The following is a 115,343-nucleotide window of genomic DNA, read 5'->3' as shown; positions in this document are numbered from 1 at the left end:
GAGATTTCAAATTTTACGGAAAAAGTATACTTCTATTGATTGAAAAAGCAATTGAACTTGAACCTGGCGACGAAAAAGAAGCTTTGATTGAAGTAATTGCCAACAATATGAAGAAGTCTTATAATGTTTACAACAAGGAACATGTAACTGATGATGTAATTTTCCGTCACTTGAAAGAACTTTCATCAAACAGACTGGATTTAACGAATATTGAAGCTCTTGAAAAAAGTAAAATCTATTACGCAACTGCTAATAGAAATAATATGAATAAGAATAACAATAACAGAAATCAAGGTAATTCTAACACTAATGTCAACAAAAGAAGATTCATAAATAACAATAACAACAAGAATAGAAGGTAATGAGCGGGACTTTTCAAATAAGAGGAGGAAAAAGACTACAAGGAGATATTACTCCACAGGGAGCAAAAAATGAAGCGCTTCAAATTTTATGTGCCGTGCTGCTGACAGATGAGGAAGTAAGAATTAAAAACATTCCAGATATTCATGACGTCAATAGATTAATCCAAATATTAGGAGATTTTGGGGTAAAAGTCACTAAAAATGCTCATGGAGATTTCACTTTCAAGGCAGATGACGTTAATTTTGATTATATAAAATCTAACGAATTTAAAAAAGACGGTGCCAAACTAAGAGGTTCAATCATGTTACTAGGCCCAATGCTCGCTCGTTACGGAGAAGCTTATATGCCAACACCTGGTGGCGACAAAATCGGAAGAAGAAGATTAGACACTCATTTTCAAGGTTTAGTAGAATTGGGTGCAGAATTTCATTATGACGAAGAAGAGTATTTCTATTCTTTAAAAGCCAAGGAACTGAACGGAAAATTCATCCTTCTGGAAGAAGCTTCTGTAACAGGAACAGCCAATATTGTGATGGCAGCGGTTTTAGCCAAAGGAAAAACAAGAATTTACAATGCAGCCTGCGAGCCTTACCTTCAGCAACTTTGCAAAATGCTGAACAGAATGGGAGCCAACATTTCAGGAATCGGTTCCAATTTACTAACGATTGAAGGGGTATCTCATCTCAGAGGAACAGAGCACACCATGCTTCCGGATATGGTAGAAATTGGTTCATGGATTGGTCTTGCAGCCATGACGAAATCTGAAATTACAATTAAAAATGTAAACTGGAATCAATTAGGAGTTATTCCAAATACTTTCAGAAAACTGGGAATTCAGCTGGAGCAGAGCGGTGATGACATTTACATTCCGTCTCAGGAACATTATAAAATTCAGAAATTTATAGACGGATCTATTCTTACTGTTTCAGATGCGCCATGGCCCGGATTTACTCCGGATTTGCTTTCCATCATTTTGGTGGTGGCAACTCAGGCAAAGGGAAGCATTTTGGTACATCAGAAAATGTTTGAATCGAGATTATTTTTCGTAGATAAACTTATTGATATGGGAGCTCAGATTATTTTATGTGATCCGCACAGAGCAACAGTTATCGGTTTAAATCAGGAATCTCCGCTTCGTGGAACTACGATGGTTTCTCCCGACATCAGAGCAGGAAATGCACTTTTGATTGCAGCTCTTTCTGCAGAAGGAAAATCAATTATTCACAACATTGAGCAAATCGACAGAGGTTACGAAAACATCGACGGCAGACTGAAAGCCATTGGTGCAGATATCGAGAGAATTTAATTTTGTTGGAAATTAGATGCCCAAAACGTGTAGAAAACACAATAAATTTAAAAACGCTCAGCACTCTGAGCGTTTTTTATTTCTCGAAAATAATTTATTATAGAGTTAATTAGTTGAGATAACAAATCATTTCTGAACTACATCTTCCAAAGTTAATGTCATATTTTCTTGTTCAAAGTTCGCTATCAAAGAGACGGTTATTATATTTTTACCGACATTTTTTTAAGTTTGAATTTAGTTTTAACTAATAAAGTTTCCGATGGTTGAATTATGTTTTTTTGTATTCAATAGGTTTTGCTGGTGTTTGGTCTTAAAATTGAATTGTAGAAAGTAACTTAAATCAAAAAATAAACAATATGGCAACTAAAACAGCAACAGCTAAAAAAGCTGCTACACAAAAGAAAAGTGTGACACCAAAAAAAACGACTGCTTCAAAAAGCACAGCTTCAAAATCTTCGCCTAAAACACCTGCAAAAAGTGATGCAGCATCTGATCTGAAAGATTTTTTTGAAGACGCACTGAAAGACATTTATTGGGCAGAAAAAGCTTTAACAAAAGCGCTTCCGAAAATGGAAAAAAATTCTACTCATCCTCAATTAAAAGAAGCTATCACAACGCATCTAAAAGAAACTGAAGTTCACATTATGAGATTGGAAGAATGTTTCAAATCTTTGGGTCTGAAACCGGAAGCTAAAAAATGCGATGCAATGCAAGGATTACTGGATGAAGGTAAAAGCATAATGGAAGAAACAAAACCTGGTGCTATACGTGATGTAGGAATCATTGCCGCATCACAAAAGGTTGAACATTATGAAATTGCGACTTACGGAAGTTTAGCAGCTTATGCTAAAGTTTTGGGCGAGAAAAAATGTTTAAGCAATTTATTGGCTACTTTAAAAGAAGAAAAAAATTGTGATAAATTATTAAGTACAATTGCTGATACAGCATTGAACAACAAAGCAAAATGATTTCTTACCATTATTAAAATTAACAAAATCCTCAATTTTCATTGAGGATTTTTTTTTGAAATTGTTTAATATTAAAATTTCAGTTTTTAAATTTTAGCTTAAAAAAATGTATTATCTCCAGGGATCTAATACAACCTTTACACAACCGTCTTCTTTTTTGTCGAAAATCTCGTAACCTCTTGATACTCCATCCAAAGAAAGTCGATGCGTAATAATATCATCCAGTTTTACTTGTCCGGTTTCAACGTATTTCATGAGCTTATCGATAATTGCGTGAACAGGAGATTGGCCTGCTTTTAGGGTAATACCTTTATCAAACATTTGCCCGACTCTGAAATTATCATAATTCATAGGATAAACTCCGAGAATAGAAACAAAACCGCCACGTTTTACTCCGCTCATACAAGCATCTAAAACCTTTATTGAACCTTTTTCAAAATTTACTACAGCTTTTGCTTTATCCAATAAATTTCGATCAGGTTCAAAACCAACTGCATCAATGCAAACATCTGCCCCTCTGCCATCGGTCATATCTCTGATTTGCTCAACGGTTTGTTCTGCATCTTGCCACAAAATCGTTTCGCAACCTGTGAGCTTTTTGATCTGATCTAATCTATATTGAAGAGTATCAATCACAATCACTTTTTTAGCATTGTGAAGAATAGCACTTTTAGCAGCCATAGATCCAACCGGTCCGGCTCCGAAAATAGCTACCGTTTCACCTCCTTTTAAATCTGCCCACATTACTCCGGTGTATCCTGTTGGGAAAATATCCGTTAAAAATAAAGCCTGATCATCTGTAAGACTATCGGAAACTTTTCTCGGTCCGAAATTAGCGTAAGGAACCCGAACATATTGTGCCTGTCCGCCGCTATAACCTCCGTAAAGATCACTGTAACCGAACATTCCACCCCCTTTTTCTGTTAAAATTCCACCTTCAGGACCGTAATGATCTGGGTTTGAATTCTCACAAGCTCCAGGAAGGTCGTGATTACAAAAATAACAACCTCCACAAGCAATCGGAAAAGGCACCACTACTCTGTCTCCTACTTTTAAATGAGTAATATTTTTGCCGACGTCTTCAATAATTCCCATAAACTCATGCCCCATTACCATGGGACGAGCTTGGGGAATTCCACCGGAATACATGTGAAGGTCACTCCCACAGATTGCTGTGGAAGTAACTTTTAAAATAATATCGTTTTGATCTTCAATTTTTGGATCATCTATTGTGTCGCAAGTAATCTTACCTGGAGCATGGAAAACAGCTGCTTTCATATAATATAATTTGATTTGTTGGTTTTAAAATCTTATCTAAGCTTATGCCATTGAGTTACGTTCTTTTTCAAGATCCCAAACTCTGTGCTTTGCAATTGCTGAAATAAATTTTTCATCAGAATCGTTTCCTGAAGTACTAATAATGGCAGGATCTTCATGCTTTTTGGCACTTACTACGGTTGCTTTGTAAATTTCATCTGTATCTTTTCCAAAATAAATCGCTTTGCAATGTTTGTAAGCTTCATTGATGAATTCTGTAACAATCGGTTTTCTTTCAGGGTGCATCAATTCTTTAGCAGATTTTTCCCCAGAACAGATATATAAAGCATCAAAGCTTACACTTGCAACGCTAGAAATCGAATGTTTTGGTTCAAACTTACTTCCGTCATCAGCTTTCACTGGTGCAACAGTTGGTGCAATGATTTGAACGATAGCTCCCTCACTTTCGAGTTTGCTTTTTAAAGATTTTACCGCCTGCGTATTTACGCCGTCTCCCATCATAAAACCAATTACACGACTTTCAATAGTATTTTTTACTGTATTTTTCATACTTAAAGCTTCAGAACTTTTAGTTTCTGGTTCTCTTTCTTGGCTTTGTAAGCTTGCAGGATCTGCATCTGCAGGAATACTACCATTTGGCATATCTAGTTTTTTAACTTTTACTCCAACTTTTTCAGCAACATTTGCTGCAAGTTCAGCGTCAATAAAAGCCAATTGACCAACAACTCTTTCTCTGATTTCTAAAATAGTCACTTTAGACAATTCAAAAACCAAAGCATTCTGAAGATGAGTTTTTTCTGGAGCAGACTGGCTGTTTAAAAACATTTTAGCCTGAGAATAATGATCAACAAAACTGTCGCTTCTTGCTCTTATTTTATGTCCGTCCACTCTTTCGTTATTCGTTGTAAATCCTCCGTCTTTCATCATTGCCTGAAAAGGGCAACCCCCACCAATAGAATTGGGCTCATAGCTAACTTTTCCTTTCACGATCTGTTGTCTCATATGACCGTCACGTTGGTTATTGTGAACTGTATTGATTGATCTGTTGATGGGAATTTCATGAAAATTAGGCGAGCCTAATCTTGATAACTGAGTATCTGTGTAAGAAAATAATCTTCCCTGTAAAAGCGGATCATTGGAAAAATCAATTCCTGGAACCAAATGTCCCGGATGAAACGCAACTTGCTCTGTTTCAGCAAAAAAATTATCCGGATTTCTGTTTAAAGTTAGGGTTCCCACGATTTGTACAGGAACCAATTCTTCAGGAACTAATTTTGTAGGATCTAGGAGATCAAAATCAAAATCGTGTTCGTTTTCTTCAGGAATAACCTGTACACCAAAATCCCATTCTGGGAAAGCGCCATTTTCAATAGATTCCCAAAGATCTCTTCTGTGAAAATCAGGATCTGTACCAGAAATTTTTTGAGCTTCACTCCAAGCAACCGAATGCACTCCTAATTTTGGTTTGAAATGAAATTTAACGAAATGAACAGCACCCTCACTATTAATAAATTTAAATGAATGCACGCCAAAGCCTTCCATCATTCTGTAACTTCTAGGAATCGCACGATCGCTCATTGCCCACATAATCATGTGCATACTTTCTGGCATCAATGAAATAAAATCCCAAAATGTATCGTGAGCTGAAGCTGCCTGCGGAATTGCGTTATCAGGTTCCGGTTTTACTGCATGTACCAAATCCGGAAATTTCATTGCATCCTGAATAAAGAATACAGGAATATTATTTCCCACCAAATCGTAGTTTCCTTCTTCGGTATAAAATTTCACTGCAAAACCTCTCACGTCTCTTGCCAGGTCTGTACTTCCGGCACTTCCGGCAACAGTAGAAAATCTCACAAAAACGGGAGTTTCTTTATCAACATCATTTAAAAATTTGGCTTTTGTATATTTCTTCAGACTTTTATTCAGTTTAAAAACTCCGTGAGCACCAGAACCTCTTGCATGAACAATTCTTTCAGGAATTCTCTCGTGGTCGAAATGGGTGATTTTTTCTCTCAAAATAAAATCCTCAAGCAAGGTTGCTCCTCTTTCGTCAGTTTTCAACGAATCTTGATTATTATTAACCTTCAAACCCTGATTGGTGGTCAGTTTTGTATCCTGATTATCAGTGGTATGACCCTGAAGCTGATTTAGCTTTTCATTTGTTTTAGTGTCTTTATTTTCCATATTATATTGTTGGTTTGTTTTAATTTAATGTTTAATGAATTCTTCAGCAAAATCCTGCCATTGTATTTTACTTCCGCCAAAAATTCCTCCGTTGGCTACAAAAAAGTTTCTGCAGGAGTTTAAAAAACCTATTTTTTTGGTGTTTGGAATTTCATTTCTTCCGTGTATAGTGAATTGTACAATGTTATTTTTTTTAGCTAAAATAAAAGTAATAGAAGCATCATCTTTATAAAAATGCGCAGGCATTCCTTTCGAATTTTCTGGGCAAGAATGCGGTTTAATTTGTAATAGACATACTTTCAAATCCTTCTTTTCTATCATGTGAATTTTTCTCACAATTACCCAATCAAAACCGTTTCCCAATTTATTTTCCGGAGCGGGTATCTTAATTTTTACTAAATCATTTTCTTGTACAGATTGTGATTTGTCTTTATTATAAATAAAAAAATCAGTAGGATTTTTACCGGCTTTTACATTCCACTCATTAATCTTTAAAAGATTTTGTGAAAACTTTTGGAATTTCTCAAGTGCTTCATTTTCAGATGGGCAAATTAAAAATGTTGCTGCATTATTTTCTGATCCCTTTTTGTTGATGGGCACCAAATCCTGAATGTCAATTTTATAACTCATAATCTAAAAATTAGAAGTACTGTATATTTACTTTTACGCAAAAATTATCCAAACCATTAATATTCGGAATATCAATAGTTATTTGTGATGAAATTTAAAACTGAGAAAAAAATTAGGATCTTAATAATAAAGTTTGATCCCTTGTAAGAAAATAATTTTTGATTTATAGGTTACACCCATATTCATTATAAGTGTTATACCGAATAAAAATCAAATCTTAAGTTAAATTAGCAACTCTGCCGAAATGGTCTTTGCTTATTTTGCAGCTTATAATAATGAAATCTGCTAAAATTGATAGTTTCATATTGTAGATATTTGGTGTATTATGAAAGTTATAAAAAGTATGCCAAACCTTTTTTTGATTTGAATCACAAGCTTTAATGTGAACAAATTTTATCATTAAATAACTAAAATAGAAAAAGAATTGAGAATTTATTCTCTCAGCTGTGTGATCAATTTATGATTAGGAGAAATTATGTAAAAACCTTGGAAGGATTTAAAACCAGAGTTTTAGCAAAAATTACATCGCCTACAATTATACAATTCAGCAATAAAAATTACTTAAACAATTTAAAATCAAACATATTTTAAAATACACAACGGGTCTTGAAGTTATAAAAATTAAACGCCTTTTATTTTATCAAAATTTTATTATTTTTGTTACCACAAAACACAAATGATATGATTTTAGCAATGAAGCTTCGCAAGCTACGCGAACAGAGAAATTTATCTCAATTGGAAATTGCAAATGAACTTGATATTTCACAGTCTGCCTACAACAAATAAGAAACTGGGCAATCAAAGCCCACTTTAAAAAACCTTAAAAAATTAGCCATTATTTTTGATATTGAGTTTTTAGAGCTCGTTCTTGCAAGAATATCAAATTCAGATCTTGTAGACATGAATTTAGAAAATCACTGATTATCAAAATAGGTAAAGAACAAAATTCAGAATCTGAACTTCTCAAAATATTTGAAAATCAAAAACAAATTATGACACTCATGGAAGACCAGAAAAATCTATTATTTGAAATTTTGAAAAAAAACGCTTAAAATGAAAATCGCTATCATCGGAGCCGGAAACATGGGCTTATCTTTTTCAAAATCATTTCTTAAGTATGAATTGATTAAACCTGAAAACCTTCATTTGATTACCAGAAATGAAAACAAAATCACTAAAATAAAAGAAGAATTTCCTAAATCTGAGATTTCTATTTTTGGAAATGTTGATGAAATAAAAGCGGATTTAATTATTATCGCCGTCAAACCACAAGATTTTAAGCTGGCTGCTGAGAATCTTCAATTTAAATTGAATGAAAACCAAATGGTACTTTCAATTATGGCCGGAATTAAAATTAAGAAAATTCAAAATCTTCTCAATCATAAGATGGTTGTGAGAGCAATGCCCAACGCTCCTACTCTTTTGGGAATGGGAATTACAGGATACACTGCGGCAGACGGAATTTCGTTCAGCCAATTAATTAATATTGAGAGATTACTCAATTCCACCGGAAGATCTGTTTATTTGGAAAATGAGGAACTTTTGGATGGAGTAACTGCACTTTCGGGGAGCGGTCCGGCGTATTTTTATTACATTGTTGATGCCATGATAAAAGCTGGAACTGAAATGGGAATTGATGAAAATTTATCTAAACTTTTCGTGAAACAAACCATGCTCGGAGCGTATCATTTAATCAATAATTCCGACAAAAATCTTGAGGAACTCATAAAAGATGTTGCATCAAAAGGCGGCACAACCGAAGCGGCACTGAAAACTTTTAACGAAAGAGATTTAAAAGAAATTCTGAAAGAAGGAATTTTAAATGCTGAAAAAAGAGCTAAAGAACTAAACGGTTAAATTTATTTTCAATAAAATTGCAAATCTGAAATCCCACAAAAACACCGAAACTGTTTAAAAGAATATCATCAATCTCAAAAATTCCGAGACGGGTAAAATATTGCATTCCCTCAACGATGACGATGGACGAAACAAATGTGTACATCAATCTTTTTAATTCTCTCAGCTTTGGAAAAACCCATCCCAAAAACCCAAAAGGAATAAACATCAAGACATTTCCCAAAACAATCCTCACAATATCCCACCAGCGAATAGTATTTTCTATAAATTTTAAAGTAGAAAAAATAGGTTCAATCCTAATGACATTTACATCAAACTGAAATCTTCCCATCCCCAGAAACATGAGATAAAGCAAAAATAAAGTGTACGGAAAAATAGTAATTTGATAAAATTTCTTTAACATCAATGGCAAAGATATTCATTTCAAAAACACTAAATTTGCGTATTAAAGATTTTTAATGAAACATTTACTTCTCACGCTTATTGCGGCGATGCTGCTCTCGGTTTCATGGCCTACTTACGGCGTTCCTTTTTTTATATTTTTTGCGCTGGTTCCGCTGTTGGTAATGGAGCACGATATTTCAAAATTCTCTAAATACAATAGAAAAAGCTGGGTGGTTTTCGGGCTTTCCTACCTTTGTTTTGTCATCTGGAATATAGTGACCACAGGCTGGCTGTACGGCTCAAAAAACCCCGATGGAAGCCATTCTATGCTGGCAGTATTATTTCCTGTTTTAATTAATTCTTTATTATATTCACTCGTTTTCCAGTGTTATCATTGGTACAAAAACAAACAAGGATCCTACTGGGGCTTGGCATTTTTCGTCAGCATCTGGATGTGTTTTGAGAAATTTCATCTCAATTGGGAACTCACATGGCCTTGGCTGAACCTAGGAAATGCGTTTTCAGAATATCCTAAACTAATTCAATGGTATGACACTTTGGGAGCTACAGGAGGAAGCTTCTGGATTCTCCTCATCAATGTTTTAATATTTTACACCATAAGAATATGGCAGGCTGGTAGAAAAAGAAAAAGCTTGATTATTAATTCCTCTGTGGTAGTTTTATTAATTGCTGTTCCGATGATTATTTCAATTTCGAAATACAATAGTTTTAATGAAAAACCAATTGGCGAAGTGAATGTCTTAATGCTTCAACCTGAACTTGATCCTTACAACGAAAAATACCAGAAAGACAGCATTACTATTCAGAACGATCTATTGAGTCTGGCAGAGGAAAATTCTACCACAAAAATCGATTATTACATCGCTCCAGAAACAGCAATTCCAGGAAGAGGTTCTATTTCTGAAACCGCTTTTGAAAAGAGCGAACTTTTAAATAATGTAAAATCATTTTTAACGAAACACCCTCAATCAATATTTGCATCAGGAATTTCTTCACACCGATATTATTTAAAAAACGAAAAATTACCTAAAGAAGCCTATCAAACCAATTCAGGAATCTGGGTTGAAAGTTATAATTCTGCCGTTCAGATTATCCCCAACCAAAAAGTGAAGGTTTACCATAAAGGAAAACTGGTTCCTGGCGTTGAAATCTTTCCTTATATGTCTTATTTAAAGCCAATTCTTGGCGATGCAATGATTAATCTTGGAGGAACCGTTGCATCATTAGGAATAGACAAAGAACGCGTAGCTTTCTCAAATCCTTACAACAAAGGAAAAATGGCTCCGATTATTTGTTATGAAAGCATTTACGGTGAGTTTGTAACGGATTATGTGAAAAAAGGGGCCAACTTTTTTGCGATTATGACCAATGATTCTTGGTGGGGTGTAACGGAAGGCCACAGACAGCTGCTTTCGTACGCAAGACTTCGCTCTATTGAAACCCGAAGAGAAATTGCGAGAGCTGCCAATAGTGGAATTTCAGCGCACATCAATGCTTTAGGAGAAATTGAAGAGGATACATTGTACGGTGACAGAACGGCTTTGTTTGCAAAAATAAAGCTTTACGATACCGAAACATTTTATACGAGAACCGGAGATTTCATCTCAAGAATATGCATGTTTGCGTTTGGATTTTTGTTGTTTTATTTAATTTTCAATTGGATTAAAACAAAAATTGATTCTAAGCAAGCTTAGGCAAAGATTTAAAGAAAGTTGCGAGAAAAAATTAATAAATAATTTTACAAAAGATTTGTCTATCTAAAAAATAATTCGTTATTTTGCAACCTCAAATATTATACAAATAAGAACATCGAGATATGTCAAGAATTTGCCAGATAACAGGAAAGCGTGCAATGGTTGGTAACAACGTTTCTCACGCTAATAACAAAACGAAGCGTCGTTTTGAAATTAACTTATTGGAGAAGAAATTTTACCTTCCAGAGCAGGATAAACATGTTACTTTAAAAGTTTCAGCTCATGGATTGAGAGTTATTAACAAGATTGGAATCGAAGAAGCTATCGAAAGAGGCATCAGAGGAGGATTGATTAAAAAGAACTAAATCATGGCAAAAAAAGGAAACAGAGTTCAAGTAATTCTTGAATGCACAGAGCACAAAGAAAGCGGTATGCCAGGAATGTCTAGATACATTTCTACAAAAAACAAAAAGAACACCACAGAAAGATTGGAATTGAAAAAATACAATCCTGTTCTTAAGAGATCTACCCTTCACAAAGAAATCAAGTAATTTATAAATATAATTTACCATGGCAAAGAAAGTAGTAGCAACCCTACAAAGCGGGCAGTCTAAAAAAATGACTAAAGTTGTGAAAATGGTGAAGTCTTCTAAATCAGGAGCTTACATTTTCGAAGAAAAAGTAATGAACGCAGACGAAGTAGATAGTTATTTGAAAAAATAATTACTTCGATCTATCGAAATACAAAAACTATCCGGTTTTCGGGTAGTTTTTTTGTTATATTTGCTTTTATAAGATGGAGGATTAAAGTTTAATTATTTTAAACACCAAGATGACAGGTACTCCACTTCCAACATATAAACATTAAAATTCCGCATTCATAAAAATGAGTTGGTTTAAAAATATTTTTAAAAAAGAAGAAAAAGAAACTCTAGATAAAGGTTTGGAAAAATCTAATCAAGGATTCTTCGAAAAAATGACTAAAGCCGTAGTCGGCAAAAGCAAAGTAGATGATGAAGTGCTCGATAATCTTGAGGAGATACTTATAGCATCAGACGTGGGTGCATCCACCACTATAAAAATTATCGGAAGAATTGAAGAACGAGTTGCGAAAGACAAATATGTAAGCGTAAACGAACTTGATAAAATTTTGCGCGAAGAAATATCTAATCTTTTATTGGAAAACCCACATAGAGGAACAGGTAATATTGACACCTCAAAAAAACCTTATGTCATCATGGTTGTTGGTGTAAATGGTGTTGGTAAAACTACAACTATTGGCAAATTGGCACATCAGTTTAAATCTGAAGGAAAAAAAGTGGTTTTAGGTGCCGCAGATACTTTCAGAGCTGCAGCTGTAGATCAATTGGTAATCTGGAGCGAAAGAGTTGGCGTAACGATTGTGAAGCAAGAAATGGGATCTGATCCCGCATCTGTAGCATTTGATACGGTACAAAGTGCAGTTGCCCAAAATGCCGACGTGGTTATCATTGATACAGCAGGAAGACTTCACAATAAAATTAATTTGATGAATGAGCTTTCTAAAATCAAAAGAGTGATGCAAAAAGTGATTCCTGATGCACCCCATGAAATTTTATTGGTTTTGGATGGCTCTACAGGGCAAAATGCTTTTGAGCAGGCAAAACAATTCACTGCAGCTACAGAAGTCAATGCATTGGCGGTCACAAAATTAGACGGAACCGCAAAAGGTGGTGTTGTTATTGGGATTTCAGATCAGTTCCAGATTCCAGTAAAATACATAGGAGTTGGTGAAAAAATGCAGGATCTTCAGCTTTTTAATGGTACAGAGTTTGTAGATTCATTTTTCAAGAAGAGATAATTAGTATCTTTTTATAAATAAACACTATTAATAACATTAAAAAATTATTCTATGGGATTCATTACTTGGATTATTTTCGGACTATTAGCCGGAGCAATCGCTAAACTTATTATGCCAGGAAAACAAGGCGGAGGATGGCTTATAACTATCATTCTAGGTATTGTTGGTGCATTCGTTGGAGGTCTAATAGGTGTTTATGTATTGCATTGGGGAGACATTGGAAGTTTCTGGAATTTTAGAAGCTGGGCACTTGCGATTGGTGGAGCAATTATCGTAATTTGGATTTACGAAATGCTAACTAAGAAAAATTAACAAGAGTTTTTACTAAATAAAATCCGGCACCTGAAATTCAGATGCCGGATTTTTTATAAAACAATATAATTTAGTCTATTATAATATGGAAAGGCATTTCCATTTTCACCTCAGATTTCAGCTTTTTATCAGTAAGTTGCATTAGAATCTCATAGTTTGACTCGCCTATCTTATTCTTCAAAACCTTTGCAGAAATATCGTCTTCATTCATCCCTTCAAAAATTTGTTCCACCGAAGATTTTTCCTCAGGGTAAGATTTTACTTTGTAATTATTTAAATTCGCTTTACCTGCAGCAAACTTTACAGCATCATTTAAAGAACCTAGTTCATCTACAAGGCCAATTTCTTTAGCTCGGGTTCCGCTCCAAACTCTACCTCCACCTACAGCATCAATTTGCTCAAAAGATTTCTTTCTATTTTGAGTTACAAAATATACAAATCTTCTGTAAGTACCTTCCACACTTTTTGTGATCATAGCGACACCATGAGGACTAATTCCGTTGAGTGAAGAATAATACGCAGAATTGGCATTAGTAGCAACAACATCAGAACGAACACCGTTTTTATTGGCCAATTCTTTGAAATATGGCAAAACTCCGAAAACACCTATAGAACCAGTTAAAGTATTGGGTTGAGAATAAATTTTATCTGCCGCCATTGCTATGTAATAACCTCCAGAAGCAGCATAATCACCAAAAGAAACGATGAGCGGCTTTTTCTTTTTAAGTTGCTGCAATTCAAAAAGAATTTCATCAGAAGCATTCGCACTTCCTCCCGGCGAGTTGATTCTAAGAACTACCGCTTTCACTTTTTTGTCTTTTTGGAGGTCTTTGATGTATTGTAAGTATTTTTCAGAATAAATTTCGTTATACTCATCACCACTATTGATAGAACCAGAAGCATACAGTATAGCTATTTTATCGCCAGATTTATCTTCATCTTTAAATGAATCTACATATTTGTTTAGTGAAATTTTGTATAACTTATCTTTATCATTTAGTTTAAGTTTTGCTTTTAAAATCTGATCGTATTCCGTTTTTTGAATTAATTTATCCGCTAATTTAAATTTCACACTTTCCTCAGGAATCATACCATATAAACTATCTACAATAATTTTAAATTGTGGCAAATCTATCTTTCTTGAAACTGCAATTTTAGAAGAAGTACTATTCCAAACATCATTAAGTAAAGTACTCAATTGCTCCTTGTTTTCAGGAGAAATTTCATTAGCAATAAAAGGCTCTACAGCAGATTTAAATTTACCATGACGAATGACCTCGATGCCGATACCATATTTTTCTGCAAAATCTTTGAAGAATGTAACCTCTGTAGACAATCCCTTTAGTTCTATACCTCCAGAAGGATTAAGATAATATTCATCTGCAACAGAACCCAAATAATAAGCAGACTGAGATACGGAGTTTCCGTAAGCTAAAACGAATTTCCCCGTCTTTTTGAAATCTAAAATTGCTGCTCTAAGATCATCAATCTGTGTAATTCCTGCATTGAGGTAGTCTGCCTCAATACTTATACCCTCAATATTTTTATCATCTTTAGCTTTTTTAATCGCCTCCACAGCATCATAAATCAAAACTTCAGAACTCTTTTTATTGAAAGCAAAAAAATCTTTCTGAACTTCTGTAGGACTATCAATAATATCTGTCTTTAGATTTATAGTAAGTACCGAGTTTTTCTTTACTTCCACGGATGAGCTATCACTAGCAGAACCTATCACAATAATTATGATAAAAAAGAAGAAAAACAAGACAGATAAAATGACCATAGCCACTATATTTGCCAAGACATTTTTAAAGAAACTCTTCATAAATAATAACTTTTCCATATATGTCGTACAACAATGCTGTTTTGTTACTAGGAAGTAATATTAATGATGCAAAAAAAAATCTTCAAATTGCATTTGAAAAAATTGCAGAAAAAAACATTTCAATATTATATAAAAGTAAATTTTTATATTCTGAACCCGTGGAATTTGTCAGTTCCAATATTTTTTGTAATATTGCACTAAGTATTGAAACAGATTTATCACCAATTCAGCTTCTTAACGGTTTAAAAGAAATCGAAAAAGACATGGGAAGGCTTGTAGATTCGGGCACCACTCGGAATTACAATGACAGAATGATAGATCTTGATATTGTAAGTTATAATAATATAATTTTCACTTGTAATAGATTAGAGATCCCTCACTATAGACATCTTTACGAAAGAGAATTTTCCAAGATATTATTAGATAGTTTATTTTTAAACAGAACATAAAACAAATTGTATGAAATTAGGTTTATTATTGTTGACTGCACTTCCTATTGCTGCTTATGCACAGGATAGTATTGCAATTAGTCATTCACACGAATATCCTAACACTTTCTCATCAGGCTCTGCAAACGTGCAACAGCTAACGAACACCACTCGTAAATTCAACGATTGGGCCGTTTCTGTTGGTGGTGGACCTGCTTTTATGACGTTTGCAGATGTAACGTCATTCTACGGAGATAAGGTTAAATGGGGATGGAATGCTTACGCAAGTATCGATAAGCAAATCAATCACACATTTGGTATAGATTTACAATACCAAATGGGAGAAACGAAACAACAAGCAGAATTAGCTACAAATCCTGCAGCAGGAATTGCAAATGCATGGACAAAGTACAAGCAGGTTTCTTTATTGGGAGACATTAACTTTTCAAATCTATTGAGAAGAGTTGATAACAAATCTCCTTATAGATGGGCCCTTCACGGTTACTTAGGTGGTGGTATCATGGCTTTCAAAACAGAGCTGATTGATAATGATGCCTCAAGATGGAGTACAAACCCTCCTAGAATCCCTATCAAAAACGATCAAAAACTTGAAATCTCATCTTTCTTTTGGCAAGCAGCTCTAGGATTGAAATACAATGTTTCAAAACTTGTAGATTTGGAAGCGAGAGTTATCTATATTAACAGTATGGATGAAGAATTTGATGGAGGTGGAGAAGGAAGATCTCTAGACACACCACTGGGCAACAGAATTAACTATAACCTTATCAATGATACTTATTCTGATGGAGCGATGAGCTTTACATTAGGTCTTTCATTTAAATTGGGTAAACACAATACACACTTAGCATGGCACGATCCTTTACAAGAAGTATATGGTCGCATGGATGAGCTTGAAAACTTAAACACAGAATTGGTTGTTTGCGAAAAAGGAGACAATGATAATGATGGCGTTTGTGACGACTGGGACAGACAACTTGACACTCCTGCCGGAGCAAGAGTTGATGGAGCAGGAGTAGCTTTGGATATGGATTTAGATGGAGTGATCGATTTACACGACCAGTGTGTTACAGTTCCTGGACCAGCAAGTAATAATGGTTGTCCTATTGTAGAAAATATTCAACCAAGTTTACCTTCTATAGAAGAAACAATCAATAAAGATTTTGAAGGTATTGAATTTGCTCTAAACAAAGCGATAATAAGACCACAATCATTCCAAAAACTAGATCACGCTGCAGAGATTATCAAAAAATTAGATCAAAACAGTAAGTTTTTAGTGGTAGGAGCAACAGACACTAGAGGTTCTGATACTGCTAACAAAATTCTTTCTCAAAAAAGAGCTGATGCGGTTGTAAACTATTTAGTAGGAAAAGGTGTTCCTTCAAGTATGCTTATTGCTGAAGGTCGTGGTGAAACGGATCTTAAATATCCTGAATGTAACCCAGCAACTAAATGTACTGAGGACAAAAATGAAGCAAACAGAAGAGTTTTCTTCCAAGCAAAATAAAATAATTAAATAAATAAAAAAATACATTATGAAATTAAGTTTAGCAATTGTTGCATTTGCTTTAGCGATCCCGACGCTAAACTTTGCACAAGACTCAACAGCAGTATCTAATGATCAGCAATATCCAAATACATTTTCATCTGGTTCTGCTAACGTTTCAAAATTCACTCAAGAGTCTAAAAGATTTAATGATTGGTCTATTTCTGCAGGAGCAGGAGTACCAATGATACAAGCAGGAGATTTAACCTCTATAAAAAATGGTAACGGTAAAAATCTTTTCGGTTACTCTTTTTATGCAAGTGTAGACAAAGCTATTACCCACGCTTTTGGTCTAAAACTACAATATGACAGAGGAGAAACAAGACAAGGTTGGTTTAACACAAAAGATGCAGCGCCGGCAAATTCTTCTTTATACCAAAGAGTTGGAGCGAGAACTCAATACGATGGAATATCGATATTGGGTGATGTAAATCTTTCGAATCTTTTAAGAAGAGTTGATAATAAATCACCTTTCAGATGGGCACTTCACGGATATGCAGGTGTAGGAGTATTAGGTTATAGAGCTTATCAAAAAGACGACAAATCACAAAGACTTGCTACAGAAGTTGAACTTTTCAAACAAACCTCTTTCTTCGGACAAGCTGGTGCAGGCCTTAAATATAAGATTAACAGAAGATTAGATATCGAAGGTAGACTAATGTATGTTTACACAGGAGATGATGAGTTCGATGGTGGTGGTGTTCAATACAGTGACATCAACAAAAGAGAAGATCAGATTTCTGACAATTTCATCAATGCAACCCTTGGTTTATCTTTAAAACTTGGAAAACATGAGTCTCACTTAATGTGGCATGACCCATTGCAAGAGATGTATTGGAAACTTGATGTTCTAGCTGAGAAAAACCAAGATATTGAAGTTTGCAAGAAAGGTGATTTAGATAACGACGGAGTTTGTGACGATTGGGACAGAGAGCTTACAACGCCTGCTGGAGCAAGAGTTGACGGAGCTGGAGTTGCTCTAGATACAGACTTAGATGGTGTTATTGATCTTTACGATCAATGTGTAACGGTTCCTGGTCCTGTAGAAAACAATGGTTGCCCTACTGCAGTTCCTGTAGATTCAGGCACTGTAATTGGTACTGATACAACACTTGAAGGAATTGAATTTGATCTTAACTCTGATAGAATTTTACCTTCAACTACACCAATCCTGAACAATGCTGTAAGTTATATTAATTCTTCTGCAGGAACTTACACTGTAATCGGAGCTACTGATACTAGAGCTTCTGAAGCTTACAATCAGAAACTTTCTGAGAGAAGAGCAAATAGTGTGAAGAATTATCTAATCAAAAATGGTGTTGAAGCATCTAAGCTAAGCGCTGTTGGTAAAGGAGAAAAATCTCTAAAATACCCGGAATGTGAACCTGCTGAAAAATGTCCTGAATGGAAAAACAGAGCAAACAGAAGAGTTTACTTCGAAGCAAAATAATAAAATTTATTTTTATAAATTAAAGTCACGCATTGCGTGACTTTTTTTGTTTCAATACTTTTCTTACATTTACTTTATGATTTCTTCTCAGGATTATAATAAAATAAAAAGTCAGACACTAAAACACTTTTGGGGTTATGACCACTTTAGAGATACACAAGAGCAGATAATTGACTCTGTGATTAACAACAATGACACATTAGTGTTGCTGCCAACAGGAGCCGGGAAATCTCTTTGTTATCAACTTCCTGCTTTATTGAAGGAAGGAACTTGTCTTGTGATTTCACCATTATTGGCGTTAATGAAAGATCAAGTAAATCAATTAAAATTCAGAGGAATTGAAGCAGAATATTTAAGCTCCGAATTGGATGAATTTGATGCCGAAGTTATTTACAACAGATGCAAAGACGGTCTTACAAAATTATTATATGTTTCTCCTGAAAGATTGACCAACAAACTCTTCATTCAGCAAATGGAAGAAATTCAATTATCATTCATTGCGGTAGACGAGGCTCATTGTATCTCAGAATGGGGACAAGATTTCAGACCCAGTTATCAGAATATTAAAGATTTCAGAAAAAACAATCCAGAAATTACTTGTCTTGCATTAACTGCTACGGCCACTCCAAAAGTTTTAGATGAAATAAAATCTAAACTAGAACTTAAAAATCCTCAGATATTTCAGAAAAGTTTTAAAAGAGATAATATCAAAATATTCAACGAAGAAATATCAGATAAATATCAAAAGGTTTTCAACATTTTAAAATATGCTAAAGAATCTGGAATTATCTATGTAAGAACCAGAAAAGACGCAGAGCTTCTTACCGAATATCTGCATAGACACAAACTTCAGAATGTTGATTATTTCCATGCAGGACTCACAACGAAAGAAAAAAATGACAGACAGAATTTCTGGAATAACAGCGACCAAAATGTTTTGATTTCCACAAATGCTTTCGGGATGGGAATTGACAAAGACAATGTACGCTTTGTCATTCACTTCTCTCCTTCTCAGTCTATTGAAAATTATTATCAGGAAATTGGGCGTGCCGGTAGAGATGGAAAAAAAAGCTATGCTTTCTTGTTGTGGAATCAACAAGAAATTTCAAACTTTGATCAAATTTTGAAGAACCAAATTCCTAATAAATCTGAATTTTTAAAAATCATCAGCTATCTTTATTCTAAATTTCAAGTAGCAGAATTTGAACTTCCAGAAAAAGTTTTTCAATTAAACATTTCAGGAATTCAGAATTTCACAAAGCTTTCTACGGCAAAAATTAAAAATGTTCTTAATTTCCTTCATACTCAAGAAATTATTTACCACAACAGCAACAAAAGTTTATCATCTCTTGAGCTTTTAATTAAACCTGATGAAATTGATCAACTATCATCTAAAGATGCCTATTTTATTGAATTAATGCTTAGAAGTATTTCTGGAATTACAACACACAAAGTGATGTTCAGCGAACAAAAAGTGAGCGATAAAATCAGCGTGAGCATCCATCTCATAAAAGAAAGATTAAAAGAGCTTCAACAAAAAAATTATTTAGAATATATAGATGGTGCTTTAGCTTCTGTAAAATTTTTAAAACCTCGTGATGAAAGATCCAATTCCGGAATGTATTGGAAACTTTTTGAACACATTCAAAAAAATAAAATCCAGAAATGGGAGGAAATGAAATTCTTTATTGAGGATAATCAATACTGTAAAATGAAATTGATCCTCTCCTATTTTGGCGAAAAAAACACTAAAAATTGCGGACAATGTACCGTTTGTGAAAAAAATAAACAGTCTATTTTCGGGAAAAATGTTTCTTCGGAAATCATCAAAGTTTTAAATAAAAAACCAGCAACCATTGAAGAAATTTCTATAAAACTGCAGTTTCAGAGTAAAGAAAATATTTTAGAAAATCTTATTTACTTATTAGATTCGGGAAAAGTAAAAATGCTGAATTTTAGAACTTATGCCTTAAAATAGGTAATGAACTGTGATAATAATTAATACAAATTCTAAAATTCATAAGTTTCAATTTCTCAGTTATAACTCAAGAGTTTTATCTTTGCATCATGAAATCATTGAAAGTCGTTTTTTTAGGTACTCCCGATTTTGCAAAAACTTCGCTGGAAGCCATTCATCAATCTCATCATGAAGTTGTAGGCGTTGTAACGGTTGCCGATAAAGCAAGCGGACGCGGACAAAAAATAAACCAATCTCCTGTAAAAGTTTTTGCTTCTGAAAATAACATTCCCGTTTTTCAGCCAGAAAAGTTAAGAAATCCTGAATTTTTAGAAGAATTAAAAAAATTAGATGCTGACGTTTTTGTGGTGGTTGCTTTCAGAATGATGCCTAAAGTTTTATTTGAAATGCCAAAAATGGGAACTTTCAATCTTCACGCTTCGTTGCTTCCTGATTACAGAGGTGCAGCGCCGATAAACTATGCGGTAATTAATGGAGAAGAAAAAACAGGCGCAACCACGTTCTTTATTAATGAAAAAATTGATGAAGGAAATATTTTATTACAAGAAGAAATTCCGGTTTTGGAAAATGAAAATGCAGGAAGCCTTCATTACAGATTAATGGAAATGGGCTCACAATTGGTAGTAAAAACTTTGGATGGATTAGCCGAAAATGCAATCATTGAAAAGCCTCAACCCGAAGTTGAACATCCAAAAAACGCCTACAAAATATTTAAAGAAGACACCAGAATCGACTGGACGAAAAATTCAAAAAGAATTCATCAGTTTATCCTAGGCATGTCACCATATCCTGCAGCTTTCACCACTTTAAAAATCGGAGAAGAAGAAAAAGGGTTGAAAATATACAGTGGGAAATTCGAAATTTCAGATCATGGAAAAACAGTTGGAAGTTTAGAAATTTCAAAAAATGATTTTAAAATCTATACCAAAGACGGATTTTATTCTCCTTTAGAATTACAATTGGAAGGAAAAAAAAGAATGAACATTAAAGATTTCCTCAACGGATTTAGAAATTTTGAAGAAATAAAAATGGCTTGATCTGCTCAAGCCATTTTTTTATTTTGAATAGGGAATTTGCTTTAAAGATACTTAATTTCAATACTAATACAAGTACTGCAACAAAATCACTTTTAACAATTCCTTTTTTAATAGGTCACTTTTTTAAAGTTGAACCATCTCTGTTACCTCAACGTCATAACCTCCAACCTGAGGTTTTACATTAGGGTTCTGAGTGATTACTTTAAATTTATTGATTCCCAAATTTTTTAAAATCTGAGTTCCAATGCCATAATCTCTGTAATTGAAAGCAGCAGTTGGATGTTTTTGCTGACCATCCTGATAATTCAGAAATTGTTGTAATTTTCTTAATGTATTTTCAGAGTTGGATACATTATTGATAAAAATAATTGCTCCTTTTCCGGCTTCGTTAATCATTGCAGTTACTTTTTCCAACTGAGGTTTTTCACCATTATTCAATCTTGTTAAAACATCAAAATAAGAATCTGACGACTGTACTCTTACCAAAACAGGCTCATCAACTGTCCACGATCCTTTTGTTAAAGCAAAGTGAATTTGATCATTAGAAGTTTCTCTGAAAGCCAGAAAATCAAAATCACCGTATGCAGTTTTTACTTCTCTTTCTTCGATTCTTTCAATTAAGTTTCCTTTTTTAAGCTGATAATGAATTAAATCTTCGATAGAAACAATTTTCATATCATGTTTTTGAGCAAAAACATGTAAATCTGGCAAACGAGACATAGAACCATCTTCGTTCATAATTTCACAGATCACGCCACCTTCTTTCAAACCAGCTAAGCTAGTTAAATCAATTGCTGCTTCAGTATGCCCAGCTCTTTTCAAAACGCCACCTTTTCTAGCACGCAACGGGAAGATATGACCAGGGCGCATAAAATCTGTTGGTTTAGATTTTTCATCCATCAAAGCTAAAATGGTTTTTGCTCTGTCTCCGGCAGAAATTCCTGTAGAAGTTCCGTCTCCTAAAAGATCAACAGATACGGTAAAAGCGGTTTCTTTAGGATCACTGCTACGGCTTACCATTACATCTAGTCCTAATTCATCACATCTTTTTTCAGGAAGTGGCATACAGATCAACCCTCTTCCGTGTACAGCCATAAAGTTGATCAACGCAGGCGTTGTTAATTCTGCTGCACAAAGAAAATCGCCTTCATTTTCTCTATCTTCATCGTCTACTACTATGATTATTTTACCATTTTTAAGGTCTTCAATCGCCTCAGGAATAGTATTTAGTTTAATATCTGACATTTTAACTTTAAATTTTCGCAAAGATACTTAATAAATAAAGCATCAACAATTATTATGAATGGTTTGTTCGGCTTTAGATAATGAGTCGGTTGCACTTCTGATTATCTCGTACGATTGTAGTCTTTTTTGATGATCGTAAATATGAGAATTAATCATCAGCTCATCCACCTGATATTTTTCTTGAAAGTTTTTTATTTGTTGCGCAATCTCATCTTGATTACCAATAAAACTGAATTTCAATTTCTGTAAAACCATTGATTTTTCCATCGCAGACCAAATTGCGTCCATATCTACAACTGGTGGCGGAAATGGTTTCCTGTCGTTTCGGATAATGTTGATAAACGCCTGAAATAATGTTGAGGAAAGAAAGTGAGCTTCTTGAGAAGTTTCAGCAGCAATTCCATTCACACAAGCTAATACGTAAGGTTGGTCTAAATATTTTGAAGGCTCAAAATGTTCTCTGTAAATTTTAAAAGCCATATCCATTTGTTCGGGAGCAAAATGCCCTGCAAAAGCATAAGGCAATCCCATTTCTGCAGCTAGCCACGCACTGTCTGTGCTTGAACCGAGAATATACATAGGAATATCTAAACCTTCACCAGGAATGGCACGAACCAAAGCATTTGCATTATCTTTTGAAAAATATTTCTGTAATTCTAAAATTTGTCTTGGAAACTGCTCATTAATGATTGCTGGGTTTCTTCCCAAAGCCTGAGCCGTCAAACCGTCTGTTCCGGGTGCTCTACCCAATCCTAAATCTATTCTTCCGGGAAAAAGCGATTCTAAAGTTCCGAATTGTTCGGCAATAACCAACGAACTATGATTTGGAAGCATAATTCCTCCAGAACCAATTCTTATTTTTTTTGTACCGTTGGCGATGAAACAAATCAAAACCGAAGTTGCAGAACTGGCTATGCTTTCCATATTGTGATGTTCGGCAAGCCAGAATCTTTTATAATCTAAATTTTCAGCAAAGTTCGCCAAAGATAGGCTGTCTTGAAACGTATCGTGAATAGTTTTCCCTTGTTTTACGGGAGCCAAATCAAGCACTGATATATCAAATTGTTTCATATTATTAATGTTAGGTTTAAAACCAAGCAAATTTAAAGCTAATAAAATTCATTAGTTACTTTTTGTAATTGATGAAATTGATTGTTGTATTGTGGAAAAAACTATTGAAAAATATTTTTCTTATTTGCTAAAAATAGCATGTAAACAATTTGATAAAATCCTAAAGTTGATAAAAATTTGTACTACTTGCTATACAAATGAAGTAATTACAAAGAATGGAAAATCTGAAATGATATTAAATTTTGAAGATTATATTGATCTTATTGAATACATGAAAAATAAATAGAGTTGTATTGAAATGCAACCAAAAACAATTCCTGAAATTTTTTATTCTTCTTAAAAATCATATTAAACACATATTTAATCTTCTAATTTTACCTTTAACGTTTCTTTAACTTACTATTGGCTTCATAATTGAAATTAAGCAATTATAAACATTCAAAATGTATTTTGAATATAAAATTTGAGTTATGAAAAAGATTATAGTTTCAGGTTTGTTATCCGTATTTTTATTCACGGCTTGTAAAAAAGACGATAAAATTGCTGAGCAAACTTTAGAGCAACAAAAATTGGAATTCCAAGCTAGACAATTAGATATAGAAAAGCAAAAGCTAGCTATTGAAAAAGAAAGAATGGCATACGACACTCAAAAAAGAAGCGATAGTATAGCGCTAGTAGAAAAAAATAAGGCAGCAGCAGCTGTTGCAGCAAAACCACAAATAATTAAAGAAACCCGTACGGTATATAGAAACAACCCTTCTTCTAGTTCTTCAGGAGCAGTTGCAAGTAACGGATCGGGTACTTCGCAGGGTACTACCCAAAAAAAAGGAATGAGTAAGGCCGCTAAGGGCACCATTATTGGTACCGTAGGTGGAGCTGCTGCTGGTGCTATTATTAGTAAGAAAAACAGGGGACTGGGCGCTGTTATTGGTGGTGTAGTAGGTGGCGCTACTGGGTATACCATAGGTAGATCTGGTGACAGAAAAGACGGTCGTGTACAGCCAAAGTAATAATTACACCAAATCACATTTATATATTTTCTTAATAAAGATTGCTTATTTTTAAGCAATCTTTATTTTTATGGTTTTATTACTGTTTTCGCTTCTTATAATTCTACCTACAATATTTAGCTGGGGAACCGTTGCTGAAAAAAATTTCAATTTAAAAATTTGCGACGGTATTTCAGGAAAATTGTTTTCGGGAATTTTTTGTTTAACTGTTTTTCTAAATATTTTATCCTTTTTCACAGGTTTTACTATTTATCTTGAAATTTTAATTCTTTTTATAGGATTATTTTTCTTTATAAAAAATCATACTTATAAAGATTTTTTATGTTTTTTCAAAAAAACAAATCTTCTGTTTTATGTTTTTGCGTTAATCTGTATTTTTTGTGCGAGCTTCTATCCTTTTATCCTAGATCACTTTGGATATTACGTTCCTACAATCAAATGGCTGCGAGAATTTGGGTTGGTAAAAGGAATTTCAAATCTAGACCTCACTTTGGGGCAGATGTCTTCTTGGCATATTTTACAATCGGGATTTTCTCATCTATCAGATCCATTTTTAAGAATTAATCTTATTTTGTTAATTGCTTATCTCATCTACATTTTCGAGACTAAAAGATGGATTCACCTGAGCTTTGTTCCTGCTATGCTGCTATTTAGCCAGTCACCCAGCCCCGATCTTCCGGCTTTTATTTTTTCTTTAATTATTATCAATGAAATTTTGGGTAAGACAAAAATTAATTCAAGCTTACTTGCCTTTGGGATTTTTGCTTTTACAATAAAGCCAACGATGATTTGGTTGCCCCTTTTTATTATTATAATGATGATAATAGAAAAAAAGATTTCATTGAAAGCAATACTTCCTGGATTTCTAATTTTCGGGATATATATCATTAAAAACCTTTGGGTATTCGGGTATCCATTATTTCCTATGGCATTATTTGATTTAAATTTGCCTTGGAAGCCCAATCCGGAAATAATGAAAATGAGCTCAGAATATGCACTTTTAAAAACTTATGATGCCCAATATTCTTTACAACAAATTGCCCACTTTTCTTTTCAAGAAAAAATTACGAAATGGCTTTTTCTTCAGGGAATAAAATCGGTTTTTAATATTGGTTTGATCATTTTTTTATTGTTTTATGGAATATTCTCTTTCATTAAAAAAGAAAAAATTCATTTAATTTTATTTTTATCTCTTGTAACAAAATCAATCCTTATAATATCGTTTTCTGCACAATACAGATTTTTTCTTGATGTTTTCCCCATTATAATTTTAGCGGTTTTATATAGTGAAAATCTAAGAAAAATCTCATTTACTGTTTGTGCGGTTGGTAGCTTGCTTGTTTTATCTTTTTTTATTAATCCTCAGATTCTGAGAATCTTAATCCCTAGTTTCAGATTGGGAAATACAATGGGAAAATTTGAAATCATTCAGTTTTATAAGCCTTCAGAATATCAGCCAACCGATTTTGAGTCATTTAAAATCGGAAATGTAAAAGTAAATGTTTCAAAAAAATATCCTTTCAATTTTGAAACTCCTGTTCCCGCAATTTCCGAAAGTTTTATGTTTAATTATAAAAACTTCGGAATTTCACCTCAATTGATAGATTCTAAAAACCTAAAAAGAGGTTTTATCTGGAAAAAACTAAGCAATCAAGAAAAAAAGGAATTGGATAACGCTATAAAAACCATACAGAGCAACTATCAACAAGAGAACTAAGTTTTTTCTAATCTAAATTAAATTAGGTAATTTTGTATTATGTTTAATAGTTTAGGAAATTTTCTCAGCTTAACCACATTTGGCGAGAGCCATGGTGCAGCTTACGGCGGTATTATCAACAATTTTCCAGCAGGTTTGGAACTTGATTTTGAAAAGATTCAATACGAATTGGATCGAAGAAAACCAGGTCAGTCTGCAATTGTTACGCAAAGAAAAGAGAGTGATACTGTAAAGTTTCTTTCCGGTATTTTTGAAGGAAAAACTACGGGAACTCCTATCGGGTTTACAATTGAAAACGAAAATCAAAAATCAAAAGATTACAATCATATCGCCAATTCTTATCGCCCAAGCCATGCAGATTTTACTTATGACCAAAAATTTGGCACCAGAGATTACCGTGGAGGCGGAAAGTCTTCTGCCAGAGAAACCATCAATTGGGTAGTAGCAGGAGCATTAGCAAAACAGCTTTTACCAGAATTTGAGATTAATGCGTACGTATCTTCAGTTGGCGAAATTTTCTGTGAAAAACCGTATCAAGCTCTTGATTTTTCGAAAACTGAAAGTAATGAAGTACGTTGCCCAGATGCCGAAACTGCAGAAAAAATGATTTCAAAAATTAAGGAAATAAAAAAAGAAGGCAATACCATTGGAGGAACCATTACCTGTGTCATCAAAAATGTTCCGGTAGGAATTGGCGAGCCTGTTTTCTCTAAATTACAGGCAGAATTGGCAAAAGCGATGCTCAACATCAATGCATGCAAAGGTTTTGAATATGGCAGCGGATTTTGTGGTGCGAAGATGACAGGAAGTGAGCATAATGACGAATTCAATACAGATTTTACTACCAAATCTAATCTCTCGGGAGGAATTCAAGGAGGAATTTCAAATGGAATGGATATTTATTTCAGAATTGCTTTCAAACCTGTTGCCACAATTTTACGGCCTCAGGAAAGCGTAAATAAAGACGGCGAAAAAATAATTGTAGAAGGCAAAGGAAGACACGATGCCTGCGTTTTGCCAAGAGCTGTGCCTGTAGTGGAAGCACTTGCTGCCTTTGTTTTGGCAGATTTATTTTTGATCAATAAAACAAGAAATATCAATCAATTTTAATAAAAATATTTAGTAATGAAAAATTACTGGGATAAAGCAATTTCTTTTGAAGAATATCTTCAAATTGCCCATCAAAGACTTGAAAACCCTTCAACTCCGCAAGATTCGGAATATAAAATGTATTATGAACTGGGAATTACGAGGATGGAGAGAACGCTGAAAAAATTTGTCGTCGACAACAATCAAATCAATACATTAAAGTCTAAAAATTTCTCCGGAAAAATTTTAATCATTTCCGAAGCTTGGTGTGGTGATGCAAGTGCTACAGTTCCGGCTTTGGTGAATTTTTTTGAAAATCACAATGAAGTAAGAATTTTTCTGAGAGACAGCGACAAAAGCCTAATTAATCAGTTTTTGACGAACGAGACAGAATCTATCCCGAAAGTTTTGATTTTAAACGAAGATTTTAGCGTAAAAAATACTTGGGGACCTCGTCCGAAATTCGGAAACGAACTTTTACTTAAATTTAAAGCTGATCCTGAAGCATATCCTAGAGAAACTTTTTACAATGATCTGCAATTGTATTACGCCAAAAACAGAGGCAAAGATGCAGTAGAAGAAATTTTGGAACTTCTATAAATAACAATCAAATTGCTAAAATATACTTATGAAAAAAAATATAGTCTATGTTGTTATTCTTCTTATTCTTGGAGCTGTTTTCTTCATTCCAGGACTGAAAGATAAACTACAAGAAACCCTCTTCCCTATTGCTGCTATTGAAAAAGCGGTACACATCTCACCAGAAGATTATGATATAGATCTAAAGGGCATCAATACAGCAAGTACCAATCTGAAAAATTTTAAAGACAAACCGATGTTTTTGAATTTTTGGGGAACTTGGTGCCCTCCGTGCAGAAAAGAATGGCCATCGATACAAAAATTGTATAATGGCAGAAAAGGTCATGTGAATTTTGTTTTGATTGCAATGAATGATGAAGAAGATGCCGTAAGAAAATTTTTGAAAGAAAATAATTACGATGTTCCGGTTTACATTGCTCAAAGCCCGATTTCCGAAAAAATTCTTCCTAAAGCTTTCCCTACCACTTTTTTGCTGGATAAAAACGGAAGAATAATCATCAAAGAAGATGCTGCAAGAGATTGGAACGCCAAGTCTGTGCATCAATTCATAGATAACATCATTAATTAATCATTCATAATATTTCATAAATAATGAGCGCTTAGTATCTAAAAATATGTATTTTAGACACCTAAAATTTTATTAACAAATTTTATTATTTGCTGGTACAGAATTTGCGAATTATAAAGAGTTAAAAATAAATAACACAAACGAAAAATGAAATATTCTAAACTTAATCTTGCTAAGGAAGCTATAGCTCACAAAGGCTTTGTAAAAAAGATTCCGGACATATTCCGAATGGTGAATATGTGGAGAAAGGGACAATATCCTGTAAAATCAATCAATCTTATTTTACCTTTGATTGGTCTTTTGTATGTAATTTCCCCTATCGATGTTATTCCAGATTTTATTGTGGTGGCTGGTGTTTTAGATGATTTAGCGGTATTATCATTAATGATACCAAAACTGCTGAGAGAAGTTGACAAATTCCTTCTTTGGGAAGCAGAAAGAAGAATGAATGGCGACATGAAAACCATTGACGCTGAAATTGTAGAATAAAAACCAAAACCATCTGAATTTAAGATGGTTTTCTTTATTTAAAAATTAAATTTAACTCCTGCAATAATGTATCCTCGCAATGCGGTAATCGACTGCTCATCAATACCCAAAGGACTTGAATAGCTATTGATATACTGAAAAGAAGTTAAGTTTAAGATATTATTGAAATAAAGATTATACTCTATAGCAGATTTCTCTTTTCTATATGAAATCTGCCCTCCTATTAAAACATTCTCAAGTTTTGCAAAATCTGTTTTTTGAATAAAGTAATCCCCCAGAACATTAACCTGCCATTCCTTTCTGATAATGGCTCGAAATCCTAAAGAAAGTTTTATGTTTTCCTGATCAGATGAAGTGCCATATAAACTCTGTTGAAATTTAGATTTGGTAAATGTATAACCCGCATCAAATTGTACCCACGATTTTTTAAAGTTTGAAGATAGTCTTTGTGATATTTCTATGTTTTGTATAGTAGAAATATTTGGTTGACTATTAATGAAATTATCCGACTTATTATTCAACCAGGTAAACTTCGATTTCAAAGTTAAATTTTTCAGAATTCTTCTATCGTTTGAAAGCAGAAAAAGACTTCTCTCTCTAAAATTTCCTACAACATTTCCCAACTCTGAAAACAAACCGTAATTGGTAACGTTTGCAGTAAAATAATTTTTACTTTTTTCATAAGTTAAAATCACAAACATAAGATTTCCTTTTTCAATATTAAATCTGTTCCAGTTAATCTTAAAACTTTCTGTATTGTTGAGGGTATCAAAATTGAGGTTAGCGTTTCTGGAAAAAGATAAATCTTTAGCATAAACGGGGTTCTCCTGAAGAAGATATAAACTTGGGAAATTATATCTGTTGGAATATTCCAGACCATATTCCATGCTAACGACAGTTTTGGGAGTAAACCGAATTTTAATATTTTTTTCAAAAAAATGTTTTTCTGCTGTATTTACTGACAAAAAATGGGAACTTAATGCGCCAGACAAAGTGAATTTGCCAATTTGTTTATGCAAACTGAAACTGTTGGTATAATGATACATTTTCAAAAAAAGATCTTCTCTCTCCTGAGAAATCAATTCTTTAAGTTCAGACTCGTCATTTTTGTATGAGAAACCCGACTGAAAATCATAGTTAAGAATCTTGTTCCTATTTTTATAATAAAAGTTGAAAGTGTATTTATCTGAAGTAATATTATAATCCTGCAAAAGAATCTCACTATCTGTAAAAAATAATTTTCCGTTGGATAGTATATTGAGATTTCCTGAAAAATTGTTCCTTTGATGATTGAATGCTATAATAAGTTCTGAATTTTCAAAAGGCTTATTCCATAATAATGAATTGGTAAAATTACTTTTACTTACTTTATCGGCAATATCATAATAAAAAGGGTCTGACGCAAACCGATTAATATTTTGCGCAAAATGATCATCAGTAGAATTATATGCAAAATTGTAGTACAGGAAACTCTTATCTGCAAATGTTTTTCTCATTTTAACCTGAGCAGTTCCAAGCAATCCTTTATTAGATTCAGATTTTTCCTCATTAAAATTTAAATTCTGGTACTGCGGATCAAAAAACATTCTTTGCGTTGATGACAACTTCTGTAGTTGGGCACTATTGAAAATTGAAAACGCCGAAATGCTGAAATTTTTTGTCGCCTTTGAATATTGAAGAGCTCCGAACTGATTGGCTTTAGATTTAACCCTACCATCATTATTAAGAAAACTTGGGACATCTACTTTACTGCTGTTTTCCGAGCTCCCCTCCTCTTCCTGACTGTTCATTTCATAAAAATCCATAAAACTTATAGGATCTTTTGCCACATTATTGGCATCTGCAATCAAGGCAAGATTACCAAATTTATTAATTTTAAAAAGATTTGAATGACCAAAATAAGAATTTCCGGTTCCGTAATTCCCTTCTATATTCCCTTTAATTTTTCCTTTGAACTCATCTTTCAGCTTTAAATTAAGCGCTGTAGAACTTCCTCCGCTGATAGTCGTATAATTTTGCCAAATATCTACACCTTCAATCATATCGGCCGAAAGATTTTGAGTCGCCATTTTATGGTTTTTTCCAAAAAACTCATTTCCTTCCACCAAGACCTGCCCAATGAGATTTCCTTTAAACGAAACTTTGCCGTTTTCATTAATATCTAAACCAGGTAATTTTTTAATAATATCTTCAGCTGTTCTTTCAGTACCGTCTTTTACCGATTTTATATTAAAAGCAATGGTATCTCCTTTTATTTTAGCAATATCCGGACGGGATTTTATTTCTACTTCCTCTATTTCTGTAATTTGTTTCTCAAGCTGTATGGTAACATCACTGTTATCTGTACTGTTAATTTCTACCGTTTTAGCCTTATATAGCATAGAACTCAATTTCACGGTAAAAATACCTTGCTCTGTAATTGAAAATGTACAGTTTCCTGAATCATCCGTTTTTTTAAAATCTAAAGTTTTACCGGACTTCTGCAACTGAACGTTGATATCACTTAAGGCTTTATCAGAATCTCTTACATGAATTTTTATTTGTTGGGAAAAATACAGATGTATAAGAAAAAGGGAAATTAATGAGGTATATTTCTTCATTTTTTTCTTATAACTTTATTTCTTCGGTGCTCGTTTTACCTACTCGTTCCATTACATCCTTCATCTTTGCATCAAGCTCCTCATTTTTGTAAATTTTTAATTTAGGATCTATTTTTTCAATATCAGATAGCTTTCCATCATTACTTATTTTAACAGCAGTCAGTACAAATGTATCGCACTCTACCCTTAAAACTAATCCTGGAAAAACATTGAAACCATTAGGTCCTGCAACAATTGGAATATCCTCCGTATACCAAATTTTATAAATTGTAGCAGGCATATGCTCAAAACTAACCTCTACTAACTTACACGGGTAGTTGTCTATTTGTATCGTTTCTTCTTTATAATCTATTTGTGAAAATTTAGACTCTTTATAGCCATAAAACTCTTCTTTAATGTTGGGAAAATTATAGTAGCCATAAATGCCTTTATCTTTTTTATGATAATAAACCTTTAATTCATCATCTTTATAAATCTCTTTTTTATGTAGAACCGTATTTCCATCTTTTCTTGTATCACCAGCATTATGTGAGAAAGATGTCCTTGGGATCGATTTATAGAATGCGTTTCCATCAGCATAATAAAGTACAAACTTTTGTGGTATCTTTCGATTTGCGTTTACTTTATCTTCAAATTTTTGAGAAACACCGCTTAACTTAGTGTCATGTAAATCTGTCCTTTCATATTCAACTTTTAGATATTGAGCTCTATATATACTACCAAAAGTGATAACAGTACCAAGCAAAATTCGATTAAATAAATTCATTATTAGATTCTATTTAAAGTCTTATTTCTTCTTTTGTAACTTTACTTCTCAATTCTCTTACTTCCTTCATTTTTTTATCAAATGCTTCTTCTTTATAGACAGGAAGTTTTGTGTTTATTTTTTCTACGTCAGACAACTTCGCCTCGTTACTTATTTTAATTGCTGTAAGAATATATTGAGATGACTCTATTCTTAATACTAATCCTGGAAATACATTAAATGTATTAGGACCTGCAGATATTGGTATATCTTCAGTATACCAAACTTTAGTTTTGGCTGAAGGATTATTTGGAAAACTTACTTCAACCAATTTACAGTGATACTTATCTATGGTAATGGTCTCATCTTTATAATCAATGCTAGAAAATTTTGTATCTTTATATCCATAAAATTCTTCTCGAATATCCAAAAAATTTTGATATACATAAACTCCTTTAGCTCCCTTAGGTTTATAGACCTTTAATTCTATATCTTTATAAACCTCTCTATTATGAGAAATTGTTTTCTCATCCACTCGTAAATCTCCTGCATTATTAACAAATGATTTCCTTGGTACAGACTTATATAAAGACTCTCCATTTGCATAATAGAGAAAAAACTTTTGAGGAGTCTTCCTTATATTATTGAATTCCTCACGAAACTCTTTTGAAACACCTATCAAATTTTCCTCCCCCAAATCTAATCTCTCATAATCAACTTTGAGATATTGAGCATTCAAAATGCTACAAAAACATATTATTAAGGTAATTAGAATTTTATCTTTCCCGTTCATTATGTACATATTATTTTAAATTTACTAAAAAACTATATTAAAGGTAGCATATTATAGAATACACTACCTCTAAAATTGCTACAAACCGTAATCTGCCGGATTACCATTGATAGTTGTACTTCTTGGACCACTATCACCACACAGATAAGAATATTGAGCTATATGATGAACATACTGATGCTGTACAGTATCGGTATAAATATCATAGTAAGACTCAATAGTCGTCCAATAATAGTTTTCAAAGCAAATTCTTAGTCTCTTTGCTAAATCAAGATTTTCATCATCCACTTTAGCATGTTGATTCTTTGCTACCACTTCGGTTTTTGTAACCTCAACCTCAGTTTTTTTCACATTGTCTTTTGCAAACCCTAAGGTTGTTCCGGCAAATAATACTGCCGCAAATAGAATTTTTTTCATAAATTTTTTATTAATGATTGTTTTAAAAGCACTATGCTTTTATTGAAAACAAAAATATATCACTCAGATCAAAAATTTCATTCAGTAATGAATAATAAATGAATAATTTTTATACATTTGCTACCACACAAATAAATATGAACATTAAATTACGAAGACTCAGAGAAAGCAGAAATGTCTCTCAGGATGCAATGGCATCATTACTCAACATCTCACAACCTCAGTACTACAGGAAAGAATGCAACCGTTCAAAATTCACCAAAGAAGAATGGCAGAAAATAGCAGACTTTTTAGATACAGAAATGACGAACATTCTGGATGACAATCTAGAGACCAATTTGAACCTTTCCCAAAGAGACAGTATTTCAGAACTATTAATTGTCGAATTAAAAGAACATATCATCACACTAAAAGAGATCATAAAAACTCAAAAAGAAGAAATCTCAATTCTAAGAAGGAGAAAATGATTCAGTAATAAATAGATTTTGAAGATAAAAAAAACCTTTGTTGTGATGCCAAGTTGTTATTCATATCAAAATCCTTAAATTTGCAGAATCTAATAGAAAATAATGGAAAGTAAAAAAGAATTCTTTTTAGAGTGCTACAAGCTGGGAATCATCAAATTTGGAAGATTTACTTTGAAAAGCGGTATCGAAAGTCCGTTTTATGTAGATCTTAGGCCTTTGGCTTCAGACCCGAAAATCCTTAAAAACCTCGCCAACTATCTTTTGGAAATGCTTCCGCTGGATAATTTTGATTTGATCTGCGGAGTTCCTTACGCTGCACTTCCGATGGCTACTGCAATGTCTCTTGAAAGTTATATTCCATTAATTATCAAAAGAAAAGAAGCGAAAAATTACGGAACCAAAAAACTGATCGAAGGAATTTATCAGAAAGGGCAAAACTGTCTTTTGGTGGAAGACGTGATTACCTCCGGAAAATCTTTAATTGAAACCATTGCCGAAGTAGAAAACGAAGACCTGAAAGTGGCCGACATCGTTGTAGTTTTAGACCGTGAGCAAGGCGGAAAACAACTTTTGGAAAGCAAAGGATTTAAGGTTCATACCTTATTCAACATCTCAGAAGTTTGTGCGATTCTTCAGGAAGAAGGTGAACTTTCGGACGATGAAGTGAAAAGAATTCAGGATTTTTTGAAAGGAAATCATATTCAATTTGATGAAAAGAAAAGACTCTCTTATCAAGAAAAATTCGAGAATGCACAACATTCTGTTTCTAAAAAACTATTAGAGACAGCTTTGGCAAAAGAATCAAATCTTATTGCATCAGCTGATGTAACAACTACTGACGAGCTTTTAGCATTAGCAGAAAAAGTAGGGCCGCACGTTATTGCACTTAAAACACACATCGATATTATTTCAGACTTCGATTATCAGAGAACGATTGTTCCATTAAAGGCTTTAGCTGAAAAACATCAATTTCTTTTGATGGAAGACCGAAAATTTGCAGACATCGGAAACACTCAGGAGTTACAGTTTACCAGCGGAGTTTTCAAAATTACAGACTGGGCAGATTTTGTGACTTCACAGGTCATTGGCGGTTACGAATCGCTCGATTGCTTCAAAAATGTGGGCGTGGTTGCCATTGTAGGAATGTCTTCTAAAGGAACTTTAACGACCAGCGCGTACCGTGAAGAAGCCTTGAAAGTAGCGGCTTCACACCCCAATGTAATTGGTGGAGTTTCTCAAAATCAATTGCCCGATGAGATGTTACTTTTCACGCCTGGCGTAAACTTGGCTGATTCGGGAGACGGAAAAGGGCAACAATACAACACTCCGGAGCATGTTTTCAAAACACTACATACCGATTTTATCATTGTAGGAAGAGGAATTTACAAATCTGAAAATCCTGAGCAAGCCGCTTTAACTTATAAAAACGAAGGCTGGAAAGCTTACCAAGACTCTTTAAACTAAAAATAAAATTCAGATTTTTAAAAAAATCTTAAAATGGCAATAATACAAACACGGGTAAATTTCCCGTGTTTTTTTGTTTAATGAAAAAGCAAGCCTATGAAGATCAAAATCATTAAAAGACCTTTTGTAAAACAAACTCTAGTATTCCATTATCATTTTTAGTTTTGTTTAAAATAAATGAATTCAAAATAGTAAATTAATTTTAATATTTTTTTTCAAATTAGCTATCATAATCATTAATATTATATCTAAAATAAGTTATATTTGATGCTTTATCAGGTATTTTGAAAAAATTTAGCATCGTCATTATTTCGTTTTTGGGGTTTGTACAGATTTCTGCACAGAAAGACAGTATTTTTATTAACGCAAAACTTTCAGCAGACAGAAAAACGCTCGAAGTAGAGCAGCAGATTGTTTATCACAACCAATCCAATAAAGACTTAGACAGCCTAAAACTTCTCAATTGGGTTGCCGCTTACAACAACAGAAAAACCGCTCTTGTTTATCGAAAACTTGAAGATAGAAACAACAGACTTCATTTTGCAAAACAAGACGAAGTAGGGAAATTACTTGAAATAAGCATCAGCAAAGACAATCAAAACTTTATAATTCCTAAAAAAGAAGAAGAAAACCTTTATTTATTACTCCAGAATCCAATAAAAATTGGTGAATCGGTTGTTTTAAACTTAAAATATAAACTGCAACTTCCTGATAAAAAATTTACTGGTTATGGTACTTCTGCCAATAACAGTTCATTAAAATATTTCTTCATTGTCCCAGATCATTTTGATACTGGCAATAATTTGAGCAGAAGCTATTTAGACATTGAAGAGTCTGTAAATTTTAATACTTTTTGGAAGATTAATCTGATTTTACCTACAGAATTTCATGCGCAGGGTAATCTTAACCAAACTGCAGAAAATACTTTTGAAGGTGATCTAGATTCTGACCCGGAATTTATTATTTCAAAAGAAAAATTCCCTATTCTTAATGTTTACTCTGAAAGTTTCAAAACTGAAATAAAACTAGGTTACCCTATTACCGATCAGGAAAAACAAAACATGGAGTTTTTTCTTCCTCTACAATTAAAATTTATCGAAGACCGAATTGGTGCAATTCCTGAACAGATTTTTATTTCTGAAAAATTCAAAGCCAAAGAAGATTTTTTCGGTAACAATGACATCAATTTTTGGAAATTCAATTTCAAACTTTTCTCTGATGCAGAAAAAATTGATCAGGATTATTTCGGTATTATTTCTAAAAAAGTTTTAGATGAAAAAATAATTGCCGACAAGCAAAATTTTCACTGGTTCAAAAACGGTTTGAAATCTTATCTTGAAATTCAGTATCTAAAAAAATTCTATCATGATGCCAAACTTTTGGGAAATCTTACAGAAACTAAACTGCTTGGTATAAAACCTGTAAAGTTTTTCCATGCCTCAAAAGTAAAATTGCTAGATCGCTACGGATTGGCATACCAATACATTATGACTCAGAATCTTGACCAAAAAATTGGCGAGAAATATGCAGATTTGAGTAATTTTAATGATAATGCCATTTCTCATTTCGAAACGGGAAGTCTTTTTAGCTATACGGCTGAGAAAGTGGGCGAAAACAATTTTACTATTTTAGTTAAAGATTATATTGCCGAAAACACAGACAAACAAATAAATCCTGAAGAATTTCTACAAAGACTCGCAGAAAAAGAAACATCGTCTGAATATTTGAGTAATTTTTTCAAGCATAAAAACCGTGATAATTTTAACTTGAAAAATTTCAAAACTAAAGATGATAATGTAGAAGTACGTATTACCAAAAATACAAACGAAAACATTCCGGTAAAATTGGAAACCGAAAACCGTGCTGGTTTCAAAAAATCATATTGGCTAGAAACTGAGAAAAATAAAAAACTTACAACTTTTGAAATTCCGGCTGAGGATATTTATAAAATAACGCTCAACAACGGCTATATTTTCCCCGAGCCTAGTTACAGAGACAATTATCTTTATACAAAAGGGATATTTTCTAATTCAAAAAAAATAAAACTGAAACTGATAAAAGATATTCCCAATCCTGAATTTAATGAAATTTACCTCAACCCAAGAATTCGTTTCAGTAATGCTTATGACAAATTTCTTTTGGGAATGAATTTTAAAAACCAATCCCTTTTTGACCAAAAGTTTTCTTATTCCATTACTCCTTATTTCAGTACTGGAACTAGAAAAATGGTAGGTTCGGGAGCTGTCTCCTACTCTTTTTTGCCTGCTGAAAGCTTCATGAGAGCATTAACGGTAGGCTTTTCTGCGGCACAATTTCACTATGATTACGAATTGGCTTACAGTAGAATATCTGCATCTGCAGGAATCAGTTTTACCAAAAACCCAAGGAGTACGGTAAGCCGTGGATTGGCAGTATCTTACAATTATTACGAACGAGATTTGAGTGCTAAAATGATTGCCAACCGCGATTATTCAAAATACAATCTCTGGAGTGTGGGCTATGGATATACAGACAACCAGATGATTCATGAGAAAAGTCTCAGCGTGAGCACGCAGGGAATGGAAGATTACAATAAGGTAACTGCTGAAGGTTTTTACCGTTGGGAATTTGCACCAAGACAGAAATTGAGTTTAAGGCTTTTCGCTGGTTATTTTGTGAGAAATGAAACCCGAAATAATACCTTCAACTACGGAATTTCAAGGGTTTCCGACTATTCTTTTTCGTATAATCTACTGGGGCAAAGTGCTACAGAAGGACTTCTTTCTCAACAATATATTCTAGCTGATGGTGGTTTCAAATCATTCATTCCTGGAACGGTAAACCAATGGATTACTTCATTTAACGTAGATACGAGCGTCTGGAAAATTTTTCACGTTTATGCAGATGCCGGTGTGTACAAAAACAAAAATTTTGATCCCAAATTTATCTGGGACAGTGGTGTAAAAGTACGCCTCATCCCAGATTTTCTAGAAATCTATCTTCCTGTACAATCGAGTTTAGGTTTTGAGCCTGGCTTTAAAGACTACGGTAAGAGGATACGATATACCTTAATTTTAAACCTCGGAACAATTATTAATGCTGCACGACGAGGCTGGTATTAAGTAATTTATATTGAATCACAAAAAAAACAGCTGCATTTCTGCAGCTGTTTCTATCTATATATCTTAACTAAAGATTAGTCTTTCAAAATTTTCTGAGAAACTGGCTCGTTGTTTAGAATACCTGTTACGATGTAGTTTCCTTTAGCCAATTCAGCTACGTTTAAAGTAGAACCATTTTTCACTGAACCTGTTTTTACTACTGCACCAGACAAAGTGTAGACTTTAATATCTTTCACGTCAGAACCAAAAACGATTTCATCATTTTTAACCAAAGTATTTTTTACAAAGTTTGGAGTTACTTTCTTGAAGTCTGCAACGGCAAGAGTTCCATCCTGAACAATAATATCATCAATGAAGAATCTGCTATTTGATGCAGAATTTCCTTCAAAAGTAATTGTTACTGCTCCAGTTGCTCCAGTAATATTTACTGAGTAAGAATTGAAAGCACCTTTAGTTAAAGTAACACTTCCTTGGCTTAAAGTAGCTCCTGTAGCAGAAATTACCAAATTTGTGTTTTCACTTGTACCGTTCCACGCACCAGCTCTGAACGTTAATACGCCGCTTCCTGTAAGAGATATACTTGGGGTTGTAACAACTCCTTTTAGAGAACTTGTTCCCATTTTCAGACATCCATCAGCTCGGTAAGCTTTTGTAACAGTCCAGTTTCCACCAGTTGTATATGAGCTAGAACCATCTGCAATAGCCGTTCCAGCTGCTGAACCTGACCAAAGACCATCATTACCGCCAGTTCCGGTAAGATCACTAAATGTACCACTAAAAACAGTTACTTGAGCAAACATTCCTGTAGCCAATGCTACTGTAGCGAATAGAGAATAGATTTTTTTCATGACTTAATTATTTTTAATTATTAATAATTTACAGAGCAAAATTAATACTAAAATTCTTGATTACACAACAAATAGATTAAATATTTGTTAATAATGCTAAAAAGCAAACCTATTGTTTTTTTAGTTATTTTTACATCTTATTATCAATAGGGGTTTGCGCACATATTATATTACTTTTGTGTTGGTTATTGTAGGATTATTTACCAGTAATGCTCAAATTTTCACATGGAAAAACCCGAACCTCCCTCAAGATTCTATAAAATCTGACAGCGCACTTGCTGCCAAAACCGATAGCATTATTTTTACAAGACTAAGCCGCGATCTTTTCACGAAAGATACTATGGATTTTGTAAAAACCAAAAACAGAATTATTATTGACGAATCTGTTTTAGCAAAGAATGACAAGCAACGATTTTTAGGAGAATTAAATTCTAAAGGATCTATCATTCGTGGGATTACTTTTGGAAATAATCAAGGACAATCTGTACAGAGTTCTATGGATTTGCAGATTTCAGGAAAGCTTTCTAAAGATGTTACCATTCTTGCCAGCATTTCAGATCACAATCTTCCGATACAAGCTGACGGATACACCCAAACGCTCGACGAATTCGATAAAATCTACATGCAGCTAAATATTAAGGATAAATCTATACTTAGAGCTGGGCATCTGGATTTGGTGGATACCAAAAGTTATTTCTCAAAATATCAGCGGCGAAGCATGGGGATTCAGTTTCAGACAGAATTTGGAACCGACAATAAAACGTATACAGACATCTCAATGGGTGTAGCGCGAAGTGAATTTCACAGAATACGTTTTCAAGGTGTGGAGGGAAATCAAGGGCCTTACCGTCTTACTGGGAAAAACGGTGAACAGTTTATCACTTTAATTTCAGGATCTGAACAAGTTTTCATTGATGGAATCTTAATGAAACGTGGTGAAAATCAGGATTACGTGATTAACTATAATACTGGGGAAGTGACATTTACCAGTTTCCGGCCTATCTTTCAGCAGAATTTTATTACCATTTCTTATAACTATACCAACAGAAATTATTCCCGATACCTCTTTACTGGAAAAGTAGAACACAAAAGGGAAAAAATGAAAATCGGGCTCAATTGGTTCATGGAAAATGATAATAAAAACGCTCCTTTGGCTTTAAATTTATCCAAAGAAGACGAAAAAATATTAGCCGATGCCGGCAACAATCCAAATTTAATGTACGCACCCTCTGCTGTAGAAACGGCTTATGATGTCAACAAAATTTTGTATCGTTTGGTACAAAATCCCAATGGCAATTATTACCAGTTTTCTACCGATGCTTCTCAACTTCTGTACACGCTTTCGTTTACTTATTTTGGGGCAAATCTTGGAGATTACAAAGTGACGCAAACTACCAATAATGGGCGTGTATTCGAATACGTAGGTCAAAATATGGGAGAGTACAGAGCGGTAAGAAAACTTCCAGCTCCGGAAAAATCTCAGGTGTACACTGTAAACTCAGAATTCCTTCTAAAAAACGGAAAAATTGGGGCTGATTTTTCATTGAGTAATTATGATATCAATTTGTTTTCATCAAAAGATTCAGACAAAAATATCGGGTATGCTGGAAGGGTTTTCGGAAACAAAACATTTAGTAAAAAAAACTGGAAAGGCACTCCTAGCTTTGAATATCAGTACATCGACAAGCAATTCAGAATTTTAGACAGAATAAATGATGTAGAATTTTCCAGAGACTTCAACCTTGCCCAGGAATTCAGCAACAAAACGCAGAACCGTTTTATTTTCAGCTTTTTAAACAGATGGAATAATAAATCGGTCTTAAACTACAGAGTAAACTATCTTAATGAAAGAGATTCTTATAAGGGAATAAAAAATGATCTCGATTTCGGGTGGATTAATAAAAAATACTTTACAAAAGGAAATTTCTCTTATTTAAATACCAATGCCACACTTCAAGACACCAAATTCATTCGTGGTGGTGTTTCTACAGAATTTACAGGTAAAAAAGGAAGCTGGACTGCCGGTGGAAGCATGGAACACAACGAAAAATACTTCAATAACACTCAATTGCTGGATGTGACGAGTTTTAGCTGGAGAGAAGTTTTCATACAGAAAAAAATAGGTGACAGTGCTAGAACAAGGCTTTTAACTAAAGCTTATCTCAGGGATAATGACTCGGTGCGAGACAACAGTCTTCAAAATATGAACAGAATCTTAGGATTTATGGCAGAAAGTCAGTTGATCAAAAATGACAAAACAACTTTAACAGCACTCCTCCATTATAGAAAATTTTTCTATCAGTCTGACCTTGCCGATATGAGCAGGAATAATGATTTTGTGGTTGGAAACATCCTATACAACCAGCAGCTTTTCAGAAACGGGGCCAGATTGCAGGCATTTTATGAATTGGGTAATGGCCAAGAAGCTCAACGAGAATTTCAATACATCAAAGTAACAGACGGACAAGGCGTTTACAAATGGACCGATTACAATGGCGATGGCGTGCAGCAATTAGATGAATTTGAGATTGCAGAATACTCAGATTTGGCTCAGTACATTAGGATTTACACCAATTCTGTAAGATATTTGGCGTCTAACAAAAATAAAATTCAGCTGGCGTTATTTGTAAATCCTTCGATTGTTTTTAATTCTGAAAATAAATTTTTGAAACGTTGGAATTTCAATATCTCATTAAATTCTCAAAACTCTTACCTCAAACAAGATAAAGTTTTAGTTATTAATCCTTTTGAGAAAAATGAAGATCAAATTCTTAAAAATCAGAATATTTTAACATCATTACAGTTTAATCCTACAGAAAAATCTGGATGGAACGGAAATTACCGTTTTATTTCTAATGACAACTTGCTCAATGCCAACTTCAGCAATGAGGAAAGACAACAGCGATCTCACTTTGTGAATCTTGGATACTGGTTTAATAAAGAATTCAGAATAGATTGGGAAAATTCTGTGCATGAGCTCAAAAATTCTTCACAACTATTTTCAACCAGAGATTACATTTTAAATAATTTTGAAACCAAACCAAAAGCAACCTATAAATTTACTGATTCTGTACAAGCAGAATTCTCATCGGCTTACCGTGAGAAGCAGCGAACCGACGGCGAGGAACTTCTGAAAGCCTTCGATATCACAGGAACCGTACAGTGGGAAAGAAAAAAAACGTCCATAAGAGCCAATTTCTCATTCATCAATAATGATTTTACTGGAAACAGCTTCAGTATTGTAGGAAATCAAATGCTGGACGGGTTAAAACCGGGTAAAAACCAGGTTTGGAGTGTTTTTGTTCAACAGTCATTAAACTCATTTTTACAGTTGAATCTCAATTACGAAGGCAGGAACTCTGGAGAACGTACAATTCACATTGGAAGTATGCAGGTGAAGGCGAGTTTTTAAGCCGAGTTGAGAAAGAAACCATGTTCGTTTTGTAAACGATAACAGCAATAGATAATTTCAAAATGCTGAAAGTTTAGAATTTCGTAAATTTGCGCCATGATAAAAATAGGCAACATAGAACTGCCGGAATTTCCGCTTTTGCTTGCTCCGATGGAAGATGTAAGTGATCCGCCGTACAGAAGATTGTGTAAATTACATGGTGCAGATATGATGTACTCTGAATTTATCTCTTCTGAAGGGTTGATCCGTGACGCAATGAAAAGCCGTAAAAAGCTGGATATTTTCGATTATGAAAGACCTGTGGGAATCCAGATTTTTGGTGGTGATGAGGAAGCAATGGCGATGTCTGCAAGAATTGTGGAAACCGTAAATCCTGATCTGGTGGACATCAATTTTGGTTGTCCGGTAAAAAAAGTGGTTTGTAAAGGTGCAGGAGCCGGAGTTTTGAAAGATGTTGACATGATGGTTCGTTTAACGAAAGCTGTTGTGAGTTCTACAAGTCTTCCCGTGACTGTGAAAACCCGTTTGGGATGGGACAGCAACTCAATCAATATTGATGAAGTGGCTGAACGTCTTCAGGAAACTGGAATTAAGGCTTTGACGATTCATGCAAGAACGCGCGGACAAATGTATAAAGGTGAGGCTGATTGGGAACACATCTCAAGAATAAAACAAAACCCAAATATTGAAATTCCTATTTTTGGAAACGGTGATATTGATTCCCCTGAAAAAGCTTTAGAATATAAAAACAAATACGCCTGCGACGGAATTATGATAGGCCGTGCGGCAATTGGTTATCCATGGATTTTTAATGAAATTAAACATTTCTTTGCTACTGGAGAACATTTGGATGCACCAACAATTTCAGACCGACTTTTAGCGGTTCGTCAACACGCAGAATGGAGTGCCGAATGGAAAGGCGAGAAATTAGGTTTAATTGAAATGAGACAGCATTACAGTAATTATTTCAGAGGAATTCCTCATTTCAAAGATTTCAGAAGAAAGTTTCTTGAAGTGTATAGTTTGGTAGAAATGGATGAAGTAATTAAAGAAACCCAAGGCTTTTACGAGGAATATGAAGCGAAGGTTTAAGCAATATCTGAGTTAATTTAAACACTTTTATAAAACAGCAAACCCATCAAAAATTTGATGGGTTTGCTTTATTTCTGCTATGATTTGAAAAACAGATTATTTTTTGATATCCTTTTTCACATCTTGATATGTTTTTTCTACAGCTTTCGCTCCTTTTTTACTTTTATCACCAACCCAGTTTGCTCCTTTTTTCACCCCTTTTTCAGTAGCTTTAGCTCCTTTCTTTGCGGTATCACCAGTCCATTTCACACCTTGCTGAACTCCATTTTTAGTGGCGTTAGCACCATTTTTAGCAGCTTTTCCTACAGTTTGAGCGTCTTTTTTCACAGCTTCTTTTACGGTTTGCTTCTCCTGTGCATTGGCAGAGAATGTGAATATTAAAATTGCCAGAATTGAAATTGTTTTTTTCATTGTATTTAAGAATTTAGATTAAAATTACTATTTTATTTTATTAAAAATCAAATTTGTTCAGGTTTATTTTCTGAAAATAATGGATTGGCTGAGCTTTCATTATTTGTAGAGATATTAATGCTTGTAGGCGTTACCAACTGTACTTTATCTGCATCCAGACGTTGTTTTATTTGGGTTAAAGCTTCATTTTTAAGGACAAGCATATTGGCACCAATTTCCATCCAGAATCTAATTTGAAGATTAAAAGCACCCTGCTTCAAATCTGTGTAGAAGACATCAATATTTTCGGGTTTGTCTACATGAGGGAGGTTTTTGATGACCTCTAAAATTCCTTGTTTTGCGACATCAATATTTTCGTCTGCCGGAATTTCAAAATTTAAAATAATTCTTCTCTGCGGAGAAGCTGTAATATTAAAAAACGGAGCATTAAAGATAACTTGATTCGGGATAAAGACTTTTTTTCCGTCATCAGTAATCAATTTAGTCGTTAGCAAACCTATATCCTGTACCGTTCCAGAATGATTTCCGATGGTAATATAATCTCCTACTTTAAAAGCTTTATCAATCCCGATGAGCATACCCGAGAACATACTAGACACCAAATCTTTCAAAGCTACCCCAGCAATCACCCCAGCAACACCTAAACTTCCGATAAATTTCCATAAAAATCCGCTGAAACCCATTATTTCTAGCGTAATGAAAATCCCAATTACCATAATTAAAAATCTAAATATTGAGACAGTAGTAGCAACAGAAGCTTGTGCCGTACTTTTAGGAAAAAATTTATGGAAAAGTTTTACTGCAATTTTGCTTAAGTATTTACTCGTCAACAAAAAAAATGAAAATACTATAGCACCCATGATGAGCTTTGGCGTAAGTCTCGCAAATGCTATATACCAGTTTTCTAGTACTTTGTAGATGGTATCAAAATAATTTTGAACATTTATTTCCATAAAAAAATATTTGTTTACAATTTAAACAAATTTTTCAAGCAAAAATTTTGCCAGTCCATTAAAGTCTATTAAATTTGTAGACTAATAAAAACAAAATATTATGTCAATAAAATTGGGAGACACCGCACCAGATTTTACCGCAGAATCATCTTTAGGAGAAATTAATTTCTATAAATTTCTGGGAGATTCGTGGGGAATTTTGTTTTCACATCCTGCAGATTTCACACCGGTCTGCACTACTGAATTAGGTTTTACTTCAAAACTTAAATCTGAATTTGAAAAAAGATATACAAAAGTGATTGCATTGAGTATTGACAATGCGGAAGACCATAAAAAATGGATTTTAGATATCAACGAAACCCAAAAAACTGAAGTACAGTTTCCAATCATTGCAGATCAGGATAAAAAGGTTTCAGAATTGTATGATTTTATTCATCCCAATGCTTCTGCGACAGGAACGGTAAGATCTTTATTGATTATTGATCCGCTAAAAAAAGTTCGTTTAATTATTACATATCCAGCTTCTACAGGAAGAAATTTTGATGAAATTCTGAGAGTTTTAGATTCACTTCAGCTGGTTGATGAGTATAAAATAGCAACACCTGCCAACTGGAACAATGGTGAAGATGTGATTATTCCTCCGGCAATTTCTACGGAAGATGCGAAAGATCTATTCCCGAAAGGTATACGTGAAGTAAAACCATATCTGCGTTTTACACCTCAACCGAACAGATAGCGATTGTGATTTTTTATTTATTATATAGTTTAGTTTAATTGCAAAAGCGGCCTGAAAAATTTTTCAGACCGCTTTTTGTTTCGTTTAATTTTTACAACTTAGTTTTTAACCTCATTGATAACTTCTTTACCTTTTGAAGTTGGCAAGAAAATACTGAAACCTACGTTGAAAGTAATGTTTGAAGTAAGCCCTTCGTTACCAAACCCTGTAATACCGTTATATTTCACTAAACCTTCAACCCCGATGTTTGGAGTGATAAAGTAAGAATATCCTGGGCCTACACCAAAATCTAAACCAGTAGTATTAGTACCTCCTTTAGTATTCTGTCCTCCGATACCTATGTTACCTTCAAAAAACCATCTACCGTGGTTTAATAAATTATCTACGCCCTGCTCACCTGGAGAAAGATAGTAACGTCCTAAACCTCCTACACCGTAAGTGAATTTTGTGCCTGAGTCTTTACTAACTTTTGATGTACCCAAAGTAACATATCCCCCAACCGCAACATTGTCTTCTACAAAGTATGCTGCTCTTGGCTGAATCGAGATGTCGTAACCTGCATTAGTATTCAAACCGAATTTGCTTGATAACAAACTACTACCAACCATCCAGTTACCTTCCTGAATTTGTGCGTTTGCTGTAGAAGTTAATCCTGCAACTGCTAACAGCCCTGTAAAAATCAGTTTTTTCATAATATTTATTTTAATAGTTAAATTTTGAAGTGATATTTTAGCTGTTTCAATAAATATGCCACTACTACAAAATATGTTTTATATCAGCAAAAGAATGATAGCAAAAACAATCCCTGCAATGGTAAATTTCACACCTCTTCTGAAAGGTTTACTCTTAGTATTAAACATCCAGAAACTTGAAATGACAAAGAAAAAAAGACAAACGCCAAAAAATGCATTCAGCGGTGAGAGTGTGTCTGCAGATTTGGCTTTGTGTAGTTTTGCCATTTTATCCAGAACAAGAGGCAGTTCTTTTTTTGTATATTTTGCTTGTCCGGTGGTTATGTTATAAGTACCTTCTTTAAAATAAATAATATTACTTTCGGTTTTTTTTATTTCTAAATTTTTAATTTTCAATTCCTTTTCCAATTCTTTTTCTGAAAGGTTTTTGGCGATTACTTTATCATACAGTTTTTTATTTTTCAGGAAATCTGTATCTCTGTAAATAAGAAGTATCCCACTTAGGGCATAGATAACCATAATTCCTGCCATAAAGTAGCCCAAATAGCGGTGAGTAATTCTCATAAAACTGCGCGTGTCTTTAATCTTATCCATATTTATTTTTTTTATTAATTCTTATTTAACTTCAAAAGTGGAAACTGCACCGTTACAGCTTCCACTTTATTCTAAAATTTATTAATGTTATTTATTTTTATAGTTTGTAGGTGAGGGTGAAATAGTAATTTCTTGGTGTAATTGGGTTTACAGAATAATTTTCGTGTACATTGTAATTTTCCACATCAAAGAGATTCCCCACTTTTGCCTGTATCATGAATTTTTTCCACTCATATCCTGCAGATAATGAGAATGTAGTATAATCTTTGAGTTCAAACACTCTGCTCACTCCGTTTCTTGAAGCTAAACTCGTTGAGCTTCCGAATTTCGTATCATTCCAGCCCGCCAAACGATCGCCAATGTAATAGGCAGAAGCACCAACTTTCAAACCTTTAATTCCTTTTGTAAAAGTATAAAAAAGAGATAAATTAGCAGTAGTAGCCGGAGTTCTTACTAGTCTTTGGTTTTCTACGTATCCTACTTTTTCTGGTGTATCCAGATAAATGGAATTGTTATAAGACACACCACCAATAATTGATAGATTTTTTGAAGGATTTCCCGTGATATCTAATTCCACACCACGACTTCTCATTTTACCTACAAATTCTTTTAAATTTCTAGGATCTGTAGATGCTAAATTGGTGGTAGGATCTATAAATGCTTGATAAAAATCTCTGTAAGAAATTTGATACAGTGAAAGATTAACTGCCACAGCGTTATTCCATAAATTTTTCTTTGCACCTACTTCATACTGATCTACAAGAGAGGGTTTAAGGGAATTAAGCGTAAATGCATCCAAGCCTGTATTCGCCACAAAAGAATTGGTATAGGTTGCAAACACAGAAAGATTGTCGTTTGGATTATACACCAAACCTACTTTTGGAGAAACCGCCTGATCTGAAGTTGCAGAATTATTAACCTCACTTTTTAGATTCGTTTTAAATTTAGTATTCAAAGTTGGCATATTTTCGATGTAAGACCAACGCAAACCTGCAATCACTTTAAATTCTTTGGTAAGACTAATAAAATCTTGTGCATATACACCAATTCTTCTGGTATTGACACGCGTTTTATCTAATCTCTGAGATTCTGGCATAGCTCCACCCGCCCAGGTAGAAGAATTGTCTAAAAACAGAAGACCTGAACCTCCGTCTGTGCCATAAAAATAAGTTGATCCGTAGTTTTTATTATTAGTTGGATTGTAGTAAGTATAAGAATCACTCACCCCGTAATCTGCATCTGTTCCTACTAAAACTTTGTGATTAATACTTCCTGTATTGAATTCTCCGTTTAGGTTGACTTGTGCTGACGTATAATTTTGCTCGTTATATGTTCTGTTTAAAGGCCTGTTCCAAGAAAGTCTGTTGGGATTGGCTGTTGCGTATGACCAAAGTACTCTTTCGGTAGAAAAATAATCTTTGGTGTAATTTTGATAGGAAACTGTAGAATTCAAAGACCAGTTATCATTAAACTGATGATTAAATGTGGCATTGGTAGAAACTTGTTCTACATCCTGATATTGCCAATCTGTGCCTAAGAATATATTTCTGTCTAATCCTGTCTTTAAAGAAAAGCTTTTGTCTTTGTTTTCAATGGAGCCAATTCCGAAATCCGGGGTGAAATTATTTTTAAGATAATCAGCTTCTACAATTAACTGAGATTTTGGATTTAAATTAAAAACAAAAGAAGGATTAAAATAATATTTTTCAGACTGTACCACATCTCTGAAACTTTCAGCATATTCATAAGTACCATTTACACGAAATGCTATCTTTTTACTTAACGGTCCATAGATATCAACGGTAGGTTTATAAGAATTCCAGCTTCCGGCATTTAATCCGATGTTTCCACCAAAATTAAACTTAGGTTTTTTTGTAATCATATTAATCACTCCGCCCGCTGCTGTATTTCCATAAAGCATGGCATTGGCGCCTTTCAGTACTTCAACCCTTTCAAGACCGCTTACCTCAGGAAAAACACCGCTATTGATCCGAGATCCGTTCTTAAACATATTATCATTTCCCAGAATAAAACCACGACCTCCAAAACTGTCCTGAGAATTCCCTCGGGACGATGTTACATACATACCGTTTACGTTTTGTAAAACATCACTCAGCTGTCTGGATTGTTGCTGCTCAATGATTTCGTGAGTAACAATGGCTATAGGCTGAGGCGTTTCCATCATCGTTAGTTTAGACTTTGTTGACACAGAAGTTGCTTTGTTCGGATTTCCTGTTTTATGAAGATTAACATCTTCAATAGTGGTAATTCTTAACGTATCATTTTCCGTGTTTCTAAGTTGAGCACTTACTGTAGCAGAAATTACTATAAATCCTATGGTGATGATTTGCCTTTTCATTAGTTATTTAGATTAATTTTAAATAATGGCAAATTTATGATTCTTGTTTAGAATAATTAAAAATAAAAATCTGATTTTTATCATACCACATCGCTCTTTTCTGTTCTTGACGCTTCTGGCAGAATTTTTAAATATCTTTGTTTAAAATATATCTTATGCAACTGGTTAAAGTAGGTTTGTGTGCCTTCGGGATGAGCGGAAAAGTTTTTCACGCCCCTTTTCTCAAACAACATCCTGGTTTTTTTCTCTCTGCTATAGTAGAAAGATCGAAAGAAGAATCCAAAGAGCAATATTCTGATGCGGTAATCTATCATTCTGTTGAAGAAATGCTACAAAAATCTGATCTTGATTTGGTGGTGGTGAACACTCCAGTTCAAACGCATTTTGAATACGCCAAACTTGCTCTGGAAGCAGGTAAAAATGTGATTGTAGAAAAACCATTTACTATTAATGCTAGAGAAGCTGAAGATTTAGCAAAATTGGCGGCAGAAAAAAATCTTTTTTTAAGCGTATATCAAAACCGAAGATTTGATCGAGATTATCTTCAGGTAAGAAAAATATTGGATGAAAAAGTGCTGGGAGAGATTAAAGAAGTGGAGATTCGTTTTGACAGATTTCGAACTGAAGCGAGCGGTAAAGCCCACAAAGAAAATCCAGAAAATGAAGGTTCCGGCTCTGTACACGATTTGGGCGCTCACCTCATCGATCAGGCAGTGCAGTTATTTGGTAAGCCCGCAAAGGTATTTGCCGATATCTTTTCTATGAAAGGAAATGAGTTTGCCAATGATTATTTTGAGCTTATTTTTTATTATGAAAATGAACTAAGGCTTCGTTTGAAATCATCAGTTTTCACGAAAGAAGATCATTATGCCTATAAAATTTTCGGGAATCTAGGTTGTTTCTTACAAGAAAGATCAGACAATCAGGAAAATGAATTGGTAACTGGAGCAATTCCCGAATATGGAAAAGAATGGACTCTCCCATTGGATTCTGCAGACGGAATTTTAAATATTTCCACTGAAAATTCTAAAACCGAAAGAACGCTTACCTCAAGCGAACCAGGAAATTATATGAATTATTACCAGCATATTTACGAACACATTGTTTTCGGATATTATTTGCCTTCGCCCGCGGAAGAAGTGGTGGTTAATATGAAGATTATTGATGCTGTAATAGAAAGTTCAAAACAAGGAAGAATTATTGATTTAAATTTTTAATATAAACTTCAAGTTGATTATTAAATCATGAAGAAAAGAAGTTCAAGCTTTACCGTACTTGGTTTGCTGTTTATAATCATCGGATTTATGTTGGTTGAAGATAATATTTATCTCAAATACGGATTTCTCATTTTGGGAATTGCTTTTTTTTTTCACAGTATTTTCACAATCATTAGAAACAAATAATTGAAAATAAAAAGAGCTGTTCATGGTTGAGCAGCTCTTTATTTATATTATATGTAATGAAAACTTCTTATTATTCTTGAAGCTCAAGCCATCTCATTTCATGGTTTTCCAATTTTTTTGAAATATTTTCTAAATCTGCAGAAAGTTTTGAAATCTTGTCGTAATCTGCCTCATTGCTCAATTGATCTAAAATTTCAGCTCTTTTAGCTTCAAATTCCGGGATTTCTTTGTCTATAGTATCCAATTCTCTTTGTTCTTTAAAAGACAATTTTCTTTTCGGAGCTTGCGGTTGTGATACAACAACTTCTACAGGCTTTTCAATTACTTTCTCAACTACAGTTTTTGCTTTTTTATCTTCCTGCTTTTGACTTCCGTCTTCCAACTTCTTATTTTCTCTGTACTCAGAAAAGTTTCCTATAAAGTCTTTTATTTTTCCATCACCTTCAAATGCCAGAACATGGTCAACAATTCTGTCCATAAAATATCTATCGTGAGAAACAATGATTAAACTTCCCTGAAAATTCAGAAGGAAATTCTCCAAAACCGTTAACGTAGGAAGGTCAAGGTCATTTGTAGGTTCATCAAAGATCAAAAAGTTGGGGTTTTGATATAAAATATACATCAAATGCAATCTTCTTTTTTCTCCACCAGAAAGCTTCGAAATAGGAGAATACTGTGTTTGGTCATCGAATAAGAATAATCTCAAAAACTGGGATGCAGTAATTGTTCGTCCGTTTGCCAAAGGAAAATTTTCTGAAATATCTTTGATGAAATCTATTACCCTTTCTTCCTCTTTATACTTCAAACCTTTCTGAGAAAAATATCCGAATTTAATTGTTTCTCCAGTTTCAATCTCTCCCGAATCTTTCGGTTCAAAACCTTGAATGATATTTAATAAAGTAGATTTTCCGGCTCCGTTTTTTCCTACAATACCTACTTTTTCACCTCTTTGAAAAGAATAACTGAAATCTTTCAACAACAGTTTATCTCCATAACTTTTAGAGATGTCTTTCAGTTCAAGAATTTTATTGCCTAATCTTTTCATTTCGAAATCAAGCTCTAATTTTTCTTTACGAGTATCGGTTTTCGCAACTTTTTCAGTTTCGTAGAAGTCTTCTTGTCTGGATTTTGATTTCGTAGTTCTTGCTTTAGGTTGTCTGCGCATCCACTCCAATTCTTTTCTGTAAAGGTTGTTGGCTTTGTCTATGGTTGCATTCATGTTATCTTCACGAATCATTTTGTTTTCTAGATAAGTGGCATAGGCACCATTGTGAAAATAAAGATTCTGATCTTCCATTTCCCAGATGATTCCGCAGACAGCATCAAGAAAATAACGGTCGTGCGTTACCAGAAGAAGAGTAATTTTTGCTTTATTCAAGTAGCTTTCAAGCCATTCTACCATTTCCACATCCAGGTGGTTGGTAGGCTCATCCATGATCAAAAGAGTGTGGCGGTGTTCTGCTCTGGTTTCTGTTAAAAGTTTTGCTAGCGCTACACGTTTAATCTGTCCACCGGAAAGCATTCCCATTTTGGCAGTTAAATCTGTAATTTTAAGCTGAGAAAGAATCTGGCTCATTTCATTTTCAAGATCCCATGCTTTGTGAATTTCCATTTCAGCCAAAGCCGTTTCCATCTCATCTGGATTTCCCGACAGCAATGCATGATGGTATTTTTTTAAAGCTAAAATGGGGGCTGAATCTAGAGTCATCATAAATTCCTCAATCGTCAAATCAGATTCAAAATCTATTTCCTGATCAAACAATACCACTTGTATATCTTTATTGATCACAACATTCCCACTGTCGGCGATTTCTTTTCCCATCAAGATTTTCAGAAGTGTAGATTTTCCGCTGCCGTTTTTGGCTACGATAGCAATTTTATCTCCTTCATTGATGTTGAAATTGATATTTTTAAATAGGGTTTTTATCCCATATGACTTGGTAAGATTTTCTGCAGAAACGTAATTCATTATGATTAAATGATATGTAATATTGATAATTGACTGCGAAAATACAAATTCAAAAGTATTTGCCCGCATTTATGCGCTTGTATTATTTTTTAATGTAGATTTATGAGATTAATTTTAAAACACAAAACTATGCTACCCATTAACTTTTTGGCGATTTTTACCGCAGCTTTTATTCCGCTTATCACCGGTTTTATCTGGTATCATCCTAAAGTTTTCGGAACTGTTTGGATGAGAATTACTGGTGTAAATGAAGATAAGATAAAGAAGTCGAATACCTTTTTAATTTTTCTTTTTAGCATACTTTTATCCATACTGATTGGGATGTTTCTGCAGTTTGTAACCATCCATCAGTTTGGGGCTTTAGGAATGATTGGTGGAGACGAAAACCTCTCTAAACCATCTTACGACGCATTTATGAAAGACTACAGCATGGCATTCAGGTCGTTTGGTCATGGTGCTTTACATTCTTTCATGACCGGGCTTTTCTTTGTCTTTCCAATTTTCGCAATCAATGCTTTATTCGAAAGAAAATCTTGGAAATATGTTTTTCTAAATGGGGGTTATTGGACGATAACAATCACCATAATGGGTGGAATTATCTGCGGTTGGTATGCTGTAGAAGGTTTCAATTTCACTACCCCGAAATAATATTTAAATTTAATATAAAAGGTTACTTTTGTAGCCTTTTTTTATGGAGTATACATTTAAAATTTACCTTTCCGCAAACGAACTACCGTTGGACTGGGAAAACATTGTAGGTAAATACAATATCCTTCTTTCAAAATCTTATTTTGAAGCGCTTGATGATGCAAAACCAGAAAATATGGTGTGCTATTTTGCTGCTTTCTTTTCAGACGAAATTTTAATTGGTGGTGCTTTATTTCAGTACTTGAGTTTTATTGATCATCCTACTTTTCAAAAAAAAGAAATAGGTTGTGATGTGAAAAATTTTCTTGCCAAAAAACTCAGCAAAGACGTTATGTTTATAGGCAATAATATGCTTACTGGGCAAAACGGTTTTTATTTTATCAAAGAAAAAATTAGCACCAAAGAAGCTTCTATTTTATTAGACAAAGCGACAGAATTTATGCAAAAAAAATACAGAAAATCATCTTTGATTATTTATAAGGATTTTCAAAGTAAATTTATGGATCTTTTTCAAAGTAAAAATTATGATAAATATTTTAGATTTTCTGTACAACCAAATATGATGCTGAAAATAAAAGATTGTTGGGGTACTTATGAAGATTATCTGAATGATTTTTCTACCAAATACCGAAGCAGAGCCAAAACTGCTAGAAAAAAATCTAATGAAATTGAAAAAAGAGAATTAAATTTAAATGAAACTAAGAAATGGAGCGTAAGAATCAATTTACTTTATCAAAATGTAGCAGACAACGCACCTTTCAACACATTTTTTCTCCCTAAAAATCATTTCTACCGCCTCCAAGAATCAATGAAAGGTAATTTTAGAATTTTTGGATATTTTCTTGATGATGAAATGATTGGTTTTTATAGTTTGATCTTAAACAATGAAGATATCGATACTTATTTTCTAGGTTACGACAAAGACCTTCAAAAAGAAAAACAAATCTACCTGAATATGCTTTTAGATATGGTGGAATTTGGGATTAATGAAAAATATACAAGAATAATTTTCGGAAGAACAGCCTTAGACATAAAATCAACTATAGGCGCTGAACCTTTTGAAATTTTTGGATTAATTAAACATAATAATTCCCTGATTAATCCTTTTATGGAAAGAATTTTCCCATCTCTTTCCCCAAAAACAGATTGGGTACAGCGGAAACCGTTTAAGGTTTAATTTGATCACAAAAAAAATTCTTACTAATACCGTTGTAACTAAAAATACTTTATAAAAGTTCACAAAATGTAATGTGTTTGAATAAAAAATTCACTGCCTTTTGGGATTAAATTTTAAACTTTTGTGATCTTTGTGATTATAAACACGTTACTCCAAAGTTAAATTTTTCAGCGACCAAAGGCTTCCATTGTACATATCTAAATCAACTTTTGTATTGATACCGTGTACAATTCCGTTTTCTGTAAATTGCCAAAAATCATAATCATCATCTGGAGACGGAGACGGCACATCGTTGTAATTGGCAAGCCATAAGGGATAATCCTCAAAACTACCTTTTAGAAAATCTTTATAGTAGTGGTAATAGGTATAGATAATAGGCTTTTTACCATACTTTTCTTCCACTATTTTACACCAAATCTTTAGATCTTCAACCAATTTTTCTTTGGATTTTTTTCTGGGGATCTTTTCAATATCAAGAATCGGAGGAAGATCACCACTTTCAAGTTTTACATTATAAAGGAAATTGTTGGCCTGTTTCACGGGATCTTCATCGGCTCGGTAAAAGTGGTAGGCACCACGAATCAGTTCATGTTTTTTTGCCTGTTCCCAGAAATCATTGAAGTGACGATCTGCATTACGGTTTCCCATTGTTGCTCTCATTACTACAAATTCCAAAGTAATGGTTTTATTGCCAATGCTTAGGCTATCCCAAGAAATATCTTCTTTGTTTTGATAATGCGAAATATCTAATCCGTAGGTCTTGTCTAAATTTTCGCTGATGATTTTTTGAATTCTCGCAGCCTCAGTTTCCGTATTTTTAAGTTTTTTATGAGATGATTTATTGAAATAAAGTGCGTAATAATAGGAAATTTTCTGTTTTAAGAAGAAACCTGTTGCCAAAAGTGTCAGCACCAAAATACCCAACACAATAATCCTGCGGAGATTGGCTCTCTTGCGGGTGTTTTTATGACGTTTTGCAGCAACTTTTCTGGTGTAATTTTTTCTTTTCATCAGAGTACAAAACTAAGTTTTTTTGACAATTTTTTTTGCTTTGTGTAAGATTTTGGTAGTAATAATTCTACTGTTCTTAAATTCAAAAATAAATCTTCAGAATAGAACTTAGAATTAGAAGGTTTTTACTAAAACAAATCGTTCCCCTGTTCAATCTTTTCAAATGCGTTCTTATGGAAAGATTTTTTCTTTCGATTGAATTTGTACTAAACTTTTGGATTGAATGAATTTCTTTTGAAATTAAATATTGGTAATTCTGGAGTTTATCTATGTAGATTTTTTTTGGATTTGAGTTTAAAAGTATTTTAGCCCCCGCAACATCTTTGGTGTTTCTTATGAGAGAAGAAATGTTTCCGGACACTCTTTTCTCTTGATTTTTAATGTGTTTTTTATTTAAAAAGTTATAAATAAAGGAAACCACCACATCTGGAACATTATTGGTTAAAGAAGGAAACGCCACAGATAACGGTGCAGAATGGGTGTATATTTCTACAGCATCTAACCCCGACCTTTCGGGAGATAAAAATACTGTTATTGCTTTAGATAATCCTGCCAACATGTCAGAAAAAACTCAAACACTTTAACGGACTCAAAATGCATTTTAGACGGAGGATGGCGGAGCGATAACGAACAAAATATTTACGCCAAAATGATTAATCCGCTTCAGAAATGAGGCGGATATTTATTTAACATTCAAATATCAGGTAGAATTAATCTCAAATAATAAGATTGAATAAACATTAAATCTGTAAATTTGTTACTATGGAAACAAGGGAGAAAATCGTTATCATTGGAGGAGGTTTTGCAGGATTGCAATTGGCTAAAACACTGAACAACAAAAACAAAAAGGTTATTGTGCTCGATCGTGTAAACCATCACATGTTTCAGCCTCTATTCTATCAGGTGGCTTGCGGGAGGATAGAACCTTCCAATATTTCATTTCCTTTTCGTAAGATTTTTCAGCAATCGAGAAATACACAATTTAGGCTTACCGAGGTAAAAGAAATTATTCCTTCACAAAATAAAGTAATTGCTGACGGAGCAGAATTTAGTTATGACAAATTAATTATCGCTACTGGTTGTAAAACCAATTTTTTCGGGAATAAAGAAATGGAATCTAAAGCTTTCGGGATGAAAAACACCCAAGAAGCCATCAGTATTAGAAACCATGTTTTGATGACTTTCGAAAGATTAATCCTAGAAAAAAGCCGCAGTGATGACGGAAATTGGAATATCGTTATTGTAGGAAGCGGCCCCACTGGTGTGGAGCTTGCAGGCGCTTTTTCTGAAATGAAAAAAGAAATTCTACCAAGAGATTATCCTTATATGAATTTTGATCATCTTAAAATCATACTTGTAAGCTCTACAGAGAAACCGTTAGCAGTAATGAGTCCCGAAGCACAAACTCAGTCTGAAAAATACCTAAAAGATCTTGGTGTAGATTTTCTAAGTGGAGAATATGTTACAGAATACGATGGCGACAGGGTTTACATGAAAAGTGGAAAACAAATAGCTTCCAACAACGTAATCTGGGCCGCCGGTGTTATAGGAAATGTAATTGATGGATTTTCTCAAGAAAACATTTTGAAAAACAGATACATTACCGACAGATTCAACAAAATAAAAGGTTTTGAAAATATTTATGCCATTGGCGACATTTCCTACATGGAAACACCCAAATACCCTCAAGGTCATCCTCAAGTAGCGAATGTAGCAATTAATCAAGCAAAAAATTTAGGCAAAAATATTTTAAAGAAAAGTAATTCAGAATGGTCTGAATATGAATATGATGACAAAGGTTCTCTTGCTACAATAGGTAAACACAGAGCAGTTGTAGATCTTCCTTTTATAAAATTTCAAGGTTTTCTTGCGTGGTATTTTTGGATGTTCCTTCACTTAATGCTAATTTTGAGCGTTAGAAATAAACTTGCCGTATTCTTTAATTGGATGTGGAGTTATTTTAATAAAGATTCGTCATTACGACTAATCATCCTATCCAACAAAAAAAACGGAACATTACAATGAGAATTGATATTATAAGTGTACTTCCAGAACTCATGGCAAGCCCATTTCAAACTTCCATACTGAAAAGAGCGATGGATAAAGGTATTGCCGAAGTTCATTTTCATCAACTCCGAGATTGGGCAATTAATAAACATAAGCAAATTGACGACGAACCCTATGGTGGCGGTGCAGGAATGGTTATGATGATTGAGCCCATAGACAAGTGTATTTCTGACCTTAAATCTGAAAGAGAATATGATGAAGTGATTTATCTAACGCCAGATGGTGTCACTTTAAATCAAAAATTGGCCAATACCCTTTCTATTAAAAACAATCTTATATTTCTTTGCGGCCATTACAAAGGTATTGATCAACGCGTACGAGAACTTCACATTACAAAAGAGATTTCTATAGGAGATTATGTGCTTACAGGTGGCGAGCTTGCAGCTTGTGTTTTGGCAGATTCTGTCATCAGGCTTTTGCCAGGTGTTTTGAATGATGAACAAAGTGCTTTGACTGATAGTTTTCAGGATAATTTGCTTTCTCCGCCTATTTACACAAGACCAGATGTGTATAAAGGTCTAGAAGTGCCAAAAGTACTTTTGAGCGGAGATTTTAAGAAAATTGAAGATTGGAGACATGATGAAGCCGTAAGAATTACACAAGAAAAAAGACCCGATTTACTCTAATTGATTTCTATGATGCTTTAATGATTTATTAAGGTAATAATTCCCTATTTATTTTAAATTATAATTTTTTGAAAATCAATGAAATATCATTATGATTAAATTAATTTATGTTAAAATATTAATTAAAATAATAATTCATAAAAAAACTATTTGTATTTTTAACCACACAAATTTTTGAAAGGCTAGATAAATATTAATTTTTTGCAAACAAATCAATGGAGATTTTTGCATTCTACAACGTTGAAAATTTGTTTTTACCAGATTCTACGCCCAAAAACAAGTTCGAAAAAACCAAAAGCGGACTCAACAATTGGGACTTCCGAAAGTATCAGTATAAACTCAATAAAATTGCACATGTTTTTCGTTTGATCGAAGAGCAAAATAGCCATTTACCATTAATGGTGGGGCTTGCAGAGATTTCGGGATCTCACGTTCTGAAAGACCTCATCAATACCGAGCCTCTTCAGGGAAAATACGACATCATTCATTATAATTCTCTAGATGAAAGAAATGTAGATGTAGCTTTGCTCTACAATCCTTCAAAAATCAAAATTTTACACTCCGAACCTATCACTTTTTTCTTTGAAGAATCTGGTCTAGACGAGCAATATTACGACACAACTAGAGATGTACTTTTTGCAAAAGTGAAATATGAAGAAGAAATCATCAATGTATTTGTACTTCACTTACCATCGAAAAGAGAAAAAGACGTCAACAAACCAAAAAGAGCTTATATCATTAATGAACTAAAAACCAGAATTAATGTGATTCTTAAAAATACTGATGAGAAAGTAATTTTGTGCGGAGATTTTAATGAAAATCCTGATGATGAAATCATTCTGCCGTTAACAGACAAAACTTCAAACGGTATTGTTCTCAGAAATCCTTTCTTAAATTTGTTCTTAAATAAAAAATATTCAACATTTCATTACAAAAGTGGTTTACTATTTGATCAAATACTTTTATCAGAAAATTTTTTTAACTGTAACGAAAGCATACTTCAATATGATTCTGCAGAAATCTTTAACCACAACCAACTTACAACTACAGAAAAAAACTCAGCAAAAAGGCCTTTTAGAACTTTTGCAGGAACGAGATATTTAGGGGGATACAGCGACCATTTCCCTGTTTTTATAAAACTAAAACGCTGTGACAAAAACAACAACAACTAACAAACATTTCTATAAAACATTAAACTAAATCAAAATGAAGAATTCTAACAATACAGATTACTATTTGGATGCAATCGATAAGCAGATTATTTATATGCTTATGGATAATTCCAAAACTTCACTTGCTCACATTGCCTCGAAAGTAGGGATTTCCACTACCGCAGTTCACCAAAGAATAAAAAAACTAGAGCATGCAGGAGTAATAGAAAGCACTATTTCTTTTTTAAATCCAAAGAAAATTGGCTTCAAAGTAGTTTCCTTCATCGGAATATTTCTAGATCAGCCGAGCCATTATGCTGAAGTGGTAAAATCTCTAAAAGAAGTAAATGAAGTTGTAGAAGCGCACTATACAACAGGAAATTATGCTGTTTTTATAAAAGTTCTCTGCAAAGACAACGATCATCTTATGCAAATTCTTAGTAAATTACAGAAATTTAAGGGAGTTACCCGTACAGAAACATTTATATCTCTTGAGCAAAGCATTGCAAGACAACTAAAAGTATAACACAATGAATATCGCAGATTTTTTAGATTCAACCTATCTTAAAACACCACAGCAATCTGGAATTTCAGAAGAAGAAACACTTCAGAAAGCTCTAGAACTTGCCGCAGAAGCAGAAGAAAATAATATTTTTGCTGTGATGATAAGACCTGAATATGTTTCTGAAATTAAAAAGTTTCTGACAGATAAAAATTCAGACGTAAAAATAGGAACTGTGATTGGCTTTCACGAGGGAACTTATTCGGTTGATGAAAAACTGAATGAAGCAAAAAAAGCAATTGCAGATGGCGCTGATGAACTTGATTTTGTTATTAATTATTCTCAATACCTCAACGGTGATCTCGATTTGGTGAAAACCGAGTTTCTAGATTGCACAAAACTTTGCCTTCAAAATCAAAAGATAGCCAAATGGATTATTGAAATTGCCGCGTTAACAGATACACAAATTGCAGATCTCACAAAGAAAATTTCTATGTGGGCAGAAGAGAATTTTGATGGAAATGATTTTTCAGCAATTTTTGTAAAATCATCCACCGGATTTTATGAAACCAAGGATGGAAAGCCAAACGGTGCTACTTTTGAAGGCATTAAAATAATGCTCGATAATTCTGGAAAGCTACCTGTAAAAGCAGCTGGAGGCGTTAGAAGTCACGCTGATGCTGTGAAAATGATTAATCTTGGCGTGAAAAGAATTGGAACTTCTTCGGCTTTGAGTTTGCTTAAAGATCAATCTTCTAAAGAAGAATATTAGAATACATTTTAAATAGAAAAGCTCCGAAGATTTGTTTCTTCGGAGCTTTTTCATGTAAATATTTTCCTATTTTTTAATGATAAATTTCTCTGAAATCTTCTCACCACCATCTAAAACAAGGGTAAGAAGATAATTTCCATTGGTAAGAGTTCTTACATCTATTTTAGTTTCTCCTGCAAAGTTTCCTTTTAAAATTAATCTTCCTGAAGCATCGTACATTTCATAATCTGCCTTTTGAGATAATCTTTTTAATGAAACAGTAATAAAATCAGAAGCTGGATTTGGATAAATTGTATAATTCTTAACTGCAGTTTCAGACGTAGATAACACAACCTGATTCACTGGGAAATTAGTAGAATTTACTGCAAAATAAATATTGTTCAGTGCCTTTACCATAATTCTTGCATTAGCAATATTTTCACTAGGAATCGTCACATTTGCAGAGCCGTTGTTTGGAACACTTGCTGCCAAAACAGTATTGAAATTCGCGCCGCCATCTTTAGAAAGCAGAATAGTTACATTGGCAGTATTGATGGTTCCTCCATTCGTTCCTGCTACAGCCCAAGTTACAGGAATAGTTGAGTTTCCGGTAATTGCTGCATTTGATGTTTGAGACGTTACTGCAAACGGACCATCATCGGTAACTGTAACAACCATTACGTCTCTTGCAGCCTGATTTCCTGTGGCTTTGTTATCATTTACGATAAGAGAAAAATTGAGTGTTCTTGCCACGCTTGGAGTAACTTCCCATTTCGGTATCAGATTATTAGCTAAAACCGAAGTCATAACCGGAAAATATCTCAATGGAGAAACTTTAGGAGCTAACGAACGGTAAACAGGGCCTGCTGTGGCTGTAGAAACAGGTGGCTGAGTATTATTGGTGTTATCATACTGTTCCCATAAATAGGTCAGCGGATCATTGTTTGGATCTGTGCCTATACCTGTCAATACAAATGCTGTACTTTTGGGAATGATGTAATCTGCACCAGCATCAGCCGTAGGAACCCCATTACTGTTTGACGTTTTCACAGAACAGTCGGTAGATCTCTGAACTACAGCATACATTTCAAGAATACTTGCCGCATGGAAGTAGGCATCACTGCTATTTTGTACATTTAAGCTGGTACCACATATCCCCGCATAAGCCATAATTGTAGAACCGCTACCTGGTTCGAAAGCTGTAGAATTATTTTCATTACCACTACAATTCCTAAATGTATGATTTGCTCCGAACTGATGTCCCAATTCATGAGCAACATAATCAATATCAAAAGGGTCACCCACAGGAGCGCCAGAACCAGTAACACCTCTAGCCTTATTGTCAGCTACACAAACAACCCCTAAACCTGCCACACCTCCACTGTTTGTACCAAAAACGTGACCGATATCGTAATTTGCAGTACCAATAACAGAATTTGTATTTGTTTGATTTTGAGTAATCATTGCTCCGGGATTTCCGTTGGTGTATGGATCAGTAGACGTATTGGTATAGACCAATAGGTTATTATTGGCAACCATGGTCATGGTAGTAGAAATTGATTTTTCATAAACACCATTAACTCTGTTCATTGTAGTTACCATTGCTGCCATAGCCAATGCGACCGTTCCACCATGAAAATTAGTGTACTCTCCCGTGGCGGCAATAGCAATTCTGTACCTTCTAAACTGTCCGTCAGAAACCAATGGTGCCTTGTTTGCTGAGCCACCGCTGTTTTTTAAATTATCCAGTTCATTTTCTATATGACATTCGAAGAGTCTGTCATTTTTTGGAAGATCTTTTCTTTTATAAAGAATGAAAGAAGAATGATCTTTTGCATAACTGTCGAGATAGCTTACTTCCCAATTATCAAAATACATCACGCTGATTCCTGTAGAAGGCGTAGTACTGAAACGAATTGTATTTTCAGGATGATTTTTCTGCCAGCCAACGTAAGTACGGATTTCAGGAAATTTAGCCTGTAATTCGGGTTCCATCATAGAGGCTTCCTGAACGATATAATCTCTCGTTTTTCCGTCTGAATCAGGAAATTTAATGATTAAATTCTCATTATTTGAAAAGCGCTGAGGTGCATTTTTCAGGTCATTTTTAATTTTATCTAAATCTAACTGATATAGCGAAAATGTGTTGGGCACAACCCATCTTGGGCTGAGATTTTCACGTTTCACTTTGTTGTCTTTAAGCTTTGACCAGTAATTATCCTGAGCAAAACCCTGTGCTGCTACTAGCAGACACGAAAGAATAAATGTTTTTGTTTTCATGTAAGTTATATTAAATATTAGTATTTTGTGATTACTTTTTTAAACCTGACATTTCCGTTTAGTTTCAACAGAACATTAGGTGGTTTTCGAGTAGATTTTTCAAAATCGGGATTATACAATTCTTTTACTTTCAGATAAAGTATATTTTTATTTAAACTTATTTCCTCTATCAAAACATCATTGGAATTTTTTAATTTCGGTTTTATGAGAACATAAGTTTCATCTTCCACAACAGCCGGAATTGGAGAATATCGGTTTCTTTTATTTTTTTGATGTATTAAAACGAAAACCCCGTCCATTTTTTCCTGAGAAATTATAATCAGAAAATCATTTTGAGTTAAAGTAAAAGGATAATGATATTTATCTTCGAAGTGAATTATTTTAGATTGAGGCAAATATTGGCTCTTTCTAACCTGCGATTGACAATTAAGAAATAAAAACAGAAAAAAACAAAGATATATTTTCATTTTATAAACTTAATTGTAGTAAAATTAAGATTTTAAAATGACTCATTAATTATCATTATAAAAAAAAACCGCTTCAAAAAATGAAACGGTTTAAATTGATATGAAAATTTTAGTTTTAAGCTAAAACTTCTTTTACTTTGTTTGCAGCTTCTTCCAAAGTAATTGCAGAGTGTACTGGTAGACCAGACTCGTCAATTAATCTTTTAGCTTCTACTGCATTAGTACCTTGTAATCTTACAATTAGTGGAACAGGAAGGCTTCCCATTGCTCTGTAAGCATCTACAACACCTTGAGCAACTCTGTCGCATCTTACGATACCTCCAAAAATATTGATCAAAATAGCTTTTACGTTAGGATCTCTCAGGATAATTCCGAAAGCAGTCTGTACTCTCTGTGCATCCGCAGTACCACCAACGTCTAGGAAGTTTGCTGGGTTACCTCCAGATAATTTGATGATATCCATGGTTGCCATTGCAAGACCAGCGCCGTTTACCATACAAGCAACGTTACCATCAAGCTTTACGAAGTTAAGACCAGCTTCACCTGCCTCAACATCCAAAGGATCTTCTTCTCTTGTATCTCTAAGTGCTTCAAGATCTTTGTGACGGAATAATGAGTTACCATCCAAAGTTACTTTAGCATCTACAGCGATAATTTTGTTGTCAGAAGTTTTCAAAACCGGGTTGATTTCGAAAAGAGAAGCATCAATTCCTACATACGCATTGTATAGAGAAGAGATGAATTTTGTAAATTCTTTGAACGCATTTCCTTCAAGACCTAGGTTGAAAGCAATTTTTCTAGCTTGAAAACCTTGAAGTCCTAAAGTAGGATCAATCAATTCATTGTGGATTAAGTGTGGAGTTACTTCAGCAACGTGCTCAATATCCATACCACCTTCAGTAGAATATACAATTGTATTTTTACCTTGAGCTCTGTCTAAAAGAATAGAAACGTAAAATTCTTTAGTTTCAGATTCTCCAGGATAATATACATCCTCTGCTACCAATACAGAATTTACCAATTTACCTTCAGCAGAAGTCTGAGGTGTGATCAACTGCATTCCGATGATGTTTTGAGCGTTTTCTTTCAACTTATCCATGTTCGGAGAAAACTTTACACCACCACCTTTACCACGACCACCTGCGTGAATTTGCGCTTTTACAACCCAAGCTTGAGCTCCGGTTTCAGCAGTCAATTTTTCAGCAGCTGCTACAGCTTCTTCTACGTTGTTTGCAACGAAACCACGTTGGATAGCTACTCCATACTTTGATAAAATCTCTTTTGATTGATACTCGTGAAGATTCATATTATTTTTATTATTTTTATTTTACTATTTAAAGGTTGACAAATTTAATAAAAATGAACAAGGTTAAAAAGAAAATCACTAAACTTTTAAATTAATAAATCATTTTGTATTAAATATCTGCGATTTTTCAAGTATTAAGAAGTGTTTTCTTTTGTATAATCTTTATTTACAATCAAAATATTCTAATCACATTTTAATACTATTCTAATCTATAGTATTACTTTTATCAAAAAAAGTTATTTATTTTTGATAAAAGATCAATTCAAAAACAAAATAATGAATTTTCAGCTAAAATTTAAAGTAAACGACAAATTATATCTCAAAGACCCCGAAAAGAGTGAAATAGGAAAATCTATCCTAAAACACGCTATAGAGCTGATTTTTGATATAGGATTTGAACATTTTACATTTAAAAAACTGGCTGTAAAAATCAACTCAACTGAGGCAACAATTTACCGTTACTTTTCTTCAAAATACAAATTATTAACCTACATTCTCAACTGGTATTGGTCTTATCTCGAATTAATGTGTGAGTTGAAAACTTCTGAGATTAAAATACCATTAGAAAAACTAAAAAAAATTTTAGAAATCATCACGCATTACAACAATTCGTGTGATGAAGTAGACGATTATAATATTGGCAAACTTCACTCTATTGTCATTTCAGAAAGCAGTAAATCTTATCTTGTAAAAGAGGTAGACGAAATAAGCAAAGAAATGATTTTTGGCCCGCTAGAAAGTCTTTGCCAATGTATTTCATATATTATTTCTGAGGCAAAACCAGATTTCGCATATCCCGTTTCTATGGCAAGCACACTTTTGGAGACTGCTCACAATCAACATTTTTTCAGTGAGCATTTACCAAAACTCACAGATAATCATCATAAAGAAGAAAACAAAAAATATGTATTGGGTTATTTAACACACATTACTTTCAACCTTATTAAATAAGAAAAATGGCATTAAAATCAGCAAGTGAACATAGCAAAAAGCTCTTTCGCTACATTACCAAAGAGAAAAAAGATGTTTCAAACATTTATTTTTATGCAATTCTAAACGGTCTTGTGTCACTGAGTATTCCGTTGGGAATACAGTCGATCATTAGTTTTGTGATGGGAGCCACTATGGTAACTTCCATCTATCTCTTAATACTTTTTGTTGTATTAGGAACCTTTCTTGTGGGGCATTTCAGACTAAAAGTACTGCAAATCATTGAAAAAATTCAGCAGAAGATTTTTGTTGAATTTTCTATGGCTTTTGCCGAAAAACTACCGAAAGTAAATCTCTCCGAAACAAGAAAATATTATTTACCCGAACTGGTTAACCGTTTTTTTGATGTGCAAATTCTTCAAAAAGGGATTTCAAAAATACTTCTAGAAATCCCAACAGCATTGATTCAAATTCTTTTTGGAATTCTTTTGCTATCTTTTTATCATCCATGGTTTTTGGCTTTTGGAGTTTTAGTGGTTTTTTTAGTGGTACTCATTTTCATTTACAGCATGGAAAGCGGCATTAAATCAAGCATTGAAGAAAGTGATAAAAAATACGAAACTGCGGCATGGATTGAAGATATAGCTTCATCTGTAAAGACTTTTAAAATGCATGCTGGCATGCAAAGCCATCTTCAAGGCACAGATTCTAGAGTTGTAGAATATCTTGATCATCGTACTGCTCACTTCAAAATTCTTGTTTTCCAATACAAAACTATTATCGCATTTAAAGTGATTATCACATTGGCTATTTTAGCAATCGGAACGTATTTAATGATCGATCAGCAATTGAATATCGGGGCGTTCATCGCTGCAGAAATTGTGGTGTTAACCATTATGGCAGCGGTAGAAAAGCTTATTATAAGCCTAGAAAGCTATTATGACCTCATCGCATCATTTGCTAAACTGTCTAAAGTAACAGAGCTGAAAGAGGAAACAGACGGAGATATTATTTTGTCTCAAAAAGACAAAGGAATCGAAATTGAATTTAAAGAAGTAGACTTTGCCTTCAGCGATACACCTGCAATTTTATCTGATATAAATTTCAAATTAAAAGAAAACAGCATCACTGTAGTTACTGGAAAAATGGGGGCAGGTAAATCTCTGCTTATCAATATGCTGGCAGGTTTTTATGAACCCAGCTCGGGAACAATTCTTTTTGATAAAATTCCTCTGAAAAATTTAGACAAAAAACAATTCAGAGGTGAAGTTGGATTATACCTTGAAAACATGAAAGTAATTCAGGGAACTGTTTTAGAAAACATCCTCTTAGGAAATAAGCAAAGCAATACCGAAAGTATTATACAACTTTCTGATGAAGTAGGTATAGAAAGTATTTCAAGCAGCTTCAGTCAAGGTTTTGCCACGGAAATTAGCGAGACAGATTCTGAATTGAGCTTCAGTTCAAAAAAGAAAATCCTAATACTTCGTTCTCTTTTAGGCGAAAAAAGGTTGATTTTGCTCGAAAATCCCTTAGAAGGAATGCCGGAACGATTTCAGAAACAATTGATTGAATATTTAATTGCAAACAAAAAAAACACGACCATTGTGATTGTTTCTACAGACAAAAATATAATATACAACGCAGACCAGCATATCCATCTTGAAGACGGAACTTTAAGAATTATCTAATAAAACTCAGAACAAATGCAAATACAGTCATACGATAAAATTTATCATATCCACAAAAAATCCAGGGTAAAGCGATGGTTTATATTTATTTTCATTGCAGGTATTATCACACTATTTCTTCCTTGGACGCAGAATATTAAAGTGAAAGGAAACGTTTCTTCACTCTATCAATCTCAAAGACCTCAACAGCTGAACTCTCCTATCCCAGGAAAGATTATTCAGTGGAATGTAAAGAACGGAGATTATGTGAAAAAAGGCGACACGCTATTAAAGTTATCGGAAATAAAGGAGGATTACATGGATCCCCTTTTGGTGCAGCGTACAGAACAGCAAGTGGAAGCTAAACAAGGAGTAAGAGATTACTATGAAGCCAAAGTAGGAACCACAAAAAACCAATTGGATGCTTTGAATGCAGCTCGAGATTTAAAACTAAATCAAGTTAAAATAAAAATAATCCAACTTAATAGTAAACTTGTTGGTGAACAAGCAGAATTAGACGCTGCCAAAAACGAATTAAAGCTTTCGGAAGACCAATTTACAAGACAGAAGAAAATGTATGATGAGGGTTTGGTTTCTCTTACTCAGTTTCAGCAGAGAAGTATTTCTTATCAAAATTCTATTGCCAAGAAAACTGCTTCCGAAAATAAAGTAGCCCAGACAAGGCAGGAAATCCTGACTACCCAAATAGAGCAAAACTCTGTAGTGCAAGATTACAACGAAAAACTGAGCAAAATAGAAGGCGAACGTTTCCAAAGTATGGGACAAATAGAGGGAAGCGAAGGGGATATTGCTAAACTTCAAAATCAAGTGGCAAACTATAAGGCAAGACAAGGACTGTATTTTATTCTTGCTTCTCAGGACGGACAAATCATCCAATTGAACAAGGCAGGCATCGGCGAAATACTAAAAGACGGCGAAAACATAGGAACAATAGTGCCTACAAATGTAGATTATGCTATTGAAATTTACATTAAACCTGTTGATTTACCTTTAATAAAAGAAGGACAGCGGGTGATGAGTATTTTCGACGGATTTCCGGCTATTGTTTTCTCGGGATGGCCAGATTCTAGCTACGGAACGTTTGCAGGAAAAATAGTAGCAATAGAAAGCAATATCGGCTCCAACGGCATGTTTAAAGCTTTAATTATTGAAGATAAAAAAGAAAAAAAATGGCCCCCAAAAATCAAAATGGGCACCGGAGTTCAAGGTATTGCCATTTTAAATAACGTTCCTATTTGGTATGAATTATGGCGAAATATCAACGGTTTCCCACCAGATTATTACGAAATTACAAATTCAAAATCTTCTAAAGATGAAAAAACAAAATAAAATTCTACTCCTTCCCTTCTTGTTGTTTTTTACTTTAGGTTTCGCACAAGATTCGTTGAAAATTTCTTCTGTAGAATTTGTTAACGTGGTTAAAAATTATCATCCTTTAGCATTAAAATATCAGCTTCAAAACAAAATAGCAGAAGCAGAAATCACAAAAGCGAGAGGAGGATTTGACCCTGTTTTAGCCGGTAAATTAGGCGAAAAAAATATTGGCGGAACAAAATATTATGAACAAAAAAATTTAGAACTAGGAATTCCCACTTGGTACGGAATTGATCTGCATGGAAGCTACAACCAGCTAGACGGAGAAAAACTAAACAACAGCGATACAAAAGGTGGTTTATATCAATTCGGAATTACCGTTCCTTTAGCCAAAAATCTTATCTATGATAAAAGAAGAGCTATGCTAGACCAAGCAAAATTTGCTTTGAAAATGACCGAAGCAGAACAAACCGTTTTAACAAATGAATTACTTCTGGAAGCCGAAAATACCTATTGGCAATGGGTTCAGGATTATGAAATTTATCAATTAAAATCTAAAATTGTTGCCATCAATAAAAATAGATTAAAATTGACAAAAAAAACTTTTGAATTCGGAGAAAAACCCGCAATTGATACAATTGAAGCTCTTTCCCAGCTTCAAAATCTTGAACTTCAACAAAGTGATGCTTTTTTGAGCTTTGTAAAAAGCACGCAGCAGCTGCAATTGTTTCTTTGGAAAGACGGCCAGCAATTGTACGAGCTTTCTGAAATGATTTATCCCTCAGATAATCTTGCGGAAAACTTGGCGTATTCTGATTTTGAGTTTTTAATTAATAACGTTAATGCTAAACAGATCAACTCGCATCAATCTATTTTATATTATAATCAGAAACAAAATACCCTCGAAAGCGAAAGACGATTAAAATGGCAAAGCTTTCTCCCTAAACTAGATTTTACCTATAATTTTTTCAATAAAGAAAATTACCCTTCAGATTTCCTTCCTCTATTTGATAACAATTTTCAATACGGTTTAAAACTAGAAGTACCCCTATTTCAAAGAGAAGCAAGAGCTAATTATCAAATGGCAAAGCTGAAACTAAATCTAAACCAAATTGACACAAATCTGAAGATCAGAGAACTTGAAGTAAAAATTGAAACTTATAAAAACGAAATTCTGAATTATCACACCCAAATTGATCTATCAAAAAATAATCTACAGAATTACAATAGACTTCTTTATGCTGAAGAAACGAGATATAGCAACGGCGAAAGCTCACTTTTCTTAATCAATTCCAGAGAAAATAAAGTAATAGAATCGCAGGAAAAACTCATCTCTATCCGTACAAAATTTATGAAAAGTTTCAATAAATTGAAATGGATGAAAGAGAATTTTACTTTTTAGATGTAATCTACAGTGAAGGTTGTAAAGGTATTCTGATTGTCGTAAAACTCAACTTAATATTATTTACTTCTTGGTAAAATGAAGCGTTTTAATTGTTTTTAAAAAAAATAGGACTATCCTTTGTTTATCACAAAGCAAATTTTAAATCAAAATAGCACAAAGATTTTTCACAAAAAGTACAAATATTTGTGAACGTTGTGAAAAATCTTTGTTTACCCTTTGTGGTAAAAATTTAGCATTATGAATAAAAGCGGACAATCATAATTAGAAAATCAAAGTTTATTTTAACAATCTCAGTAGAACATTTTTGCTATAAAAAATTATTGATATCCTACTTTCGTCTGAAATTCTATAAAACTTGGCTTTATAACAATTAAATTTTATTCTTCAAAAAGTAAAAAATCAACATCCCCCAACTCAGGATCATAAACAATCCTCCTAGCGGAGTTATTGGGCCTAAAAATTTCAAATTTACTCCCAAATAATCTTGTAGACTCAAACCGTAAATACTGAACGAAAACAGCATTGTTCCAGCAATCATCAATATAGAAATCCATTTTTGAGATGAAGTATCAAATTTTAAAATATAACCTACAATAATCAAAAAGAAAGCAGCATACATTTGATATCTAATGCCTGTTTCAAAACTTTCTAATTTTTCTACTGATAAAATTTTCTTTAAAGCATGAGCCCCGAAAGCGCCCAAAATAACGGATAATAGGCCATACACGGCACCAAAGACTAAAGTAATTGTTTTCATTATATTGATTTATTTAAACAGTCTATTTTTAATAAACCTGTTTTTATTGATAAGTTAAAATCTTAAATAGTAGCGATAGACCACCAATTCCTATAAAAATCCATGAGAATTTTTTATTCTGAGCAAATCCCCGATTATTAGTAAGCTTTAAAAACATTCCAAAAGCCAACAAACAAGTTGCGATAATAATTCCAAACATTACCGTCCTCTCAATCTATTAAACTCATCAATCACTTCATGATGCGTCACTGTTTTATCTTTAAAATAGGTCACAAAATGCTGTTTTTCATCCTCAGTTGCTCCCATTTGGTTCAAGATATTAAATAAATGCATTTTCATGTGACCTTTCTGAATCCCTGTGGTTACCAGAGATCTCAAAGCTCCAAAATTCTGAGCCAATCCTGAAACAGCTAAAATACTCATCAATTCCTGAGCTGAAGGTTTCCCGAGCAGTGCCAAAGAGAATTTCACCAAAGGATGAAGATTCGTTAAACCTCCCACAACGCCAACAGAGATTGGCAAATCTATCCAAAACCTGAAAATTCCGTTGTCTATGGTACAGTGCGTAAGTGAAGAATATTTTCCGTCTTTTGCTGCATAAGCGTGTGCGCAAGCTTCGGTGGCTCTAAAATCATTTCCGGTGGCAATCACAACGGCGTCTACACCATTCATGATTCCTTTATTATGTGTTGTGGCACGGAAAGGCTCAATTTCCGCAATGGTAACTGCTTGTTTAAATTTTCTTGCAAATTCTTCGTTTGAAATTCCGCTGTCGTCTTTCAGATCTTCAATTTTACATGAAACTTCGGCTCTCACAATACAATCCGGAGTAAAATTGGAAAGAATATTCATCACAACCTGCAAAGAATCTTTTTCTTCCTGCGTGAAACTTTCTTCTAATGCCAATTCTTCTTTCAAAGTTTTACCAAATTGCTCCAAACAAGAATTGATGAAGTTGGCACCCATAGAATCTACGGTGTCGAAACTTGCTTTTAGCTGATAATAATTGGGCATTTCTGCGGTTTTATCTACCAGTTTTATTTCTAAAATTCCGCCGCCACGATTTCTCATGTTTGCCGTGATGTTTTCTGTGGCTTCAAAGAGTTTTTTCTTTAATTTAAAATTGAAAAAATGCTGAAGTTTATGTGATTCTACATCTATAATGAAGTGGGTATGACCTAATTTTTTGGTGTTGATAATAGTTGTTTTGAAACCGCCTTTATCTATCCAGAATTTTGCCGCTTTAGAAGCTGCTGCCACTACTGAACTTTCTTCCACAGCCATTGGAAGCGCAAATAACTTCCCGTCAATCAGAAAATTTGGAGCAATTCCGTAAGGCATATAAAAATTGGAAATCGTGTTTTCAGAAAACTCATCATGGAGCTTCTGAAGACCTGCATTTTCGTTCCAATATTGATTGAGTATATTTTGATAATCTGAATTTCCTTCAAGATATTCATTGACGAGCCAGTCAATTTTCCCTTGCTTGGTCAGTTTAGAAAAGCCTTCTACCGGTTGATGATTCATAGGTAAGTTATTTTTTGATAAAGAAAAGTGGAATCGACCGTTTACGATTTCACGCATAAATTAATAATGGTAAATATAGTAAATTTGTTTGTGCTTATTGTGGATAAGTTCATAGAAAAAAGAGTGATATTTCTCAATTTTGGATTTATTTTTGAATAAAAAAAAGAGAACTTTGGAAATTAAGTTTACCCGCAAAAAGCGAAAAAGTTTTTACACATTAGAATTCTAAAGATTAAAAACAGAGCAACGATTGAGAACAATTAATTTTTTTTTAAATCTTTGATTTTCATTTATATGAGTTAATTTTTCAAATATGTGAAAAAATTAACCCAAATTTTGTGTTATTATTTAAACTTCATTTGTAGGTTATTAATCAGGACACCAATTTTTAATGTAAAGTTTACATAGTTTTTTTAAAAAATTACTATCCATTTTTAAAGCTCGAAATAGCGTAAAATTAGCAAAGAATACAAAAGATTTTCAATAATAACAGATTAATTTAAAATAACCTTTCTTAGATATTTTTTTTAAAATTTTAACCCTGCGTTTTTGCAACAAACAATCAAAGGTAAAATAAACAAAAATGAATTTTGACCGCCTTAAAGAAAAATTAGAAATCCTTGCTGATGCAGCGAAATATGACGTTTCATGCTCATCAAGCGGTGGTTCCAGAAAAAACAATGGTGGCTTAGGAGACAGTTCTGCCAGCGGAATTTGCCACACCTATACAGAAGATGGGCGGTGTGTTTCTTTACTGAAAGTTCTTTTAACAAATCATTGTATTTACGATTGTGCTTACTGCGTTTCTAGAAGTTCAAACGATATTAAAAGAGCAGCGTTCACAGTGGAAGAAGTGGTAGATTTAACCATTAATTTTTACCGCAGAAATTATATTGAAGGTTTATTTTTAAGCTCAGGAATTTTCAAAAATGCAGATACAACCATGGAACGCTTAGTTCGTGTTGCAAAAAAACTTCGTGTGGAAGAAAATTTCAACGGTTATATTCATTTAAAATCAATTCCGGGAGCGAGTGATATTTTAATGCAGGAAGCGGCTTTATACGCAGACAGATTATCAATAAATATCGAAATTCCCACAGAAAGTGGATTGAAACTTTTAGCACCTGAGAAAAACCGTGAAGATATGCTGAATCCTATGAAGTACATCCAAAGCGGAATCACCCAATATAAAGAGGAAAAGAAGATTTTCAGAAAAGTACCTAAGTTTGCTCCGGCAGGACAATCTACACAGATGATTGTGGGCGCCACTAATGAAAATGATTTACAGATCATTAAAGTTGCCGATCATTTTTATAAAAATTATAGTTTAAAAAGAGTTTACTATTCTGGGTATGTCCCGGTTTTGGAAGACAACAGATTACCTGCTTTAACGACTGCAGTTCCTATGCTCAGAGAAAACCGTCTGTATCAGTCGGATTGGCTGATGCGTTTTTATGGTTTTAAAGCGGATGAAATTTTAGACCCAAATATGCCCTTTTTAGATTTGGAGGTTGACCCTAAATTAAGTTGGGCTTTGCGTCATCTCGATCAGTTCCCGATTAATCTTCAAAGTGCAGATTATCAAATGATTCTCAGAATTCCGGGAATCGGGGTGAAAACTGCGAAGAAAATTGTTTCAGCGAGACGTTTTCAGGTTTTAACGATTGATCATTTGAAAAAACTTGGTGCGGCGGTGAATCGTGCGAAATATTTTATCGATTTTAATGCAGGAAATGTTTTTCTGAGACATTTAACAGATTTAAACTTAAAAAAACTATTGATTGGTGGAAGCAATTCCAAATTTCAGGATCAGTTTTCGCAGCAACTCACACTGTTTTAATTTCACATACAAATTGTATTAGTTTTTTCACGAATTTCACAAATTTACATTCAAATACAAACAATATTTTTAAAATGATTGAAATAATTATTTCATTTTCAAAACTTTAATTTTCAAATTAAAAAAATGACCACTCTACTCTACGACGGCAGTTTCGACGGACTTTTCACTGCAATATTCGAGGTTTTCGAGTATAAGTATAAAGATGTGGAAATTGTAAGCAGAGAAAGATTTCGTCAGAAAAATATCTTTGCCGAAATTCATGAAGTGATTGCGCAGGAAGAGAAATCAGAACGTGTTTTAAATAAATTAGAAGAAAACATTGGTAAAGCTGGTATTCATGAATTGATAAAAGTCTTTTTATCGGAAGAATTAGATTCAGAGCAGATTATTTTATCAGCTGTAAGACAATCTGTAAAATATCCTAATGTAAATATCCTTCAAAACTATGCTGATAATGACATTTTGAGAATAGCTAAAATCTCTAAATCTGTAAGCAGAGAACGACACAGAATGACCGCTTTTGTGAGGTTTGAAAAAATGCAGGATGAAGTTTTTTTCGCTAAAATAGACCCAGATTTCAATGTTCTACCTCTAATCAAAAATCATTTCAGAAACCGTTATCAAGATCAGAAATGGATGATTTATGACCTCAGAAGAAATTACGGAATTCTCTATGATCTTCAAGCTTGCGACTTTTTTTATCCAGAAGAAAAGATAGATTTGAGTAAATACCAACAGAAGTTTCATGATGAAGAAAAAAACTATCAGACGCTATGGCAACGGTATTTTTTCAAAACCAATATTATAGAAAGAAAAAATTTGAAACTACACATTCAACATGTCCCTAAAAGATATTGGAAATATTTAGTTGAAAAGAATTGATATAAAAAATATAGATTAGGATTTCATAATGCGAAAATGTAAAATATTTATCATATAACTTGCTTTTAAATTTGCAGGATACTAAAGGATGAAAAGTATTGTCAAGATACTGCCGTTATCTGAACTTGTTTTTGTAAATTTGTGTTTGAAATTTTTAACTAAATGAAAGAAAGTGCTGTAAAAAAAATTGCAGTTCTTACCTCGGGAGGTGATTCTCCGGGCATGAACGCAGCATTAAGAGCGGTTGTAAGAACTGCCAATTATTACAATATCGAATGTTACGGAGTGAGAGAAGGCTACAATGGTCTTATCAACGATGACTTCCTGAAAATGGGACCTCGTTCTGTGAAAAATATAATCAACCAAGGTGGAACTATTCTAAAGTCTGCCAGATCCAAAGAGTTTAGAACAAAAGAAGGTCGTCAAAAAGCCTACGACAATTGCGTAAAATACGGAATTGAAGCTTTGGTATGCATTGGTGGAGACGGAACTTTTACAGGAGCGAAAATTTTTAACGAAGAATTTGGAATCCGGGTAATTGGTGTGCCGGGAACTATTGATAACGATATCTTCGGAACAGATAATACGATTGGTTTCGATACCGCGTTGAATACTGCAATGGATGCTATTGATAAAATCCGTGATACTGCAACTTCTCACAACAGAGTTTTCTTTGTTGAAGTGATGGGCCGTGATGCAGGTTTTATAGCACTAAACAGTGGACTGGCAACAGGAGCGTTAGACATTTTAATTCCTGAGAAAAAAGACAGCATGGATGAATTGTTTACCAATTTCCGAAATGCAGAAAAAACAGGAAAATCTTCCAGCATCGTTGTTGTTGCAGAAGGTGAAAAGTTGGCGAACATCTATGAATTAGCAGAACAGACTAAAGTCGAATTCCCTGATTACGACATCCGCGTTGCGATTCTAGGTCATATCCAGAGAGGAGGTTCACCAAGCTGCGCAGACAGAGTTCTAGCAAGCAGACTAGGATTTGGTGCAGTAACTGGATTAATGGCGGGTGAAAACAATGTGATGGCAGGTATGCGTTCAAACGAAATTGTTTACACACCCATTGAAGATGCCATCAAAAAACACAACGAAATTAATAAAGACCTTTTATTGATTTCAGAAATTTTAGCAATCTAAATATTTTATATAATTAAATAAATCAAAACAATTATGTCAACAATCAAAGTAGGTATTAACGGATTTGGTAGAATCGGTCGTCTTGTTTTCAGAGCAATGACTGAAAGAGACAACATCGAAGTAGTTGGTATCAATGACCTTATTAATGCAGAATACATGGCTTACATGTTAAAATATGATTCTGTACACGGTATTTTCCCGGGAGAAGTTTCTGTAGAAGGTAACGATCTTGTGGTAAACGGAAAAAAAATCAGAGTTACCGCAGAAAGAGATCCAAATAACCTAAAGTGGAACGAAATCGGTGCAGATTACATCGTAGAATCTACAGGTTTATTTTTAGATAAAGAAAGTGCTGCTGCACACATCAACGCTGGTGCAAAAAAAGTAATTCTTTCTGCTCCTTCAAAAGATGATACGCCAATGTTTGTAATGGGTGTAAACCACATGGAACTTACAGATGATGTAAAAATCTTATCAAACGCATCTTGTACTACAAACTGTTTAGCTCCTTTGGCTAAAGTAATCCACGATAACTTCGGAATCGTAGAAGGTTTGATGACTACAGTACATGCTACAACTGCAACTCAAAAAACGGTTGACGGCCCTTCAGTGAAAGACTGGAGAGGTGGTAGAGCTGCTTTAAATAACATTATCCCTTCTTCTACCGGAGCTGCAAAAGCGGTAGGAAAGGTAATCCCTTCTTTGAACGGAAAATTGACTGGTATGTCTTTCAGAGTACCAACTGTTGACGTTTCTGTAGTAGATTTAACAGTAAGACTTGAAAAAGGTGCTTCTTACGAAGAAATTTGCGCTGTAATAAAAGCGGCTTCTGAAGGTGAATTGAAAGGTATTCTTGGATACACTGAAGACGCTGTTGTTTCTCAGGATTTCATCGGAGATAAGAGAACTTCAATCTTCGATAAAGATGCTGGAATTAGTCTTTCTCCAAACTTTGTGAAGCTTGTTTCTTGGTATGACAACGAAATGGGTTACTCAAACAAATTAGTTGATATGTTGATCCACGCATCTACTTTATCTAAATAATAAGCGATCACTTTTAAATTATAAAACCTTCCGGATGCGGGAGGTTTTTTTTGCATAAAAAAAACCATTGAACTATCTACAGTGGCTTATTTTACAGGTATTTATTCTACTTTTTTTTCATCACAAGTGCTTTTACCTTCCTTACTTTTAAGCTTCAATGTATCATATTAAAACTTAGGTGAAAATCTTAATTTTACAATTGAGTTTTCGCGATTATTGTTTCTACAAAAGTTGTAAATTATTTAACATAAAAAAATAGCCCTTTTGGGGTATTTTTAACAAATTTTAAGTATTTTAGTTAAAAATATATAAATGGAGAATCCTGAGGACAAACATTTACTATCTCAAATTTGGGAAAACTTTGCTGGAGAAGACAAATCTAAAGCACTTACAAAGCCCTTTATAGAGAAAATAATTGGCGAAATATTCTCCATTGGGAATTTTTATTATTATGTTGTTAATCTTGCAGATTCTACCATTTCCCATCATCACAAAAATATTCTTAAAATTCATGGTTTTTCAGAATACCCAATTCAGCTCAGAGAAATCTTAGAGCTAATCCATCCAGATGACATTCCTTTTGTTTTAAAAGCTGAACAAGCGGTAGTAGAAAAAATAAAACAAATAGGAATTGAACATCAACTTTTCTTAAAACCCAGCTACTGCTTTAGAATGAAGACTAAGAAAGGAAAATATGAACTTTTTCATCATCAGGCTATTCATACAGTTATGGATGAAGACAATCGTTTGTTTCAGTCGATTAATATCCATACAAATATTCAACATATTACCCCCCAAAACCCTTACACCGTTTTAATAACAGGCATCACACCACGAAAAGATTTTCATCAGTTTACAGTGCAGCCAACAGATGAGAAAAAAAAATCAGACCATCCTCATCTCACAAAAAGAGAAATTGAAATCCTTATTTTAATTGTTAAAGGTTATTCTGGGAAAGAAATTTCTAATCTCCTCATTCTCTCAGAACATACCATCAGAAGCCATCGCAAAAACATCCTAAAAAAAACCAATTCTCGGAACAGCAAAGAACTCATAAGAAAAGCATTCGAGTGGGGATTGGTTTAATATAGGTAATGATTGGGATACAAATAATACATCACAAACAATCAGTAATCTAATTGTTGATAATTTACGTTGTTTTAATTTTTAAACCTTGAATACTAATGAATACATACTGACAAATCTCACTCTGGTTTTCAATTAAAAATTCTGTAACTTTATCCTTTATGAAAGAGCCTATTTTACAACCTAGATTTAAAGATTCACAACATTTCAAAGATTTTTGGACGACAGGAAACGGAAAACAACTCATTGATCTTTCCGGTGCTGAAGTGAGTTTCAAAGATTTTCAGAAATTTTCAAAATACTTTTATCATGTAGACGAAATTGGGGATGAGGTTGTAAAAGATGTTTATTTTAAAAAAACATATAGTGAAGCATCAAGAGAGATTGAAAGCTACATTAGAAACGGCATTTCACACAAAGATGAGGTTCCGGAAAGTGTAAAAAAACTTTTCCTGCAAACGCAAACCCTGCCCGATTGGCTTGATTTAAATTTACTTAAAAAAGGCTCCGAGCTTTGTATGCGCTGTAACCTAGATTCACTCATTTCCCTACGAGATTACTGTTTGATTGGCGGTTACGATTATGCTTACCTCAACAAACCGCTTATTGTTACGGAAGCTTTAAAAAAAGGAGCTGTAAAAAGACTTTCTGAAACCCTGGATTTCTGGGTCAATGTAACCCGCTATGATGCTTTAGAAATCCATAAAAAAGGATACGAATTTGCAATTAAAACAAGACTCATTCATTCCTATGCAAGACTTTCTATAAAAAAACATTATAAAAACTGGGATACAGAAAATTGGGGTAAGCCTATTAATTCTTGGGATATGATGGCAACATACATCGGCTTTAGTCTTGTCTTTCTACACAGCCTATACAAATTGGGAAACACGTTTTCTGAAGAAGAAGAGAAAGGGCATTTTCATCTTTGGAAATATGTAGGCTACCTTTTAGGAATTCCAGAAGATCTTTTACCAAACGATAAAAAACAGGCTACAGAATATTTTTATTTATGGACTTCAATTCAACCTTCCTCAGATAAAGACTCGGTTCTACTTGCTCATTCACTATTAAACGAATCACTTGAAAATCCTATTTTAAAATATAAATTTCAAAGAACTAATCTTAGATATCTGCACATTTGCTGCACTTGGTACTTGCTGGGTGACGACGTTTGTAAGAGACTGCAAATCCCTAACGTTCCTTTAAAAAAAGGGTTTCCGATAACAAAAAAAATCCTTAATAAAATATATGACTCTACAGTGAGCCGTGAAGCGAGAATTAAAAAGGGAAACAAAGATCAAATGCAGGTTTTGGAGGATTACTTAAGCATAACCCAAAATTCTAATTTTCATTAATTTTTTTGCGTTCCTAATCCCGAATATAGTTGATAGTAAGCGATACCGAATTGGCTTATCTTTTCGCCCACCCCTTTTGGAAAAGCCATTCCATAAAAAATATTCAGTACCAATAAGGCCTGTTATAAAAGACTTTCCATTTTAAAAACTTTATTATTTTTTAACGCTAAAAACAATTTCCCAAAACAAATATTATTAGCTTTTGAAATTAAAATTATGTAATTTTGATAAATTATTAGAATACGAAATGAGCAATTTAGACGATAAGAAAAAAGCACTCGCATTAGTGCTTGACAAACTAGATAAAACCTACGGAAAAGGAACTGTAATGACTTTGGGAGATAGTGCAATAGACACCACTATCGAAGTGATTCCTTCCGGATCATTAGGATTAGACATCGCTTTAGGTGTTGGGGGATATCCAAGAGGCAGAATAATTGAAATCTACGGACCTGAATCTTCTGGTAAAACAACTTTAACATTACACGCCATTGCAGAAGCTCAAAAGGCAGGCGGAATTGCAGCATTTATAGATGCTGAGCACGCTTTTGACAGAGGGTATGCAGGTAAATTAGGAATCGATCTTGAAAACTTGATTATTTCCCAGCCAGATAACGGAGAACAGGCTTTAGAAATCGCAGACAACTTGATACGCTCTGGCGCAATTGATATTGTCGTGATTGACTCTGTTGCTGCACTAACGCCAAAAGCAGAGATTGAAGGTGAAATGGGAGATTCTAAAATGGGTCTTCATGCAAGATTAATGTCTCAGGCTTTAAGAAAATTAACAGCAACCATTTCAAGAACAAAATGTACGGTAATTTTCATCAACCAATTGAGAGAAAAAATCGGAGTAATGTTCGGAAATCCCGAAACTACTACAGGTGGTAACGCTTTGAAATTTTACGCTTCAGTAAGAGTAGATATCAGAAAAGCAAGCGCACCGATTAAAAATGGCGATGAAGCAGTTGGTAGCCGTGTAAAAGTGAAAATTGTAAAGAATAAAGTGGCTCCACCTTTCAAAATGGCAGAATTTGACATCATGTATGGTGAAGGCGTTTCTAAAACAGGTGAAATCTTAGACACCGCAGTTGATATGGGAATTGTGAAGAAAAGCGGTTCTTGGTTCAGCTACGGAGAAACTAAGCTTGGCCAAGGCCGAGATGGCGTAAGAGATTTATTAAAAGACAATCCTGAACTGGCCGAAGAACTTGAAAATAAAGTAAAAGAAGAAATTATCAACAACAAAAAATAATTTGTTTTGATGTAAATACAAAAGACAGCTTTTTTCGGAAGCTGTCTTTTTTTTATACAAATCATTTAAGAAGAAAACGATTGTTCATAATTTATCATCATTGAAAACACTTTGTATTTCTTTATTAAGTTAAAGCCTTTATACAACTTAAAAACGGTCAAAATTTATAATTTTTTGTTTGACTATGCTATAAATCAAGAATTATGACTAATTACGGATATACAAAAAGAAAAAACAATAAATAAATAAAAATGCCAATCTGTCACTTTATGTTCAATGGTATTTATTTTGAGAATTAATAATCAAATTTAAAAATCCAAAAAAATGACAAAAGGAAATATCAATGTTTCGGTGGAAAATATTTTTCCGTTGATTAAGAAATTTTTGTACAGCGACCACGAAATATTTTTAAGAGAATTAATTTCAAACGCAACCGATGCAACTTTGAAATTAAAACACTTAACCAACATTGGTGAAGCAAAGGTAGATTATGGAAATCCGAAAATCGAAGTAAAAATCGATAAGGAAAACAAAAAATTACACATCATAGACCAAGGTTTGGGAATGACGGGCGAAGAAGTTGAAAAATACATCAACCAAGTGGCATTTTCCGGAGCAGAAGAATTCCTAGACAAGTATAAAGATTCTGCTAAAGATTCAGGAATTATCGGTCATTTCGGTTTAGGCTTCTACTCCGCTTTTATGGTGGCTGAAAAAGTTGAAATCCTTACTAAATCTTATAAAGATGAACCTGCAGTTCGATGGATTTGCGATGGTAGTCCGGAATTTACTTTAGAAGAAACGACTGATAAAACCGATCGTGGAACCGAAATCGTCCTTCATATTGCAGAAGATTCAACGGAGTTTTTAGAAGAAAGCAAAATCCGTGAATTGTTATTGAAATACAACAAATTCATGCCTGTTCCAATTAAATTCGGAACAAAAAATGAAACACTTCCTTTACCTGAAGGATCTGCAGAAGACGCTGTTGCGGAAACTGTAGAAGTTGATAATATCGTCAACAATCCAACTCCGGCGTGGACAAAAACGCCGAGTGAACTTTCTGACGCAGATTATAAGGAATTCTACCACGAATTGTATCCGATGCAGTTTGAGGAGCCTTTGTTTAATATTCATTTGAATGTGGATTATCCGTTTAATTTAACCGGAATTCTATATTTTCCGAAATTGACGAACGGATTAAACATTGAAAAAGATAAAATTCAACTTTACCAAAATCAGGTGTATGTAACCGATGAGGTGAAAGGAATTGTGCCAGATTTCTTAATGTTGTTGCGTGGAGTGATCGATTCTCCGGATATTCCGTTGAATGTTTCTAGATCTTATCTTCAAGCAGACGGTGCGGTGAAGAAAATTTCTTCTTACATCACGAAAAAAGTGGCCGACAAAATGGTTTCTTTATTCAATGAAAACCGCGAAGATTACGAGAAAAAATGGAACGACATTAAAATCGTCATCGAGTACGGAATGATCTCTGAAGATAAATTCTTCGACAAATCAGACAAATTTGCATTGTATCCAACAACCGACGGCAACTATTATTTGTGGTCTGAACTGGAAGAAAAAGTAAAACCAATGCAAACCGACAAAGACGGAAACTTTGTTATTTTGTACGCAACAAATGCCGATGAACAGCACAGTTACATTCAGTCTGCGAAAGACAAAGGCTATGAAGTTTTACTTCTAGATTCACCGATTGTGCCGCATCTTATTCAAAAACTGGAAACTTCAAAAGAGAAAATTTCTTTTGCAAGAGTTGATGCAGATCACGTGAATAATTTGATTAAGAAAGACGATACACCGATCTCTAAATTAAATGAAGAGGAAAAAGTATCGTTGAAGACAACTATCGAAGAAGCGGTAAACGACAAGAAATTCAGCGTTCAGGTGGAAGATTTGGAAAGTTCTGAAGCGCCATTTATGATCACACAACCGGAATTTATGCGCAGAATGAAAGACATGCAGGCAACCGGCGGCGGTGGCGGAATGTTCGGAATGAGCGGTTTCCCGGAAATGTATAATTTGGTGGTAAATTCTAACAGTGAATTGGCTGCGGAAATCCTTAAAAATGAAAATGCAGAAGAGAAAAATTCTAAAATTAAATATGCTTTAGATTTAGCGAAATTATCTCAGAATTTGTTGAAAGGAAAAGACTTGACGGAATTTATTCAGAGAAGTTATCAGCAGTTGAGTAAATAGGATATAGAGAAAAGACTTTAATGTTGTGTTCTTTATTGGAAATAATAAAACCTTGTTGAGAGTTGATCTTGACAAGGTTTTTATTATAGAAAATCCCAATTAAAATAGATTACAAACTATTGATTGCTTTCAAAATTTCTCGCGGTTCATCTTTCAAACTCTGAATATGTTCTGCGCTATTTTCTAGAAAGATCTTCGGTTCAGCAGCATTTTTAAATATTTCTTCGCCTTGTGAAAACGGGATTGTACTATCTTTTTTGCTGTAAATAAAAAGCTTTGGTACACCTTCTGTAAATTTGATGTCTTCTTTCGCGGCATAAACATCTTTCAACATTTGAGCGATAAAATCTTTGTATTGAGGTGCAAAAAGAGCCGCAACATCTATCAATGAAGACACTCCGCTATCAATAATTAATCCTGAAATTTTATCTTTATTATTTCTCGCGAGATGAGTGGCAATCTGGGATCCTAGAGAAGCACCATAAATGTATATTTTAGTGTTCTTAATTTCGGGTTTGCTTACTAAGAAATCAAATATTTTTTGTCCGTCTGAAGCAATATTCAAATGCGTTGGTTTTCCAGTTGATTTTCCATAATCACGAAAATCTATCATCACTACTTGAAATCCGTTTTGTACTAATGGTTTTGTAATGTATTGATAAGTTGTGACATTTCCGTTTGCACCATGAAAAAAGAAAATCGTTTTCTTTGGAGTTTTGGTTTCTGGCTTTAAAAATACGGCAGTAATCGTATCGGTTTCCACGGGAAAAGAAATTGATTCCGAATTTGTAAATTCTAAAGGCTTCATTTGTTTGCTTGGTTGATAAAATTTATCATCCATTTGAGCATTGCAAAAGAAAGTTGAAAAAATGAAAATTGCCGAGAATAATAGTTTTGTGTTCATAAGTTTGTTATTATTTATGAGACAAAGCTATGGTAGCGGAAACGGTTTTACTAAAAAATCAGACTCAACCGTTTTTTTTGATTACTGAATGGTGATTTTCTCTGTCACATCATGCATTTACGATTAAGATAAAAACTAATTAATCATAAATTTTATATCTCAGAACACAGATTTAAAAGCTATAGAAAAACAATTGCAAACAGTTCTCTATAACTCTTCCAAAGGATTCCAAAACAGAGTTTTAAAGTTTTTGATTCGGAAATTTTCTACTTCAATTCCTTCGGCTTCCAGTCTTTGCTGAAATTCTGGAACCGACAATGTTCCCGAACTGGAGATCACGCGGTGCGCAGGTACCTCTTTCGGACAACCGCCCATTGCTTTTCCCACGTGGCGGGAATGATTGGGAAAACCTACGGCTTTTGCAATCGCGCCGTAAGAGGAGACACGACCTTTGGGAATGAGTTTGGTGATTTCCCAGATTTGCTGTTTGAAAAGTGCATTCATATTATTAGCATTATTCTTGAATTAATTAATAAACCCCAAAATCTAAAGTTATGAAAAAATCATTTTTCCAAATTTTAAATAAAATTAATAAAAAAGTTTTACCCAAATTAAGTCACAAAGACGCAACGAAACTCACAAAATTTGAAAAAGGAATTTTAGCTTATCGTTATTTTGTTTTGATTAATTCTTTAGATTAAGAAAAATTAAATTTTAGCAATAAGCTTTCTACAGCCTTCGTACAAAGGTTTTTCAAGTAAGAAATAAATGATAATAGAACAAATCCAAAGCAAAACAAAATTACGATCTGGCAGATAAATGTAAGATTTCAATTTCATATTGAAATAACTAAGATGAATTAGGTAAAAAACAAACGAAGCATTTCCCAAAAGCACAAAAAATCGGGTTGAAAGAATTCTTGAAACCCATGTTTTTTCAGACATCAATCCCCAAAAGAATACAACAATGGCTACCGGTAAAAACAATTCATGAATGAGTCTTCCTTGCCAAAATTCTACTCCATGAACGAAATTATTCCTGGCAAAAAATCTGATAGCGAAAATCATCCCTAAAATACCAATTCCTCCCCAAAGCGTGGGCTTTTTAAGCTTGCCTAAAAACTGAATCCCTTTTTGCTGTTTCATTAAGTAAGCCAGTAACATTCCAAAGAAAAATTCTAAACTACGCCCGAAAAATGTACTTCCTACCATAAATTTAAAAGGATATAATAACCCTTTGGCGTTACCATTAAACCAATGCAGCCCATACCCTATTGACCACCCAACGAGAAAAAATCCGATTAAGAAAAGAATACAGTGTACCCAGCTTTTCTTTAATAATAAAAACAACAGTGGTGATAATAGATAAAAGAAAAACTCAACAGTAAGAGACCATGCTTGAACGATTCCGGAAACTGAATATTTTTCAAACAAAGAATAAAAAAGTGAGTATTGTAAAAAATAGGTATCTACATCTTTAGAGTAAGCTCTGTCTAAAAAATAAACACTCAACAAAATCCAATAAAGAGGGAAAATTCTCGCAATTCTGAGCAGGATATATTTTAAATATGATTTTCTTGATTCTAAAGGTTTCTCTTCATATCGATAAGCCAGCAAAAAACCACTCAAAACGAAAAAAACAGTTACACCAACATGCCATTCGCTGATGAAGCGCATCACTTCAAAAGGCAAATCGTACCGCCAATATTTTCTATTGTGGTAAACAAATACCATGATTGCGGCAATAGCACGCATTCCGGTGAGAGCATCAAATTTATTTTTCTGAAGAGCTTCCAATGTTTGAAAAATAACAAAAGGCTTATTACTAAGCCTTTTATCTATAATAAATAATTATTTTTAGTTTTCTAAAATGTATGAGAACATCAAAGGAGCACAAATTGTTGCATCACTTTCTACGATAAATTTCGGTGTAGTAATATCCAATTTACCCCAAGTAATTTTCTCATTCGGAACTGCTCCGGAATACGAACCGTAAGACGTGGTAGAATCTGAAATCTGACAGAAATATGACCAGAACGGAATGTCGTGCATTTCCATATCTTGGTACAACATAGGCACTACACAAATTGGGAAATCTCCAGCGATACCTCCACCAATCTGGAAGAAGCCAACTCCTTTTCCAGCAGAATTTTTGGTGTACCAATCTGCAAGATAGGTCATGTATTCTATACCAGATTTCATCGTGGTAGCCGTAAGTTCACCTTTAATGCAGTAAGAAGCGAATATATTACCCATGGTAGAATCTTCCCATCCCGGAACTACTATTGGCAAGTTTTTCTCAGCTGCTGCAATCATCCATGAGTTTTCTCTCGGAATTTCATAATACTGCTCCAAAACTCCTGAAAGGATCATTTTGTACATAAATTCGTGCGGAAAATACCTCTCCCCTTTTGCTTCAGCATCTTTCCAGATTTCTACAATATGTTTCTGCAATCTTCTGAAAGCTTCTTCCTCAGGAATACAAGTGTCTGTAACTCTGTTTAAGCCTCTTTCCAAAAGATCCCATTCATCCTGAGCCGTCAAATCTCTGTAATGAGGAACTCTTTCGTAATGCGAATGCGCTACCAAATTCATCAAATCTTCTTCTAGGTTTGCCCCAGTACAAGAGATAAAGTCTACTTTATCCTGACGAATCATTTCTGCCAAAATCTTCCCTAACTCTGCAGTAGACATAGCTCCAGCCAAAGTAATCATCATTTTACCTCCTTCTTTCAAGTGTGCAACATACCCTTTAGACGCGTCTACCAAAGCAGCGGCATTGAAATGAAGATAATATTTTTCTATAAATTCCGTGATCGGTTTACTCATTTTTTTATTTTTTGCAAAGATAATGAAAGATGTTGGAAGCAAGAAGGTAGTTACAAAAACTTGATGTAGTTTTTTAAATTAATTGGGCGTATCCCTCGCCAATGCTTTTCCAGCAGCTTGGGTCGGGCTATTCGTTACAATCTTTTTGTTTCCCCATTGCTCATTCCTCCCCAAAACAAAAAGGATTTCCTCTGCTATCCCTTACGCAGAGCATTCTTCAAAACAAAAAAAGTTAAAATTTAAATCTTCTGTTTTCTTTTTTATTTGAATGTTGTTTTTTCTGCTCAATGCGTTTCTCTACAGAAGATCGTGTAGGTTTTGTTTTTGCCCTGAATTTTGGAATAAATAAAGCTTTATCTACCAAATCTAATATTTTGTCTACTGCAATTTTTTTATTTTGAAGCTGCGTTCTGCTTTCAGAAACACTCAGAAACAAAAAACCTTCAAGATTGATTCTATTTTTCAGTTTTTCTGAGATTAAATCTTTCTGTCTTTCATTAAAAAACTCAGAATCTGAAACATTCCAAGTAACGGTAACAGCGGTTTCCACTTTATTCACGTTTTGCCCTCCTGCACCGCTACTGCGCGAAGTTTTAAAATTCAATTCTTTAGTAAAATCTTTCATATTTTGCATTTTAATTCCACTACTCTTGGAGGGATGGATCAATTTTCTTCGGAAAATTGAGACAGGGTGGTCTGCTCGCTCAAATGATCAATCAACTGTTCTCAATAAGTCTTCTAAGTTCAATTCTATTGATTTTTCCGTTGGGCGTTCTTGGGATTTTATCAATAAATATAATTTCTTTTGGCCTATGAAATTTTTGTTGATAGTTGATAGAAGACAGTTGATGGAGTAAAGATTCAGATTCAGTATCTTCAATAACAGCAATTAGTTTCTGACCCAAAATTTCATCCTTCAATCCTAAAAAAACTACTTCATTCGGAATTTCTTTTTTAACTAAAGCTTCCAATTCTTCAGGAAATATTTTTGCTCCACCAGAATTAATCACATGATCAATTCTTCCTAAAAATTTAAATTGATTTTCATTAAATATTTCAACCAAATCATTGGTTTGCAATATTTCAGAATTCAAATTCGGAGCAAAAATCTTTAAACACCCTCGCTCATCCAAAGAAATTTCAATACCATCAAAAACTTTGAAATAATCATCTTCTTGTGGGAAAATTTCTTTCAAAGCAATATGAGAAAGCGTTTCAGACATTCCATACGTTTCGTTGATTTTGGTAGGAACCTCAGCACGCTTTAATGTAAGAACTTCAGCTATTTTTAATTTAAGAGATTGAGAAACAGAAGCACCTCCTATAATTAAATTTTTGATTAAATGAATTTTATCTAAAGAATTTTCTACTTGCAAAGGTGTCATTGCACAAAAATCAATTTCTTTATCCAAATCTTGCAAAGGTTTGGTGGAGGGGTCTTTCAAAATTAAATTAAGATTTCTTTCAAACGCTCTTACGATCATCATTTTACCAGAAATATAGTCCACAGGTAAACATAGCAACGCAGAATCATTTTTTTTTAAATTTAAAAAATTACAGGTCATTTTTGCTGAATTAAGCATCTTTTCTTTTTCAATATCAAAAACTTTGGGTACCCCTGTAGATCCAGAAGTCTGCACTTTTACTGTTTCAGAATTTGAAAACCACTCTGTAAGAAAAAATATAATTTTGTTTTCAAACTCAGTTTCGGCGTGTAATTTACTAATATCGAGATTATTGAAGTTGACCAACATATTTCCTACATTTAAATTCTACTGTAAATTTAAAAAAAAATTAAAAAATGATTTGCAGATAACGAAAAAAGTTTTAAATTTGCATCACAATAAAACAGACCCATGGTGTAACGGTAGCACTCTGGTTTTTGGTACCATCAGTTGGGGTTCGAATCCCTGTGGGTCTACAAACCACTCTTTCTAAAAGAGTGGTTTTTGTTTTTGTGAAAACGCAACAATATTTTATATTTTTTTAAAAAAATTGCGACTTAGATATTCTCATCCACCTTCTTTGTCATAGCAAATTTTTCAGGAACATAGATATTATTTCGCTCTATATAATTCAGAAGATCTTGGTATTTTTCTTCATAATCTTCTGTGCCACACTTATGTGAAATTCCACAGATTGCAGAAGGTTTGATATCTAAAATTTTAGAAATTTTTGTCAAAATTTCGATATTCATTTTTACTTTAGAATTTTCTATATCCGAATAGGATTTCTGTGAAACACCCATTTCAAAAGCCATATATTCTTGTGTGAGGTCCTTTTCCCGTCGTATTTTCCTTATGCTTTCTCCACAAATTTTCATGTGTTTTATTTTTAGTAGTTTTCGGTATATTTTAGAAGATTTCCGAATAGTTTTAGACAAAATTAGTGAATACTTTTGTCAAAACATTATTATTCTATATGACATTTATTTCTAAAGCCTAAAATTTAGGTTTTCATTTAAATATCAGTCTAGTCAACACTTAGGAAATATGGAGACGCAAAAATTTAATTATGACAATTCTATTGTCAGAGCATTCCTCTATGCAACAATCGCATTTGGTCTGGTGGGTTTTTTACTAGGATTAACAGCTGCCTTAATGCTTTTTTATCCAGAATTACCAGAATTTCTTCTTGGAACCGATGATACTACTATTAAGAGTTTAACATCAGGAAATATCCAAGGGTTAATCAATTCTCAAGGAGCTTTAGGTTTCGGAAGAATCAGAATGCTTCACACGAGTGCCGTTATATTTGCATTCGTCTGTAACTCGTTTTTTTGTGGAGCATATTACAGTATGCAGAGACTTCTAAAAACAAGAATGTACAGCGATACACTTTCTTGGATTCATTTCTGGACATGGCAAATTATGATAGTAAGCGTTGTCATTACTTTCCTAATGGGAATCAATACTTCTAAAGAATATGCTGAACACGAGTGGCCTATTGATATACTGATTACAATTTCATGGGTTATTTTCGGAATCAATATGTTTGGAACAATTGCCAAAAGAAGGGTAAGACATCTTTACGTTGCCATTTGGTTTTATATGGGAACATGGATTGCAGTGGCGATGCTTCATATTTTTAACAACCTTGAGGTTCCGCTATCATTCACATCATGGAAATCCTACTCAATTTACGCTGGCGCTAAAGATGCCTTAGTACAATGGTGGTATGGTCACAATGCGGTAGCGTTTGTTCTAACGACTCCAGTTCTCGGTTTGATGTATTATTTTTTGCCAAAAGCAGCCGGAAGACCTGTATTTTCTTACAAATTATCTATCATTCACTTCTGGTCTCTCATCTTCGTTTACCTTTGGGCGGGGCCGCATCACTTACAATATACAGCTCTTCCCGCATGGGCACAGGCTGTAGGCACAGGTTTCTCTATTATGCTTATAGCACCTTCATGGGGCGGAATGCTGAATGGTCTTCTTACACTAAGAGGAGCATGGGATAAGGTGAGAGAAAATCCTATTTTGAAATTTTTCGTTGTAGCTGTTACATGCTACGGAATGGCAACCTTTGAAGGCCCACTTTTAGCAACAAAATCTTTAAACAAAATAGGGCATTACACCGATTGGGTTATTGGCCACGTACATTTAGGAGCATTAGGATGGAACGGTTTCATGGCATTCGGAGTTATTTACTACTTGATTCCGGCGATGTGGAGAATCGAACTTTGGTCTAAAAAACTAGCCAATTGGCACTTTTGGCTCGGAACTCTTGGAATTATTTTCTATGCTGTACCAATGTATATCGCAGGGTTTACCCAAGGTTTGATGTGGAAACAATTCAACCCAGATGGAACTCTATTATGGAAAAACTGGTTAGATACCGTTACTGCAATTATTCCTTATTTTCAATTGAGATTTTTAGGAGGTCTATTTTATCTGTTTGGAGCGATTTTGATGATTTTAAATGTATTCAAAACCATCAGAAAAGGATCATTTCAAAAAAACGTTCCTACGGAAGCTCCTGCCCTTGCTAATATTTCGACTTCAAGAAAATCTGGAGAAGGTGTTCATCTTTGGCTGGAAAGAACTCCAAGATTGATGGCAATATTTTCTTTCATAGCAGTAGCAATAGGTGGAGCAGTAGAAATTATCCCAACATTAACTTTAAAGCAAAGTGTACCTACTATTTCTGCCGTAAAACCCTATTCTCCACTAGAACTGGAAGGCAGAGATTTGTACATAAGAGAAGGATGCAACGCTTGTCATTCCCAAATGATAAGACCTTTCCGCGACGAAATCGTGAGATTTGAAGGTAAAAACGGGCAATATTCTAAGGCTGGAGAATTTATCTACGACAGACCTTTCCTTTGGGGATCCAAAAGAACAGGGCCAGATCTTCATAGAGAAGGTGGCAGAAATCCAGATTCTTGGCACTTCAAGCACATGTACAATCCAAGATTAACCTCGGCAGGATCAATTATGCCACGTTTCCCATGGCTGATTTCAAATAAATTAGACAAATCTAAGATGGTTAACAAAATGAAGCTGATGAAAAACTACTTCGATGTACCTTATTCTAAAACAGAAATTGATTCAGCAAACCGCTGGGCAGAATCGCAGGCAAAAGGTATTGTTAAAAGAATTTATACAGAAGCTACAGACATCAAAGAACAAATCGATAAGAATAAAAAAGATAAAGGTGCAGATTTTATCCCATTGGAAGACCGAGAAATTATTGCAATGATTGCCTACCTGCAAAGATTAGGAACAGACATTAAGACAACTCAGGTGAAAACAGCAAGCGTAGATTAACTTCAAAATTAACGATCAATGAAGACAAGAACCCCAATTTATGTACACATCCTCATCACGGTAGGATTGACAATCATGGCATTTGAAATGTTCGCTCAGGATTCAGGATATTTTTCTTCGCCCTTTTTCTGGGGATTGCTAATTATTATTGTAATTCTTCTTTTAATCATGAATTCTGTAGGAGATTTAATTGAAGATCAAAATTTCAGCAAATTATCCGAAGAAGAAAAAGCAGCCTACAAAACCGATAAAAACACGCCTTACTTTCAAAAACTTTGGAATTCGGCATTCCAGAAACAGTCGGCTAACGAGGAAAATGATATTATTATTGATCATGGTTTTGACGGAATTACAGAGCTTGATAACTCACTTCCCAAATGGTGGATTGGCCTGTTCTGGTTTGGTATCGCTTTCTGCGGAATCTATCTTCTTGCGTTTTCATTTACAGATTATGCACATCCCGAAGCCGAACTAAATAATGAAACCAAAAGAATGCTTGCATCAATTGAGGAATTTGAAAAAACGGCACCTCAAATCAATCTTGCATCAGCTAAGTACAACGCAGATTACATCACAGAAGGCCAAGAACTATTTAAAACCAATTGTGTAACCTGCCACGGAGATAATGGCAAAGGTGGAATTGGCCCGAACTTAACAGACACCCACTGGATCAACATACAAGAAAAAAGCTTGTTCAAAAACGTTTTCTGGATGCTAGAAAACGGCTCGCCAAAAAACCCTACGATGCGTCCTTTCATTAAAGAAGGTACCATCAGCGGCCGCGATGCCGAAAAAATTGCATCTTTCGTCTATCACATCAATCAGGAAAAACCAGCAATTACCGAAAAAAATGGCGGTGCTGCACCACAAGGCGAAATCGCAAAATGGACAAACTCCATCGACTAAAAAAAAAATTTATTACCATACAACCCTAGCCTCCTTTCAAAACCAACAATTGAGTTTTCATTTTTTAACCTTTTCAACAATATAAAAAAAGAAAGAAAGGGGGCTTTTTTCAAACTAAATCCTCTACTTTGGCCGTCTCAATCTCAAACTATTCACTTGCCTTTAATTAAATTCCATATTAGACGGTCAAAGAGGGTTTTTTAAACCTAAAATGGCGTAATCATTGCAATAGGAAATTACTGTAACATTTTTGAGTGTTAATTCTCCTAAATCAACGCCTTTGAAACTAAAATTAAACTACCAAAAACTCTTCAAACGCATCGGAATATTCATTATTTCGATAATTTTGTTTATCACTATTCTCATTTTCAGTTTGCGGCTTCCTGCAGTTCAAAACTACATTAAAAATAAACTCGTAGTCTATCTTGAGAAAAAAATCAAAACAAAAGTAAGTCTCGAAAAAGTTTATGTAGGCTTTCCCAATAATTTAGTCATTGAAAATCTTTATTTAAAAGGGCAAAACATTGACACACTTTTAGCGGTAAGAAAATTTAACGTTGGTCTCGATATGTGGCAACTGATTGAATCTAAAGCAGATATTACATCAGTTGATTTAGAAGGCGTGCGTGCAAATGTGGTTAGAGATCCAAAAGGAAAATTCAATTTCGATTATATCATTGATGCTTTTGCGACTTCGGATAAAGAAGAAAGCACTTCAAAACCATTTATTATTTCTTTAGATAAAATTAAATTAAAAGATATAGGGTTGACTTTCAATGATCAGCAATCCAGAAATGATATTAAAGTATATTTCAATTCATTTGATACAAGAGTAAAAACATTTGATCTTCAAAACAATTCTTATGCAGTAAACGATATTAATCTGGATGGATTAAAATTAAAACTGAAACAGGATCTGGTAGAAGAGGTGGCCAAAAATGTAGAAGAGAAAGTAGATTCTCTGAATCAGAAAAAGCCTATGAAACTGGGCTTAAATGGAATTAAGTTAACTAATTTCAATATAGATTACGGCGATGATAATTCTAAGACTTTCGCAAAAGTTTTGTTTAAAGAATTAAGCACAAAAGTCAACAGCATAGACCTTGAAAATAACGATTACAATATAGGAAATCTTTATTTGAGAGGCGCCAACATCAACGCCAATTTATTCCTCCCGACAGAAAATGCCAATCCTAAAAAAGATGAAAAGTCTGAAGTTTCTACGGTTTCTACGAAAGAAAAAGCAATGAAAGTGATTTTAGGAAAATTACTTTTGGATGATGTAAAAGTGGCTTACAATAATACCGCTGTTGCACCAACCCGATCTGGAATGGATTTCAACCATCTGAATTTTGCCAAATTAAATCTTGACGTCCGCAGTTTCAAAATGGAAAACAACGGTTTTGCAGGATCTGTAAAATCTGCAGAAATCCAGGAAGCGAGAGGCTTAAATATTCAAAAATTCAATACCGATTTTGTTTACGCTGAAAAAGAAGCGTATTTGAAAAATCTTTATTTACAAACTCCGAAAACGATTTTGAGAGATGAAGTTGTTTTAAATTATAACTCCATCGAGCAATTATCATCCAATTTGGGGGCAGTAAAAATTTCAGCCGACATTAGAGATTCAAAAATTGGTTTCTCTGATATTTTAAATTTAGTTCCCACTTTAAGGAACACTGCACCATTCAACAAGTACCCGAACGCGACGTTAAATGTAAATGCATTTATCAGAGGAACAGTGAACGATCTTGCCATTCAGAATTTGAAAGTTTCAGGTTTGGATCAGTTAAAAGTTTTAGCTTCAGGGAAAATAAAAAATGCGATGAATCCTGATCAGCTGTATTATGATCTGAAGGTTACAGAAATTTCATCTTCATCCAAAACAATTTACAATTTAGTTCCGAAAAATACGATTCCCAATAATATCACATTACCATCATTCTTCACAATTCGTGGAACGGCAAAAGGAACGACGCAAGTGGTAGACACCAACTTACGTTTAACTTCCTCTTTAGGAAACGCTGCGATTATTGCCAAAGCAGATTTACGAAGAAAAAACAGAGAAACTTTTGATGTAAAAGCCAATTTGCAAAGTCTACAAATTGGGAAACTGATTCAGAATAAAGATTTAGGAAGTATAACAGCTCAAATCACTGCAAAAGGACAAGGTTTTGACCCGAAAACGATGTCTGCGGTTCTTGCAGGTGATGTAAGGTCGGCGACTTACAACGGTTACACCTATCAGAATATGAATCTGAAAGGAAAAATCAACCGTGGTGCTTACGATATCGATTTGAATTCTAAAGATCCGAATGCCAACTTACATCTTGCGGCTTCGGGAGTTTTCAACGGCAATCCGTCTGTGAAAGTCAATGGCAATATCAATAAGTTAGATTTAAACAAACTCGGTTTTTACAGTTCACCAATGATTATTGCTGGAGCAATTGATGGTGATTTCAAAACTTTAGATCCGGATAATCTGAATGGTTATTTAAATTTAAAAGACTTTGCTATTTCAGATACGAAAGAAGTTTATCCGATTCAGGAAGTGAATTTACTTGCAGTTTCAAAGGCAGATTCTACACAAATTAAATTCAATTCCCAGATTGCTGATGTTGAACTGAACGGAAAATATAAACTGACTCAAATTTTTGGAGCATTAACGCAAACCTTCAATCAATATTACCAATTTCAAAAACCGGGAACTGTACAAAAAATTGATGCAGGACAATTTTTCACCTTTAATGCTAAAATTAAAAATGATGATTTGATTAGAAAGTTTGTTCCCGAACTGAAAAGTTTTGAAACCATTACCATCAACGGAAATTACAATGCAGATTCTCAGCAAATCCTTTTTGACGCGCAGATTCCTCAGGTTTTGTATGGAAGCAATACACTTGAAAATACAAGTTTAAAAATTACCAACGAAAATCAGGCATTACAATATGACTTGAGTGTGGCGTCATTAGCAAGCGAAAGTTTTGCTTTGAAAAAAGTGAATATCAACGGAGATGTTGCCCAAAATATCATTAAATACAACATTACAACAAAAGATGATAAAGATGAAACACAGTTCCTGATTGCCGGAAATGCCAAATCTATGAACGACATCACAGAAATTTCGTTAAATCCGAATGGTTTAAAACTAAATTATATGGATTGGACGGTTGCTGAGAACAACAAAATTCAGATTTTCAGCCAAGGAATAGTAGCAGATAATTTTACACTTTCAAATTCTGGAGCCGAAATTTCTTTACAATCTGAGAGCAATTCACCAAGCAGTCCTCTAAATGTTTCGTTGAAAGATTTTAAAATTGAAACTATTACAGAAATTATTAAAAAAGATTCGCTTTTAGCGAAAGGAACCATCAACGGAACGGCACAACTGAGAGATTTAACCAAAAATATGACTTTCACTTCAGATATCAATGTTTCTGATTTGATTATGTACGGAAGCCCAATTGGAAATTTAGCTATCAAAGTAAATAACCAGTCTGCCAATCTTCTGAATGCTGATATTGCGCTCTCGGGGAACAGCAATGATGTGAAGATTTTAGGAAATTACAATACTTCTTCCAGCACATTTGATTTAGATTTAAATATGAATCAGCTTCAGATGAAAACGCTTCAGGGCTTCTCGATGAACGCGATTACAAATACGGAAGGTTATCTTTCCGGAGATTTAAAAATTACCGGAACAACCACTGCTCCGAAGATTTTGGGTGATATTAAAATGAATAATGTTGGCTTGATGATTTCACAGACAGGAAGTGATTTCAGAGGTATAAATGATAAAATAGGATTTACCAACCGAGGAATTGAGTTTAATGAATTCAAAATCAAAGATAAAGACGGAAATTCTTTAAATATTGATGGACAAGTCCTTACGCAAACCTACAGAGATTTTGCATTCAATCTTGATTTGGATGCGAAAGACTTTAAAGTAGTGAATTCAGAAAAATCAAACGCTGCGATGATGTACGGAATTCTGGCCATCGATGCAGCTTTAAAAGTAAGAGGAAATTTAGATTTACCGAAGGTTGACGGAAGATTGGCTGTTGCAAAAACAACAGATTTCACTTTTGTACTTCCACAATCTTCACCTTCTTTACAGGAAAGAGACGGAATTGTAGAATTTATTGATCAGGATCAGGTTGCTTTGAATAAAACTATTAAAGCAGATTCTATAGACACACAAAGTCCAATCAAAGGATTGGATGTGAACGTGAATATCGAGGTTAATAAAGAAGCTAAAATGTCTATCGTTATTGATAAAGCGGCGGGAGATTTTGTAAAACTTCAGGGTGAAGCTGATCTAACGGGAGGAATTGATCCTTCAGGAAAAACTACTTTAGTTGGTGTTTATTCTGTTGAAAAAGGAAGCTACGAAATGTCTGTAAGCGTTCTGAAAAGAAAATTTGATATTCAGAAAGGAAGCACAATCACCTGGACGGGCGAACCTACGACTGCCAATCTAGACATCACCGCCATTTATAAAAATGAAGCTGCACCAATTGATCTTGTGGAGCAACAGTATAGTGATTCTGAGCTAAACCAATTTAAACAGAGAATTCCATTCAATACCTTATTAAAATTGAAAGGTGAACTACTTAAGCCACAGATTAGTTTTGACATCACCACAGCAGAAAAAAACAACGCTGTTTCATCATTAGTTACAGATGCTGTGGATGCCAAACTGGCTCAGCTGAGGGATGATGAAAACGAAATGAATAAGCAGGTTTTTGCTTTGCTTTTACTGAACCGTTTCATTGGTGAAAATCCTTTCCAGAGCAATTCTGGGGTTTCTGCAGAGACGATGGCAAGACAGAGTGTGAGTAAAATACTTTCTCAACAATTGAATAATTTAGCATCAGATTTAATTAAAGGTGTAGACCTGAATTTTGATTTAGAATCTACTGAAGACTACTCTACCGGAGCTCAAAACACAAGAACCGATCTTAACATTGGTTTAAGCAAAAAATTACTGAATGACAGACTGAAAGTTTCTGTAGGAAGTAATTTTGGATTGGAAGGTGAAGCCAGACAAAACGAAAACACCACCAATATTGCCGGAGATGTGACTGTAGATTACAGCTTATCACGAGACGGAAGATATACGCTTCGGGCCTATCGTAAAAACGATTATCAGGTGGCGTTGCAGGGACAAATTGTAGAAACCGGAGTTGGATTTATCATCACATTAGATTACAATCAATTCAAAGATATTTTCAGAAAATCGAGAAATAATCGAACCGAAGAAAACAGAGAGAACAAGAAAAAACTAGATAATCAAGTTGTAGAATTTAAGTAATGAAGAATAAGTTTAATACATACTTTAAATATTTTTTGACATCAGGAATTACAGTGGCTGTGGTTTCTTGCAGCAATACCAAGTTTCTGAAAGAAGGACAAATGCTCTACACGGGAGCCGAAGTAAAGATTCAAAATGACACGCTTCCGAAGAATAAAAAAAACGAACTGAAAGCTGCCCTTGAAGAAAATTTAACGCCAAAACCCAATTCGTCTTTTCTTGGTTTGAGACCAAAACTGTATGCTTACAATGCTACAAAAGAACCGAAGAAAGAAAAAGGTTTAAGATATTGGCTGAAATATAAATTTGGAGAAGAACCTGTTTTATTGGGAGATGTAGACAGAGAGTTCAACAAGGATATTATTGTTAATTATTCTGAAAACAAAGGCTACTTCAATGCTAAGGCGAAGTATGACACGGTTTCGAAAAATAAAAAAGCCCAGGTTATTTATACTTTAAATCCGGGAGCGCAATATTTGATCAGCAATGTTAATTTTTTACAAGATTCCAGTTTAATTAATCAAGAAATTCAGGCTTTAAAAGAGAAAACATTATTAAAACCTGGGAATCCGTTTGATTTGGATGTCATAAAATCTGAAAGACAGAGAATTGATGATGGTTTGAAAGATAAAGGTTTTTATTATTTCAATCCTGATAATATCATCGTTCAGGCAGACAGTACGGTCAGCAAAAATCATCAAGTGGAAATGATTGTGAAGTTAAAAGACAATACTCCCAAATTAGCGACCGAGCAGTTCACGATTGACAAAGTCGTGGTTTTCCCGAATTATAATCTTCGAGATGCAAAAAAAGGAAGCTATAATATTCCGATGAGTGCTGATTCTCTGAAAGGTTATGAGTACAATGATATTTACGTAGTTGACACTGAAAAAAAATTTAAACCTAGAATTTTTGACCGTGCTTTATACTTCGACAAAGGAGATATTTACAACAGAAAAGATCATAATTTATCTCTGAACCGACTCATCAGTTTAGGCGTTTTTAAATTTGTGAAAAATGAATTTGTAGTATCAGATTCTTTAAATCATAAGTTTGATGCATACTATATTTTAACTCCGAGAGAACTTCAATCTTTACGCCTGGAAGCTTTAGGTAGAACCAATTCTGCCAATTATGCAGGAAGCGAATTGAATTTAAACTGGACACAGAGAAACTTTTTCCGTGGTGCAGAGCAGTTCAAGGCATCTGTTTATGGTGCTTTTGACGTTCAGATTGGCGGACCAGCAGATGCTGAAAATATTTTCAGAGCAGGAGCCAATGCTCAATTATCTATTCCGAGAATTGTGGCGCCCTTTCAATTTAATTCATCAAGTGCTTTTGTTCCGAGAACCAATGTTAAGCTGGGGTATGAATTTCAAAACAGAACCACATTATATTCTTTAAATACATTTAATGCTTCATTTGGTTACCAATGGAAAGAAAATGTTCGAAAAGAGCATGAACTCAATATTATTGATATCTCTTTGATTCGTCCTGCTGATGTGACGCCAAAATTTGATTCAATTTCCCGAAATAACCCTTATCAGCAAAGAATTACACAGCAACAACTTATTTTCGGACCAACGTATTCTTACACTTACTCTACAACGATGCTTCCGAAAAAAAACACCTTCTATTACAAAGGTATGCTTGATTTAGCAGGTAACATCACAGGTCTTGTAACCGGAGCTAATGCGAAAGAAGGAAAGGAGAAAACAATATTCGGAGTTCCTTTTAGCCAATATGCAAAAATTGAAAATGACGTAAGATTCTATCACAAATTTACAGAGAAAACATCTTTTGCATCAAGATTTATTGCCGGGGTCGCTGTTCCTTATGGAAATTCAGAAAACATCCCATTTTCTAGACAGTTTTTTGTGGGAGGTAGTAACAGTATCCGAGCTTTTCGTGCCAGGACATTAGGACCAGGAAGTTTTGATCCAAGAACACAGCAACAAAATGGTGGCTTTGCTTTTGATCAAGCCGGAGATATAAAATTAGAATTGAACGCAGAATACCGAGCTAATCTCTATAAATTCTTAAATGTTGCAGCGTTTCTTGATGCCGGAAATATCTGGTTAATAAATGATGATTTGGATGAAAATGGCATCAATACAAGACCTGGTGGGAAATTTTCAAAACAATTTTTAAGTGAAGTTGCCGTGGGAGCTGGTGTTGGTCTGAGACTAGATTTTTCAATTCTTATCCTAAGACTAGACTTAGCAATGCCTCTGCGAGTTCCTTACTATGAAAAAAGCGAAAGATGGGCTTTTGACAGAATCAACTTTGCAGATTCCAGCTGGAGAAGAGATAATCTAATTTTGAATATTGCCATTGGATATCCATTCTAAAAGGCGGATGGCAGATGCAAGAATGTATAAAACAGTACAATAAAATATCAATAGGAACGGGCTTTAGCCCGTTTTTAATTTAATAATTCAAGGGCTTTAGCCAAAATTTATATGCAGAAATTCCTTTAAAAAAAATCGTGAAAATTTATTTTAAGGAATAGTCTTTGCGTTATAGAAGAAATTACCTTTTCCCTTTTAATAATAAATATCAACTACCAAATCATATCTTATTAATATTCCAATTATGTTAAAAGAACTAAAATTTTTCTGGGAGACCGTGAAAGAAACTTACACCGAATGGAACAATTCTTCCGCATCTAATGATTCCGCAAGCTTGGCATATTATGCAATATTTTCTATTCCGGGTTTGCTGATTATTATTATCTGGATTGCCGGATATTTTTTTGGTGAAGAAGCCATTCGTGGACAGATCAGCAGCCAAATCAGTGGACTCATGGGACAAGACGTGGCAAAAAGCATTCAGGATATGATTGCTGGTGCACTCATTGATAAAGAAAATATTTTCATGAAGATTATAGGTATCGGATCATTGGTGTACGGATCTACTACCTTATTTTTCCAATTACAAAAATCTTTAAATAATCTTTGGGATGTGGAGGCTGCTCCCAAAAAAGCTTTACTTAAGTTTCTTTTAGACCGAGCCAATTCTTTAGGAATGATTCTTATTCTAGGATTTTTACTGATGATTACCATGGTTTTATCATCATTAATTGGATTATTTAATAACCTCATCACCCGATATTTTGGGCTGGAAACTTATATTATTGTAGAGCTCATCAATTTCGCCATCGGTTTCGGGATTGTAGTCGTGCTCTTTGCTTTAATGTTTAAAGTACTTCCAGATGTGGAAATCAGTTGGAAATCTGTTTGGACAGGTGCTTTACTTACTGCAGGACTCTTTACTTTAGGTAAGTTTCTACTGAGTCTGTACTTTGGACAATTTAAACCAACCTCCGCTTTTGGAACTGCCGGAACCGTCATTTTGATAATGATGTGGATTAACTACTCTTGTATGCTTGTTTTCTTTGGAGCCGAATTTACAAAAGTGTATACCTTGAGAAAAGGATATAAAATTATACCTTCAAAACATGCCAAATGGAGCAGTGCAAAATTATACAAAGAAAGTCAGTTGAAAAATGAAACTCCTATAGTATAAACATAAAAAAAGCCTCTCGGAAATTCCTGAGAGGCTTTTGTTTACATTCTGTTTACCGTTTGTATCCCGAGTAAATGCAATGATTTTTGTATTGTTTTACCGGTTACATCAGACAGATTTAATCGATATTGTTTAATGTTTGCATCTTCCTGAATCAAAATTGGATTGTTTTGATAAAACGAATTGTAAGACTTTACCAAATCATATAAATAATTGGCAACCAAAGCCGGACTTAAACTTTCTGCTGCTCTTGCTACAACTAATTTATAATTGGCAAGCTGCATAATTAATTCCTTTTCAGATTGGCTCAATTCTATACTTTCTGTTGCTTTTATTTCAAAATTTGCTTTTGTCAACAAAGATTGAATACGTGCAAATGTATACTGAATGAAGGGTCCTGTATTTCCATTAAAATCAATACTTTCTTCTGGATTAAAAAGCATTTTTTTCTTAGGATCAACCTTCAGCATAAAATATTTCAATGCCCCAATTCCAACGCTTTCGTAATTGGTATTTTTTTCTTCTTCTGTAAAGTTTTCCAGTTTCCCAAGCTCTTCAGATTTAGATTTTGCAATATCAAACATATCCTGCATCAATTCATCTGCGTCAACAACAGTACCTTCACGCGATTTCATTTTACCGTTTGGTAGCTCAACCATTCCATAAGATAAATGGAACAACTGATCTGCCCATTCGTAGCCTAATTTTTTTAAGACTTTAAACAAGACCTGGAAATGATAATCCTGCTCGTTTCCTACTGTATAAATTAATTTCTGAAGATTATTTTCTTTAAAACGCTCTACCGCTGTTCCCAAATCCTGGGTCATGTACACAGATGTTCCGTCTGAACGAAGCAGAAGTTTCTGATCTAAACCTTCATCTGTTAAATCACACCAAACCGAACCGTCTTCTTTCTGAAACAAAACACCTTTATCTAAACCTTCCTGAATAAGATCTTTTCCTAGAATATAGGTATTGCTTTCGTATTGAACCTGATCGAAATCTACACCAAGTCTTTTGTACGTTTCACCGAAACCTTTGTAAACCCAAGAGTTCATTTCATTCCAAAGTTTTCTTACTTTTTCATCACCATTTTCCCAGTCGAGAAGCATTTGCTGAGCTTCTTTCATTAAAGGTGCGTCTTTTTTAGCCTGATCTTCAGAAACACCTCGTTCAATTAATTGAGCAATTTCTTTTTTGTATTCTTGATCAAATTTTACGTAATAATTTCCTACAAACTTATCTCCTTTTACATCGTCAGTCTCCGGAGTTTCTCCTTTACCAAATTTCTCCCATGCCAACATCGATTTACAAATATGAATTCCTCTATCGTTAATGATTTGACTTTTGATCACATCATAACCAGCCTCTTTTAGAATCTGAGCCACAGAAAAACCTAACAAATTATTTCTTACATGCCCTAGGTGAAGCGGTTTATTGGTATTCGGAGACGAATACTCCACCATTACGGTTTCATTTTTCTTTTCAATGCTTGAAAATTGTTCTGAAACAGTTTTAAATTGATCAACGAAAAATTGATTTTTAACTTTTACATTCAAAAATCCTTTTACTACATTGAAACTTTGAAGCAATTCTGTCTGTTCAGTTAAAGCTTGCCCCAACTCTACGCCAATGTTTTCAGGGTTTTTCTTCAACTGCTTCACCAACGGAAAAGTAACAATGGTAAAATCGCCTTCAAACTCAGTTTTATTTTCCTGAATCTCGAGTTGTATATCTTTCAACTGGTAGACATTAAGGATAACCTCCGCCAGTTTTTGTTCTATAATATCTTTAATATTCATTTTTTTAATTTGAAGTACAAATATACGGAAATAAAAAAACCGCCCGAAGGCGGTTTTGATATAATTAAGTTTTGTTAAAAAACTAGTTTTGGTTCCAGAAAGGAGTCTTAGTGTTTTTTGTAAAAGCTTCTGCACTAGTAATACTTGGTACATTTGCTGAATTACCCACTGATTCTGATGTCGGATAAATTAATCTGTAAGGCTTATTGCTTTTTGTAGCAGTAGTCGCTAACGGTGAAACAGGATATTTTTGACCTGTTCTGTTGTATTCAATATACATTTCTGTCGGGTTGTATTGAGTCAAAAGAATCCACTTCTGAGTCATGATCGCTTCTAACTTCTGATCATTTGTACCTATCCAACCTAAACCAGGTCTAGTAGAAATCTGAGAAATGTAAGTTGCCATTGACAAAGCCGCACCCGCATTCATCGTAGTTGCAGACTGTGTAACAGCAAGATTGAAAGAAGTCATACCATCAAATGCTGGAAAGATAGTAGGAAACTTCAAAGCTGCTTCCGCTTTTAGTAAGTTAACTTCCGCAACAGACATTAATAAACCTCCTTTAGCATTACTTTGAGCTATAACCTGACTTAAAGTTCCTGTATTAGCTCCTACAATATAATAAGATAGATTAGAAACAACTGTATTGTCATTAGGTGCACCTGGCTGTCCAGGAGTAGCACCTTGTCTAATACCTCTTACAACACTTCCACCTGAATATGGCAAAAATAATCTGAATCTTCTAGGATCAGGAATACCGTTATATTTCTGATAGTGAGCATCAGGTAAATTAAGGTTATTACCATTGATAGCAGCTGCTAAATTCTCAGAAGCTGTGATCAATGTGTAATTCTGAGGATATGCAGTAACAGCAGAGTTAATTAAAAAGTTAACAGTTGTTGGATGCATGGCAGGATCACTAGTACTTGCATAACCTGGTTTTTCAAAAACATCAGCAGTTATAAAACTAGCAGTAGCTAAAGTAGCTAATTGCTGGTCTCTATAAGTAGCTAAATCGCCCGTTACATTAGACATTCTCATCAATAATTTAAATTTGATAGTGTTGGCAAAATTAGTCCAATTTGCCATACTTCCTCCAAATACAATATCAGTAGCTCCCATTGCTATAACATTTGATGGTGCATTACTAATCAGAGTTTTTGCAGCATCCATATCAGCTATAAGTGCCTTATAGATAGCTACATCATCATCATACTTTGGTGTAAGATTGTTTTGCCCCTTAAATGCCTGACTGTAAGGAACATCACCATACAAATCTACTAGATATTGCATATAATAAGCTTTCATAATTTTTGCTGCTGCAACATAATAATCTTGCTTATGATCTGCGTTAGGATAATTCTCGATAAATGAAAAATTAGCTAAGTTTGGATATAAGCCATCCCATATATCGCTGTAAAAACTACTGTTTACACTATTTAAAGTATATTCACTAGCAAAAGGTCCACCGTAAGCATATGTATTTCCTGCCCAGCTATTCATCATAACATTACCAAATGTAAGCATTGTAACACCTTGGGTTCTGTAAGTCTGTGAAACCGCACCTGGAAAAACCAATTGAGGAGTTAAATTCTCTTGATGAACGTTATTCGGATTTTCGTTTATATCTAAATAATCATTACATGAATTCAGCGCAACTCCGCATACAATCATAGAGATTAAAAATTTTATTTTTTTCATTTTTTTTGAATATTAATTTAGTTGTTAAAAAGAAGCATTCAAGCTAAATCCAAATGTTCTTACTGTAGGGTATTGACTTGTAGCAGCTATTCCTCCTACACCTCCAGTAGAAGTTTCTGGATCTGCGAAATTACGATTGGACTTTGCATACCAAGCAAATGCATTTCTAGCATACACTCCTACAGACATTGTTCTGACAAAGGTTTTGCTTAAGATAGATTTTGGTAATTGATATGTCAATGCCACTTCTCTTATTTTTAGAGCAGAGCCATCTACTACAAATTCTTCACCTACACTAGTTTGGTATGAACTTGTAAAATAGTTAGCAGCTCCATTATAAGTACGATCGTCTCCTACTGGTGTAGTATTTGCTACATACACAGGATTAGCTGCTGTACCAGTATTCTGTACTGAACCTGGAATAATATATCCTTGAGCACGATCAAATTCTACAGTTTTTTCTAATGCACCTGAAAAACCTAATAGACTTTTAGTGTCAGCAATAAAACTATTTCCTGTTCTATAATCAGCAGTAACACCTAAAGTTAGACCCTTATATCTGATATTAGTAGAAAAACCTAAAATATAATCTGGAGTTACTTTACCTAAAATTTCATATTGCGAGTTTGTAACTGGTAAACCTGTTTCGTCTACAATAATATTTCCGTTAGGATCTCTCTGATACTTAATACCCTTGATAACAGGAAAACGTTCACCTTTTACAGCGAATACACCAGCAGGAATCCTATATCCATCTTGCGTTAAAGCAACCTCATTGATTCCAGGACCTAAATCTTTAACCATTGATTCATACTGCGAATAAGTACCTTTTATATTCCATTCAAAGTTAGCAGATTTAAAAGGCGTAAGACCTAAATCAACTTCAAATCCAGAGTTTCTAATATCTCCAATATTATCTGTAAGCGATACAATACCCGTTGTTGTAGAAGTAGTACTTCCTGTAATAAGTCTATCTGTATCAGTTCTAAAAGCAGACCCTTCAATTGTAATTCTATCTTTTAAGAAACCTAAAGATATATTCCCTTCAATAGTTTTGTTACCTTCTGGTTTAATAAACTGATTTGTAGGATTTTTGTTTAATAAGAATGATGAATTAATTAAAGGGTATCCTGTTGGGAACACTCCAATTTCATCATTAGCATAAGCTCCAATTACAGCATTTCCTGTTACTGTATAACTTCCACTTATTTTAAAATAATTCAATACATCATTATTCTTCAAACCTTCAAATGCTTTTGTTGGAATAAATGATACCCCTCCAGAATAATAAGGGAAAGCTTTGTTAGAAAACACATCCGTAGTTCCTGTAGGTCTGGTGCTAAGACGAGATGATTGCTCAACTCTACCAGTTAAGTTCACAAATAAATAATCTTTATAACCAAGATCTACATTGGCAAAAAAAGCATATTGTCTAGAACGCGTTTGGGTATTATCAAGTTGATAACCAGGAGTTGGATTAACAATATTAGCAATATTATAAAAACCTGGGATTCTTAAATTCGTTCCACCTCCTGAAGCGGTAGTTGCAAAATTTTCTTGCATGTTATTTCCAATATTTGCAGAAAAACTAACATCATCTGCTAAATCATACTTGAAATTTAACATTAAATCTCCGTAATAGTTTCTAACTCTAGTAGTAGATTTAGTATATGCAGATGTAAGAGATCTTAAGCCTTGAGAACCTAAAAGTATACCATCAATTCCAGTCCCCGGTGCATTGATACGGATGTCATTAGTATTAAAACCATCAGTATGAGTCTCAACATCTTGACCTGCCATATACAAACTTCCGTTATATGTTAAGCTGATATGATCATTAAATTCATATCCTAATGATACAATACCAGTAGCTGATGTAAGTCTATTATCGTTTCTCAAATAATCTTTAAGGGTATAAGGATTATATGTAAAAATACTATAATTACTTGCGAACCCAGAATTTTTAAAATCTCTTAGATTAAAATTGCTAGGAGTTTGTAAAAGTTGAGAATATAAGTTTGCTCCACTTTGATTCGTTGATTGATCAATAACACTTACGTTACCATCCATTCTGAATTTTCCTATTTTCTTACCTGCTTTAAAAAAAATAGTATTTCTTTTCAATTTATCTCCAGGTACAATGAATTCATTTTCCAATCTATCATAAGATAAAAAAGTATAAGAATCTCTACCTCCAGCACTAACATTTACTCCGTTTTTAAACTGTAAGCCTGTACTAAAGAAATCCGCAACATTGTCTTTCTGTGGCGCATATATACCTTTTATAAACTGACCATTCGACTGTGGCAAGCCCATTTCTACAAGCTGTCCGCCTAAAGAAGAAGAATAAGAAGGTCCCCAAGCAGTATTTTCCCAAGGAACGTAGTTTGTACCCTGACCATAATCTTCATCAGAAAAAGTATTTTCACCAGGATACCCAGCTCCATACAGCTTTTGTCTAATTGGCAATTTATATGCGTTTGTAAATTCAATAGATGAGCTAAGGTTTACCGATACTCTTTCAGATCTATTACCTTTCTTAGTTGTTACTACTAAAACCCCATTACTTCCTTGTGAACCATATAATGCAGCACCTTGTTGACCTTTGATTACATTCACAGATTCAACTATATCTGGTGGCAACTGATTGAAAACTGTAATTGTTGCAATAGCGCCATCAATAACAACTAAAGGGTTGGTATCTCCACTGATAGACCTAAATCCTCTTAGCAAAATCTTGCTAGAAGAGTTAACACCGCTACTGGTTGTATTTATCTGTAGACCAGAAACCTTGCCGATAAGAGCCTGAGTAACACTTTGAGCTGCGGCTTGATTTAGCTCTTTATCTCCAACGACTTTTTGGTTAGAAGTAATCGCATCTTGCTTTTTCTTAATACCTAAGGCTCCAGTAATAACTACCTCACCAATCTGTGTTTCTTTTGGAGCAATTGTATCATTTTTCCCTTGCTGAGCATTGATTAAAGCTACGGAAGATGATAAAACCACCAGTAGAACACTTGCTGTTAATTTCTTCATATTTAAATCGATTATTTTTTTACTAATTGCAAATATGTGAAACTTTCTTAAATTAAACAAATGTTTTGTTAAAAATATTTAACACAACTAACAGATTTTGTAACATTTAAATAATTTTTGTTAAACTAAAATAATATCCAGCGTATTTTTATGATTTTAATAATTAGTATTTTGCCCGTATATTTGTAAAGGTTTAGACAGATGATGAATCAACTTATTAAAAAATACTCCCCGTATATTGAAGCTGGCTGCGATGAAGTAGGAAGAGGCTGTCTTTGTGGTCCTGTGGTAGCAGCTGCAGTGATTATTGGTGAAAACTTTGAGCAGAATCTGATTAATGATTCGAAGAAGCTGAATTTTAAAACCAGGCTTTACCTAGACTCCTATATTAAAGATCATGTGGTAAGCTACGCTATCGCAGAGCTACCACCTTCCTATATCGACGAGCACAATATTTTGAACGCAAGTATCCATGCGATGCACGGAGCTTTAGATAAACTTAGCATTAGACCTGAGTTTATTCTTGTTGATGGTAATAAATTTCATCCTTACAATTTCATTCCTCATCAATGTATTATAAAAGGAGATTCTAAAATTTTAGCTATTGCAGCGGCTTCAATTTTGGCAAAAAATTATCGGGATCTTTTGATGACACAGCTTCACGAAGAATTTCCGCAGTATGGATGGAATACCAATTTTGGATATGCAACAAAACACCACCAACAAGCGCTGGTAAAACACGGACCTACCGTACACCATCGGCAGTCTTTCAGATTAAAATATGAATAAGCTTATATAAATTCAATATTAACGAATCATTAAGTTGCAAAAGATTATTTAAAACAATTCTAAATAAAAAAAGAGAAGCATTATCATGCTTCTCTTTGTACTTTACAGTAAAATAGTATTCTATTTTTTGTTTGATTTCTGCTGACCTTGAGACTTTTGTTGCTCCTGAGCCTTCTCCATCATTTCTCTCATTCTTTTTTGAAACTTGCTTTCAGTTTTAGGTTTTTCTTTGTTTGCCTGAATTTGTGCATGAATCTTTTTTTCATCTAATATTAGATATTTTATAACCAAAATAATTAAAATATTAATTGCATTAGATACAAAATAATACCAAGAGAGACCAGATGCTGAAGTATTCAGGAAGAATAAAAATGTGATGGGGAAAATATACATCAGCACTTTCATATTTGGCATTCCTTCTTGTTGTGGCTGTTGCATGTTTCCCGAAGTCATTACAGTATAAATTAAAATCACTACAGTACAAGCAATGGCAAATACACTTAAATGCTCTCCTAAAAACGGTACATTAAATGGTAATTTAATTAAATCATCATAAGCCGTTAAATCTTTTGCAAACCAGAATCCTTGACCTCTCAGGTCGATAAAGTTCGGGAAGAAACGGAATAATGCATAGAAAATAGGAATCTGCACCAACGCCGGAAGACATCCCGCCATTTGATTCACCCCTGCTTTTCTATAGATTTCCATCGTTGCTTGTTGCTTTTTCATAGGATCTGCATCCTTAAATTTAGCATTTGCTTCATCAATTTCCGGACGAATCACTCTCATCATCGCACTTAATTTGTGCTGTTTGTACATGATTGGAGATAAAATCAACTTAACAATAATTGTCATTAGTAAAATCACCCAACCTGCTGTAAGCCCCCAACCTGCGATGAAATTATACATAGGCATGAAGAAATAACGGTTCATTGCTCCTATGAATGACCAACCTAACGGTAAGATTTCGTCAAAGTTTTTGTCGTAAGATTTTAATAATGGTAAATCCAAAGGCATAAAGTACCAAGTGAAATCCTGATTCAGTTCACTGCCTTGCATTTGAACGAAACCTTCGAAATTGAGTTTTTTAAGATATTCGCCCTCTTCCAAAGTCTCCTGATTACCTTTGCTTTGCGTAAAGCCGGTTTTAGATTCAATTACAGAAGAGAAAAACTGTTGTTTTACACCAATCCAATTAAGGGTTTCTTCCGCTTCTTCCATTTCAGTTCTTCCATCATAATCATAGTCTTTATAATTATTAAATGCATAAGAAAATTCTGAATGCGACTGCTCTTGAGCTCTACCCTTTTCAACGTTTCTTACATTGTAATTCCAGATAAAATCTGCTTTATTATCAGAAGAAATATTAGCTAAACCCTGAGTCCTTACTTTAAAATCTAATGTATATTGATCTTTAAGTTCAGCCTTAGGATTATTATTCAAAGTATAAACAAAATGAATTGCTGCTCCATTCAAATTGGCAGTCATGGTTGCTACACTTCCGTTGATTGTAGGGGTAAAAACTAAATCTTTAGTATTGATTACTTTCCCTGTTTTATCTTTAAACTGAAAACCATAGTTTGAATTGTTTTTGGTAATCAGATAAAGCGGAAGATCAGCTACATCGGTCTTTTGGTTGTAAGCTTTGTATTTTACTAACTCTACTTTAGAAACTTGGCCACCAAGACTTGAGAATTCAATTTTGAGCTCATTATTGGCAATGTTGGCTGTCTGAATTGCTCCCGGAGTTATATTAGAATTGATGTTGCTCGCCTGAGTTGGCTTTACAGCACTCTTTACCTGTTCGGTTTTTTGCTGCTCGGCTTTAGCTGTATCTTCTTTCTGTTGCTTGTTTTGAAAATAAAACATGAAACCAAAAAGAACTAAGCATAAAACAGAAAAACTAATCATCTGACTTTTATCGAGTCCTTTGTTCTGTTGCATTTTATATTTAATTAAAATTTTAAAAATTAATAAAGTGACGATGCCATCACATTTTAGAGTCGACAAAAATACTGTTTTTTTATCAAAACTCTATGCTATAATGTATTAGTATATAATAAACTCAGACTGACAAAAATCAACCTGAGTTTATTTATAACGTTTGTAATTGATTTATTACTTTATCTCTTTTTCACAAGCTTTGATGAAAGCTCTGAATAAAGGATGTGGTGTAGCAACCGTACTTTTGTATTCCGGATGGTACTGAACTCCTACATAGAAAGGATGGTCTTGCATTTCTAAAGCTTCTACCAAACCGGTTTCGGGGTTTGTACCTGTTGCCATTAAGCCGTTTTTTTCGAATTCCTCAATGTATTCACTATTGAATTCATAACGGTGACGGTGTCTTTCAGAGATGTTTTTAGTTCCGTAAATTTCATGCAATTTTGAACCATTTTTTAAAGAACATTTCCAAGCTCCAAGACGCATTGTACCTCCTTTATCTACTACATTTTTCTGTTCTTCCATTAAAGAAATTACAGGATGTTCTGTAGAGGTATCAAATTCCATTGAGTTGGCTTTTGTATATCCTAAAACATTTCTTGCAAACTCCACAGTCATGATTTGCATTCCTAAACAGATTCCCAACATCGGAACTTTGTTTTCTCTTGCATACTGAGCCGTAAGAATTTTACCTTCAATTCCTCTATCGCCAAAACCTGGAGCAACCAAGATTCCGCAAACGCCTTCTAAACTTTCTTTGATGTTTTCTTTGGTTAAATCACCACTGTAAACCCATCTGATCTTCACTTCTGTTTCAATATCTGCTCCTGCATGTTTGAATGCTTCTGCAATTGAAATATAAGAATCCTGAAGAGAAATATATTTTCCAACCAAAGCAATTTCTACGGTTCTCTTTGGATTTTGGAATTTCTTCACAAAAGTTTTCCAGTCTTTAAGATCAGCTTCTTTATCACTTTTCAGATCCAATCCTTTAAGAACTACATCATCAAAGTTTTGTTTTTGAAGATACATAGGAACCTCATAGATTGTTTCCAAATCTTTACATTCAATCACATTGTCTAAAGGAACGTTACAGAACTGAGCCAATTTTGCTCTCTGATCTTTCGGGATTTTATGCTCTGTTCTACAAACTAAAACATCAGCCATAATACCGCTTTCCATCAATTGACGCACAGAATGCTGAGATGGTTTTGTTTTTAATTCTCCACTTGAAGCCAGATAAGGCAATAAAGTAAGGTGAATCACCATAGAATTTTTCTCACCCAATTCCCATTTTAGCTGACGAACAGTTTCAATGTAAGGCAAAGATTCAATATCTCCCACAGTTCCTCCGATTTCAGTAATAATGATATCGTAGTTTTGTTTAGAAAGAATTTTTATTCTACGTTTAATTTCGTTTGTAATGTGAGGAATTACCTGAACTGTTTTTCCAAGGAAATCTCCTTTTCTTTCTTTTTCTATTACAGTTTGGTAGATTTTCCCAGTAGTAACGTTGTTGTTTTGAGAAGTCGGCGAGTCAAGATAACGCTCGTAGTGTCCTAAATCCAGATCTGTCTCCGCACCATCTTCGGTTACATAGCATTCACCGTGTTCGTAAGGGTTTAATGTTCCTGGGTCAATATTAATATAGGGATCCAGTTTCTGGATTGTTACATTAAAGCCGCGTGATTTTAGCAGAAGTCCCAGAGAAGCAGAAACGATTCCCTTTCCCAAAGATGAAGTTACACCTCCTGTCACAAAGATGTACTTTGTATTCTTTTTACTCATTAGATTAGGTTTGTGCAAAGTTAGGACAAAAAGAAAAGCAAAGCAATTTTGTTGATATTTTTAATTCTGAAATTTATTTAATTTAATTTTTTTCAAATAAAAAAAGGCTTTCAAAAAAAATTGAAAGCCCTATCCAAACCAAATTATATAATATGAAAACTATTATTTTTTCACCAATTCGAAGTATGCATTTACCTCAACATCTTTAGCAACACCTGCTCCTGTAGGATCATATACGATATTATAATCAATTCGGTTTACAGAAAATTTTGCTTGTAAACCTGCAATTTCTTTTCCTTGCTTATTTTTTATAATACCACCAAAAATCATCGGAATATTTACCTCTTTTGTAACGTTTTTAATGGTTAATTTACCTTTCAAAGTATAAGAATTATTTTTTCCTTTTACAATTGAAGCACTTTCGAATTTCATTTCCGGGAATTTTTCAGCATCAAAGAAGTCTGCACTTTTCAAATGCTTATCTCTTGGCTCTACTCCTGTATTAATAGATTCTGTTTGTACAGAGAAGCTAAATTTAGCATTGTCTAAACCTGCTCCCGGAGTTACAACAGTTCCGTCAAATTTATCAAATCTACCCTGCACGAAACTGATTCCCATGTGCTTGATATTGAAATTCACTGACGAATGCATGGGATCTACTGACCAGGTTGATTGTGCAAATGTGAACATGCTCACCAAAGCGAAAGCGAAACTTAATAGTAATTTTTTCATTTTTTAAAAATTTATAGTGGCAAAATTAGACCTAGTTCCGAATAGAATCATTGACCTATGATAAGTTCTTGTTGCTGGACGAAATTATTTTCAAGTACAATAAGTGAGTTAAAAACATTAAAAAGAATATTACTGCTGATATACAATACATTAAGATCATCAAAAGATTTTGATTGTTTGATTCTGAAAAATACAAGAATGGATTATTCCCTGAAATTATTAAAAAAAGTAAATAAATGACTTCAAATAAAATTGCAATTTTTAATATTGAGCCATAACTTTTTCTAAAAATAATCACTGTTACCAAACCTATTCCTGTAATGATTGAACAAAAAATAAGAATAAAATAAGAATACATTCCAAAATCTCCACCGGGCAAACCTAAAAATTTTACAGCCCATTCAGTAAATTGAGCATGCAAAAGCGACATTACAATGAAAATCAACAAACTTAAAAAAATATTTTTCATAACTGAAAATTAAGCAAAAATTGGAAAGAAAATTTCAAAAAAAATCTCCAACTTCGCAGTATGGCAAAACTCAAAACGGCATATTTCTGTCAGAACTGTGGCTCACAATATCCGCAATGGACTGGGCAATGCAAAAATTGTCTTGAATGGAACACCTTGGTGGAGGAAATTGTAGAAAAAACATCTTCAAAAACACCACCTTTTTCAAAAGCAAAACAAAACGTCATCAACATTATTGAAGTTGAAGCCGTGGAAGAACCGAGGATAAAAACACCTTCTGATGAACTCAACAGAGTTTTAGGAGGTGGAATTGTTTTAGGATCCGTCACTTTAATTGGTGGTGAACCGGGAATTGGTAAATCTACCCTTCTTCTCCAGCTTGCACTGAAAATGAAAAAGAAAGTTTTCTATGTTTCTGGTGAGGAAAGCGCTTCTCAGATTAAAATGAGAGCCGATCGTTTGGCGGAAATTAAAAACCCAAATTGTTTTCTTTACACCGAAACTTCTTTAGAAAAAATTCTTCATGAAGCTAAAAAATTAGAACCCGATTTTGTTATTATTGATTCTATTCAAACGCTGCAATCTCAACTGATTGAAAGTTCGCCCGGAACCGTTTCTCAAATCCGTGAATGCTCTAATGAAATTATTAAATATGCCAAAGAATATAATGTTCCTGTATTTTTAGTTGGTCACATCACAAAAGACGGTCAAATTGCCGGACCAAAAGTATTGGAACACATGGTAGATGTTGTACTCAACTTTGATGGCGACAGAAATCATCTTTTCAGACTATTGAGAGCAAATAAAAATCGTTTCGGATCAACTGCAGAAATAGGGATATACGAAATGGTATCCCAAGGTTTAAAAGAAATAAAAAATCCGTCTGAAATTTTAATAACCAAAAAATCTGAAGAGCTTTCAGGAAATTCTGTTGCGGTAACCTTAGAAGGAAACCGACCGATGTTGCTGGAAATTCAGGCCTTGGTGAGTACTGCAGTTTACGGAACTCCACAAAGAAGCTGCACTGGTTTCGATTCTAAAAGACTCAATATGCTTTTGGCAGTTTTAGAGAAAAGAGCAGGCTTTCAGTTGGGCGCAAAAGACGTTTTCTTAAACATTACCGGCGGTATAAAAACCGATGACCCTGCATTAGATTTAGCGGTTGTGGCTTCAATTCTTTCTTCTAATGAAGATATTGCGATTTCAGAACATTACTGTTTTGCAGGTGAAATTGGGTTAAGTGGAGAAATACGACCAATTGCACAGGCCGAACAAAGAATTACAGAAGCCGAAAAATTGGGATATGAGAAAATTTTTATTTCAAATCTTAATAAACTTCCTAAGAAAAAATTTGGAATTAAGATTGAGGAAGTAAGTAAGGTGGAAGATTTCCACGAGAGACTTTTTTAAAAATT

The 115,343-nt window shown here is 34.0% G+C and carries 95 protein-coding genes, 1 tRNA gene and 2 pseudogenes (1 of these 98 only partly in view); 59 read left to right on the top strand and 39 right to left on the bottom strand.

The window, feature by feature from the left end; all coding sequences use genetic code 11:
* From BW939_RS08220 to BW939_RS08210, 3 genes are all read left to right on the top strand, one after another.
* Nucleotides 1-362, top strand: the 3' portion of a protein-coding gene (locus BW939_RS08220; protein ID WP_076451550.1) for a DUF4290 domain-containing protein. The gene continues 307 nt to the left of window position 1, outside the view; only the last 362 of its 669 coding nucleotides appear in the window; its start codon lies off the left edge, out of view; it ends in the stop codon at nucleotides 360-362.
* A complete protein-coding gene (gene murA / locus BW939_RS08215; RefSeq protein ID WP_076451549.1) occupies nucleotides 362-1,669 on the top strand; it encodes a UDP-N-acetylglucosamine 1-carboxyvinyltransferase in 1,308 nt (435 codons plus the stop codon). The genes BW939_RS08220 and murA overlap by 1 nt, the downstream gene beginning before the upstream one ends.
* 356 nt (nucleotides 1,670-2,025) lie before the next feature.
* Nucleotides 2,026-2,637 carry a YciE/YciF ferroxidase family protein gene (locus BW939_RS08210; protein ID WP_076451548.1) on the top strand — a complete coding sequence of 204 codons (612 nt, stop codon included), beginning with the start codon at nucleotides 2,026-2,028 and terminating at the stop codon, nucleotides 2,635-2,637.
* A 111-nt stretch (nucleotides 2,638-2,748) separates the two neighbouring features.
* Here BW939_RS08210 and BW939_RS08205 read toward each other — a convergent pair whose 3' ends face one another.
* From BW939_RS08205 to BW939_RS08195, 3 genes are read right to left on the bottom strand one after another with little or no spacing between them, the layout of a single operon-like run.
* Nucleotides 2,749-3,915: a zinc-dependent alcohol dehydrogenase gene (locus BW939_RS08205; protein WP_076451547.1), complete on the bottom strand. Its 1,167-nt coding sequence runs from the start codon at nucleotides 3,913-3,915 to the stop codon at nucleotides 2,749-2,751.
* A gap of 42 nt (nucleotides 3,916-3,957) precedes the next feature.
* Nucleotides 3,958-6,102 carry a catalase gene (locus tag BW939_RS08200; protein ID WP_076451546.1) on the bottom strand — a complete coding sequence of 715 codons (2,145 nt, stop codon included), beginning with the start codon at nucleotides 6,100-6,102 and terminating at the stop codon, nucleotides 3,958-3,960.
* Nucleotides 6,103-6,126: 24 nt separating this feature from the next.
* A complete protein-coding gene (locus BW939_RS08195; RefSeq protein ID WP_076451545.1) occupies nucleotides 6,127-6,732 on the bottom strand; it encodes a hypothetical protein in 606 nt (201 codons plus the stop codon).
* A 414-nt stretch (nucleotides 6,733-7,146) separates the two neighbouring features.
* On the opposite strand from BW939_RS08195, the pseudogene BW939_RS08185 reads away from it, so the two are divergent.
* From BW939_RS08185 to proC, 3 genes and pseudogenes are all read left to right on the top strand, one after another.
* Nucleotides 7,147-7,323: pseudogene (locus BW939_RS08185) on the top strand (IS982 family transposase); the annotation flags it as partial.
* A gap of 90 nt (nucleotides 7,324-7,413) precedes the next feature.
* Nucleotides 7,414-7,518 (top strand): helix-turn-helix domain-containing protein, encoded by a 105-nt coding sequence (locus BW939_RS16175; protein ID WP_084566630.1) that lies wholly within the window; start codon nucleotides 7,414-7,416, stop codon nucleotides 7,516-7,518.
* Between the two features lie 267 nt (nucleotides 7,519-7,785).
* Nucleotides 7,786-8,589 (top strand): pyrroline-5-carboxylate reductase, encoded by an 804-nt coding sequence (gene proC / locus BW939_RS08175; protein ID WP_076451543.1) that lies wholly within the window; start codon nucleotides 7,786-7,788, stop codon nucleotides 8,587-8,589.
* Here proC and BW939_RS08170 read toward each other — a convergent pair.
* Nucleotides 8,570-8,992, bottom strand: coding sequence for a VanZ family protein (locus BW939_RS08170; RefSeq protein ID WP_076451542.1), 423 nt, complete (start codon nucleotides 8,990-8,992; stop codon nucleotides 8,570-8,572). The two genes, proC and BW939_RS08170, sit on opposite strands and share 20 nt — an antisense overlap.
* A gap of 55 nt (nucleotides 8,993-9,047) precedes the next feature.
* Between BW939_RS08170 and lnt the strand changes: the two genes are divergently transcribed.
* The 6 genes from lnt (at nucleotide 9,048) to BW939_RS08140 (ending at nucleotide 12,840) form a co-directional block, all read left to right on the top strand.
* A complete protein-coding gene (gene lnt / locus BW939_RS08165) occupies nucleotides 9,048-10,688 on the top strand; it encodes an apolipoprotein N-acyltransferase (RefSeq protein WP_076451541.1) in 1,641 nt (546 codons plus the stop codon).
* A 122-nt stretch (nucleotides 10,689-10,810) separates the two neighbouring features.
* The gene (gene rpmB / locus BW939_RS08160) at nucleotides 10,811-11,053 is read left to right on the top strand and encodes a 50S ribosomal protein L28 (protein ID WP_076451540.1); all 243 of its coding nucleotides are present in this window, start codon (nucleotides 10,811-10,813) and stop codon (nucleotides 11,051-11,053) included.
* 3 nt (nucleotides 11,054-11,056) lie between these two features.
* Nucleotides 11,057-11,239: a 50S ribosomal protein L33 gene (gene rpmG / locus BW939_RS08155; RefSeq protein ID WP_027373683.1), complete on the top strand. Its 183-nt coding sequence runs from the start codon at nucleotides 11,057-11,059 to the stop codon at nucleotides 11,237-11,239.
* Nucleotides 11,240-11,258: 19 nt separating this feature from the next.
* The gene (locus tag BW939_RS08150) at nucleotides 11,259-11,411 is read left to right on the top strand and encodes a DUF4295 domain-containing protein (protein WP_076451539.1); all 153 of its coding nucleotides are present in this window, start codon (nucleotides 11,259-11,261) and stop codon (nucleotides 11,409-11,411) included.
* Nucleotides 11,412-11,574: 163 nt separating this feature from the next.
* Nucleotides 11,575-12,528 (top strand): signal recognition particle-docking protein FtsY, encoded by a 954-nt coding sequence (ftsY, locus tag BW939_RS08145; RefSeq protein WP_076451538.1) that lies wholly within the window; start codon nucleotides 11,575-11,577, stop codon nucleotides 12,526-12,528.
* Nucleotides 12,529-12,579: 51 nt separating this feature from the next.
* Nucleotides 12,580-12,840: a GlsB/YeaQ/YmgE family stress response membrane protein gene (locus BW939_RS08140; RefSeq protein WP_076451537.1), complete on the top strand. Its 261-nt coding sequence runs from the start codon at nucleotides 12,580-12,582 to the stop codon at nucleotides 12,838-12,840.
* Between the two features lie 70 nt (nucleotides 12,841-12,910).
* On the opposite strand, the gene sppA is transcribed toward BW939_RS08140, so the two are convergent.
* A complete protein-coding gene (gene sppA, locus BW939_RS08135) occupies nucleotides 12,911-14,665 on the bottom strand; it encodes a signal peptide peptidase SppA (protein ID WP_076451536.1) in 1,755 nt (584 codons plus the stop codon).
* A 20-nt stretch (nucleotides 14,666-14,685) separates the two neighbouring features.
* Between sppA and folK the strand changes: the two genes are divergently transcribed.
* From folK to fmt, 5 genes are all read left to right on the top strand, one after another.
* On the top strand, nucleotides 14,686-15,114 hold the full coding sequence (gene folK, locus BW939_RS08130; RefSeq protein ID WP_076451535.1) for a 2-amino-4-hydroxy-6-hydroxymethyldihydropteridine diphosphokinase: 429 nt from the start codon (nucleotides 14,686-14,688) through the stop codon (nucleotides 15,112-15,114).
* 10 nt (nucleotides 15,115-15,124) lie between these two features.
* On the top strand, nucleotides 15,125-16,618 hold the full coding sequence (locus BW939_RS08125) for an OmpA family protein (RefSeq protein WP_076451534.1): 1,494 nt from the start codon (nucleotides 15,125-15,127) through the stop codon (nucleotides 16,616-16,618).
* A 28-nt stretch (nucleotides 16,619-16,646) separates the two neighbouring features.
* Nucleotides 16,647-18,107 carry an OmpA family protein gene (locus BW939_RS08120; RefSeq protein WP_076451533.1) on the top strand — a complete coding sequence of 487 codons (1,461 nt, stop codon included), beginning with the start codon at nucleotides 16,647-16,649 and terminating at the stop codon, nucleotides 18,105-18,107.
* Nucleotides 18,108-18,183: 76 nt separating this feature from the next.
* Nucleotides 18,184-20,085 (top strand): RecQ family ATP-dependent DNA helicase, encoded by a 1,902-nt coding sequence (locus tag BW939_RS08115; RefSeq protein ID WP_076451532.1) that lies wholly within the window; start codon nucleotides 18,184-18,186, stop codon nucleotides 20,083-20,085.
* Nucleotides 20,086-20,174: 89 nt separating this feature from the next.
* A complete protein-coding gene (gene fmt / locus BW939_RS08110; protein ID WP_076451531.1) occupies nucleotides 20,175-21,122 on the top strand; it encodes a methionyl-tRNA formyltransferase in 948 nt (315 codons plus the stop codon).
* Nucleotides 21,123-21,245: 123 nt separating this feature from the next.
* Here fmt and ribB read toward each other — a convergent pair whose 3' ends face one another.
* Together ribB and BW939_RS08100 are read right to left on the bottom strand one after the other, a co-directional pair.
* On the bottom strand, nucleotides 21,246-22,367 hold the full coding sequence (ribB, locus tag BW939_RS08105) for a 3,4-dihydroxy-2-butanone-4-phosphate synthase (protein WP_076451530.1): 1,122 nt from the start codon (nucleotides 22,365-22,367) through the stop codon (nucleotides 21,246-21,248).
* A 42-nt stretch (nucleotides 22,368-22,409) separates the two neighbouring features.
* A complete protein-coding gene (locus BW939_RS08100; RefSeq protein ID WP_076451529.1) occupies nucleotides 22,410-23,438 on the bottom strand; it encodes an LLM class flavin-dependent oxidoreductase in 1,029 nt (342 codons plus the stop codon).
* A gap of 569 nt (nucleotides 23,439-24,007) precedes the next feature.
* Between BW939_RS08100 and BW939_RS08090 the strand changes: the two genes are divergently transcribed.
* The 6 genes from BW939_RS08090 to BW939_RS08065 all read left to right on the top strand — a co-directional run bounded on the left by BW939_RS08090 (nucleotide 24,008) and on the right by BW939_RS08065 (nucleotide 28,911).
* Nucleotides 24,008-24,448, top strand: coding sequence for a YMGG-like glycine zipper-containing protein (locus tag BW939_RS08090; RefSeq protein ID WP_228417160.1), 441 nt, complete (start codon nucleotides 24,008-24,010; stop codon nucleotides 24,446-24,448).
* Nucleotides 24,449-24,518: 70 nt separating this feature from the next.
* The gene (locus BW939_RS08085) at nucleotides 24,519-26,165 is read left to right on the top strand and encodes an LIC_10190 family membrane protein (RefSeq protein ID WP_076451526.1); all 1,647 of its coding nucleotides are present in this window, start codon (nucleotides 24,519-24,521) and stop codon (nucleotides 26,163-26,165) included.
* Nucleotides 26,166-26,204: 39 nt separating this feature from the next.
* The gene (gene aroC / locus BW939_RS08080; protein WP_076451525.1) at nucleotides 26,205-27,275 is read left to right on the top strand and encodes a chorismate synthase; all 1,071 of its coding nucleotides are present in this window, start codon (nucleotides 26,205-26,207) and stop codon (nucleotides 27,273-27,275) included.
* A gap of 15 nt (nucleotides 27,276-27,290) precedes the next feature.
* Nucleotides 27,291-27,854, top strand: coding sequence for a thioredoxin family protein (locus BW939_RS08075; RefSeq protein WP_076451524.1), 564 nt, complete (start codon nucleotides 27,291-27,293; stop codon nucleotides 27,852-27,854).
* A 28-nt stretch (nucleotides 27,855-27,882) separates the two neighbouring features.
* Nucleotides 27,883-28,422 carry a TlpA family protein disulfide reductase gene (locus BW939_RS08070; RefSeq protein ID WP_076451523.1) on the top strand — a complete coding sequence of 180 codons (540 nt, stop codon included), beginning with the start codon at nucleotides 27,883-27,885 and terminating at the stop codon, nucleotides 28,420-28,422.
* Nucleotides 28,423-28,569: 147 nt separating this feature from the next.
* Nucleotides 28,570-28,911 carry a YkvA family protein gene (locus tag BW939_RS08065; protein WP_076451522.1) on the top strand — a complete coding sequence of 114 codons (342 nt, stop codon included), beginning with the start codon at nucleotides 28,570-28,572 and terminating at the stop codon, nucleotides 28,909-28,911.
* 38 nt (nucleotides 28,912-28,949) lie between these two features.
* Here the strand turns inward: BW939_RS08065 and BW939_RS08060 are convergent, their stop codons facing one another.
* The 4 genes from BW939_RS08060 to BW939_RS08045 all read right to left on the bottom strand — a co-directional run bounded on the left by BW939_RS08060 (nucleotide 28,950) and on the right by BW939_RS08045 (nucleotide 33,466).
* Nucleotides 28,950-31,511: a hypothetical protein gene (locus BW939_RS08060; protein ID WP_076451521.1), complete on the bottom strand. Its 2,562-nt coding sequence runs from the start codon at nucleotides 31,509-31,511 to the stop codon at nucleotides 28,950-28,952.
* Nucleotides 31,512-31,518: 7 nt separating this feature from the next.
* Entirely contained in the window at nucleotides 31,519-32,277 is a 759-nt protein-coding gene (locus tag BW939_RS08055) for a GLPGLI family protein (protein ID WP_076451520.1), read from the bottom strand.
* Nucleotides 32,278-32,290: 13 nt separating this feature from the next.
* Entirely contained in the window at nucleotides 32,291-33,049 is a 759-nt protein-coding gene (locus BW939_RS08050; RefSeq protein WP_076451519.1) for a GLPGLI family protein, read from the bottom strand.
* 78 nt (nucleotides 33,050-33,127) lie between these two features.
* Nucleotides 33,128-33,466, bottom strand: coding sequence for a hypothetical protein (locus BW939_RS08045; RefSeq protein ID WP_076451518.1), 339 nt, complete (start codon nucleotides 33,464-33,466; stop codon nucleotides 33,128-33,130).
* Nucleotides 33,467-33,603: 137 nt separating this feature from the next.
* Between BW939_RS08045 and BW939_RS08040 the strand changes: the two genes are divergently transcribed.
* The 3 genes from BW939_RS08040 (at nucleotide 33,604) to BW939_RS08030 (ending at nucleotide 38,498) form a co-directional block, all read left to right on the top strand.
* Nucleotides 33,604-33,933 (top strand): helix-turn-helix transcriptional regulator, encoded by a 330-nt coding sequence (locus tag BW939_RS08040; RefSeq protein ID WP_076451517.1) that lies wholly within the window; start codon nucleotides 33,604-33,606, stop codon nucleotides 33,931-33,933.
* A 102-nt stretch (nucleotides 33,934-34,035) separates the two neighbouring features.
* Complete coding sequence (gene pyrF, locus BW939_RS08035) at nucleotides 34,036-35,397, top strand: orotidine-5'-phosphate decarboxylase (protein ID WP_076451516.1); 1,362 nt, start codon at nucleotides 34,036-34,038, stop codon at nucleotides 35,395-35,397.
* 284 nt (nucleotides 35,398-35,681) lie between these two features.
* Nucleotides 35,682-38,498, top strand: coding sequence for an aminopeptidase (locus BW939_RS08030; RefSeq protein WP_076451515.1), 2,817 nt, complete (start codon nucleotides 35,682-35,684; stop codon nucleotides 38,496-38,498).
* A 74-nt stretch (nucleotides 38,499-38,572) separates the two neighbouring features.
* Here the strand turns inward: BW939_RS08030 and BW939_RS08025 are convergent, their stop codons facing one another.
* Nucleotides 38,573-39,346, bottom strand: a complete 774-nt coding sequence (locus BW939_RS08025) for a T9SS-dependent surface endonuclease, AS87_RS02955 family (RefSeq protein WP_076451514.1) — start codon at nucleotides 39,344-39,346, stop codon at nucleotides 38,573-38,575.
* A 340-nt stretch (nucleotides 39,347-39,686) separates the two neighbouring features.
* On the opposite strand from BW939_RS08025, the gene BW939_RS08020 reads away from it, so the two are divergent.
* Both BW939_RS08020 and dusB read left to right on the top strand, forming a co-directional pair.
* Nucleotides 39,687-42,758, top strand: a complete 3,072-nt coding sequence (locus tag BW939_RS08020) for a hypothetical protein (protein ID WP_394333837.1) — start codon at nucleotides 39,687-39,689, stop codon at nucleotides 42,756-42,758.
* Between the two features lie 96 nt (nucleotides 42,759-42,854).
* On the top strand, nucleotides 42,855-43,850 hold the full coding sequence (gene dusB, locus BW939_RS08015) for a tRNA dihydrouridine synthase DusB (protein ID WP_076451513.1): 996 nt from the start codon (nucleotides 42,855-42,857) through the stop codon (nucleotides 43,848-43,850).
* A 96-nt stretch (nucleotides 43,851-43,946) separates the two neighbouring features.
* On the opposite strand, the gene BW939_RS08010 is transcribed toward dusB, so the two are convergent.
* Complete coding sequence (locus BW939_RS08010) at nucleotides 43,947-44,261, bottom strand: hypothetical protein (RefSeq protein WP_076451512.1); 315 nt, start codon at nucleotides 44,259-44,261, stop codon at nucleotides 43,947-43,949.
* Nucleotides 44,262-44,308: 47 nt separating this feature from the next.
* Nucleotides 44,309-45,214, bottom strand: coding sequence for a mechanosensitive ion channel family protein (locus BW939_RS08005; protein WP_076451511.1), 906 nt, complete (start codon nucleotides 45,212-45,214; stop codon nucleotides 44,309-44,311).
* Nucleotides 45,215-45,314: 100 nt separating this feature from the next.
* Between BW939_RS08005 and BW939_RS08000 the strand changes: the two genes are divergently transcribed.
* Complete coding sequence (locus BW939_RS08000; RefSeq protein ID WP_076451510.1) at nucleotides 45,315-45,950, top strand: peroxiredoxin; 636 nt, start codon at nucleotides 45,315-45,317, stop codon at nucleotides 45,948-45,950.
* A gap of 98 nt (nucleotides 45,951-46,048) precedes the next feature.
* Here the strand turns inward: BW939_RS08000 and BW939_RS07995 are convergent, their stop codons facing one another.
* The 3 genes from BW939_RS07995 to BW939_RS07985 all read right to left on the bottom strand — a co-directional run bounded on the left by BW939_RS07995 (nucleotide 46,049) and on the right by BW939_RS07985 (nucleotide 49,595).
* Entirely contained in the window at nucleotides 46,049-46,642 is a 594-nt protein-coding gene (locus BW939_RS07995; RefSeq protein ID WP_076451509.1) for a hypothetical protein, read from the bottom strand.
* A gap of 78 nt (nucleotides 46,643-46,720) precedes the next feature.
* Entirely contained in the window at nucleotides 46,721-47,236 is a 516-nt protein-coding gene (locus BW939_RS07990; protein WP_076451508.1) for a hypothetical protein, read from the bottom strand.
* A gap of 97 nt (nucleotides 47,237-47,333) precedes the next feature.
* Nucleotides 47,334-49,595 (bottom strand): TonB-dependent siderophore receptor, encoded by a 2,262-nt coding sequence (locus BW939_RS07985; protein WP_076451507.1) that lies wholly within the window; start codon nucleotides 49,593-49,595, stop codon nucleotides 47,334-47,336.
* A gap of 155 nt (nucleotides 49,596-49,750) precedes the next feature.
* On the opposite strand from BW939_RS07985, the gene BW939_RS07980 reads away from it, so the two are divergent.
* Nucleotides 49,751-50,812, top strand: a complete 1,062-nt coding sequence (locus tag BW939_RS07980) for a Gfo/Idh/MocA family oxidoreductase (protein WP_076451506.1) — start codon at nucleotides 49,751-49,753, stop codon at nucleotides 50,810-50,812.
* Between the two features lie 256 nt (nucleotides 50,813-51,068).
* Here the strand turns inward: BW939_RS07980 and BW939_RS07975 are convergent, their stop codons facing one another.
* Nucleotides 51,069-52,967 (bottom strand): ABC-F family ATP-binding cassette domain-containing protein, encoded by a 1,899-nt coding sequence (locus BW939_RS07975; RefSeq protein ID WP_076451505.1) that lies wholly within the window; start codon nucleotides 52,965-52,967, stop codon nucleotides 51,069-51,071.
* A 129-nt stretch (nucleotides 52,968-53,096) separates the two neighbouring features.
* On the opposite strand from BW939_RS07975, the gene BW939_RS07970 reads away from it, so the two are divergent.
* Both BW939_RS07970 and BW939_RS07965 read left to right on the top strand, forming a co-directional pair.
* Complete coding sequence (locus BW939_RS07970) at nucleotides 53,097-53,615, top strand: DUF1761 domain-containing protein (protein ID WP_076451672.1); 519 nt, start codon at nucleotides 53,097-53,099, stop codon at nucleotides 53,613-53,615.
* Nucleotides 53,616-53,658: 43 nt separating this feature from the next.
* Nucleotides 53,659-54,792, top strand: coding sequence for a hypothetical protein (locus BW939_RS07965; protein ID WP_076451504.1), 1,134 nt, complete (start codon nucleotides 53,659-53,661; stop codon nucleotides 54,790-54,792).
* 147 nt (nucleotides 54,793-54,939) lie between these two features.
* Here BW939_RS07965 and BW939_RS07960 read toward each other — a convergent pair whose 3' ends face one another.
* On the bottom strand, nucleotides 54,940-55,803 hold the full coding sequence (locus tag BW939_RS07960; RefSeq protein ID WP_084566626.1) for a glycoside hydrolase family 25 protein: 864 nt from the start codon (nucleotides 55,801-55,803) through the stop codon (nucleotides 54,940-54,942).
* 82 nt (nucleotides 55,804-55,885) lie between these two features.
* A pseudogene (locus tag BW939_RS16035) lies at nucleotides 55,886-56,110 on the bottom strand (IS1 family transposase); the annotation flags it as partial.
* 130 nt (nucleotides 56,111-56,240) lie between these two features.
* Here BW939_RS16035 and BW939_RS16030 point away from each other — a divergent pair.
* From BW939_RS16030 to deoC, 6 genes are all read left to right on the top strand, one after another.
* A complete protein-coding gene (locus BW939_RS16030) occupies nucleotides 56,241-56,387 on the top strand; it encodes a hypothetical protein (RefSeq protein ID WP_228417169.1) in 147 nt (48 codons plus the stop codon).
* 178 nt (nucleotides 56,388-56,565) lie between these two features.
* Nucleotides 56,566-57,828 (top strand): NAD(P)/FAD-dependent oxidoreductase, encoded by a 1,263-nt coding sequence (locus BW939_RS07950; RefSeq protein WP_076451502.1) that lies wholly within the window; start codon nucleotides 56,566-56,568, stop codon nucleotides 57,826-57,828.
* On the top strand, nucleotides 57,825-58,496 hold the full coding sequence (gene trmD / locus BW939_RS07945) for a tRNA (guanosine(37)-N1)-methyltransferase TrmD (RefSeq protein ID WP_076451501.1): 672 nt from the start codon (nucleotides 57,825-57,827) through the stop codon (nucleotides 58,494-58,496). The genes BW939_RS07950 and trmD overlap by 4 nt, the downstream gene beginning before the upstream one ends.
* Before the next feature lie 215 nt (nucleotides 58,497-58,711).
* Entirely contained in the window at nucleotides 58,712-59,668 is a 957-nt protein-coding gene (locus BW939_RS07940) for an endonuclease/exonuclease/phosphatase family protein (RefSeq protein ID WP_076451500.1), read from the top strand.
* A 34-nt stretch (nucleotides 59,669-59,702) separates the two neighbouring features.
* A complete protein-coding gene (locus BW939_RS07935) occupies nucleotides 59,703-60,173 on the top strand; it encodes an Lrp/AsnC ligand binding domain-containing protein (RefSeq protein ID WP_076451499.1) in 471 nt (156 codons plus the stop codon).
* 4 nt (nucleotides 60,174-60,177) lie between these two features.
* Entirely contained in the window at nucleotides 60,178-60,921 is a 744-nt protein-coding gene (gene deoC / locus BW939_RS07930; RefSeq protein ID WP_076451498.1) for a deoxyribose-phosphate aldolase, read from the top strand.
* Between the two features lie 66 nt (nucleotides 60,922-60,987).
* On the opposite strand, the gene BW939_RS07925 is transcribed toward deoC, so the two are convergent.
* The 3 genes from BW939_RS07925 to sucC form a co-directional block, all read right to left on the bottom strand.
* Entirely contained in the window at nucleotides 60,988-63,180 is a 2,193-nt protein-coding gene (locus BW939_RS07925; RefSeq protein WP_076451497.1) for a reprolysin-like metallopeptidase, read from the bottom strand.
* 17 nt (nucleotides 63,181-63,197) lie between these two features.
* Nucleotides 63,198-63,479, bottom strand: a complete 282-nt coding sequence (locus BW939_RS15735; RefSeq protein WP_143753992.1) for a hypothetical protein — start codon at nucleotides 63,477-63,479, stop codon at nucleotides 63,198-63,200.
* A gap of 283 nt (nucleotides 63,480-63,762) precedes the next feature.
* Complete coding sequence (gene sucC / locus BW939_RS07915; protein ID WP_076451495.1) at nucleotides 63,763-64,953, bottom strand: ADP-forming succinate--CoA ligase subunit beta; 1,191 nt, start codon at nucleotides 64,951-64,953, stop codon at nucleotides 63,763-63,765.
* A 276-nt stretch (nucleotides 64,954-65,229) separates the two neighbouring features.
* On the opposite strand from sucC, the gene BW939_RS07910 reads away from it, so the two are divergent.
* From BW939_RS07910 to BW939_RS07895, 4 genes are read left to right on the top strand one after another with little or no spacing between them, the layout of a single operon-like run.
* The gene (locus tag BW939_RS07910) at nucleotides 65,230-65,904 is read left to right on the top strand and encodes a TetR/AcrR family transcriptional regulator (RefSeq protein ID WP_076451494.1); all 675 of its coding nucleotides are present in this window, start codon (nucleotides 65,230-65,232) and stop codon (nucleotides 65,902-65,904) included.
* 5 nt (nucleotides 65,905-65,909) lie between these two features.
* A complete protein-coding gene (locus BW939_RS07905) occupies nucleotides 65,910-67,574 on the top strand; it encodes a peptidase domain-containing ABC transporter (RefSeq protein WP_076451493.1) in 1,665 nt (554 codons plus the stop codon).
* A 15-nt stretch (nucleotides 67,575-67,589) separates the two neighbouring features.
* Nucleotides 67,590-68,903, top strand: a complete 1,314-nt coding sequence (locus tag BW939_RS07900) for an HlyD family secretion protein (protein WP_076451492.1) — start codon at nucleotides 67,590-67,592, stop codon at nucleotides 68,901-68,903.
* On the top strand, nucleotides 68,887-70,290 hold the full coding sequence (locus tag BW939_RS07895) for a TolC family protein (RefSeq protein WP_076451491.1): 1,404 nt from the start codon (nucleotides 68,887-68,889) through the stop codon (nucleotides 70,288-70,290). The genes BW939_RS07900 and BW939_RS07895 overlap by 17 nt, the downstream gene beginning before the upstream one ends.
* A gap of 373 nt (nucleotides 70,291-70,663) precedes the next feature.
* Here BW939_RS07895 and BW939_RS07890 read toward each other — a convergent pair whose 3' ends face one another.
* A complete protein-coding gene (locus BW939_RS07890) occupies nucleotides 70,664-71,050 on the bottom strand; it encodes a DUF423 domain-containing protein (RefSeq protein WP_076451490.1) in 387 nt (128 codons plus the stop codon).
* 198 nt (nucleotides 71,051-71,248) lie between these two features.
* Nucleotides 71,249-72,577 carry a hydroxymethylglutaryl-CoA reductase, degradative gene (locus BW939_RS07885; protein ID WP_076451489.1) on the bottom strand — a complete coding sequence of 443 codons (1,329 nt, stop codon included), beginning with the start codon at nucleotides 72,575-72,577 and terminating at the stop codon, nucleotides 71,249-71,251.
* Between the two features lie 583 nt (nucleotides 72,578-73,160).
* Here BW939_RS07885 and BW939_RS07880 point away from each other — a divergent pair.
* The 8 genes from BW939_RS07880 (at nucleotide 73,161) to htpG (ending at nucleotide 83,414) form a co-directional block, all read left to right on the top strand.
* A complete protein-coding gene (locus BW939_RS07880; RefSeq protein WP_076451488.1) occupies nucleotides 73,161-74,417 on the top strand; it encodes a putative DNA modification/repair radical SAM protein in 1,257 nt (418 codons plus the stop codon).
* Nucleotides 74,418-74,543: 126 nt separating this feature from the next.
* The gene (locus BW939_RS07875; protein ID WP_076451487.1) at nucleotides 74,544-75,302 is read left to right on the top strand and encodes a TIGR03915 family putative DNA repair protein; all 759 of its coding nucleotides are present in this window, start codon (nucleotides 74,544-74,546) and stop codon (nucleotides 75,300-75,302) included.
* 162 nt (nucleotides 75,303-75,464) lie between these two features.
* Entirely contained in the window at nucleotides 75,465-76,451 is a 987-nt protein-coding gene (gene pfkA / locus BW939_RS07870; RefSeq protein ID WP_076451486.1) for a 6-phosphofructokinase, read from the top strand.
* A gap of 33 nt (nucleotides 76,452-76,484) precedes the next feature.
* Nucleotides 76,485-77,495: a type I glyceraldehyde-3-phosphate dehydrogenase gene (gap, locus tag BW939_RS07865; protein WP_076451485.1), complete on the top strand. Its 1,011-nt coding sequence runs from the start codon at nucleotides 76,485-76,487 to the stop codon at nucleotides 77,493-77,495.
* A gap of 312 nt (nucleotides 77,496-77,807) precedes the next feature.
* On the top strand, nucleotides 77,808-78,581 hold the full coding sequence (locus tag BW939_RS07860; RefSeq protein WP_084566624.1) for a LuxR C-terminal-related transcriptional regulator: 774 nt from the start codon (nucleotides 77,808-77,810) through the stop codon (nucleotides 78,579-78,581).
* A gap of 161 nt (nucleotides 78,582-78,742) precedes the next feature.
* On the top strand, nucleotides 78,743-79,939 hold the full coding sequence (locus tag BW939_RS07855; protein WP_076451484.1) for an oxygenase MpaB family protein: 1,197 nt from the start codon (nucleotides 78,743-78,745) through the stop codon (nucleotides 79,937-79,939).
* A 247-nt stretch (nucleotides 79,940-80,186) separates the two neighbouring features.
* Nucleotides 80,187-81,194: a recombinase RecA gene (gene recA, locus BW939_RS07850; RefSeq protein ID WP_076451483.1), complete on the top strand. Its 1,008-nt coding sequence runs from the start codon at nucleotides 80,187-80,189 to the stop codon at nucleotides 81,192-81,194.
* 324 nt (nucleotides 81,195-81,518) lie between these two features.
* Nucleotides 81,519-83,414, top strand: coding sequence for a molecular chaperone HtpG (gene htpG / locus BW939_RS07845; protein WP_076451482.1), 1,896 nt, complete (start codon nucleotides 81,519-81,521; stop codon nucleotides 83,412-83,414).
* Between the two features lie 109 nt (nucleotides 83,415-83,523).
* On the opposite strand, the gene BW939_RS07840 is transcribed toward htpG, so the two are convergent.
* Nucleotides 83,524-84,318 carry an alpha/beta hydrolase gene (locus BW939_RS07840; protein WP_076451481.1) on the bottom strand — a complete coding sequence of 265 codons (795 nt, stop codon included), beginning with the start codon at nucleotides 84,316-84,318 and terminating at the stop codon, nucleotides 83,524-83,526.
* 207 nt (nucleotides 84,319-84,525) lie between these two features.
* On the bottom strand, nucleotides 84,526-84,822 hold the full coding sequence (locus BW939_RS07835) for an MGMT family protein (protein WP_076451480.1): 297 nt from the start codon (nucleotides 84,820-84,822) through the stop codon (nucleotides 84,526-84,528).
* A 50-nt stretch (nucleotides 84,823-84,872) separates the two neighbouring features.
* On the opposite strand from BW939_RS07835, the gene BW939_RS15940 reads away from it, so the two are divergent.
* A complete protein-coding gene (locus tag BW939_RS15940; protein WP_165787317.1) occupies nucleotides 84,873-85,019 on the top strand; it encodes a hypothetical protein in 147 nt (48 codons plus the stop codon).
* 6 nt (nucleotides 85,020-85,025) lie between these two features.
* On the opposite strand, the gene BW939_RS07830 is transcribed toward BW939_RS15940, so the two are convergent.
* The 4 genes from BW939_RS07830 to BW939_RS07815 all read right to left on the bottom strand — a co-directional run bounded on the left by BW939_RS07830 (nucleotide 85,026) and on the right by BW939_RS07815 (nucleotide 88,900).
* Nucleotides 85,026-86,114, bottom strand: a complete 1,089-nt coding sequence (locus BW939_RS07830) for an acyltransferase family protein (RefSeq protein WP_076451479.1) — start codon at nucleotides 86,112-86,114, stop codon at nucleotides 85,026-85,028.
* 60 nt (nucleotides 86,115-86,174) lie between these two features.
* The gene (locus tag BW939_RS07825) at nucleotides 86,175-87,146 is read right to left on the bottom strand and encodes a deoxyhypusine synthase family protein (protein WP_047444737.1); all 972 of its coding nucleotides are present in this window, start codon (nucleotides 87,144-87,146) and stop codon (nucleotides 86,175-86,177) included.
* A gap of 232 nt (nucleotides 87,147-87,378) precedes the next feature.
* Nucleotides 87,379-87,771, bottom strand: coding sequence for an alternative ribosome rescue aminoacyl-tRNA hydrolase ArfB (gene arfB, locus BW939_RS07820; protein WP_076451669.1), 393 nt, complete (start codon nucleotides 87,769-87,771; stop codon nucleotides 87,379-87,381).
* A gap of 91 nt (nucleotides 87,772-87,862) precedes the next feature.
* Complete coding sequence (locus BW939_RS07815; RefSeq protein WP_076451478.1) at nucleotides 87,863-88,900, bottom strand: AMP-binding protein; 1,038 nt, start codon at nucleotides 88,898-88,900, stop codon at nucleotides 87,863-87,865.
* A gap of 96 nt (nucleotides 88,901-88,996) precedes the next feature.
* On the opposite strand from BW939_RS07815, the gene BW939_RS07810 reads away from it, so the two are divergent.
* Nucleotides 88,997-89,067 (top strand) — tRNA-Gln (locus BW939_RS07810).
* A gap of 81 nt (nucleotides 89,068-89,148) precedes the next feature.
* Here the strand turns inward: BW939_RS07810 and BW939_RS07805 are convergent.
* Complete coding sequence (locus tag BW939_RS07805) at nucleotides 89,149-89,469, bottom strand: helix-turn-helix domain-containing protein (RefSeq protein WP_076451477.1); 321 nt, start codon at nucleotides 89,467-89,469, stop codon at nucleotides 89,149-89,151.
* Nucleotides 89,470-89,638: 169 nt separating this feature from the next.
* On the opposite strand from BW939_RS07805, the gene ccoN reads away from it, so the two are divergent.
* The 5 genes from ccoN (at nucleotide 89,639) to BW939_RS07780 (ending at nucleotide 101,666) form a co-directional block, all read left to right on the top strand.
* Complete coding sequence (gene ccoN / locus BW939_RS07800) at nucleotides 89,639-91,918, top strand: cytochrome-c oxidase, cbb3-type subunit I (protein WP_076451476.1); 2,280 nt, start codon at nucleotides 89,639-89,641, stop codon at nucleotides 91,916-91,918.
* Between the two features lie 18 nt (nucleotides 91,919-91,936).
* Nucleotides 91,937-92,824, top strand: coding sequence for a cbb3-type cytochrome c oxidase N-terminal domain-containing protein (locus BW939_RS07795; RefSeq protein WP_076451475.1), 888 nt, complete (start codon nucleotides 91,937-91,939; stop codon nucleotides 92,822-92,824).
* Nucleotides 92,825-93,104: 280 nt separating this feature from the next.
* Nucleotides 93,105-98,138 (top strand): translocation/assembly module TamB domain-containing protein, encoded by a 5,034-nt coding sequence (locus tag BW939_RS07790; protein ID WP_076451668.1) that lies wholly within the window; start codon nucleotides 93,105-93,107, stop codon nucleotides 98,136-98,138.
* Nucleotides 98,138-100,489, top strand: coding sequence for a translocation and assembly module lipoprotein TamL (gene tamL, locus BW939_RS07785; RefSeq protein ID WP_076451474.1), 2,352 nt, complete (start codon nucleotides 98,138-98,140; stop codon nucleotides 100,487-100,489). The genes BW939_RS07790 and tamL overlap by 1 nt, the downstream gene beginning before the upstream one ends.
* A gap of 244 nt (nucleotides 100,490-100,733) precedes the next feature.
* Complete coding sequence (locus tag BW939_RS07780) at nucleotides 100,734-101,666, top strand: YihY/virulence factor BrkB family protein (RefSeq protein ID WP_076451473.1); 933 nt, start codon at nucleotides 100,734-100,736, stop codon at nucleotides 101,664-101,666.
* A 41-nt stretch (nucleotides 101,667-101,707) separates the two neighbouring features.
* Here the strand turns inward: BW939_RS07780 and argS are convergent, their stop codons facing one another.
* From argS to BW939_RS07765, 3 genes are all read right to left on the bottom strand, one after another.
* Nucleotides 101,708-103,468, bottom strand: a complete 1,761-nt coding sequence (gene argS / locus BW939_RS07775) for an arginine--tRNA ligase (RefSeq protein WP_076451472.1) — start codon at nucleotides 103,466-103,468, stop codon at nucleotides 101,708-101,710.
* A gap of 82 nt (nucleotides 103,469-103,550) precedes the next feature.
* Complete coding sequence (locus BW939_RS07770) at nucleotides 103,551-105,143, bottom strand: SusD/RagB family nutrient-binding outer membrane lipoprotein (protein ID WP_159439260.1); 1,593 nt, start codon at nucleotides 105,141-105,143, stop codon at nucleotides 103,551-103,553.
* A 51-nt stretch (nucleotides 105,144-105,194) separates the two neighbouring features.
* Complete coding sequence (locus BW939_RS07765) at nucleotides 105,195-108,206, bottom strand: SusC/RagA family TonB-linked outer membrane protein (RefSeq protein ID WP_076451470.1); 3,012 nt, start codon at nucleotides 108,204-108,206, stop codon at nucleotides 105,195-105,197.
* A 201-nt stretch (nucleotides 108,207-108,407) separates the two neighbouring features.
* Here BW939_RS07765 and BW939_RS07760 point away from each other — a divergent pair, with 201 nt between their 5' ends.
* Nucleotides 108,408-108,995: a ribonuclease HII gene (locus BW939_RS07760; protein ID WP_394333836.1), complete on the top strand. Its 588-nt coding sequence runs from the start codon at nucleotides 108,408-108,410 to the stop codon at nucleotides 108,993-108,995.
* 120 nt (nucleotides 108,996-109,115) lie between these two features.
* Here BW939_RS07760 and yidC read toward each other — a convergent pair whose 3' ends face one another.
* The 4 genes from yidC to BW939_RS07740 form a co-directional block, all read right to left on the bottom strand.
* Nucleotides 109,116-110,939 carry a membrane protein insertase YidC gene (yidC, locus tag BW939_RS07755; RefSeq protein ID WP_076451469.1) on the bottom strand — a complete coding sequence of 608 codons (1,824 nt, stop codon included), beginning with the start codon at nucleotides 110,937-110,939 and terminating at the stop codon, nucleotides 109,116-109,118.
* Nucleotides 110,940-111,113: 174 nt separating this feature from the next.
* Nucleotides 111,114-112,727: a CTP synthase gene (locus tag BW939_RS07750; RefSeq protein ID WP_076451468.1), complete on the bottom strand. Its 1,614-nt coding sequence runs from the start codon at nucleotides 112,725-112,727 to the stop codon at nucleotides 111,114-111,116.
* A gap of 162 nt (nucleotides 112,728-112,889) precedes the next feature.
* Nucleotides 112,890-113,459 (bottom strand): YceI family protein, encoded by a 570-nt coding sequence (locus BW939_RS07745; protein WP_076451467.1) that lies wholly within the window; start codon nucleotides 113,457-113,459, stop codon nucleotides 112,890-112,892.
* 55 nt (nucleotides 113,460-113,514) lie between these two features.
* Nucleotides 113,515-113,928 (bottom strand): hypothetical protein, encoded by a 414-nt coding sequence (locus BW939_RS07740; RefSeq protein WP_076451466.1) that lies wholly within the window; start codon nucleotides 113,926-113,928, stop codon nucleotides 113,515-113,517.
* Nucleotides 113,929-113,988: 60 nt separating this feature from the next.
* Between BW939_RS07740 and radA the strand changes: the two genes are divergently transcribed.
* Entirely contained in the window at nucleotides 113,989-115,338 is a 1,350-nt protein-coding gene (gene radA, locus BW939_RS07735; RefSeq protein ID WP_076451465.1) for a DNA repair protein RadA, read from the top strand.
* The last annotated feature ends 5 nt before the right edge of the window (nucleotides 115,339-115,343 follow it).

This window comes from Chryseobacterium piscicola (genome assembly GCF_900156685.1).
GTDB lineage: Bacteria > Bacteroidota > Bacteroidia > Flavobacteriales > Weeksellaceae > Chryseobacterium > Chryseobacterium piscicola.
Note: the sequence above shows the minus strand (reverse complement) of the source record. Positions and strands in the feature narration are given on the sequence as shown.

Excerpts from the sequence above, each read along its gene's own strand:
- murA (WP_076451549.1), top strand. The coding sequence starts at position 362 with ATGAGCGGGACTTTTCAAATAAGAGGAGGAAAAAGACTACAAGGAGAT.
- BW939_RS08210 (WP_076451548.1), top strand. The coding sequence starts at position 2,026 with ATGGCAACTAAAACAGCAACAGCTAAAAAAGCTGCTACACAAAAGAAA.
- BW939_RS08205 (WP_076451547.1), bottom strand. The coding sequence starts at position 3,915 with ATGAAAGCAGCTGTTTTCCATGCTCCAGGTAAGATTACTTGCGACACA.
- BW939_RS08200 (WP_076451546.1), bottom strand. The coding sequence starts at position 6,102 with ATGGAAAATAAAGACACTAAAACAAATGAAAAGCTAAATCAGCTTCAG.
- BW939_RS08195 (WP_076451545.1), bottom strand. The coding sequence starts at position 6,732 with ATGAGTTATAAAATTGACATTCAGGATTTGGTGCCCATCAACAAAAAG.
- BW939_RS16175 (WP_084566630.1), top strand. The coding sequence starts at position 7,414 with ATGATTTTAGCAATGAAGCTTCGCAAGCTACGCGAACAGAGAAATTTA.
- proC (WP_076451543.1), top strand. The coding sequence starts at position 7,786 with ATGAAAATCGCTATCATCGGAGCCGGAAACATGGGCTTATCTTTTTCA.
- BW939_RS08170 (WP_076451542.1), bottom strand. The coding sequence starts at position 8,992 with ATGTTAAAGAAATTTTATCAAATTACTATTTTTCCGTACACTTTATTT.
- lnt (WP_076451541.1), top strand. The coding sequence starts at position 9,048 with ATGAAACATTTACTTCTCACGCTTATTGCGGCGATGCTGCTCTCGGTT.
- rpmB (WP_076451540.1), top strand. The coding sequence starts at position 10,811 with ATGTCAAGAATTTGCCAGATAACAGGAAAGCGTGCAATGGTTGGTAAC.
- rpmG (WP_027373683.1), top strand. The coding sequence starts at position 11,057 with ATGGCAAAAAAAGGAAACAGAGTTCAAGTAATTCTTGAATGCACAGAG.
- BW939_RS08150 (WP_076451539.1), top strand. The coding sequence starts at position 11,259 with ATGGCAAAGAAAGTAGTAGCAACCCTACAAAGCGGGCAGTCTAAAAAA.
- ftsY (WP_076451538.1), top strand. The coding sequence starts at position 11,575 with ATGAGTTGGTTTAAAAATATTTTTAAAAAAGAAGAAAAAGAAACTCTA.
- BW939_RS08140 (WP_076451537.1), top strand. The coding sequence starts at position 12,580 with ATGGGATTCATTACTTGGATTATTTTCGGACTATTAGCCGGAGCAATC.
- sppA (WP_076451536.1), bottom strand. The coding sequence starts at position 14,665 with ATGAAGAGTTTCTTTAAAAATGTCTTGGCAAATATAGTGGCTATGGTC.
- folK (WP_076451535.1), top strand. The coding sequence starts at position 14,686 with ATGTCGTACAACAATGCTGTTTTGTTACTAGGAAGTAATATTAATGAT.
- BW939_RS08125 (WP_076451534.1), top strand. The coding sequence starts at position 15,125 with ATGAAATTAGGTTTATTATTGTTGACTGCACTTCCTATTGCTGCTTAT.
- BW939_RS08120 (WP_076451533.1), top strand. The coding sequence starts at position 16,647 with ATGAAATTAAGTTTAGCAATTGTTGCATTTGCTTTAGCGATCCCGACG.
- BW939_RS08115 (WP_076451532.1), top strand. The coding sequence starts at position 18,184 with ATGATTTCTTCTCAGGATTATAATAAAATAAAAAGTCAGACACTAAAA.
- fmt (WP_076451531.1), top strand. The coding sequence starts at position 20,175 with ATGAAATCATTGAAAGTCGTTTTTTTAGGTACTCCCGATTTTGCAAAA.
- ribB (WP_076451530.1), bottom strand. The coding sequence starts at position 22,367 with ATGTCAGATATTAAACTAAATACTATTCCTGAGGCGATTGAAGACCTT.
- BW939_RS08100 (WP_076451529.1), bottom strand. The coding sequence starts at position 23,438 with ATGAAACAATTTGATATATCAGTGCTTGATTTGGCTCCCGTAAAACAA.
- BW939_RS08085 (WP_076451526.1), top strand. The coding sequence starts at position 24,519 with ATGGTTTTATTACTGTTTTCGCTTCTTATAATTCTACCTACAATATTT.
- aroC (WP_076451525.1), top strand. The coding sequence starts at position 26,205 with ATGTTTAATAGTTTAGGAAATTTTCTCAGCTTAACCACATTTGGCGAG.
- BW939_RS08075 (WP_076451524.1), top strand. The coding sequence starts at position 27,291 with ATGAAAAATTACTGGGATAAAGCAATTTCTTTTGAAGAATATCTTCAA.
- BW939_RS08070 (WP_076451523.1), top strand. The coding sequence starts at position 27,883 with ATGAAAAAAAATATAGTCTATGTTGTTATTCTTCTTATTCTTGGAGCT.
- BW939_RS08065 (WP_076451522.1), top strand. The coding sequence starts at position 28,570 with ATGAAATATTCTAAACTTAATCTTGCTAAGGAAGCTATAGCTCACAAA.
- BW939_RS08060 (WP_076451521.1), bottom strand. The coding sequence starts at position 31,511 with ATGAAGAAATATACCTCATTAATTTCCCTTTTTCTTATACATCTGTAT.
- BW939_RS08055 (WP_076451520.1), bottom strand. The coding sequence starts at position 32,277 with ATGAATTTATTTAATCGAATTTTGCTTGGTACTGTTATCACTTTTGGT.
- BW939_RS08050 (WP_076451519.1), bottom strand. The coding sequence starts at position 33,049 with ATGAACGGGAAAGATAAAATTCTAATTACCTTAATAATATGTTTTTGT.
- BW939_RS08045 (WP_076451518.1), bottom strand. The coding sequence starts at position 33,466 with ATGAAAAAAATTCTATTTGCGGCAGTATTATTTGCCGGAACAACCTTA.
- BW939_RS08040 (WP_076451517.1), top strand. The coding sequence starts at position 33,604 with ATGAACATTAAATTACGAAGACTCAGAGAAAGCAGAAATGTCTCTCAG.
- pyrF (WP_076451516.1), top strand. The coding sequence starts at position 34,036 with ATGGAAAGTAAAAAAGAATTCTTTTTAGAGTGCTACAAGCTGGGAATC.
- BW939_RS08025 (WP_076451514.1), bottom strand. The coding sequence starts at position 39,346 with ATGAAAAAAATCTATTCTCTATTCGCTACAGTAGCATTGGCTACAGGA.
- BW939_RS08020 (WP_394333837.1), top strand. The coding sequence starts at position 39,687 with ATGGATTTTGTAAAAACCAAAAACAGAATTATTATTGACGAATCTGTT.
- dusB (WP_076451513.1), top strand. The coding sequence starts at position 42,855 with ATGATAAAAATAGGCAACATAGAACTGCCGGAATTTCCGCTTTTGCTT.
- BW939_RS08010 (WP_076451512.1), bottom strand. The coding sequence starts at position 44,261 with ATGAAAAAAACAATTTCAATTCTGGCAATTTTAATATTCACATTCTCT.
- BW939_RS08005 (WP_076451511.1), bottom strand. The coding sequence starts at position 45,214 with ATGGAAATAAATGTTCAAAATTATTTTGATACCATCTACAAAGTACTA.
- BW939_RS08000 (WP_076451510.1), top strand. The coding sequence starts at position 45,315 with ATGTCAATAAAATTGGGAGACACCGCACCAGATTTTACCGCAGAATCA.
- BW939_RS07995 (WP_076451509.1), bottom strand. The coding sequence starts at position 46,642 with ATGAAAAAACTGATTTTTACAGGGCTGTTAGCAGTTGCAGGATTAACT.
- BW939_RS07990 (WP_076451508.1), bottom strand. The coding sequence starts at position 47,236 with ATGGATAAGATTAAAGACACGCGCAGTTTTATGAGAATTACTCACCGC.
- BW939_RS07985 (WP_076451507.1), bottom strand. The coding sequence starts at position 49,595 with ATGAAAAGGCAAATCATCACCATAGGATTTATAGTAATTTCTGCTACA.
- BW939_RS07980 (WP_076451506.1), top strand. The coding sequence starts at position 49,751 with ATGCAACTGGTTAAAGTAGGTTTGTGTGCCTTCGGGATGAGCGGAAAA.
- BW939_RS07975 (WP_076451505.1), bottom strand. The coding sequence starts at position 52,967 with ATGAATTACGTTTCTGCAGAAAATCTTACCAAGTCATATGGGATAAAA.
- BW939_RS07970 (WP_076451672.1), top strand. The coding sequence starts at position 53,097 with ATGCTACCCATTAACTTTTTGGCGATTTTTACCGCAGCTTTTATTCCG.
- BW939_RS07965 (WP_076451504.1), top strand. The coding sequence starts at position 53,659 with ATGGAGTATACATTTAAAATTTACCTTTCCGCAAACGAACTACCGTTG.
- BW939_RS07960 (WP_084566626.1), bottom strand. The coding sequence starts at position 55,803 with ATGAAAAGAAAAAATTACACCAGAAAAGTTGCTGCAAAACGTCATAAA.
- BW939_RS07950 (WP_076451502.1), top strand. The coding sequence starts at position 56,566 with ATGGAAACAAGGGAGAAAATCGTTATCATTGGAGGAGGTTTTGCAGGA.
- trmD (WP_076451501.1), top strand. The coding sequence starts at position 57,825 with ATGAGAATTGATATTATAAGTGTACTTCCAGAACTCATGGCAAGCCCA.
- BW939_RS07940 (WP_076451500.1), top strand. The coding sequence starts at position 58,712 with ATGGAGATTTTTGCATTCTACAACGTTGAAAATTTGTTTTTACCAGAT.
- BW939_RS07935 (WP_076451499.1), top strand. The coding sequence starts at position 59,703 with ATGAAGAATTCTAACAATACAGATTACTATTTGGATGCAATCGATAAG.
- deoC (WP_076451498.1), top strand. The coding sequence starts at position 60,178 with ATGAATATCGCAGATTTTTTAGATTCAACCTATCTTAAAACACCACAG.
- BW939_RS07925 (WP_076451497.1), bottom strand. The coding sequence starts at position 63,180 with ATGAAAACAAAAACATTTATTCTTTCGTGTCTGCTAGTAGCAGCACAG.
- BW939_RS15735 (WP_143753992.1), bottom strand. The coding sequence starts at position 63,479 with ATGGACGGGGTTTTCGTTTTAATACATCAAAAAAATAAAAGAAACCGA.
- sucC (WP_076451495.1), bottom strand. The coding sequence starts at position 64,953 with ATGAATCTTCACGAGTATCAATCAAAAGAGATTTTATCAAAGTATGGA.
- BW939_RS07910 (WP_076451494.1), top strand. The coding sequence starts at position 65,230 with ATGAATTTTCAGCTAAAATTTAAAGTAAACGACAAATTATATCTCAAA.
- BW939_RS07905 (WP_076451493.1), top strand. The coding sequence starts at position 65,910 with ATGGCATTAAAATCAGCAAGTGAACATAGCAAAAAGCTCTTTCGCTAC.
- BW939_RS07900 (WP_076451492.1), top strand. The coding sequence starts at position 67,590 with ATGCAAATACAGTCATACGATAAAATTTATCATATCCACAAAAAATCC.
- BW939_RS07895 (WP_076451491.1), top strand. The coding sequence starts at position 68,887 with ATGAAAAAACAAAATAAAATTCTACTCCTTCCCTTCTTGTTGTTTTTT.
- BW939_RS07890 (WP_076451490.1), bottom strand. The coding sequence starts at position 71,050 with ATGAAAACAATTACTTTAGTCTTTGGTGCCGTGTATGGCCTATTATCC.
- BW939_RS07885 (WP_076451489.1), bottom strand. The coding sequence starts at position 72,577 with ATGAATCATCAACCGGTAGAAGGCTTTTCTAAACTGACCAAGCAAGGG.
- BW939_RS07880 (WP_076451488.1), top strand. The coding sequence starts at position 73,161 with ATGAATTTTGACCGCCTTAAAGAAAAATTAGAAATCCTTGCTGATGCA.
- BW939_RS07875 (WP_076451487.1), top strand. The coding sequence starts at position 74,544 with ATGACCACTCTACTCTACGACGGCAGTTTCGACGGACTTTTCACTGCA.
- pfkA (WP_076451486.1), top strand. The coding sequence starts at position 75,465 with ATGAAAGAAAGTGCTGTAAAAAAAATTGCAGTTCTTACCTCGGGAGGT.
- gap (WP_076451485.1), top strand. The coding sequence starts at position 76,485 with ATGTCAACAATCAAAGTAGGTATTAACGGATTTGGTAGAATCGGTCGT.
- BW939_RS07860 (WP_084566624.1), top strand. The coding sequence starts at position 77,808 with ATGGAGAATCCTGAGGACAAACATTTACTATCTCAAATTTGGGAAAAC.
- BW939_RS07855 (WP_076451484.1), top strand. The coding sequence starts at position 78,743 with ATGAAAGAGCCTATTTTACAACCTAGATTTAAAGATTCACAACATTTC.
- recA (WP_076451483.1), top strand. The coding sequence starts at position 80,187 with ATGAGCAATTTAGACGATAAGAAAAAAGCACTCGCATTAGTGCTTGAC.
- htpG (WP_076451482.1), top strand. The coding sequence starts at position 81,519 with ATGACAAAAGGAAATATCAATGTTTCGGTGGAAAATATTTTTCCGTTG.
- BW939_RS07840 (WP_076451481.1), bottom strand. The coding sequence starts at position 84,318 with ATGAACACAAAACTATTATTCTCGGCAATTTTCATTTTTTCAACTTTC.
- BW939_RS07835 (WP_076451480.1), bottom strand. The coding sequence starts at position 84,822 with ATGAATGCACTTTTCAAACAGCAAATCTGGGAAATCACCAAACTCATT.
- BW939_RS15940 (WP_165787317.1), top strand. The coding sequence starts at position 84,873 with ATGAAAAAATCATTTTTCCAAATTTTAAATAAAATTAATAAAAAAGTT.
- BW939_RS07825 (WP_047444737.1), bottom strand. The coding sequence starts at position 87,146 with ATGAGTAAACCGATCACGGAATTTATAGAAAAATATTATCTTCATTTC.
- arfB (WP_076451669.1), bottom strand. The coding sequence starts at position 87,771 with ATGAAAGATTTTACTAAAGAATTGAATTTTAAAACTTCGCGCAGTAGC.
- BW939_RS07815 (WP_076451478.1), bottom strand. The coding sequence starts at position 88,900 with ATGTTGGTCAACTTCAATAATCTCGATATTAGTAAATTACACGCCGAA.
- BW939_RS07805 (WP_076451477.1), bottom strand. The coding sequence starts at position 89,469 with ATGAAAATTTGTGGAGAAAGCATAAGGAAAATACGACGGGAAAAGGAC.
- ccoN (WP_076451476.1), top strand. The coding sequence starts at position 89,639 with ATGGAGACGCAAAAATTTAATTATGACAATTCTATTGTCAGAGCATTC.
- BW939_RS07795 (WP_076451475.1), top strand. The coding sequence starts at position 91,937 with ATGAAGACAAGAACCCCAATTTATGTACACATCCTCATCACGGTAGGA.
- tamL (WP_076451474.1), top strand. The coding sequence starts at position 98,138 with ATGAAGAATAAGTTTAATACATACTTTAAATATTTTTTGACATCAGGA.
- BW939_RS07780 (WP_076451473.1), top strand. The coding sequence starts at position 100,734 with ATGTTAAAAGAACTAAAATTTTTCTGGGAGACCGTGAAAGAAACTTAC.
- argS (WP_076451472.1), bottom strand. The coding sequence starts at position 103,468 with ATGAATATTAAAGATATTATAGAACAAAAACTGGCGGAGGTTATCCTT.
- BW939_RS07770 (WP_159439260.1), bottom strand. The coding sequence starts at position 105,143 with ATGATTGTATGCGGAGTTGCGCTGAATTCATGTAATGATTATTTAGAT.
- BW939_RS07765 (WP_076451470.1), bottom strand. The coding sequence starts at position 108,206 with ATGAAGAAATTAACAGCAAGTGTTCTACTGGTGGTTTTATCATCTTCC.
- BW939_RS07760 (WP_394333836.1), top strand. The coding sequence starts at position 108,408 with ATGATGAATCAACTTATTAAAAAATACTCCCCGTATATTGAAGCTGGC.
- yidC (WP_076451469.1), bottom strand. The coding sequence starts at position 110,939 with ATGCAACAGAACAAAGGACTCGATAAAAGTCAGATGATTAGTTTTTCT.
- BW939_RS07750 (WP_076451468.1), bottom strand. The coding sequence starts at position 112,727 with ATGAGTAAAAAGAATACAAAGTACATCTTTGTGACAGGAGGTGTAACT.
- BW939_RS07745 (WP_076451467.1), bottom strand. The coding sequence starts at position 113,459 with ATGAAAAAATTACTATTAAGTTTCGCTTTCGCTTTGGTGAGCATGTTC.
- BW939_RS07740 (WP_076451466.1), bottom strand. The coding sequence starts at position 113,928 with ATGAAAAATATTTTTTTAAGTTTGTTGATTTTCATTGTAATGTCGCTT.
- radA (WP_076451465.1), top strand. The coding sequence starts at position 113,989 with ATGGCAAAACTCAAAACGGCATATTTCTGTCAGAACTGTGGCTCACAA.